Raw genomic sequence first — 113636 nt, 5'->3', positions numbered from 1 at the left:
CAGTCCGCGCTTCACCGAGGTACTGGCCGAAGCCGGCATCCGCATATCCATGGACGGTCGCGGTCGCTGGCTCGATAACGTGTTCATCGAGCGGCTCTGGCGCTCGCTCAAATACGAGTGCATCTACCTCAACGCCTTCGAGACCGGATCGGAGGCGCGCGCCGGCATCGGCCGGTGGATCACCTACTATAACGGCTCGCGGCCTCACACGGCCCTGGCCGGACAAACACCGGCTGAGGTCCATATGCCCTCCGCCGGCATCGAAATGGCGGCGTGACGGAGACCAGAACCAAGCTTAGCTAAGCCGCCAATCTGTCCGCTGAATGGGGACCACCTCAAATGGCCGTCGATCTTCCGGTCCGAACGCCTCACCGGTGCTCTCCTCGACCGACTCACCCATCATGTCGACATCCTGGCGATGAACGGCGAGAGCTATCGCCTGAAGCAGTCCGCCGGCCGCCACCGGCGTGTGATCCGGGCGGAGCAAGACCAGGCCACCGCCGCCCCGGACTGAGCCTCGTTCGTCAGATCAGCCCAACCGCCGGCGCCGCGAAGCCGCTCCCTCGCTACGACGCCATGGGGCGCACTCACTCGCGGCTTCGCCCCTGAGCAACTGGCCGGAAATTGCACCGCCCCGCTGGCCGAAAAAGCGACCGCCGTTGACAGCCGCATGCAGGGGCGCTTGAGCGAACCTGGTCGGACCTTTCGGTAACCCCTCCACGGCTTCGACCCGATCGAAGGATTGGTGCTAACGCGGCTGCGGGATGCAGGCGAAAGGCCGGGGAGGTATTCGTGCATCAGCTCCGTTGGTTTGCCGGCGATGGCGGGCCAGGGCGGCGGCTGGGTGTGGCCGGAGGGGAGCTTGACGAGGGTGGGTGTATGCTTGGGCGCCCGTTCCGCCTCGGTCCAGCGGCCACAGGCCGGGCAACAGCCAGCGAGGGCCGCCCGGTGGCGTGGAACTCATCCTGTTCGCGCCGCTCCAGGCTCGCTCCGCCGCGACCCTAACGCTGCATGCCCCATTTTCGGATCGTACGCCTCTCGATGGATTGGAATATCACCGACTCCACGAACAACCCGATCAGGATCACGGCCAGCAGGCCGGCAAATACGCGGGACGTGTCGAGCTGTGCCCGAGCCTCGAAGATGTACCAGCCGAGGCCCCCGGATCGTGAAGACACTCCAAAGACAAGCTCCGCTGCGATCAGCGTCCGCCACGCGAATGCCCAGCCAATCTTCAATCCTGCGAGGATGGCCGGAAAGGCAGCAGGCACCAACACCAAGAGGACGTACCTGATCCCGCGCAGCCCGAAGCTCCGGCCGCTCATCCGCAGGGTCTCCGGCACCCCCTGGAATCCGGTAAGGGTGTTGAGCGCCACTGCCCAGAGCACGGAATGGACGATTACGAAAACCATGGACGGTATGCCGAGCCCGAACCAGATCAGCGCAAGCGGCAGAAGCGCGATCGCCGGCAACGGGTTGAACATCGCAGTCAGCGTTCGCAGCAGGTCGGTTCCGAGTCGGCTCGATACCGCGAACGTAGTGAGCACGGCTGCCAACAGGATCCCGATACCATACCCGATGAACAACGACCGAAGCGACGTGAAGACCCGGTTCGGAAGCGATCCGTTGAGAAGATCTTGCCAGAAGGTGCGCAGCGTTTCGGTCAGCGTCGGGAACAGGATCGGAATACCCAACCACAAGCCGTAGAGTTCCCAGACAATTGCGAGAGCGAAGAGAATGAGCGTCGTGCGGACCGCCCCCGCGTTCAATACACGTTCCCAGAAGCGAAGCGGGCGCGCGATCTCCCCGACATCCGCAAGGGGCAGCAATTCGACCTCAAATTCCTGCCGCCGTTGCAGCATGCCTTCCAGCGGCCGTGGTGATCCCTTCATGTCGCCGCGGCCGGGCTCGCCAGGGGCGAGTCGAAAAGAAGGCCATGAATGCGCTTCGCGAGCGCCCCGAACGCAGGTTCGTCGATGTTATCGAACGAGTGGTCGACCGCGTCGAGTTCCGCGCGCACTCGTCCCGGATGCGGTGACAACACCAGGATCCGTGAGCCGATCAGGATCGCCTCCTCGATTGAATGTGTCACGAAGAGCACCGTGAACTTGAGCTGATCCCAGAGATCCAGCAGCTCCTCCTGCATCTGCCGCCGCGTCAACGCGTCCAGAGCCGCAAACGGCTCGTCCATCAGCAGTATGTCAGGCTCCATCGCCATGGCCCGCGCGATGGCGACACGCATCTTCATTCCGCCGGACAGCATGTGCGGGTGAACGTTCATGAACTTCGTCAGCCGGACCCGGTCGATCGCGGCATGGGCGCGCGCCTGGGCCTCCGCGCCTTTGAAGCGCCCGCTCGCCTTCATCGGAAACAGGACGTTCTGAAGGACGGTCTTCCAAGGCATCAGCTGCTCGAAATCCTGGAAGACGATCATCCGGTCGGGACCTGCGTCCTTCACCTCCCGACCGTCAAGGCTGATCCGCCCCTCCACCGGACGCATGAAGCCGCCGACGGCCTTGAGCAAAGTGGATTTTCCGCAGCCGGACGGGCCAAGGATGACGTACCTGTCCCCTCGGTCGACCTCAAAGCTCACCTTGTACGTAGCCGTCACCAAATGCGCCGGCGTCTTGTACTGAAGGGTTACGCCTTCCACCGCCAGGATCGGGTGGGCGTGTCCGCCGAACGACTGGTCTCGTACGACCTCCGTCAAATCCGCTGCGTGTTCGGCTGCTTCAAAGCTCATTGCGTAACGGCCTTATGCCGGTTCTTGCGCTAGGCAACGCGCGATAGCGCATCTTCGATCAACTCACGGGAGTCGTTCAAAGCATCAGCGACCCGGTTCCGCTCCCGAACCAACTGCGTGTGCATGAGAATCCGTTCGTGTGACCCCACGGGGAGGGAGGCGTACCGTGGAACATCATGGAGACACGGTATGACGCTATGCTGCGGCGTGTATCCGTAGGGATCATGCCCGTATACACCCTTGACGGTACTTTGGACGGGGATGAGCCTATTGGAGAGGCGCTTCAGGCAAGTATTCAGGATGCCTGCCGACCGCTCGAACCCGGGCGTGGTTTCGGGAACCTGTCGCAATCGGCAAACGGTCTCGTCGAGGTCGTGGGCGGCGGATTGGAACTGCGCTGCGATCTGCACCAACGCGGTCAAGCCCAGATCCGATGCGCCCGGCGAGCGATCGAGCTCCTGCAATCTCTCCAGAAACTGCCCGGCCACGGGCTTGAACTCGAATGGAAGGATAGGAGCGGTGCAGAGTTCCCACAACCAGGACGCATATACCCTGAGGTGATCGCCCATTGTCCCGAAATCGACCTTGTCCACGGTGCACTCGGTCGAATGATGCCACCAGCCGAGATTTGCATTCGCGGTATCGCGCAACTGGTCTGCCGAGAACGATGCCATTCCGTAAATCATGGGGATCCCGAGCCCGAAGAATGACGCATCGCCACCCTTGTTCTGCGGCTTCCAATCGATCGGCATCGACAGAAGCTCTCTCTCGATGCGCTGGTGAAATCTCCTCATCTCCAGGTTCGACTTGGTGAGCCACCGGGAAGTTCCGACGCAACCGGGCTGGTCGATCGAGACATAGGCGACAGCGTTCCGCCGCAGCCGGTCCCAGTTCTGGTCGGCGAACCAGGAGGAACCCACCATCGTCCCCGTCTCGTGTGCTGTCCAGAAACCGAAGACCAGCCCTCTTCGCAGCTGGTCACGGCGCCCTGCGAAGATGCGTGCGAGCTCGATGATGCAGCCATTGCCAGCCGCGTTGTCCGTGGCGGCCTCACCGAACCAGCTGTCCTGGTGCCCCCCCAGCAGCACGAAATCGTCCCGGCCCGGCGGCATCAACTCGCCAACCGTGATCTGAACGGGTCGCCAGCAGTTCTCGACGGCAGTCTTGATACGCACGTCCACAGGGCCGGCGCGACATTGCTCCTGCAGAGCTATGCCACTTGCCCGCGATATCCCGATCGCGGGCATCTTCGGCATCTCGTCGCGCCACGTCTCGGGGGTCGGATTTCCCCAGGCGGACTTCACCGAACCGAGAGGTAGCGTATCGCTGTCCGGATGCCCCCAGTTCATGAAGACAATGCCCGCCGCGCCGCGCAGCGCCGCCAGACGCTGCTTCTCCATGCGCGCCGGAGCGTACGAATTCTCACAGAGTGCAATCTTTCCCGCGACATCAAGGCGCTCGAAATCCTCGGCCGACCCAGCACCTGCGAAGACGAGCGGTCCCGTCAGCCCGTCTTCAGGGGTCTGGAGGCTGTGTGCGCAGGTGAAGCAGGAGACGGTCTCCCGGCGCGGTGAGATCACTTCGAATTCGCCGGCTTCAGGGAAACTCACCAGGGCCAGTGTTTCCTGCACCGCCGCTTCGACGCCGGCTTGCGACAGAGCGAGCGCATTGTACTCGGCCATCCGCCGGCCGTTCTCGGACCCGGCAAGACGCGAGGGTATGTGAGATGCGACGTGCTCCACATAGCGCCGGACGTTGTCTGGCGAGATCGCCTGCAGGACTTCGTTCAAGTGCGACATCAAACGGGCTCGCAGGAGATGGGCGGGCGACGAGCATGGAAGTCTGTCGCCGCTTCGAAGGCCGATGAAATCTGGAGCAGCAGCGACTCCTCCATGGTGTCGGCAATCACCTGCAGCCCGACTGGCATTCCGCATGCGAAACCCGCGGGCACCGAGACCGCAGGGAGCCCGAGGAAGCTGAAGGGCAGATTGAACTGGCGCCCTCGCGCCCACACTTCCGGACCAGCGGTTTGCAGCGGCGTCACGTTCGGGAGGACCGGAGCAAGGAGAGCATCGACGTGCTGGAATACCTCGCGCACCCGCGCGGTGTGCTTTGATCGCTCCCGCAGGATCGAGGTGTAGGTATCCTCGGTTACGGCAGCACCCCGCTCGATGTCCGAATGGACTGCCGGCCCGAACAGATGCTTCGGCGCGCTGCGGTATTGATCGCCCAGAATCTGATTGAACTCGTACAGCAGCACGTTGCTGAACAAACGAGCATAATCGAGGTCTCCGGTCAGCGCCGGGATTTCCACCTCAATGATCTCGGCTCCAAGCCGGGACAGCACATCCACGGCATGCCGCAGAACGTCTTCCACCTCATCGTCTATGTCCGAGAAGGTGTAATCCTTGATGAGCGCCAGTCGCAGTCCGCCGACTCCGTCACCTAATCGAAGCGTGAAATCTTCGGGGCCGCTCTCCTGTGAGACGAGGACATTCATGATGTGAGCAGCGTCCTTCACGCATCGCGTCATCGGCCCGGCGGCACCCAAGGTCCTTGTTCGCGGCCAGACCCCGGCCAAGCTCACCCGCCCGAAGGTTGGCCGAAATCCGAAGATACCGCACCGACTTGCGGGTTGGCGGACCGACCCCCCCGCATCAGTGCCAATTCCGGCGAGAGCCATGCCGGACGCAACCGCGGCGCCGGTTCCGCTGGAGGATCCTCCGGGGGCCCGCTCCAGATCCCACGGGTTGTGCACGTTCCCGTGAAACACGTTCACACCGGATGATCCGGAACTGAACTCGCTCTGGTTGGCCTTGCCGATGATGATCGCTCCGGCGCGCTTGAGACGCCGCGTGATCTCTGCATCCTCGTCTGGAATCCGGTTGCGGAGGAACTCGGACCCCACGGTGGTGCGAACACCTCCCGTGTCGATGTTGTCCTTCAGGACGATCGGGATCCCGTGCAGCGGCCCGCGATCATGCCCATCTGCGAGTTCGGCATCGAGGCGCCTGGCGTCCTCGATCGCCTGCTCCGAGAGCACCGTGATCATCGCGTTCAGGACCGGCTGGAGCCGCTCAACGCAGGAAAGATACCCCAACGTCAGGCGTTCAGCGGTCAGCGATCCGTCGCGGATCCGCCGCCCTGCATCGTCTATCGATGCAGGGAACGCTTCTGCCATCTCCTGCGGCACGTCAGCTGCCCTCGAGTTCATGCACGGGACCCGGCAGAAAGAGGTCCTTCCACGATTCTGGACGCTCCTTGATCACTCCGTTCTTGGACAAGAAGTCCGCATACTGCATGATGTTGTTGGGAGCCAAGCCAAACCTGGTGGTTGGATCCTCCAGTATTCGGACGATCTCCTCCTGAGACGTGCGCTCATTCGTCACCCGCAAGAATATTTCTGCCGCTTTCTGCTTGTCGCTGTCGATCACATGAATCGCCTCGGCGATTGCGTTGTAGACGGCTTGCACGGCTTTCGGATTCTCAGCGGCGAATCGCTGGGTGGTCCACATCATTAGAAAGGTTGTCGGTCCGCCGAGAACCTCCTCCGAATTCATGATCGCGCGGATGCCACTCGCCTTGTGATCCTCCGAAAGATACTGGAACGGCGGTCCCGAGAACGCTGCGGTGATTTCGGTACCGGACTTCAGCATCGCGTAAGCATCGGGGAGCCCGAGTTGGACCGTGAGCGGATCGAGGCGCGAGGGATCTCCGAACGCCTTTTCAGATGCCATCTGCAGAACCACGGCCTGGTTGGAGATCTTCAGACCGGGAACCGCGATTCGGTCGTCGGGCCCGAAATCGGCGATGGAGTTCACGTTCTCCTTGCGCGTCAGGAGGAACATCGGCGAGGAGTTCAGCGCAGCCACGGCTCTTACCGCCAGGGGCGTGTCCTTCGTGCGAGCCCAGAGCACCATGAACGGCGGAGGACCGCCACCTGCGAAGTCGACCTGCCCCGCGAGCAGCTGCTCATTCATCGCCGCGCCGCCGATGAAGGAATTCCACTGTACATCGACCTCGCCGAGCCCTGCCTCGCTCGCGTGCTTCTGAACCAGTTTCTGGTCTTCCATGATGATCGACGGAAGGAATCCGAGCGACAGACCGCGCGACATGCGGATCTGGTCGACCTCGGCATGTGCAATCTGCCCGAGCGCCAGGAGCGCTAGTGGGGCGAGTCTGACAGCACTGGTCAACATCGAGTAAAGCATTTGCATTCCTCCCCTTTTTCACCCTGTGCCAGCCAGACGTGAGCACCCATCAGCGTTAGGTCCCCACGCATCGCCGGCCGATTGGCTCAAAGCGTAGTTGCTTGTGCAACAACCATCGTTCAGTGGGGAGTTCGGGTCAACCCGTCAGGCAGGTTGCATCGAACACGGGAGTGATCCGGCAGCGGATCACGGCGCCCAAGTCGCGCACGATGCGCAGGTCCGACAGCGGGCGGTCGGCGGCTCGCATTGGCGGAGGGAGAGGACCTGAAAACGAACCTGGGTTCATCGACAATCTTCGCGAGGCGGGGCAGATAGCCGATGCCCTCGGGTGCGACATGGCCGAACTCATACAGATGCGACCGCAAGGCGTTCACCGCCTCGGTGCGCTGCTTCACGAACTGCTCGCGCGTGCGGAACGCAACGGCACGGAGTGGCCGCCGTTGACACACTCAGTGGCAGGTGACGTCCATGGGAACCGCACCTCGCACGAAGTTTGCGCGGCGCCCTGCCCCGCACCCCCTTTTCGCCGCCAGGTGGCGCCTGTGCTATAGACTCCGGTTCCCGTCTGGGCGAGCGATTGATATGTCCGACACATCGAAGGCGCGCACCACCGTTACCGTTGCGGACGTTGCGGCGCTGGCGGGCGTACATCCCTCGACGGTGTCGCGCGCCCTGAACGAGGGGACGCAACGGGTCAGCGCCGAGCTCGTCGAACGCGTTTTCGCGGCTTCGAAAGAGCTCGGCTACCGTCCGAATGGCATCGCGCGGGCGCTCCGGATGGAGCGGAGCCTTTCCGTCGGTATGATCATCCCGGACATTTCCAATCCCATTTACGCGCCGATCGTGCGAGGCGTGGAGGATGTGCTCAGGAATGCCGGAAGGTCGGTTTTCGTCGCCAGTACCGACAACGATCTCGCCCGCGAGGCGGACAGCTTGACAGTCATGCTCGACCGCAAGGTCGACGGCATCCTGCTCGCGACGGCGACGCGCGACTATCCGCATGTCGAGCGGCTGCAGCGGGCCAATACGCCGGTCGTCCTCATAAACCGCGCCACCTCGACCCCTTGGGCTCCGCTGGTCAAGGTCGACGACCACAAGGGCGTTTCGCTCGCGGTCGAACATCTCCAGGCGCTCGGGCATACACAGATCGCCCATCTTGCGGGAACGGCCACCGTCTCCAGCGGATACGACCGCCGGCACGCCTTTGTGCGCTCGATGCAGGAGGCCGGGCTCCCCGTCGATCCGACCCTGATCGTGTCGGCGGACATCTTCGGCTCGCCGGTCGGCCTCAAGCTCGGCAATCTGCAGGCGCGTGAATTGCTGTCCCGATGCGTGACGTTCACCGCAGTAATCGCGGCCAACGATCTCCTTGCGGTCGGCTGCTACGACGTCTTTGCGGAAGCTGGCATCCGCGTGCCGGAGGACGTGTCGATTGTCGGGTATCACGACATGCCGCTCGTCAATCGGCTGAGCCCGCCGCTCACGACAGTCAGAAGCCCGCAATATCAGCTCGGCGCGCAGGCGGGCACTACGATCCTCCAGGAAATCGCCTCCCGTTCGCATGAAGGAACGGTGCTGTCGCTCGCGCCGCGGCTGATCGTGCGCGGATCGACGGCGGCTCCACGATCCGAACTCTGATCAGTGGAAGTCGCCGGCTCTCCCCGGCATTCCTTGCCGCTGTGTGTCAAGAAACGTGTGTTTGAAATTAGCCTTCAGAAGGCGTTCTATGCCAAGGGCCGTCATGCAAACCGCGTTGACAATCGATTGCCAACCTATAGGAAATTGCTTCGGGACAAAATAATCGGGGGGTGAGTAGTGGCGGTCTACGATCTATTGCGTCTGCCGAGTCCGGACGTTCGTGAGGTGATCGCGAGGATGCCGGTCGCCGTTATACCGTTCGGAAGCGTCGAGCAGCACGGCGCGCATCTGCCGTGCGGCACCGACGTTTTCGCCGCTGAGGGCGTCGCAAAGGCGCTCGCCGAGAAGCTCGGCTGCCTGTTCGTCCCGTTCGGGCCCTACGGAACCACCGCGCCCCATGTCGGCCTCCCCGGCACCATCTCGCTTAGCCGCAGCACCTTCGAGGGCCTGATCCGCGATATCTCGCACCAGCTCATCGACGGCGGCGTGAAGCTCCTCATCATGCTCAATTGGCATGAGGCGCATTCCTCCGCGATCCAATCCGTCTGCGCAGAGGTGCAAAAAGAGACCGGCGCCAAGGTGGTGCTCGCGCATGCGCACTTCGTGGCGCAGCGCATCTACGCTCCGGAGGGCGGCCGGCTGACGCATGCCGGCAGCATCGAGACGCTGGCCGTGATGGCGCATGATCCGAGCCTGGTGCATGCCGATCGCTTCAAGACGCCGCACCGCACAGCGAAGGCGGAGGCGCTCGACGCCATGCGGCGCTCCCATGAGGTCTATGGGTTCGTCACCGATGTTCGCGACCTTTCCGAGGATGGATGGTACGGCGATCCGACCTGGGCGAAGCCGGAAGCCGCCGTCCACTTCACCGATCGGGTTGCCTCGGAGGTCGCCAACCGGCTGTTCGAGGTGTGGGAGGTGCTCGGGGTCGACCGTCCCAATCCTGCAACGGCATCGGCCGCATGAGCCAGCGGATCCGCATACCCCCGAGCAGTGCGAGTGGCTTCGCCAATGTGCCCGGACAGCGTGCGACGGATCCCCTCAAGCGTGTTGTGCAGGATGAGATAAGCGTCCTGCTCGTTGTCCTACCACCCGACGTCCGCACCGCAAATTGCAGGGTGGTGGAAGGCAACACCATCTTCGTGCCCAAAGGCGTGGCACATGACGCGGTGCCGTCGGTCGGAAAGCCGCTGACCCCTCATTTGGCGAGGTACACGGTGGGGTCGGAGCGCGAACCACGGGCGAACGCGGTCGCAGGGGCGCGCGGCATACTACAGAATCGGGGGCCCGCGCATGTCGTGTCCAGTCCGGACGGGGGCGCGCCGTGACGGCCGCGCCGCGCCGCTCGTCGCTTTTCCGCGGGATCAGGCTGCGCCGCTTTATCACTCCGCTCATCCTTATCGTGGGCTGGCAGGGGCTTGCCATTAGCGGCATGTTCAGACCTATCTTCATGCCGCCGCTGGATCTCGTGGCAGCGCGGTTTGTGGAACTTCTCTCCAGCGGCATTTTGCTCCAAGCGGCTGCGGCCAGCCTCGCGACGCTATTTGCGGGCTTCTTCGTCGCCGTCTTCGTCGGCATAGCGGTCGGGCTTCTAGTCAGCTCCCTCGGCTTCGCAGAGCAGATGGCCGTGCGCTTCCTCTCTGCGCTGCTCGCCACGCCGGCCGTCGCATGGACACCACTCTTCCTGCTCTGGTTCGGGCTCGGCGCGCCGGCAACCATCGCGCTGATCATATTCGTCTCCAGCGTCCCGATTGCGCTCAACACCTGGAGCGGCATCCGCAACGTCGACCGGGTCTTCCTCCGCGTCGCGCGGTCGATGGGCGTTACAGGCTCGCGCCGCTTCTTCAAGGTGGTCATGCCGGCGGCATTCGCCTCCATACTGACGGGCTTGCGGCTCGGTTTCGCGCGCGGCTGGCATGCACTTGTGGCAGGCGAACTCCTAGCCGGAGCCTCGGTCGGCCTCGGTGTCCTGATTACGCGGGGGCGCGTTTTCCTCGATACGCCGACCATGATCGTCGGCGTGCTCGGGATCGCGCTCTTCGCCTACGTCACGGAGCGCATGATCTTCGAGCGGGTGGAGAGCCGCATGCTCCGCCGCCGGGGCCTGGCGCCGTGAAGACCATCATCCGCACCAAGTTCAAAAGAGAATGGGAGGACCAGAAGATGGGTTTGCTATCAGGAACAATGAAGCTCGGGGCGACACTCGCGCTCGCCGCCTCGTCCGCATTCGCCTCATCGGCATTGGCGCAGGACAGGGCGCCCCTTGCCTTCGCCTACCAGACCTCGATTGCCGGCGGTTCGCTGATGGTCACGGAAGTTCGTGACCTCTGGGGCATCCCAGTCAAGTCGAGCGGCTTCGTCGCCGGTTCGGACGTGCTCCAGGCCGTCCTCTCCGGATCGGCGCAGGCCGGCTCGATGGCGGTCACTCCGACCATCACCGGCGGGCAGACGGGCGACTTCCGGATCGTTGCGGTCGCCAACCGCGTCGGCCACACGACTGCGATCGTCGTGCCGCCTGACTCCGACATCAAGACCGTCGCTGATCTCAAGGGCAAGACGCTCGCCGTCCAGCAGGGAACGACGACATCGCTCGACATAGACAACTATGTCCTCCCACACTTCAACCTTAAGCCCGAGGATGTCAGGCAGGTAAACATGAACATGGGCGACATGCCCGCAGCGCTCGGCGGCGGACGCGTCGATGCCATTGCGAGCGTGGAGCCCTACATCTCGATCGCCGTGCAGCAGGGCATCGGGAAGCGCATCCAGTCGATCGGCGATTTCGATCCACTGCCTGTCTTCATCGTCATCCGCACCGAATATCTGGAGGGCAATGAGGAGGTCGTGGTCGATGCGCTGCGCGGCTACTACTCAGCGGTCGAGTGGATCAAGGACAATCCGGAGGAGACGGTCGACATCATCCGCGCAAAGCTCGACGAACTCGGCGTGGGCGTGCCGCGCGAGGTCGTCGACATGGCCTGGAAGACGGTTGATCTCGACGTGAGCTTCGACGAGGCGCAGATGAAGGCATATCTGACCGAGGCGGCGGAGCTCCTTCTCAAGGCCGGCAAGATCGAGAGGATTCCGGATTTCGATACGATCCTGCGCCTCGATCTCGCCCGCAATGCGATGGAATAGACTTGTCTGTTCCGGACGCACACGAGCACGCGGTAGGGGGAGTCCCCGGGGGTACTCTCCCTTCCGCACACGGCCGGCTGTCGAGGGCGAGGGAGGCAGTGAAGAGCCTCGCCGCCTTCGCCATCTTCCTGCTTGCGATCGCGGTCGTGTGGGAGCTCCTGGCATCCCTCGGCGGCTTCAACCGGCTGCTTTTCCCCTCGCTCACAAGCATCTTCAGCCGCATGGGGCGGATGCTGGCGAGCGGCGAGCTCTTCACCGAGACTGTGGCGACGCTCTCGCGGATGTTCCTTGGCTACGCGGTCGCGATCATGGTGGGCGTGCCGGTGGGCCTCTGGATGGGGCGCTCACGGTTGGCGGAGGACCTGTTCGGCCCGCTCGTCAACTTCCTTCTGCCGATACCGGCGCTCGCGCTCGTGCCGCTTTTCGTCCTGTGGTTCGGGCTGACGCTCAAGGCAGCGATCCTCATCATCTCGATCACCTCGGCAATGCCGATCATTGTGAACACCTGGAGCGGCAGCAAGACGATAGATCCGATCTTCCCACGCGTCGCCAGCTCGATGGGCGTGACGGGCACGCGATTCTTCATGAAGGTGGTGCTGCCCTCCGCGCTTCCGTCGATCATGATCGGCCTGCGCCAGGGGTTGGCGATGGCCTGGCGCGCCGCCATCGGGGCGGAGTTTTTCGCCGTTGCGGCGACCGGGCTCGGAATCCGGATGTTCGAGGCGAAGGACTACATCCAGATGGATGTCATTCTGAGCCTGCTGGTCGTCATCATGGCGGTTTCGATCGTCCTCGACAAACTCATCTTCGCTCCGCTCGAAGCGCGCACGATCGAACGCTGGGGCATGGGCGGAGGCACTTAGGACAGCGCATGAACGCTCTTCCGACTTCACCCCCCGTTCCGGCTTCCATCACCGGTCCGAGACCGGAGCCGGCGCCGCTCTCGATCCGAGAGCTGACGCTGTCGTTCCTGAGCAAGCTCGTCCTGAAAGACATCAATCTAGAGGTGCCGAAGGGCCAGTTCCTTGCCATCATTGGCCCCAGCGGTTCGGGCAAGTCGACGCTGCTCAACGCGCTCGCAGGTTTTGTCGGCCCGACAACAAGCGGCGCCACTATGGCGGGGCTGATCAAGGTCGGCACCGGTGCTCCGGGAAGCGGGGAGGTGCGCTGCGGGGTAGTCTTCCAGGAGTACGCGCTCTTCCCTTGGCGCTCGGCGCGCCACAACGTGGAGTTCGCGCTCGAGGCACTCGGCATTCCCGCCGCCGAACGGCGCTCGCGCGCCATGGCATTCCTGGAGGAGGTCGGACTCGCGGACGCGGCGGAACTCCATCCCCATCAGCTCTCCGGTGGCATGAAACAGCGAGTGGCGATTGCCCGCGCGCTCGCCTTCGAGCCCAGTGTCCTCCTGATGGACGAGCCGCTCGGCGCTGTCGATGCGATGACGCGCGAGAAGCTGATGGAGCTCATCGACCGTGTCTGGCGGCGCGCCGGCACGACGGTCGTCTATGTGACGCACAATATCGGCGAAGCCGTGTTCCTGGCGGACCGTGTGATCGTTCTGAAGTCGAATCCGGGTGAGGTCGTTCTCGATCTCGCGGTAGACCTGCCACGCCCCCGCGATCAACTGACGATGGAGGCGATCGCGATTGAAAGGCAGCTGCGCGGGGCCATCCCGGAGATGAAGCGTGACGCGTGACGGGCCAGACGAGCCAGACGAGCCAGACGCCGAACGACCCGAGCCAACATATCCAAGCATCAAGCCCCGAATCTGCCCACACGGCCGTCGCCGACAAGAACTCCTCGTCGCACTCGCACCCCGAGTGCTCCTCGCGCTCTGCGTGGGGAGCATCGGCGGCATCGGATTCACGCTGCTCCACGTCCCCCTTGCTTGGATGCTCGGGCCGATGGCCGCCTGCACCATCGCCGCGGTGGCCCGCGCGCCGATCGCGATGCCCCGATTTGCGATGTCGCCGATGCTCGTCGTCATCGGCGTGCTTCTCGGTTCGGGGTTCAATCAGAAGAGTCTGGCGTCGGTCGGCGAATGGGCGCTTCCACTCGCCGGCATGGCCGGGCTGGTGATCGTTTCCGCGGCCCTTGGCACGATCTACTTCCGCCGCATCGGTGGGCTAGACTTCCCGACCGCCTATTTCGCCGCGATGCCGGGCGGGGTGATCGAAATGATCACGCTCGGCGAGGAGAGGGGCGGCGATCCACGTGCGATTGCACTGATCCATTCGGCTCGTGTCCTCCTCGTCGTCTCCGCCGTGCCTTTCCTGGTCCAGTTCACGTCGGACACCACAATCCCAAGCGTCGTGCGGACATCCGTCTCAGCAATCGACGTGCCGCTCCTCGACTGGGTTTGGCTTGCGACGATCGCCCTCGCCGGCGCGGCGTTCGGGCACCTGGCGCGCCTGCCGGGAAAGTATCTCCTCGGTCCAGTGCTGGTCAGTGCCGCCTTCCATCTCCTCGGCGTCACTGAGGTTACGCCGCCGTTCGAGATCGTGCTCCTGGCGCAGCTTGTGCTCGGAATCTCAATCGGCTGCCGATTCGCCGGGGCATCACCCTTGCGCATCCTATGGACAATCCTGCTCTCGGTCGGCGCGACCGCCCTCCTTCTGTCGATCAGCGTGGGCCTCGCCGTGCTGCTGACCTTCAACTCTGCCTTTGATCTATCCGCTCTCATCCTCGCATACGCGCCAGGCGGGCTTGCAGAGATGAGTTTGGTGGCCCTGTCGCTCCAAATCGAGGTGGCGTTCGTCGCATTCCACCATATGGTTCGGGTGCTACTCGTCCTCGCGAGTTCAAGCGTTGTTTTCGCAATAACGCAGCGCTTCAGGTCGGACGGCGTCAATTGCCCTCGTCGGTAGCCCTAATCTGTTGAATTGGAATTGGAACCAGGAATCCGAGTAGCCTCCGCCGCCCGCGCCCGTGCTGTAGGAGCCAATGCCGCGGCGAAGCCTGAGATGAACTTCAGATTGCAGCCCAACCATAGATCAACCGCTTCCGCGCTGGAGAAGGTTGGATCCGGGTCCCTCTCCCTCCGCCACTTGCGCGTCTTGACTGCTTCTCCGTTTTTCGCTCCGGCGCCCAGAGTCGCAGAAGCCCCGCGGGCCCGGCGTTTGAGCTGTGGACTTCTGCTCTCGGATCTTGGCCTCAGCCGTGGCCGTCATGCGCGCCCAGCCGATGGTGGAGGCGTGCGTCGTGGGTGGCGAAATGCACGGTGAACCAGTCGTCAAGCTGCCGCGACAGGAGCCGTGACGCGCCCTCCGGGTCGGATTCGAACGAATCCATGATGTCGCGCAGCGCATCGAGGAGCCGCTCGTGCTCGCTCTTGTGCTCGGCGAGCTGGTCGTAGCCGTGCTCGCGCATGAAGCGCTCCTCCAGCGCGAAATGCGCCGAGATGCCCTTCAGCACGTCGCCCAGGAAGGACGCGATGGTGTGGCCGCCCGTGCCCGCGAGGAGCTCGGCGTGCACCGTGTTGATGAGATCGATCATCTCGCGATGCTCGTGGTCGACGGCCTCGATACCGACGCTGTAGCGGTCCTGCCATTCGATGAGCGGCAATCTTCCCTCCCTCAGTAGAAGACGAAGCCGCCTGCCTCGGGCCGGAAATCGATCACCCGGCTCGCGGCCGGCCCGATCACGACCTGCCGCTCGTCCTGGTAATTGAATGCCGCCTCGCCCGGGCGGTCGCGCATGCGAAGGGAGACCGTGTACGTGCCGACCGGAAGCTCGAACCGTCGGAACACGCGCGACGGGCCATCGCTGGCGATGCCGGTGGCGGGGACCTCGGCATCGAACAGGGGCTGTCCGTCCAGATCGAGCTCCACCGCGATCGGCGGCCGCTCGCGCGGGCAGATCTCCTTGCGCTTCATGTTCTGCGGCAAGGCGGCGATCTCGTCCGGCGTCAGCGTCCTGCAGGCGGCGCGACGGTCGGCACCGTGGCTGAAGGACAGGGTGAGATAGCCGACGCCGTCAGGAGCGGCGCGATAGCGCGGCCAGTCCGAGAAGGCGGCGACGGCCAGGAAGAGCGCCGTCAGCACCGCGAACCGGAGGACGTCGAGAAGATGCTCCCTCATGGCTCCACCTCGGCGGGCCGGCGGTCTTCGGAAGAGGCGGCGCGGAGCGCCGGACGGGGTGCGGGGTCCGGCAGCGTCCCGACCTCTGCCGAAAGGGCGGCGAGCGCGGCCTCTAGGCGCGCCGTCTCCCAGGGCGAGGCCCAGATCGTGGCGAGCCGCTCGCGCGGCACGCGCGCGCGCAGATAGGGGTCGCGCTCTCGGGTGAAGCGCGCCTTCGTCCATTGCGCGCCGAGGCGGTTGTAGCAGGTGCTCTCGGAGCAGCCGGCGACCATCACGCCGTCGGCGAGCCGCCGGCTGAGGATGAAGTCGATCATCGACGGCGGCACCATCGCCGCGCACGGCACCGCCACCGTATCGGGACGGCCGCCGCCGGCCGCGCCGTGCTCGCAGCCGAGCACGAGGATGCGGGACGGCCCGGTGAGCGTCTGCGCGGCGGCGAGCACCCGCTCGCGCAGCGCGCGCAGGGGATAATCGGGCAAGTCGATTCCCGTCCGGAGCTCCGTCGTGCGCCGGAACGGGCTTGATGACGGGCAGGCTCCCATGCAGATGCCGCAGGAGACGCAGAGGTTCGGCTTGACCTGCGCCTGCTCCGGAAACGGCAGGCCATCGCTGCGCGGCACCAGCTCGATCGCCTCGTAGGGGCAATCCTCGACGCAGCGGTTGCAGCCGTTGCAGTGCGCGAGGTCGACTTCTGCGGCGCGGGGCCGGCGGAAGGGCGGCAGCCAGGGCATGGCGGCGAGGATCACGGTCGCCGCGCCGAGCAAGCCCCAGAGCGCCCCTGCCGACCACAGGTCGGCGAGCGGGTAGAGCGGCAGGAACAGCCAGTCGAGCCCGATCTCCGCCGGCACCCTCGAGAGATCCGCCGGCCCCTGGCTCATTGCAGGCCGCCACAAGGACAGAGCGAGGAGCGCGAGGAGCACGAGCGCGGCGAGCGTGCGCGGCGGATTGACCCTCGGCCGCGAGATCCGCTGGATGTGGATCCACATTGCGAGCAGCAGGAAGAGCGGCACCGCGATGTGCAGGAAGACCAGCAGCGTGAAGAAGCGGCTGCTGAGGCTCTCCGGCGTCAGGAAGTTTCGTGCGATCGGCTCGCCGAAGATCGGCGCGACGTCGAGCATGCGGGCCGAGACGACGGCGACGTACTGGGCGAGCTCGTCCCAGACAAGCCAGTAGCCGGTGATGCCCGAGACGTAGAGGAACCAGATGATCGGCACCCCGGTGAACCAGGAGAACCACCTGACGCCGCGATACCGGTCGAGCGAGAATTCGCGCAGCAGGTGCAGCGCCATGACGACGACCATCAGGTCCGAAGCATAGCGGTGGAAGCTCCGCATGATCCCGGCATGGAACCAGTGCTCCCGCGAGATCCATTCGAGCGAGGCGTAGGCGTTGACGACGCCGGTGTCGAAGAAGGCGAACAGGTAGATCCCGCTGACGGCCACCACCCAGAACAGGAAGAACCCCAGCGCACCGAGATTGGCGAGCGGATTGAGGGCGGGGGAGAACAGGCGGTCGGCAGCGCGCTCCAGGGGCTCGAAGAGCGCCCTCAGCCCCGACTTCAGCGCGGCAAGGATGGGATTGTCGCTGCGGCGACGGGCCATCGCCGGTCTTCCGCCGTCAGCCATTCCTCGCCTCGACCGGCCGGTTCCCGCGCCACATGCCGATGACGATCCAGCCCATCAGGATCAGGGACAGGCCGCCGATCGTGATGCCGAAGGCGATTGCGAAATCGGTGCGGTAGCGGCCCGTCACCGGGTCGTAGACCGTGCACAGGAAGCGGATGCGGTCGGCGAGATCGCTGACCGAGAGCGAGCGGGTCCGCGTCCCGAAGACGAGCTCCTTCAGCGGCTCCACAAAGACGGGAATCGGAAACGCGTCGCCGTAGACATGGCGGTAGACCCGGCCCTCCGCGTCCAGGATCGTGGTCTGCGTGATGTGCTCGAACCCGCCCGCGAGCGCCTCGTAAGTGAATCCGAAATCGTCGAGGAGGGCAGCAATGTCCTCGGCGCGCCCGCTCGCCAGGTGCCAGGCGGGGTCGCGGTCAATGCTCTGGTCCTTCGCGAAGGCCGCCATCCGGACCGGCGTGTCGTTGCGCGCGTCGAAGCCGAGGGTGACGATCTCGAACGCGTCCCGGCCGAGCGCCTCGCGGGCCTTCCCCACGGCAGTGCGGAGGCTCTGCGTCGTCGTCGGGCAGACCGAGCTGCAGCTCGTATAGACGAGGCTGACGACGATCGGCCGGCCCCGGAAATCCGAGACGCGGAGCTTGCTTCCGTCCGGCCGAAAGAGGGGATTGTCCCCGACCTGCCGCCCGATCGCGGCTTCGCTCCGCTCGAGGACGGCCGCCGGATCGAGCCGGGGGCCCGCGCCTGACGCGGCCGTGCCCGCGAGGAGGCCCGCGGCGAGGCTGAGGATGGCGGCGCTCACACGGCCCATTGCGAGGCACCGAAACTGGCTTCGAGCAGGATGCCGGCGACCAGCAGCATGAGCTGGTAGAGCGACGCGACGAAGTTCCGCATGGCGTTGCGGCGGCTCGGCTCGGACCACAGGCGCCAGCTCGTCAAGGCGAAATAGAGGCCGCCGCTCGCCGCCCCCGCCGCGTAGAAGGCGCCCATGCCGAACCAGATCGGCACGAGCGAGAGCACGGCGATCGCCACGGCATGAGCGAGGATCGCGCCCGCCCAGACCCGCTCCGGCGCGACCACCGGCAGCATCGGGAAGCCGGCGCCGGCGTAATCCTCCGCCTTGGCGGCGGCGAGGCTCCAGAAGTGCGGGGGGGTCCACAGGAAGATGATGAGCGCGAGCAGCACCGGCACCACGCCGGGCGTCGGATCGACAGCGGCCGCACCGGCCAGGACGGCGAAGCTGCCGGCGAGCCCCCCGATCACAATGTTCCACACGGTCCGCCGCTTGAGCCAGGCGGTGTAGACGAACGCATAGGTGAAGGCGCCGAGGAAGACGTAGGCGGCGGAGAGCGCGCCCGCGGCCGCCCAGGCGAGAGAAATGGAGGCGACGAGCAGCGCGGCGAAGGTGATCGGCCAGACCGGGCCGGCCTTCAGGATGCCGCTCGCGAACGGCCGGCGCGCCGTGCGTGCCATGAGCGTGTCCGTATCGCGCTCGAAATAGTGGTTGAAGGCGCCGGCGGCCCCGGCCGCGCCGAGCACGGCCAGCGAGAGGGCCGCCGCCTGGGCGGCGCTCGGTGCCGGGCCGGGCGTCACCGCCAGGCCCGCAAGCGCGCTCGCCGCAATGGTGGTCCCGATCCTGAGCTTCAGGAGGGAGGTGGTCACTCTCAGCGCGGCGATCATGGCGTTCTCTCCTGTCCTTCGTCTCAGCGGAAGAGCCACAGCTCGGAGAGGTATTTCCAGTTGACGAAGTAGTAGAGGACGAACGAAGCGAAGAAGATGCCGACGAGCACGATCGTGCCGGGCAGCTTCACGGTCGCGTGCCCGCCATATTCGCCGACGACCTTCGCGCCGGAGTGCAGCGGGAAGGTGAGCGGAGCCTCGCCGCGGTCGAGCCGCTTGCCCCAGAGGACGGTCGCCACGACGATGAGCACGAAGAGCCCGCCGCCGATCGCGGCGATCACCGCGGAGACGCCGTTCAGCCCCATCATCAGGAAGGCGCCGGACGGCAGCTCGAAGGGAAGGGTCGCGTCGGTGAAGTTGATGTCCCAGTGCCGCCGCGGCACCCCGAGCGTGCCGGCTCCCATCATGAAGAGCGAGATGCCGGCGACCCCCAACGCAAAGATGTAGGGCTGGATCCGGGCGAGCTTCGGCCAGACGATGTCGCGCTGGAAGACGAGCGGCAGCACGTAGTAGGTGATCGCCATGAAGGCGAGCGTCGTGCCGGCCACCACCGTGCCGTGGAAATGGCCGGGCACGTAGATGGTGTTGTGCATGAGCACGTTGAGCTGCTCGGTGCCGAGCACGACCCCGGAAATGCCGCCGATGAAGCCGAACATCACGAGCGACAGGAACATGCCCGAGAAGGCGGGATTGCCCCACGGCGCCTTGCGCAGCCACTCGAAGACGCCCTTGTTGTAGCCGTTGCGGCGCTGGGCGGCCTCGATCGCGCCGGGCACGGTCAGGCCGTGGATCAGCGAGCCGAGCACGGCGAGATACATCATGTAGCTGGTGTTCACGATCTTCCAGCTCGCGCTCATGCCGGGCTCGGCGAGCAGGTGATGGGCGGAAGCGAGCTGGAGGAACAGGATGTAGAGCAGGAACGCCGTGCGGCTCACCTTCTCCGAGAGCGGCTTGGCGCCGAGGGTGAGCGCGGCGATCGCGTACCAGACCGCGACATGGGCGGACACGTTCACCTGCTGCGTGGAATGGCCGAGGCCCCACCAGATGACCTTGTACATCAGCGGATCGATGGTGGAGATGAGCCCGAGCGACCACAGCCAGGTCGGCACCAGGATGATCGCGCCCGCCGCGATGCTGAACACCGCGATGATCGCCGCCGTGAGCGCGCCGAAGGTGACGATCGGGATCGAGCCCTCGTAGGTCCGCTCCTGCTTCGCCACCACGAGCGTGGCGAAGAAGACCCCGACGCCGACGAGCGCGCCGACCGCGAAGAGGATCAGGCCGAGATAGAAGTTCGGAGCTGCCACCATCGGCGGGTAGGAGGTGAACATCACGCTCGAATCGCCCTGGAAGACGGCGATGTTGAACATGATCCCGCCGACCACCATGAGCGCGAAACCGATCCAGGCGAGGAGCGGCGCGGCGAGCCGCGAGTTCAGCACGATCGCGGACGCGAAGTAGAGGACCGCCATCTCGAAGAAGATGATCCAGAACAGGAGCACGTTTCCGCCGTGCGCGGTCAGGATCAGGTAGAACCATTCCGACGGCAGCAGGTGGACCGCCGGCCAGCGGGTCAGGCCGATCAGCAGCCCCTGGATGCCGCCCCAGGCGAGGAAGAGGACGGCGGCGACCGCATTCGCCATGATCAGGCGCTGCGCGGCGATGTCGACCTTGAACCCGGTGAACCGGCAGGTGCGGAACGTGGCCGCACGCGCGGGCGCGCCGATGGTGCCGCCGGTGATGACGTCTGTCGCGGTCATGTGCCGCCCTCCCCCTATTCGGTGACCCGGATCCGGCCGGTCATCGTGTGATGGCCGATGCCGCAGAACTCGTTGCAGGCGATGCCGAATTCGCCGGCCTCGGTGGGCGTCAGCGTCAGCACGTGCTCGTAGCCGGGATGGACCTGTATGTTGATGTTCGTCGGCTGCATCGAGAAGCCGTGCTGCCAGTCGGCCGAGGACAGGTGCACGCGGTAGCTCTGGCCCTTCTTCAGTTCGAGGATCGGCCACCACTCCCAGAGCCGGGCGAGCAGGTAGACGTCCTCGCCGGCCGGCGGCCGGACGACCGGGACGCCCGCTTCCTCGCCCACCGCGTACTTCTCGGCGAAGGCGTCGACCTTCGCCTCGAAGGCCGCCGGGGTGACCCGGTACGTCTCGGTGGAGAGGTTCTGCTCGCCGATGAAGTGCCAGGCGATCATGAAGAAGAACATGAAGAGCCCCCACAGGAACGCGAGGACGATCCAGCCGATCTCGACGCGCTCGATGGGCTCGTTCCACCACAGCTTATTTTCCGGAGGCGATAAGGCCATGTTGTCTCTCCCGCGGTCCGTGGGGCGTCAGGGTGCAAGCGGGATGGATGCGATCTCCATCACCCCCCAGATCAGATAAAGGACGGTCGGGATGGTGATGCCGATGAAGAGAAGCAGAAACGGGTTGTCCAGGATCTGCTGCATTACCGGCACGCGCTCAGGCGCCGTCGGGCGTTGTCCCGTATCCATTTGCTCGTCCTCCGAACCGATACGGAAGGACTTATCAGCAGGCGCCGGAACCACGCTTGACCAACGTCAAGCGGATGCAAGAGGCGGGCGACGAATCGCTCGGCCGCTTGATCTGGAACAAAGTGGGAGGCGGCGAAGGCTGCACACTGCCTCCATGCGCGCCCTGGAACGAACCCGCGAAGTGGAGCTTGCGACGGAGGATCGCGCCATCCTGCGCCAGGCGCCGCTCCTGTCCGGCCTGACCGACTCGGCGCTTGCCGGGCTGCTCGAGGATGCCTGGCTGCACAGGCGCGACAGGGGCGACGTGCTGTTTCACCAGGGCGAGCCGGCGACCGCCTTCTTCGTGGTGCTCGAAGGCTGGGTGAAGCTCTACCGGATGGCCGCGTCCGGCGACGAGGCCGTCGTCGGCGTCTTCACCCGCGGCGACAGCCTCGGCGAGGCGGTGTGCTTCTCGGGGAATGCCTATCCGGTGAACGCGGAAGCGGTGACGCCGTGCCGGCTGCTCATGATCTCCGCCCGAAATATCGCCGACCGGATCAGGCGGAGCCCGGAGATCGGGCTCGCCATGCTGGCATCGACCTCGCAGCACCTGCACATGCTGGTCCGCCAGATCGAGGAGCTCAAGGCGCATACCGGGGCGCAACGCGTGGCCGAGTTCCTGATCGCGCTCGCGCCGGTGTCGAGCGGCCCCTGCACGATCGCGCTGCCCTACGAGAAGGCGCTGATCGCCGGCCGCCTCGGGATGAAGCCCGAAAGCCTGTCCCGCGCGTTCCAGCGGCTCCGCCCCGCGGGCCTGCGCATTGAGCAGGACCGCGCGCATCTCGCCGATGTCCGGCGCCTCCTGCAGTTCGCGAACCGGGAGCAGACGCTGGCGCCGGAATGCGCCAGGCTGCCGGCGTGCTCGGCGCGGATGGCGAAGCGCGCGCTATCGCAGGCCGGGTGACCTCCTGAAGCGGCGTCAGGCCTGGTTCGAGGACCAGATCGACCGGCTACTTCTGGACTCGCGGCGCCTTTCCCAACCTGCTGACGCTTTTCCACTCTGCGACCGCGCGCAGGTATCCTCCAAGGAACGCCTCCGTATCGAACGTACTCCCAACAGACGGCGATCCGAATACGTAACGGTCCAGTTCCGAAAGGCACCGTTGCAGAACAGGCGGTGGTGGATACCATTCCCGGCCGGCGCGCATTGCAAAGCGATGGGCACAGGACCGCATAACGTGAAGGTCCCGGCGCTTGGCCGCGGCCTTCATTCCGGCGAGGTCGGAATCCGGCAGCCACCTTGTCAAGACCTGTCGAAGATCATGCCTTCCGCGCAAGCGAGATCCGGACAGCAATGTCATTAGTCCTGCGAGAATCCCGATTCCGACGCCGATGAAGCCCGCATATGCGCCGGCCGCCACGGTCGACGCGCCGGAGCCTGCCTCCGCGCTCACGGCATCCGCGAATGCGACGCTCGAAGGTGCAAGCTCCGCCTCCCGAACCTGCCGCGCCACTGTGTCGAACCAGGGAATGGTGTATGCCTCCACCCGCGCAGGTGCTGACGAGGCCGGACGGACCGTCCAGCGCCACACCACCTGCGATACCGGCCCGTCCTGGGTGAACTTCGTCGTGCGCTCCTCCGGATCGGAGAACATGATGACGTTGGACGCCCGGAGTTTCGGCTGCGGCGGCAGGAGCTGCGCCGGCAGGGCGACGGCCTCCAGTGTCACGGTTCGGCGCGCGATCTCCTCGCGGCCGAGACGGTCGGGGCGCCGGTCCCACTCGTCCGTCAGCCGCAGCTCGCTCGCCGGCATCCACCAGCTTTCGGTGCTTGGCCTTGGAGCTGTTTCGAGCGTAACCGGGGCTGAACGGACTTCCTGGACCACCCGCTTCCCGTCGGCCGTGGCGAGGGTGAGCTGGTGCCGGAACGCGCCGATCTCAACGCGCCCGGCCTGCCGCGGGAAGAGCGCCAGCCGGCGCTCGAAGATCTGCATCTGCTTGCCGTCGACGGTTTCCCGCCGCCACGCATCACGCGTGACCTGCATCCAGGTGACGTTGGGGAGCTCCGGCTGAGCGAGAGCGTTCAGCGTGATCCTCAGCCTGACGGAATAGCTTCCGCGGATCGTGACCCGGATCATCTCGCCTTCGAGCGGGCGGCCGGCGTGCGGCTCGACGATCGTCTGCAGCGACGCGTCCGCCGGGTCCAGCGCCTCCTGACCCAGCGCCGCGACGGCCCAGCACACCAGCAGGCAGGCGCCGCTCAGGCTCGAACGCAGACGTTGCCACATGCTCACCATGGGCTGTCTCCCGGTGGCGCGGCGAGCCCCATCGCACGACGGCGCTCGTGCTCGGCCGCGATCCGAAGCTTCAGATACCGGCCAGGCTCGTCGCGCAGCGTGGCAAGCCATTCCTCGCCCGCCGCAACGGAGATCACCTCGTCGATCGGCCGGCGCTGACGTTCGCTTTGCACGGCGGTGATTGCCGAGAACCGCGACGGCGGGGGGGATGGCGTCCCGGATGGCGGATCTGGGGCTGGCGGGATGTGGCTTCGCCCGTCCCGCCGCTCCCCGACGACGGGATCGATCAAGATTGCGACGAGGTCCCGATTGGCTTTCGCCTCGCGGTCCTCCGGGTTCCGGAAGAGAACGGCATCGTAATAGGCAACCGCTTCCTCGTACCGACCGAGCCGCGCCAGGCTGTTGCCGCGGTTGTAGGTCGATCCGCTGCCGGCTGCCCTGAACGCCTCGTCGGCGGCTGCGAACCGGCCCGAGCGGTAGAGCGCGACGCCCCTCCACGCAGGATCGTCGAGCAGCCGCGCTGCCAGGGCGGGGATGCCGGCCGAGAGCGCGAGGCGTCCGATTGCCTCCGGTCCGGCGACCGCTGCTCCCGCGGCGCTGAGGAGGACCAACGCCGTCAGCACCCGAAGCTTCATGTTTGCGAACGCCTGAACAGGAGGAGAGCGGGCATGAACGCCAGCAGAAGGAGGTGGCGGCCGAAATCGACCCAGAGCACGCCGGCAAGTCGATCCGCGAGTTCCACCGTCCCGGACGCACTCGCCAGTTCGGCCACGGGCCCCGCACTTCTCGTGTCCACCGCCAACCCGCCCCCGGCACGGGCGACCTCGTCGACGACCGTGCGCTCCGTCAGCGGCATGCCCGGAGGCCGATCGACCGGTTCCACATGCACGGTCGACAGGCGCGCCCCGGCGGCCCGGATGGCCCGCGCCTCCTCCAGGGCGGCACTCGTGATCCCGCCTCCGTCGCTGAACAATATGACGTCGCCCGCCAGAATCTCGGCTTCGCTCAGCAGCCGCCGAGCCATCGACAGCGCGCGCTCCGGTCGGCTGCCGGGATCAGGAACCGTCTCTCCGTCGAGCAGGGCCATTGTCGTCCCGAGCGCGTGCGCGTCGGTCGTGAACCCACTCGCGAGATATGCGTCGCCGGCGAAGACGATGAGTGCAACCGGGCGTGAGGCCGCCCGATCGGCTATCCACCGTGCCGTCGTGATCGCTTGGGGAAGGCGCCCGCCCTCAGCCACCGAGCGGGAGAGATCGATCGCGATCACCAAGCCGTTGAGGTTGCGGAACGCTGCGGCGTCGCCCGTCTGGCGAGCCGGGCCGGCGAGCGCGAGCGCAATCACAGTTGCAACCGCCGCCGGTGCGAACAGGCTCTTGGGCGTACCGGGCACGATCCGGCCGATCCGCTCGAGGGCAATGAGGAGGGGCGGGTCGACGGCATCACGCCACCCGCCGAGCGACTGGCCTCGCCTCCAAAGCAGAAGGGTCACAACGCCAACCAGCGGAATGGCAAGAAGCCAGAACGGCCTGAGCAGCACGACGCCCATCGACCCGCTCACATGCGCCTCCGCAGCAGGAGGAGAACGACTGCGGCGCCGAATGCCAATCCCGCGGGATACATCCAGAACGCCTTCTGCACCTGAACGACGCGCTCGCCGACGCTGTTCGGCTCTACCCGATCGAGCTCCTGGCCGACGGCGGCCAGATCGGTGGTGTCGCGCACGCGAAAGGCCCTGCCTCCGCTGGTACTGGCGATTCTCTCCAACGTCTCGGTGTCCACCGCATCCTCGTTGGCACCGCTCTCCCGCATGTCCCGGGGGCCCAAGGCAATCGTGTGGACACGCACGCCGAAGCTGGTCGCCAGCCGGGCGGCTTCGATCGGCGACACGTCACCTGCCGTATTGATGCCGTCGGAGAGCAGGATCACCACTTTCGTATCGGCCTCCGAGACGGCGAGTCGTTTCATGGCCAGGCCGAGGCCGTCGCTTATGGATGTGCTGCGGCCCGAGATCCCCGTGCTGGCCTCCTCGAGCGCCCTCGCCACGGATTCAACGTCGTGCGTGGGCGGGGCGGCGAAATATGCGGCTTCGGAGAAGATCACCAGGGCAACCCGGTCTCCCTTTCTTCCACGGAGGAACTCGGAGGCCACGCGCTTCACCGCATCGATGCGGCGGGCCGGCTCGCCATCCAGCTCGAAATCCTCCCGCTCCATGCTCCCGGAGAGGTCGAGGGCCAGGATGATGTCTCGCCCCGAACTCAGGAGCACCGGAGCCGAGCCGATCGCCTGCGGTCCAGCAACGGCCAGCAGGAGCCCCGCCCAGATCAGCCAGGGAAGAACCTTGAGGCCGGCCGTGTCCCAGCGCGCCGCACCGAAGGAGAGCAACCGGGCTGCGACTGACTCGGGCACTCGCATCGCGCCCGCGTCGGAGGGCGTGCTCGCGAGGTGGCGGGTCACGAGCCAGGGAAGCGGGAGAAGCAGCAGGACGAGAGGGTTCGCGAGGCTCCACATCGCTACCCTCGGATGCTGCCGATCAGGCGATCGATCTCCGCTTGGACTTCATCGAGATCGAGCTCCGTGCCGGGCAGGTAAAGAACGGATCGCAGCTCGGCACGGACCTGATGGCATCTCGCTCCCGAACTAAGCTCTGCGGTCTTGTGCCTGGGGCCTGCGTCCAGTTCTGCCGCAACGCGTTCGGCCATTCTTGCGAGTTGAAGAAGGCGGTCACCGGCAGCAAGGTCGCGGCCGCGTTCCAGCTGCGCACGCAGCAGGGACCGCAGCGATTCCTGCCGATGGAAGAACATCTTCAGAAGCGGGGCGAGCAGCAGTGCCGCAGCAAGGCCCACCGAGAAGCCAGCCATCCCCTCGGAAAGCGGCCAATCTGAAGCCGGCGGTCGCACGTCGTGCAGCGCGGTCAGGATCTCAGCGGATCCCGGCATGACCGTTGTCCAGTTCGGCGAGCATGCCGGCCACGCCGCCGGACGTGCGCAGTGGGATGACCCGCACGCCCAACGCTCTTAAGCGCGTTGCCACCGTCGACGGTGCCGCCTCCTGCCGCCCCCGGACTGTAGCCGTGTTCACGGGTCGCCCCGCGGCGGCGAAGCGGTATGACCCGCGAGGCGGGTCGCATTCGAACGCATCCCGGACGAGAAGGACCGAAAGGGCAGTCTTGCGCGCGAGTGCCGCTAGGGACGCGTTGCTTGCATCGTGGATGCCGTCGAGCGACGTGGCGAGGAACACCGCCATGTCGTGGGAGGCAAGCTCCCTCGCCATGTCGATGCCCCGCTCAAAGTCGGGCTCGCCCGACTCGTTTCCCTCGCATGCGCGGCGGAGAGCGGCCCGATGCGCATCCACCAGCCCCCCGATGACCCTGATCATGCCGGCGGACCGTCCCCGCGGCGCCACGAATGTCGGTTCTCCAGCGCCGAAGGCAATCAGCCCAATCCGCCCCCCCGCCTCGACGACGCGCCATCCGATCGCCGACAGAATCTCCGCGGCTGCGACTGACCGGAATGCGCGCCGCGTGCCCCAGAGCATGGATGGCCGGAAATCGGCGAGGAGCAGCGCGGACTTGTCGCGTTCGTCGTGGAAAGTGCGCACATGCAGCACGCCGGTGCGGGCAGTGAGGTTCCGGTCGATGTGCCGGATGTCGTCACCATTGGAATAGGCGCGCGTGTCGATCATTTCGAGACCGCGGCCTCGCCGCTTCGTGACGAAGCCGCCGACATGGCCAGCCGGCATGAGGCGACGTTGCTCAGTTGCCGCTGCGATGCCGCGGATCGCAATCAAAGCATCCGCTTCGACGGCAGCACCTCTTGTTGACAGGTCATCCATCAGCGGCGGCCGATCATCAAAGGGGCCGCACGGCTTCGATCAGGTGTCGAACCACCTCGCGCGGCGTTTCTCCTTCCGCTGTTGCCGCCCATGTCAGCGTCATCCGATGTGCGAGCGTGTCGGCGACGAGTTCCTGTACGTCCTCCGGCAGTGCGTAGTCGCGGCCGGCGAGGAACGCCTTCGCCTTGGCGCCCGCTGCCAGTGCCAGCGTTCCGCGGGGCGAAACCGCGTGCTCGATCAACCGGCTGATCTCCGGAATCCCCGGCCTTCGGGTCGCGGTGACCAGCCGTACGATGTAGTCCTTGAGAGCGGGAGCGAGGTGAACCCGCGCTGCGGCATCGCGCGCGGCGCGGACGTCCGTCGCAGATATCCTGTGAAAGCCGCGAGCCGGCACGCCGGCACCTTCCCGCTCGACGAGATCCAGTATCAGGAGCTCGGTCTCCGGATCCGGCAGGTTCACGATGACGTGCAGCAAGAAGCGGTCGAGCTGCGCTTCTGGAAGGGGAAAGGTCCCCTCGTGCTCAATGGGATTCTGCGTTGCCACGACCATGAACGGGTCGGGCAGCGGGTAGGTGACGCCACCCGCGGTGACCTGACCTTCCGCCATGGCTTCCAGAAGCGCCGACTGCACCTTTGGTGGTGCTCGGTTGACCTCGTCGACAAGCACGATCGAGTTGAACACGGGACCTGCGGCGAACTCGAACTCCCCTCGATCCGGGCGGAAGATCGGAGTGCCCGTCAGGTCGGCCGGTATCAGGTCGGGCGTGCACTGGATACGGGCGAAAGATGCATCGACCGCCCCGGAAAGCAGCTTCACGGCGCGTGTCTTCGCCAGGCCGGGCAGACCTTCGATCAGGACGTGCCCTCCGCACAACAGCGCCGTGAGCAGCCGCTCGACGAGTGCCGATCGGCCGATCAGTTCCCTCTGAAGATGATCCCTCAGCGCCACGAACTGCCTGGTCGCGCCGGCCGTCACTTCAAGCTCGATTGGAAGCTCTTCGACAGCCTCTTGCATCTTGATGACCCTCGTGCGCGAGCATGGACTGAGGCGGCGGAGTATCCGGATTCTTGGCGCGCGATGGACGCGATGGACCGACGCTAAGGCTCGCCTGCCCTTGTCGGAAGGGTGATGTTCCCGAAATCGGCTGGGCAAATTTCCCGATCGACGCCGCCTCCTTGTCAATGCGCCGTGCCGCGTGTGTCATGCTGCAGGTGCTGGCATGGAGTGGGTCCCCGTGAGCCTGCTGGTAGGATTGATCTCGCGTCTGGTGCTGGTTGCGTCCATCAGCCTGACCTTCGCGGTCGGCTGGGTGATCGTCGATACGAACCGCACTCTGCAGAAGGAGATTACCGCCTCGGCGGATCGCGCCGCACGCCAGGTGACGAGGCTCATGTGGCTGGGCAGCGCGCGTAAGGAAGCGTACCTGCACACCTTCTCCGCGCGGGAAGCGATGGCGGTTCTTACCGTGATGGGCCCCGGCATCTGCATGGAGCTCAGCCCCGGGATAGGGCCTCATCAGCGCCTCTGCAGCGGATGGGATACATTCGGACCGTCGGCTCCGGCCTGGTTCGCCCGCCTGTTCGGCAAGGTCTTCGACCCGGGCCCCGCCGTCCGCCGTCCGGTCATCTTCGAGCGCGCAGAGGCGGCGAGCGTCGTGGCGAAGGCGGACCCGGTCGCCGCGATGACATGGGCCTGGAGCCATGTCCGGGTCATGATCGGCATGGCCGCCGCGATGGCACTGGCCATAAGCGCACTCTCCGGCATTCTGATCGTTCATGCCCTCAGCCCCATCGATACGATTATTCGCGGGCTGCGGCAGCTCGCAGGCGGAGATCTGTCGAGCAGGTTGCCGGGCTTCCGCACGACGGAGTTCCGGCGCATCGGCGAGGCGTTCAACGCGATGGCCGCACAACTCGAGGAAACGAGCCGGGAGCGGGACCGGCTTACGAGCAGAATCTTCGAGGTACAGGAAGAAGAACGAAAAGCGCTCGCGCGGGATCTCCACGACGAGTTCGGACAATGTCTCTCGGCCGTGGGAGCGCTTGCCGCATCCATCGAGGCCGGCGCGCGCGACCGACAGAGCGATCTTGCGATCGATGCACGCCGGATCGGAGAGATAGCCGCAACGATGATGGCCACGCTCAGAGGCGCATTCGCACGCCTGCGGCCTCCCGACCTCGATGAACTCGGACTGGAAGCCAGTTTGCGAACCATGTTGAGGAACTGGCGGTCCCCGGGCGCGGGGCCGACCGAGTTTCGTCTCGAGGTTACCGGCGATCTTTCCGCGCTCCCGAAGGATGCCGCCCTCGGCCTCTACCGCATAGCCCAGGAAGGTGTCACGAATGCCGCGCGGCACAGCACGCCGAGGCAAGTCACGGTGACCATCAAAGCTCCGGCACACGGGCAGGCAGGCTTGGAACTGTCCGTGCAGGACGATGGCGGAGGCAGTCCGGATGCCCTTGGGGCAACGAAGGGATACGGGATTGTCGGAATCCGGGAACGGGTACGCGCCTTGGGCGGAACGGTGTCGTTCGCCCGATCCGGCGGTGGACTCCGCCTGGACGCGTTCTTTCCATTTCCCGCGAGACCCACGATATGACCGGGGTCACGATCCTGCTCGTCGACGATCACCCGGTCGTGCGGGAGGGATACAGGCGCCTGCTCGAACGCCATCCCGGATTCAGGGTCGTCGCGGAAGCGGCCGATGCCGCGGAGGCCTACCGCCTTTATCGCCACCACAGCCCCGGTGTGGTCGTGATGGACCTGTCCCTGCAGGGTGTCGGGGGGCTCGAGGCCCTGCGGCGGATAAGGCAGTGGAACGGTGAGGCACGAATTCTGGTGTTCACGATGCATCAGAGCGCGTCGTTCGCGCTCAAGGCTTTCGAGGCAGGTGCATTGGGCTATGTGACGAAAAGCAGTGCGCCTGATGAGCTCGTCGGCGCCATCGAGGCGGTGAGCCGGGGTAGCAGGGCGATGAGCCTGGACATCGCCCGCGACATCGCCGAAGAGCGGGTTTCGAACCAGCCGTCGCCGATCGAACAGCTGAGCCCCCGGGAAACCGAGATCTTGCGCCTGTTCGCGAGCGGCATACCCGCCGACGAAATCGCAACGCAACTTTGCCTCAGCCTGAAGACCGTTCAGAATTACCATTACCAGATCAAGTCGAAGCTGAACGCCAAGACCGACGCTGGTCTTGTCTGGCTGGCGATCGAAGCGGGCATGATCAGAAGCGAGGCGCGAGCTGAATAACCCCTCCGCAACAGCCTCCCTGAAGACCTCTCCCCAGGCGCCTCGGTGCTCCAGCAAGAGGCTCGTCCTTCTGCAGATTGAGCTCTGCGCCCACGCGTTCCGGCGCCCTCCGGCAGCAGCGTTCAGCAGCTTCCTGTGGTTGGGCGTCATGCCCTCCCGAGCCAGCAGGCAACCGAGGCGCCAATAGCCGAACCGGCCGCTCCGCCGCCGGTTCGCGCAGCCGCTGCCGCAGCGGACCATCGACTCGCCGTGACGACCGGTACCGGATCACGCGGTGGCTCACGCCGACAAGGTTGCAGCCCGACGCTCGCTCAGCCCGTGATGCTCACGGGCATGGGCGACGGCTCCCTGCTCAGCGCCGGGCGTGACAATTTCTTAATGCCAGATCCTTCAGTACCACATTGTCGAGCATCGCCTTGGCCAGCAGTTTCGTGAGCTTCGCGTTCTCGTCCTCGAGCGCGCGCAGTCGCCGCGCCTCGGACACCTCCAACCCGCAATACTCAGACTTCCACCTGTAGTACGTCGCTGAGCTGATCGCGTGGCGCCGGCACGCATCGGCCGTCGCCATGCCTGCCTCCTGATTCTTCGAGATCGCGACGATCTGCTCTTCGCTGAACCTGCTGCCCGTCATTCATCCGACTCCTTTGCGTCGGACTCTACTCGGGTACACTTCAGGGGGAGCACGTCAGCAGCCGGGTTGCACATCAAGGGCCGGCGTGCTGGATGACGCGTCAGTCGGCGCCCACAGGGCCAGCCGATCTGGGGCCAAGCGACGAGGTGAGCCGGAACGGCTTGGCCCACGACGTCGATGCGACGGCATCCACAAGCACTCTGTGAACTACACGGGCTTCGGTGGTTGCAGGGCGGTCCAGCGAGCGTCGCGGAACTCGTAGACCTTTCCGTTGTAGGTCGTCCACGGCATGCACGCCTCAACCATTTTCTCCGCCACCTCGTCGGGAGTCGGAACTCCTGCCAGGTCAGCGTCGGGAAAGGCGTCAGCATACAGTTTGGTCTTGGTCGGGCCGGGGCTGAAGAGGTTCACTCGCAAGGAGCTGCCTTCGTTCTCGGCCGCGTAAGCTTCCACGAGCGCGTTGAGGCCCGCTTTGCTGGCCGCATAGGGCCCTGCCTTGGGCTGCCCGCGCCACGACAGGCCCGACGTGACGAAGAGCGCGCGGCCAGCGTCCGATGCGGCAAGCAACGGATGCATTTCCCTGATCAAGTACCAGTTCGCTGTAAGATTAACCGCGATGACTTCATGCCACTCTTCAGGTGAAAAAAGCTCGGTTCGCCTTCTTTCGTGCAGTACGCCGGCATTGCCGACCAATATGTCGAGCCGGCCATGTTGATCGCGGATGGAGCCGGCGAGACGGGTCAATGCTTTCGGATCGGTCACGTCCAGCCGGACAGGTCGAATTCTGGCGCCGGACCCGAACGAATGCGCAGCATCGACCGCTGGATTCCCTGGGGAGCGCGAAACAGCGAAGACTTCGGCGCCGTGCCCCGCCAAGGCCGACGCCATCGCGGCGCCGATGCCGCGCGATGCGCCAGTGACCAGAGCGACGCGGCCAGAAAGCGCTCCCACTGCGTTCAACGAAGTGGACCGACACGCGCGCGACTGCGGATGGTCGCGGGCAGACTTTTACCCGAAGAGAGATGTTCGACAACGCTATTGCTCTCCGGTGGTGCACGGAACCCAATTATATTTACGTCCAGCAGACTAGGCGCCGACATGAGCGCATCCATGACCATCGCTTTCGATGAAGCCAGCTCATCGAGGATGGCGCCCTCGGCTCCCTCGGCATCTCCTTCAGTCAACGCAGTGATCAGCGCGCCATGTTCGTGCCGCATCTCGTCGGTTCGATTGCGGAAGGCCAGGCCAAAATGGAGAATTCGCTCCATTTCCTGGTGGATGTCCTGAATTGCTGTAACAAGCCGGTCATTGCCAGTGGCGGTAGCAATCAGCAAGTGAAATTCTGTATTTGCCTGAAGAAAGCATTCTTCACTGCCGCGGTCGTACGGCGTGTAGCCTTCAGCGCAGATCTTGTCGAGTCGGCGAAGGCTCACCTGGTCGACGCGCCCCACCGCGAGCCGCACGGCGGCGCGTTCAACAATTTCGCGCATCTGGTAAAGGTCGTTCACGTCGCGCAGTGTGATCGGTTTGATCTGGTAACCGCGTCGGTGCACAGGATGCACCAAGCCGTAGACGGAAAGGCGCTCAAGGGCGCTGCGGGTCGCAGCACGCCTGAGCCCGAAACTCTTCTCCAGGTCCGCTTCCGAGACCATCGTCCCAGGCATGAGTTCGCAGCGCGCAATGGCGCGCCAGATCACCTGAAGGGCGAGGTCGCTCTGTCGGACGTTTGCTGATTTCTTGCCGGCGTGCGCTCCGCTTCTCGTCATCGTTTCATTGCCGCCGTCTGTCTGTTGCTGCTTCCCCAGTGTCCGCTGCCTGACCACGTCTCCTCCTTGTCATGTCGGTTGCGTGTCGCCTTCGCCAATCAGCGGAAGGGTTCGACCACAACCTTTCCGAACACCTCGCGATCGGCCAGCTTCCTGAACGCCTCCGGCGTTTCCCGCAGCGTGAATCGCTCCTCGATCGAGGGTGCCAGCTTGCGCTCCCGTACCAGTTCGATAAGCGCGAAGAGGTCGCTGCGCTGCCAGGCGTTGGAGCCGGTTATGTTCAGCTCGAACGTCCAGATGTAGCGGATGTCCTCCTTGGGATCGAAACCGGCCGTCGCACCGCAGGTGAGCAGCCTCCCGCCGGCCTGCAGGCACCGGAGCGAAGGAACCCAGGTCTCGCCGCCCGTGAAGTTGACCACGACGTCGACCCCGCCCGTCCCCCCGCCGGGCCCATAGACGCGTGGCTTCCCGAAGCGCTCGTGGACGACTTTCATGAAGTCGTCGGTCCTGTAGTTGATACCCTCGTCGGCACCGATCCGGGCGAGCTTCTCCAGCTTGTCGGTGGTGGAAGCTGCGGCGATCACGTGCGCCCCCGCAAGCTTGGCGAGCTGCACGCAGCAGGTGCCGACGCCGCCGGATGCGCCTAGGACGAGCACCCGTTCCCCGGCCTTGATCTTTCCGTGCGTCATCATCATGCGGTAGGCTGTGCCATAGGCGACGGGCAACGCCGCGGCGTCCGCGAAATCGACGTCGTCCGGCAGGCGCATCAGCATGCGCGCCGGAACCTGACAGTATTCAGCCAAACCGCCATCCATTCGCTCCCCGAGGAGCTTACCGGTCTCGACATCGAGCGGATCGACGACGACCCTGTCGCCCAGCTTCCACTCCGTCACGCCGGGGCCGATCGCAGCGACCTCGCCTGCCACGTCGATCCCCATGATGATCGGCATCGGAACCTTGATGCCCGGCATACCGTGCAGTGTGAAAAGGTCATGGTAGTTGAGTGCGCAGGCTTTCACCGCGATGATCACGGTTCCTTCGACAGGTTCCGGATCGATCCAGGAGCTCTCATAAGACAGCTCGCTGAGTTCGCCATGCTGACGAATGACGATTGCTCTCATGAATCCTCTCGCTCAAGAACTCGATACGCCATAGCAGCCTCGGCCGACTGCTGTGAGCTTGCCGCCTTCATCGAAGACGTCGATATCGATCACCGCGATCGTCCTGCCAACCCGGCGGATGAGCGCCTTACCAACCAGCGTCTTTCCGAAAGCGGGACGCAGATAGTCGACCCGGAAGTTGATCGTGGGGACATTGCCGCCCGCAGCCATGACCACGGCGAAATCGCCTACCGTGTCGATCAGCGAGGCGATCGGCCCCCCGTGGAACTGACCGGTACCGGCACCGCGCTCCAGCTCCGGCCGCATCGGCATGGTCATGGTGATCGTGCCGGCCTCCGCGTCCATCTCAGTGCATGTCAGCTGCATGAAGGCGATGAAGGGTGAGGCGTCGAGCTGCTTCTGTATGTCTTCCCGGCTTGTTCTGGCACTACTCATCAGGAACGCCTATCCTCTGTTCTCATGCACCACGGCTCGACCGGCCGTCGATGATTTGCGCTGCCCCCTGTTACTTCGACCACTGGCCGGACTCCTCGAGCTCGCGCGCACGTTTCGTCAACAGCGTGCGATCGATCTTGTTGGTACCGGCGAGCGGCAGGTCGCCGCGGATCTCGACGCGACGCGGATGCTGATAGGCGGGGCCGTTCTCGATCGCGAAGCGCTTGACTTCTTCAACGGTCAAGCTCGCATCCGCGGCAGGTACGATGAATGCAACCGGAATATGGCTGCGCTCGTCGTCCGGCAGCGGAACGATCACGGCCTGCTGAATCAGCGAATGACGCTCCAGCATCTTCTCCACGTCGTTGGGATAGATGTTCTCTCCGGAACAAACGAACATGTCGTCAGCCCGGCCCACGAAATAATAAAAGCCCTGCTCGTCCCGGCGCATGACGTCGCCACTGACGTACCAACCGTCGCGCATGACCTGCTTCGTCTTCTCGGGCAGCTTGTTGTATCCCACCATCAATGCGGGATTTCGCATGAGCAAGGTGCCTTCGTTCGCATTCGGCCCGTCGATCAGCTTCACGTCGCTTCCGGGGATCGGATAGCCGAGCGAAAGCGGTGGCGTCGGAATGCCGTCCGGGTGACTGCCGAACACGGCGGCTCCGGCTTCCGTGGTGCCGTAGCTGTTTCCGACCGTGGCACTCGGAATGGCTTCGCGTACGCGATCGATCATTGCGAGCGTCACCGGCGCAGACGCCAGGACGATCTGCTTCAGCCCGCTCAGGTCCAGATCATCGCGGACGGCAAGTTCCTTCACCACGCGGGCAAACATGGTCGGAATGGCGAACACACTGGTGACGCGGTACTGCGCCAGTGCCTGGGTGTAGGCGGCTGCCGTGAAGGCGGGCATCACGACCATCGAGGCGCCGCTGAGAAAGATGAGCTCGGTGACGATGAGCCCGTTCATGTGGAACAGAGGCTGGGCCAGAATCTGCCGCTCCTCGGCCATTTCCGGCGGCACTGCCTTGGCCTTCAGCACCCAAAGCTGACCGGCGTGGGTCAGGAGCACGCCCTTCGGCCGCCCCGTCGATCCCGAGGTGTAGAGGATCTGCGCAAGATCCTGCGGGCCAGGCACCACCGTGTCGAACTCCGATGGCGCGACCACCGCGTGGAAGCCGGATGGGCCGTCGTCATCGAAATCGATCACCTCCACGCGGCCGGCAAATCTGCCTCGATTGGCCGCATCGGCGAAGGTCAAGGCTATCTCGGCATCGTCGATGATGAAGTCGATGATATCTTGCGGCAGCTTGATGTTGACGGGCACCACCACGAGACCCGCACGCATGATGCCGAAATAGCAGGCGATGTACTCGGCGCGATTGAGCGACGCGATGGCTATCCGCGTGCCAGCGGCAAAGCCCCTTTCCGTGAGATAGCGTGCGACCCCTCCCGACAGCCTGTCCATCTCCGCATGAGTGTATGCACGAGGCTGGTCCGGAACGCGCAGGTCGATGATCGCGGTCCGGCTCTGGTCCTGCGACCGGTCGATCAGGTCACCGAGGTTGAAGGGGTCCGTGAGCATTGTCCCGGCAACTCCGCTCAAGGTTTCGCATCGAACTGTGAACCCCGGATGCAAACGCGGCCGAACGGGTCTTTCCACAGCTTGTTCTCGCTGTGCAGTTTGCCGAACGCTGTAGCCACGGTCGGGAAGTCATACGTGGAGAGCCGCCGATCGATGTCGACGTAATACATCGGCTCCTCCTCGATCATGCTCAGGATCTCAGCGCATATGGCATCGACTGCGGCAGGATCGCCCTTCTGCAGAGGATCGGCTTTGCCCGCGACATAGTCGGCTACGTCGACGTCCTTGCTGTAAGCATAGGCGACTCGTTCGTAGCGCTCGTGCGGAATGCCTTCGCCGATGGTGGCGTCGATGCCGACCTTGGCACCCGTCGCGGGCCCCCTGCCCGGCGTGAACGGCAGGCTGGGATCGAGCGGCTTGGCCCGCGCACCAGGAATGATGATCACGTCGCGATCGCCCTGCACGCGGGTCGCGATCGCCCACTCCACTTCCATCGGATTGTAGACGTCGATCTCCTCATCGACCACGACGACGTGCTTGAGATCACCGACGGAGAGCGCCGCCAGCAAGGCGGACTTGCCTTCGCCCGCCTGCTTCTTGATCGAGATCACGGCATGCCAATAGGCCGAGCCGCCCACCGTGACGTTAATGTCCTTGACCTTGATTCCCGTATTGGTGAGCGCGCTGCGGATTGGCTGGTGCAGTACGGCCGCACCGAGATAGGTGTATTCGAACGGCATGTGCAACGCCCAATACATTGCATCCTTTCGCATCATGACTGCCTTGACACGAACGTTCGGATTCCAGTGCAGGCCGCCCATCAGGAACGTGAACTCGCCGAAGCGCCCTTCCGGTTGCGTCCAGCCGACCGGAAGGATCTCGGCTTCCAGCACGATCTCGCAGTCAGCGACGTAAGGAAGATCGATCGTCCTGCACTGTCCGAGAGGTACGGAAGCACCGCGGATCCCGCCGGCAATCGACATTTCCTCCTGCTCCATCGGCGCACGGAAATTCGCCGCGATCATCTCTATCGGATGGGTGCCGATCGAAATCGAGATCGGAAGCGGCCGGCCGGCCTCAAATGCGCGCTGCGCGTAATGCTTGAGATTGTTGGGTGTAACGATGTCGATGCCGGTGAGGTTTTTCTCCTTCACCATGAACCGGTAGCAGCCGGTGTTGACAAGGCCGTACTCTGGATCGCGCGCCATGACGATACCAGCCGTGATCATCGGCCCGCCGTCGTGAACGGAGAAGAGCGGCACCGGGAGATCGAACAGGTTCACTTCGTCGCCCGTTAGGATGACCTCCTCCGTCGAAGACGTCTCCACTCGGGTCGGCGGGATCGGATTCGCCAGACCGGCCGTCAGCATCTCCTCGATCTCGCGGTAGCTTTCACAGCCCATGGCGAGAAAAGCCCTGCGCGTGGAACGCAGGATGCCTGACAGCACCGGTATCTTGAAGCCGATCGGATTGTGGAACAGCAGCGCCTTGTCGGACTGGTCGACGAGCGTGGCCATATGCCTGACGTCCACCGGCTGCCGCAGGTCCACCAGCTCACCGGCGGCCCGCAGCCGCTCCACGAAGTCGCGCAGGTTCTCGGTGACAGTCCGTGTCGCGGTTGGCGAGCCTGCGGAATTGAGAGGCGACGTTCCGGTGCTGTTCATCGTCATTGTCATCGTCATCCTTTGGTCGGGGCGGACGGGCGTTCGTACAGCAAGTTGTGGCGTGTTGAAGACTTATGCGATCTTGGCCATGGCAGTCGGATTCTTGACGCCGCCAATCTCCGGAGCATCCGTAATCTCGTCCCAAATCGCTGAGCAGAGATCGTGATATTTCTGCATGGTACGGATCTGTCGAAGGTCCCTTGGATAGGGAAGATCGATCTTGAATTCCTTCTTGATTGTACCGGGCCGCCCGCTGATCACAATGACGCGGCTTGCGAGATAGGTTGCCTCCTGAATGTCGTGGGTCACGAATATCACGCTCTTGCGGTGCGTGCTCCAGATGCGAAGGAGTTCCTTTCCCATGGTCATTTTCGTCTGCGCATCAAGCGCACCGAACGGCTCGTCCATGAGGTAGACTTCCGGCTCGTAGGCGAGCAGGCGGCCAAGCGACACGCGTTGGCGCATGCCGCCCGAAAGCATGTCCGGGTAGTGGTTTTCGAAACCTCGGAGCTGCAGGAAGTCTATGAGTTCCGCGACCCGGGCAGTGCGCTTCTCGGCGGGATAATTGGACAGCTCCAGTCCGACATTGATGTTTTCCCTGGCGGTCGCCCACGGCAGTAGGGCGTCGCGCTGGAACATGAATCCCAGGCGCGGCGGGATCTCGGTGACTTCGCGATTGTCGATGAACACACTTCCTTTGGAAGGGCGTTCGAGACCAGAAACGATCTTCAGCAAGGTCGACTTTCCGCAGCCGCTTGGGCCGACGATCGACACGAACTCGCCATCGGCGAGCTTGAGGTCCACGTCCTTCAGGACCGTCAGCCCGTCATAGGCTACGGAAGCGTTCTGGACGAATACCCTGTTGCGCCTGCTTGCTTCACTGCTGCTCATGAGAAACCGTCCAGTTTCGCGCTTGAGGCGTGGTTCGGCCAAGGGCCGAACCACGCGCTCGAGGCACCGATCAGAGCTTGGGTCGGGACTCTTCGACCGTGATCGGTCTGATGCTGGAATCGGCGCTCTGCATGATTGCATTCAGCGTATCGATCTCGGCCTGGCCAAACTCGCCGTTCTCTGGAACGCGCCCGACTGCGGAGTCCACCGCATACTTGATCAGGTCGTCCGACAGCGACGGGTACATTCCCCGAATGATGTCAAAGCCGAGCTGGGGATCGCTCTTGAGATCGGCGACCGCCTTGTTGAGGGCCTCAATGAAGCCCTTCGCCTCCTCCGGATGGGCACTTACCCAGGATTCCTTCACGAGTGCCGCAAAGGCCGCATAAGGCAGATCTGTGAAATCCTCCACCACCTTGTAGCCGCCTTTGCTCTTCAGGAACTCGGCGTCGATCGGCACCAGCATGCCGGCGTTCACCTTACCGCTCTCGATTGACGCGATCATCGACGCGCCCGTACCGGACCCCAGGAGCTGAAAATCCGCGTCGGGATTCAAGTTGATCTCCTTGATGGCCCAACGCAGCGTGTTGTCGGTCATGCTGCCCGGAGAGGTGATGCCGAGCCCCTTGCCCTGCAGCCCCTCGAGGCCGCCCGGACCTGCGAGGTCCTCCTTGCCGATGAGCGCGTAATTGTGGCGGCGGTCGAGGCCATAGAGAAAGACCGTTGGAATGTTGCGGCTGCGCAGCCGCACGACATGATCCCCGCCGCAGAAGCAGATATCGATACTGTCGCCGACGAAGGCCTGAACGGTCGGGCCTCCGCCTTGGAAATCGAGCTTCTCCAGCTCGATGTTGGCGTCCTTGAGATACCCTTTCTGCTCCGCTGCAAAGACCGGGAGCATGCCTTCGAAGTTCACGGCGATGCCCGCGCGGATCGTGATCGGATCGGCAGTCGCGGGAAGCGAGAGGACGGCCGCTGCAAGGACTACCGACCAGCGCAAGTGACTCAGATAGGAATGCATGAGCGTGCTCCTTCTATGTTGAAGAGATGCGGGCATTGCGCCGGTAGGGGATCAGCCAGTTTTCTATGAGGCCGATGAGCTCGTTGATGACCACGGCCATCACCATCAGGACGAGCAATCCTGCGAAGACGCCGGCCGTGTCGAGCCGCGCGCCTGACATTTGGATGTACCAGCCCAACCCGCGGTTTGCCCCCAGCATTTCGCCGAGGACCGACCCGATCAGAGCCATCCCGACGTTGATCCGGAAGGCGGCGATGATCCACGGAAGAATCGAGGGGATCTGCACGCGCCGCAAGACATAGGACCGCGATGCTCGCATCGTGCGCATCAGGTTCACCAGATCCCGATCCACTTCGCGGAGCCCCTGAAGCGTATTCAGCATGAAGACGAAGACGACCAGCGAGAATACCAGGACGACTTTCGACAGCAGGCCAATGCCGAACCAGATGACGAAGAGCGGCCCGAGTGCGATGCGGGGCAGGCTGTAGACGCCCATCCAGAATGGCTCGACGACTTGAGCGAAGCGGGGCCATGCAGCCAAGAGGATACCGCATCCGACGCCGATCGGCAGGCCGAGGGCCAGCCCCAGCGCCGCCTGCCACAAGGTCGCGGCGCTGTTCACGAGGAGCATTCCGGTGCTCGCCTGTTGCCAAAGGCGCTCGGCGATCTCTGACGGCTTACTGACCCAGAACGGGTCGATGATGGTGTTGGCGGCCCATTCCCAGAAGACGAGAAAACCGATCAGAACGACGACGCGCCAGAACGACAGCGAGAGCCCGGCGAGTGGCGCATACCGCCCGACACTGCCGACTTGCAGACTCACGACGCACCCATGGAGCCAGCTCCTAACATGCTTCCGGTGTCCTCTCTGTATGCCACGGCGAGGTCTTGGTCTTGCTGGCATGCTATGTCCGTGGGGGACGAAACACAACACTTCCTCGACTTCATTCGCACTGTCGGGGCTCGCCCCGCATCCGTCGAGCATCGCGTTGACTGCGGAACCGGGATTTGTAACATGTTATGGGGCATCTCTCATGCAGGAAGGCTCTGCCCACCGCGGGCGCTCGGCGACGCGGTAAGTGAGCCCTTCTCCAAGCCCGACGGGGAAACGCAATGCTGGCGATCGATCACATCCTATGGGCAGTTCCCGATCTCGAGGAAGGAATCGAGACATTGGAGAAGATCAGCGGAGTGAGGGCGGTGGTTGGCGGGCGCCATCCCGGTCGCGGCACCCGCAATGCTCTGGCTTCACTCGGGGAAGATGCCTACCTCGAAGTGATATCAGTCGATCCCGATCAATCGCTTGAGAACAATCTTGGCGCCACCATAAACGCGATGCAGCATGCGGGGCTCTTCACCTTTGCGGTGCAATGCCCAAACCTCGAAGAACTGGGGAATGCGGCGACGGCGGGCGGACTGCCGTTTCGCGGTCCGGAGGACTGGAGTCGGAAACAGCCGGACGGGCATGAACTGCACTGGCGGCTGGCGTTCACAGAGGGAACGAAGTTCGGTCATCTGCTGCCATTTTACATCGACTGGCTGAACTCGCGGCATCCCTCGCGCACAGCCGCGCGAGGGTTGTCGCTTCTCGAGTTCGAGGTCGCGCATCCGGAACGCGAGGAACTGGCGTCGATCTACAAGCACCTGGGCATCGACGTCCTGGTTCGCCGCAGTGATCGCCCCTCTATCAGAGCCTTGCTTCGGGGCCCCGCCGGAGAATTCGTGCTGAACTCGTAACGGCTGGACTTCATCAGATGCCCCACGCTCAACACGCTGAGGTCGCGGCGGTGCCCTCTCCCCTCGAACGGTTCGGCGCCGGCCTGCGGGCTAGGTCGGACACCATCAGCTACCTGCGGAGCGGGCTGATCGGAGAAGGGCTGAAGATCCCCGGACCGTTCGGCGACGTTTCCCTTCTGTACGCGGACTACGTCGCGTCTGGCCGGGCACTGCGGCAGGTCGAGGATTTCGTTCTGGAGGACGTTCTTCCCTTCTACGCCAATAGCCATACCGAGGCTTCGTTCTGCGGTTCATACGTCACCGCGATGCGGCGGGAGGCGCGCCGCACGATTGCGCGGTTGGTGCACGCCGGTCCGGATCATGCCGTGATATTCACGGGGTCGGGAGCAACGGCGGGGCTGAACAGGCTTGTCCAGCTGCTCGGCATTCCCGAGGCCGCACGCGACGGGCGGCCGCCTGTGATCCTCATCGGACCCTACGAGCATCACTCCAATATTCTGCCTTGGCGCGAAAGCGGCGCCGAAATCGTTCAGATCGCCGAAGGTCAGGATGGCGGTCCGGATCTGGCGGCGCTCGAGGCGGAGCTCACGCGCGCGAAGGACCGGCCGTTGCGGATCGGCGCGTTTTCGGCTGCTTCCAACGTCACCGGCATCGTCACGGACGTGAACAAGGTGACCGCGGTTCTCAAGAAGCATGGCGCCTTGGCGGTGTGGGACTATGCCGGTGGCGGACCCTATCTGCCTTTGGACATGATGCCCGGCGCAGGCATGGAAAAGGACGCGGTCGTGGTGTCGCCGCACAAGTTCCCCGGTGGACCCGGCGCCTCTGGGCTGCTGATCGTGCGCAGATCGCTGGTCACGATGGATAGGCCGACGCAACCGGGCGGCGGCACGGTCGTCTTCGTTTCGCCGTGGGGGCACGATTACGTCCAGGATCTCGAATCCCGCGAGGAGGCCGGCACTCCGAACGTCATCGGCGATGTTCGGGCAGCATTGGCATTCATGGTCAAAGAGGCGGTTGGGCAAGACTTCATAGATCGACGCCATCAGGAGCTGAACACAAGAGCGCTTCGGGCTTGGCAGGCAAACCCCGATCTCGTCTTGCTTGGCGCCGACAAGCGGAACCGGCTGCCGATCTTTTCCCTTCGCGTGAAGGGGGCTGACGGCGAACTGGTGCACCATCAGCTGTTCACACGGATGCTTAGTGATCATTACGGGGTTCAGGCGCGCGGCGGCTGTGCTTGCGCGGGGCCCTACGCCCACGCCCTGTTGGGGATCGATCATGACGCATCGGACCGAATGCGGCAGGCAATCCTCGCCGGGCGCGAGCTGGAAAAGCCAGGCTGGGTCCGCCTGAACTTCAGCTACTTGCTCGATGATGCCAAAGCCGACCGCATCATTGCGGCAGTGGACGAGCTCGCTCATCGTGCATCCAGCCTTGCCGATGGCTACGATGTCGATCCTGCAACGGCGCGGTTCCGCCCGAAAACCGCATAGCGCAGCACGCGCAATGCCATGGCCGATGCGGACGACTTCAAAGCGGCCATCCAGCGCTTCATTGCCACAGATGCTGGTGCTCGCGATGCCGACGGCAGCCGCATTTTCTCGTTGTTTTCGAGGTTTATGCGGGAGGGGCTGAGCACCGCCCCTGCCGCCACGAGGCCCGAAAGTGGTCTTTCAGGGCCGGTATTCTCCTGACCTGTTAACCGCTGTAGGTCCGGTGAACAGCCTCACGCCTCTGCTCCTAAAGGATTTGTTGATCTTTCCGGCGAACGCGATGCGCCAAATCCATTTGGACGGCAAATGGAACAGAGATCGAACGCAGCCCCTGCTGGCAGGACTGCTGCAGCCGGCACCCGATGCCGCCACAACCGCCGTTTGTGCTTCGTGCTGAGTCAGCGGCGTGTAAAGTGTCTGGGCCCAAGGTTATGATCGGCAAATGCCGGGACTAAACAGCTAGCGAGGCTGCGAATTTCCAAGTGCGCCGCTGCTTCTCCGGCGGGGCCGGTTCGGACGGGTGTGGATTTGCTGCAGCGGTTCCTGAGCTATGGCGGGCTGGAAGGGTGGATCGACCCGCTCCGGCCGGCATCTTCCGGCAGGAACGTGAAGGTGTCATCGGGACCGCCACGGCGGATATATCCGCAGTATGGGGCGCCGAAATGCATCGGCATGATCAGAGTGCCGGTGTCTGCCACGCGCTCCAGAAAGGCGCGGCGGGAGGCGCGCGCCTCGTCGGCCAGAATGTCGTTGACGGAATTGAGCTCGGGGACGGCGATCTGGAGCGGCGTGTGGAAATTGTCGGCGCAGAAGACGGCCCGCTCACCGTGCGAGGTCAGATGGAGGTTGATCATTCCGGGCGTGTGACCGGTCGAACGCTCGATGGCGAGGCCGGGCACCACCTCGAACGGCTCCTCGATGAAGTCGACGAGCCCTGCCTCGACGACCGGTATGACGCTGTCCAGCAATGAAAGCACACTCGGCTGCAGGTCGCCCCGGGCATGCCGTTCTCCGAAGAAATCGAAGTCCGCCTTGGGCATCAGGTAACGCGCATTGGGAAATGTGGGAACGCTCGTGCCGTCGAGGTTGCGCGTGTTCCAGCCGACATGGTCGGTGTGGAGGTGCGTGTTGATCACATGCGTGACCTGCTCCGGGCCGGCGCCGATCGCCTCCAGCCAGTTCATCACCAGCGTGTTCAGCATGTTCATGCGCGGATTGGGTCGCTGTTTGGCGTTGCCGACGGCCGTGTCGATGAGGATGACTGCGTCGGAAACCTGCAGAACCCAGATCTGGAACGTGACCACGATGCGGTTGACCGATGGGACGTAGTGGTTCGGCGCCATCCAGCTCGCGTGCCGCTGAAGGGCCGCTGCGAGTTTCTCCGGCTCCATCATCCCCTTGAACAGAACCGCGGGATCGTGTGTTGGTCCTGTGCTCTCGACGATGTTGCTGACAACGGCGTTTCCGATGCGTCTCGTCCACTTCACGTGAAGCCCCCGCCAGTTCGTCGCCGATTTGGAACGTATGTTATGATGTTATAGAAAGCAAACGCGGCGCAGTCGCGTTGAACGTCCACCTCCGTGGGGCCGGATCGATGGCGGAGGTCGTCCGCTCCGCACCGCGCGCTCGAAGGTTCCAGCCGAGCCTGTGGAACAGGTCGTGGCTGCGTGCGCCGATTTCGGTCGTCCGGAAGCCGAGCTGGCGTTTGCCAGCTTCTCGACGAGCGTCGGGTTGATCCTACCGAACTGCTTTCGCCGACCGGGCGTCCGGCTGGCATAGCGTGGGCGGCGACCCAAAGGCCCGCTGCAGAACAAGTCCAAGTGGTCGGAAGCTCCGGCTGTCCGACATTCGGCAATCCTGCCGCTAATGCCGGTTCAGGAAGGCGAGGAGCACGGCGTTGAACTCGGTCGCCGCTTCCGTGGCGACCGAATGGCCCGATTCGGGCAGGAGCGCCCATTCGTGCCCGCTTATGTGCTTTGCCCACATGCGCACGAGGGCCGGCGGCGCGATCAGATCGGCGCCGCCCGCGACGACCAGCGTTGGCGCCTTGATCGAGGCGAGTTTCGCGAAGGTGTTCGGAGTCCTCACGGGCTGCGCCTGTGCCCCCGGCTGCCTCGCGGCGCGGCATGTCTCGATCCAGCGCCGCGTGCCCTCGGGATCGGATCCCCGATAGGACGGGCCGACCTCACGATAGACCGCAGGCTGCTCGCGCAGGCCCGGCACCTCGATCCGTTCGATGAACGCCCGCACGGCCGTTTCGTGCACGTTCCCGGTCGTCGCCGCGGCGACAAGGCTTCTGACGCGCTCCGGACGCCAGGCGGCATAGTCCAGCGCGCCGAATCCGCCTCCCGCCACGGCCACGAGGTGGAACGCCGCGAGCCCGAGGTGATCCGCGAGCGCGTCGAGGTCATCGGCGATGGTGCCCGGTTGAACGCCGGATGGGTTCGGAACACTCTTGCCCCAGCCACGCCGATCGAAGGCAATCACGCGGAAGCCGGCGTCGGCGAGAACCGCGATCTGCGGAGCCCAGCTTGCGCTCGTCCCGGTGTTCGCGTGGATCAGGACGACCGGCACGTCGCCGGCAAGCGAATCGGAATACCAGAGATCAACGCCGGGCAGCGCTGCTGTCCGGCCGGTAATCCCGAGTTCCAGGAAAGCACGCATCTCGCCCTCGTTCGAAGCCTCTCCGGTGCAGGCAACCTCAAGCGTCCGTCATCCCGGCCGGCACGGATTCGGGCGCATGCGGCGACGGGTGCGGAGCGCTTCCGCCCGACCCCGCCGATCGTCCCGGACCATCCGTGCGTCCGGGATCTGCCAGGCCCAGCTCGCGAAGGATCGCCGCGCCGTCCTTGCCGGCGGCCGGCGCAAGGGACGATACGATCGGTGGCGTTACACTAAGCCGCAGCGGGCTCGCGAGCATCGGCCAACCGATCCCGTCTTCCTCCTTCAAGAACCACAGACGACGCGCCTCGGTTTGCGGCAGACGGGCGGCCTCGGCGACCGTCAAGACGGGAGTTGCGTCGAAGCCGGCAGCGGCAAGGCGGCTGGCGGCCCGCTCGCGCGACAGAGTGGCGAGTTCGTCGGCGACGGCGGGAGGAATTGCTTCGGGGGTTCCGGCAGCCGTTCCCGTGCGGCTCACCAGAAGGTGGCCGTCGGCGCAGCCCAGCACTTCACGGGGAGTGTCGCGCGCGCCCGCCCCGTTCCAGGACGTAGAGCTGAGCCACGCCGACACATCCTGCATGGACAAATCGATGAACTGTCCGGTCCCCGTGCGGTCCCGGCACTCGAGTGCGCCGAGCACCGCCACCATGGCCATCTCGGCACCCATCGTATCCGCCGTGGAGATGCCCGATTTCAACGGGATCTCGCCTGCATCCAGGGCCGCCATGAAGCCCGACATCGCCTGAATGACGCTGTCGAATGCCGGCCGCTTGGGATAGAGCGAATCGGCCCCGAAACCGCTGATGGCGCAGTAGACGAGCCGCGGGTTGATCTTCAGGATGTTCGCCGGAGAGAGCCCGAACTTGGCAAGCGCGCCAGGTTTCAGATTCTCCACGAGCACATCCGCCGATGCGATCAGCTGGCGGAGCGCCGAACGACCGAACTCGGTCCGGAGATCGAGAACCAGGCTTTTCTTGTCGGCATTGTTGAGCCGGAACGAAACGGAGCGACCGTCTATGTGCGGCACCCAGGTGCGCGACTGGTCCCCTCCCGGCTGCTCCACCTTGATCACCTCGGCGCCGAGATGGGCGAGCTGGCGCGCGCAGAGCGGCGCCGTCGTATACTGGCCGATCTCGATGACGCGGAGCCCGGTGAGTGCTCTCGCGAGAGGTCGAGCGGCGACCGGCGCAGCCATGCGCTCGGGCGTTCGGGCGAGCAGTTGCTCCAGATCGGCCCGATCCTCATCCGGGGCCGGAATGCGGGATGGTGCAGTGCAGGCGGAAACCGACATGCGCAGCGGTGATGCAGGCACGAACACGTCTCGCCCGGAGACCGGGTCGCGGATGCGTTGGATCATCTTCCGATGTTCGAGGTTCTCCTCGCGCGGGTAGCCGTCAATGGGGGCAATGGGGCCGCAAGCGACGCCTGCCTCAGTCAGCATCTCTATGCATGCCGCCGTCGTGCGAGCTTCGGTCCACCGCCCGATGCCTTGGTCGATTTCCTCGGCGTGGGCGACCCGGAGCCCCTGATTCGGGAACCTTGCGGCAAGATCGGGGCGGCGGATGACTGAACAGAGCTGCTCCCATTGAGGCTGGCTGCCGGCGCAGATGAGCACCCAGCCGTCGCGGGCAGGATAGAGGTTCCAGGGAGCGACGGTCGGGTGCCGGTTGCCCAGCCGCGACTTCCCTTCCCCATTGGGGATGAGCGTGCCCGAGAGAAAGGTGCCGAGAGCGAGAAAGGCACAATCGAACAATGCAATTTCGATTCGCTGGGAAATTCCCTGGAGGCGCTGGGCACGTCTGGCCGACAGCACGGCGGCCGCGGCATAGGTCCCGGCAAGCACATCGGCGATCGGGATGCTGATCAGCATCGGCGGGCCATCAGGGAATCCGGTGGTGTCCATGAGCCCCGACAGGGCCTGCACCTGTGCATCGCTCGCCGGTACGCCGCGTAACGGGCCGGAGGCGCCGAACGCCGTTACGTCGCAGACGACGTTCCCGGGCTCTTCAGGCAAGCTCATGCGCAGGAGCGATGGGTCGGCATCGCTCGAAATGAGCACGATGTCGCTCCGCGCGACGAGCGTGTCGAGAAGCTGCCGGTCGCTGCCGCACGATTTCGGTGAGACGCTCAGCTTGCCGGCCGCGAACTGCTCTCGCCAAAGCGACTTCCCCTGCGCGGGTTGCCCGGGCGGGACGCCGAGCTCGACGTAGACGACGGTGGCGCCGAGCTGCGCGAGAAGCGAGCCGCAGTACGAGCAGGCCGCGCGGGTGCCGACCTCCGCCACGACGACGCCGTCCAAGATCCCCGCTGCCATGTGCCAACTCCACCTCGGCACGGCTCCCGCACGGCCACTTCATATTGTTATACTTTGTGTGGCGGGTGGGTCAAACTTGTGACATCGTTCCCAACCTGACGGCCGGCCCCGGTTCGCGCGTCCGTGGAGGCGATGCGCCGGAGCACGGGTGGGGAGAGACCGTGCGCCAGACGCGAGAGAACGGTGATGAGACTTGCCTTTGCCTGCCTCGGCGCGGCGGGAACGTTCCCCGGCGACGGTCCAGCCGCCCCTTCCCGCGCCTGGGGGGAAGATGCGGTGAGGAGTTCTGGCGGCTGGGGAGAGCACCCGATAATCTCTTGCTCGAGTTCACCGGAAGTACCGAGATCCCTTGCTCCGATAATCACACAGACGCCGCTCAGGAACGAATGGATGCTCGGCCCGAACGGTCCTTGGAGCGAATTCGTGGCGGCCCAACAGTGGAAACGTATGGCCAGTGTGGGGAGGACCAGGAATGCAGGCACGGCTTCACCGTGACGTCATTGCCGGATGCGTGCTGATCGTCGTCGGCGCAGCGGTCGCAGTGCACGCGACTTTGTCCCTCGGCCTGGGTTCGACGTTCCGCCTGGGGCCGGGCGGCTTTCCTGCTGCGCTCGGCGTGATCCTCGTCGTATTCGGGTTGCTGCTGGCGCTGCCCGCGTTCGGGCGCGCGGGCGAATTGCCCGAGATCAGGATCGTGCCGCTTGCGGCCGTGGTCGGTGCCGTCGTCGTATTTGCCTTGCTCCTGAGATCGGTCGGCCTGGCACCTGCGGTAGCCGCCATGACGCTGGTCGCAACCCGGGCGGACGGCAGGCTGTCGCTTGTCGGATCGGCGACGCTCGCAGTCGTCCTCGCGATGATCGCAGTCGGGATATTCTCAATAGGCCTCGGGTTCCGGATTCCGATCTTCGCCTGGAGATGGTGACCCGATGAGCGACCTTCTCGGCTACGTCGGCATCGGGCTCTCGGTAGCCTTCACACCGGCGAACATCTTCTATTGTGCATTGGGAGTGACGCTCGGCACGCTGGTCGGTGTCCTGCCCGGGATCGGTGCGTTGGCCACCATCTCCATGCTCTACCCGCTCACCTTCCACATGGAGCCGGTCGGTGCGCTGGTGATGATCGCAGGCATCTACTATGGCGGGGCGTATGGTGGATCGACCGCCTCCATCCTGCTCAACCTCCCCGGGGCAGCGTCGAGCGCGGTGACATGCCTCGATGGATATCCCATGTCGAAGCAGGGCCGGGCCGGTGCCGCTCTGTTCACCAGCGCCATCGCATCATTCATCGCGGGATCGATCGGCATCCTGATCATGATGCTGTTCTCGCCCGTGATCGTCGAGTTCGCGCTCCAGTTCGGGCCTGCCGAATACTTCTCGCTCATCACCATGGGAATGATCGCCGCATCCGTCATCTCCGACGGATCGCCCGTGAAGAGCTTGGCGATGGTCATCCTGGGCATCATCGGCGGCCTTGTCGGGCTCGACATCTATACGGGCAGCTCCCGGTTCGCGTTCGGCACGCCCGAACTGATGGAGGGAATCAGCCTCGGTGTGGTGGCGATGGGGTTGTTCGGGCTGACGGAGGTCATTTCGAGCGTCGGTGAGAAGCAGCCCCCCGTCGCCAACAAGAGCATCCGCTTGCGTTCGATGCTCCCGACCCGCGAGGAATGGCGCTTGGCCTGGCCGGCAGCGCTGCGTGGGACCGCAGTCGGCTCGTTCTTCGGCATCCTCCCGGGTGCCGGCGCCACCGTGGCTGCGTTCATGTCCTACGCCGTGGAAAAGCGGATCGCCAAGGATCCCTCGCGTTTCGGCAAGGGCGCCATCGAAGGCGTCGCATCGCCGGAGGCGGCCAACAACGCTTGCGACCAGACGGCATTCATTCCGACCATGACGCTCGGGATCCCGGGAAGCGCGACGATGGCGCTCCTCATTGGCGTCCTCATGATCCACAACATCACGCCCGGACCGACGATGATGGTGGAGAGGCCGGAGGTTTTCTGGGGGCTCGTCATGAGCTTCTGGCTCGGAAACATCCTGCTCGTGATCCTGAACCTGCCGATGATCGGAATCTGGGTCCGGGTCCTCACAATCCCCTATCACCTGCTCTATCCAGCGATCCTGATGTTCGTCGCGATCGGGGTATTCTCCATCAACAACAGCGTCTTCGATCTCTTCGCCGTCGCCGCGTTGGGGGCATTCGGCTACGGCATGCGCTTGCTCGGGTTCCCGCCCGCGCCGTTCCTGCTCGGCTTCGTCCTGGGGCCGATGATGGAGGAGCATTTCCGCCGCGCCATGATCCTGTCGCATGGCAGCTTCGAGGTCTTCGTCACGCGACCGATCAGCCTGGTGTTTCTGGTCGTCGGGCTGCTCCTGCTCCTGTGGACCCTGTGGGGGGCATTCCGCTCTGTCCGGGCCAGTCCGGCGGCAGCCGAGTAGATCGGCACGGGGAAACGAGAGATAGCGGAGCCCCGGACACGGGATCGGCTGCCTTGCGTGCAGGGCCCGCGATCTTGTCGGCGCCGCCCCTTCGATTGCCGGCTTCACGCGAAGAAGCCTGGACCCGGCCCGGACCGCGCGCCGTCCATCACGCCCGACGCGCCTTGCCGTCGGCGTGTGACGAAGGCGGTCGATGCGCCGGCGCGGTACGCGCTACATCAGGAAAACGCCCTTGCCTGCGCTCTGCTGGGCGAAATGCCTGTATGCCTCCTCGCCTTGCTCGAGGCGCCAGCGATCCGTGAAGACCTGATCAACGGGAATGCCGCGGTCGGCCACGTAGCGGGCGAATTTTGCCTGTCCCACCTTGGAGAAGGTCCACGACCCGATGATGGTCAGCTGACGCGAGGTGATCGTGCTCACGTTCTCCACCGTGAAGGACGTGCTCCCCGCGATCAGAACGAGCGTGCCCCACGGCGAAAGCGACGCCAATGCCGCGGAACGGGCCTCCGGGGATGCGGACGCCTCCATCGCCACCCGGACGCCTTTGCCGTTGGTGAGTTCCCTGATCCTGGCCACCGCGTCTTCGGTCTTCGGGTTGACCGTCTCGTGTGCGCCGAGCGCCCTGGCGCGCGTGAGCCTTTCCGGCTGGATGTCGAGGGCGATGACGCGAGCCCCCATCACGGCGGCGAGCTGGGTGCCGGCCAGTCCGACCGGACCCTGCCCGAAGATCGCGATCGTGTCGTCGCCGGACAGGCCCGCACGCTTGAGCCCCTGGAATGCGGTTCCGGTACCGCAAGAGATCGCGGCGCCCGCCTCGAAGCTGAGCGCGTCCGGCAAAGGAACGAGCGTCCGCGCAGGAACCTTCATGTAAGGCGCATGGCCCCCGTCCGCGCCAATGCCGAAGACCAATGGCGTCTGCCGGTCGCACATCTGCTCCCATCCCGAGCGGCAATGATCGCACACGGTGCAGCCGGCATAATGGTGAACCATCACGCGATCACCGACGCGCGCCTGCTGCGGGGTCACGCCGGGCCCCACCGCGGCCACCACACCGCACGGCTCATGGCCGGCAATCACCGGCTTCGTCATGACCACGCGCGCGATCGTCAGTGTGCCGCGTGGCGCGCGATACATCTTGAGATCGCTTCCGCACATCCCGGAAGCCTTCATCTCCAGGACCACGTCGCCCTCTCCGGGCACCGGGTCCGGCACGTCCAGGAACTCGATCGTACTGCTGCCGCCAAAACTCAGTCCGCGCATCGCCTGACCCTGTCCGTGATTAAAGGAGAAAGCCGCCTGTTCGCTGCTCGTCGACCTTGATCAATGGCCGTAGCCCGGACGCCGCAGCGCGAAACCATCCGAGTCCGCCCCCCGTTCGTCCGCCAGCTTGACAGCCGACCTTAGAAATAATGTTATACTCTAAATGCGGGGCGAGGTCCTGCGCAAGCGAAGCGCGCCCTAATCTGCCGCGGAGGGCGATTGGGAAGGGGACGGCCTTCAGTGGCCCGCAAGAACCAGGTCGGGGGCTCTGTGAGGAGCCGCGCGTGGGACGCCGGAATGGCTCGATCGGTGCAGGCCTGGGTCGGTAGCGAAGTCCAGGAGCCTCCAGGAGGTGCCACCAGGAAAGCACTGCCGGACAACGGCAGGACGAGAGGGAGGTAATATGCGGGCGCGCGACTGCCGCGACTTGATCACAGGCGTTTCCCTGTTCGTCTTCGGCTGCGCCGTCAGTCTCTTCTCCTATTTCGAGTACGCGATCGGCACCCTGACCCGAATGGGGCCCGGCATGTTTCCGACCGCGCTCGGCCTGATCTTGTCGGCACTCGGGGCGCTGATAGCGGTGCCGGCATGGTTCCGCGCCGGCGAGGTGCCCAAGATCGCCTTGCGGCCGCTCATCGTGATCCTCGTCTCGCTGTCGATCTTTGCGTTCATGCTTCAGCCGTTCGGAATCGTGCCTGCGGTGGTCGTCCTCACGCTGGGGGCAATCCTTGCAGACGACCAGGTCGGGATAAGGGGAGCAGTCGCGCTTGCCGCCGGAATGGCCGTCACGACGGTCATCCTCTTTCAGCAGCTGCTCGGCGTTCCATTCCAAGCCTTCAGATGGCCGCTGTGAGCATCTTCCAGGACCTGGCGGGCAATATCGCCATCGGGCTCGGCGCCGTCCTCTCGCCCGACAACCTCTTCTATTGCTTCCTCGGCGTGGTGCTCGGGCAACTCGTGGGCGCACTGCCGGGCATCGGCGTGCTCGTGGCCATCTCGCTGCTGTTCCCCTTCACGTTCCACCTGGAGCCGACCTCGGCGCTGATCATGCTGGCCGGCATCTATTATGGCACCGCCTATGGCGGCTCCACGGCCTCGATCCTTCTCAATGTTCCGGGGCAGGCGTCGAGCGCCGTCACCTGCCTCGACGGCTATCCGATGGCCAAGCAGGGGAGAGCCGGCGTCGCGCTCCTCATGACCACCGTTGCATCGTTCGTCGGAGCGAGCATCGGGATCCTCCTCATGATGCTTTTTTCGCCGAGCATCGCGCAGAACGCGCTGCGGTTCGGCCCGTGGGAGTACTTCTCGATCATGGTCCTGGGGCTGGTGGCCGCCTCTACCATGGGTACCGGCGCACCCGCCAAGGGCATCGCGATGGTGGTGCTCGGCATAATCATCGGGCTCGTCGGAATCGACGTGAACAGCGGTGTCGCGCGATTCTCCTTCGGATACCTTCCGCTCTACGATGGCGTCGGGCTGGCAGCCATCGTCATGGGGCTGTTCGGGGTTCCCGAAGTCATCGCAAGCATTCGCGACGTCAGAAGGAGCGGCTTCGCCACGCGGAGCGTGAGCTTCCGCTCCATGATCCCGACCCGCGACGACGTCAGCCGCTCCTGGGCCCCTATCCTTCGCGGGACGGCCGTCGGCTCCTTCTTCGGGGCCTTGCCCGGCGCGGGCGGGTTGATCGCTTCATTCATGTCCTACGCGGTGGAGAAGAAGGTTGCGCGCGATCCGTCGCGGTTCGGGAAGGGCGCCATCGAGGGGATCGTCGCGCCGGAGGCGGCCAACAACGCGGCCGACCAGACCGCCTTCATTCCCACCATGACGCTCGGAATCCCCGGTAGCGCGACAATGGCGATCGTGCTCGGGGTCCTGATTATCCACGGCGTCACGCCGGGGCCAAAGCTCGTTCTCGATCACCCGGAACTGTTCTGGGGTCTGATCATGAGCTTCTGGATCGGCAACGTCATTCTTGTGATCCTGAACATTCCGCTGATCGGCATCTGGGTGCGCGTCCTCACCGTGCCGTATCACTATCTCTACCCAGCGATAATCGTATTCATCGCCACCGGAGCATACTTTATTCACAATAGCAGCTTCGACGTTGTGCAAGTCGTATTCTTCGGCGCAATCGGATACGCCATACGAGTGCTTGGGCTATCGGCTGCGCCGTTGATCCTGGGATTCATACTTGGACCCATGATGGAAGAACATCTCCGCCGCGCGCTACTCCTGTCGCGCGGCGATTTCTCGGTGTTCCTTGCACGTCCGATCAGCGCCGCGACCTTGGCTATCACGCTCGGGCTCCTGGCCTGGGCCTTTGCGATGTCCGTTCGCGCCGCTCGCCGGCCATTGGCGGTGGCGGCGGCCGAGGCGGACTGAGGCCGGTACCCCCGCTCGGCGCCTGAACCGGACGGGAACAAGAACCGAGTTGCAGGGAGGAAGCAGTGAAGAAAGCAGCTGGAAACACAGTCGCAGCCATTGCCGCGGGCGCGGTGGCCAGTTTGATCGCGTTCGGGGCAGCGGCACAGACATGGCCGGATCGGACCATCACCATCGTCGTCCCGTTCGCCGCTGGCGGCGGCGCCGACCCCGTGGCCCGCACGGTCGCGGAAGGCTTGCAGCAGGCGTTCGGGAAGCCGGTGGTCGTCGATTTCCGGCCGGGCGCGAATGGGACCATCGGGGCCAAGATCGTGGCCGAGGCGGCCCCGGACGGCTACACCCTCCTGGTGACCTCGCAGGCGCCGCTGGTCAACGTCAGGTTCAGCAAGAACGTGCCCTATGATCCGGACAAGGATCTGGTGCCGATCGCGCAGCTCGCCGATGCGCCGTATCTTCTCGTGGCGAGCGGCAAGTTCGGGCCGAGCACGCTGCAGGAGCTGATCGAACACGCGAAGCAGCATCCGGGTGATGTGAATGCCGGCGTCTCCGGCCTCGGCGGCCTCTCGCATCTCGCCACGGTCATCTTCCAGGAGGCGACGGGAACCGAGCTCACGCCCATTCCGTACGACGGCGTAGGCGAGCGAATCGCCGATCTCATGGCCGGCAATATCGACATCTCGACCGGCATCGGCGCGAGCGGGTTCTTGGCGGGCATCCAGGACGGGAGCATCAAGCCCATCGCTGTATTGGGTGAAACCCGGCTCCCGGAGCTTCCCGACGTTCAAACCTCCATCGAGCTCGGCTACCCGGAGGCGGTCGTGAGCGGCTGGTACGTCATGGCCGCTCCGACCGGCGTTTCAGAGGAGATCATCGAGAAGGTGAACCATGCGGTCGTCGAATACTTGAACCGGCCGGAGGTAAAAGAGCGGTTCATCAAGTTCGGAAACATGGTGAAGACCAGTTCTCCGGGGGAGGCTAAAGCTTTGATCGACGGCGAATCCGGAGTAATAAAGAAGATCATCGACGAAGGAAAGTTCACAATTCAATAGGGTTCGAGAGACAGCGGAGACCCGGTTTCGGGCAAGGGCGGAGACCGGTCCACCGCGGCCGTTGCACGGATGAGTCGGATGGAGAAACCGCTCCGCCGGACCAGGGCTACTCGCGAGCTTCCTGCCGTCACGGCGAACACCCGATGGAGCGGCAGCCCGCCAACGCGCTGGTCCGGCGTCCTGATCGCCGGAATTCGGGAACGGCACGACACAGGCAGGGAGGACGACCAATGAGAATGACTGGACTGGGGAGAGCAGCGGCCGTGACGCTCGCGGCCGTGCTGTCGCTCTCGGGCATCCGGGCCGCGACGGCTCAGGGCTGGCCGGAGAGAGCGGTCACGCTCGTTGTCCCCTTCGCGGCTGGCGGGGGCGCGGATCCCTTGGCCCGCATCGTGGCCGACGGACTCTCGAAAAAGCTAGGGCAGCCCGTCGTCCTGGACTTCCGGCCCGGCGCCAACGGCACGGTCGGCACCAACATCGTCGCCCACGCGGCACCTGACGGGTACACCCTCGTCTTCACTTCGCCGGCGCCCCTCGTGAACGTGCGGTTCAGGGCGAACCTGTCCTACGATCCCGCAAAGGACCTGACGTACATAGCGCAGATCGCAGATGCGCCGTTCATGATCACCGCCAGTTCGAAGTTCGGCCCGACGACGCTCAGCGAGCTCGTCGATCATGCCAAGGCGCACCCGGAGGCGGTGAATGCCGGAATGTCAGGCTTCGGGGGCGCCGGGCATTTGAGTCTCGCGATCCTTGAACACGCAACGGGCATCAAGCTCACCATGGTGCCCTACAACGGCGTCGGGGAGCGCATCGCTGATCTGATGGCCGGGACGATCGACATTTCGACAGGGATCGGCGCGAGCGGATTCCTGCCCGGGATAGAGGACGGCAGCCTCAAGGGAATCGTCGTGATGGGCGATACCCGCCTGCCCGAATTGCCGGATGTGCCAACGGTGGTCGAAGCGGGCTTTCCCGACGCCGTCGCAAGCGGCTGGTACATGATCGCGGGTCCCAAGGGCATTTCTCAGGACGTCGTGGACACGATCAACACGGCCGTCGTCGAGTATCTCGACGACGAAGCCACCAAGGACAAGGTCATCGGGATCGGCAACATGGTCAAAACCGGATCGCCCGCCGATGCACTCGCTCTGGTCGAACGCGAGACGAACGTCATCAAGGCTTTGATCGACGCAGGTCGCTTCTCGGTGGAGTAGTCGATCCGGCTTTCCGGATTCTTGTTTCCACCGCGCCGATACCGGCGCGATGGGACAGGGCGAAAGGTGCAGATGATCGGACACTCATCCTGGTTGCTGGAACAGGCGCTTCACTTCCCGATACGCGAAGCGCCAGCCGTCCGGCGTGCGGACGTAGCGGTCATGCCATTCCCCGGCGCTGAACGCGCCCTCCAGCGGAAGCGGGAGCTTCGGGTCCGGAACGCCGGGGTCATGGCGAAAGACGATGTAGTAGGTGACGGCCGAGGCGTGGTTCTCGTCGTGGACATCCACCACGGGGTTGGACGTGAAGTGCCGGCTGACGGCATTGGCCGGGCGCGAGGACGAGTTCATCATCTGCTCATGGCCCGTAAAGGGCTTCCCGCCGCGGATCCACGTTCCGTCCGGCGTAAAGAGCCCGACAGCCTCGGCGACACGTCCCTGGTCCGAAAGCTGGGCATGGCGGTAAAGCAGATTTCGGCAGTCGTGCTCTATTCTTCTCCGTTCGTCGGCGTCCATGGCAAGCCTCCCAAGCCAGTTATTCACAAGTTCATAAGCGCATTCGACTGGTTCATGTCAAGAAGGCGCATGAATTACTTTTCACCAGCGAGACAATAGCGTAGGAGTAGTACACTTTTCCTCACGACTGCCGCAAGTTGAGCTTTTCGGAGTGTGATTACGTCATGAGTGACATCCCACGCGTGGCAGTGGATCGTTGTGAGGATCTCGTCTCCTGCCTGCTCGAATCGGCGGGTGCTAGCAGAGCAAATGCCCGCATGGTCGCCGTGAACCTGGTCGAGGCAGAAACGCTTGGCCGCGTCTCGCACGGCATGCGCCTCGTGCCGACCTACATCACGCGGCTGCTGGCGGGGGAGGTGTCTGGAACCGCAGTTCCCGAGGTGATCTGCGACCGCGGTGCGATGACCACCGTCACGGGCAACAAAGGCTTCGGCCAGATCGTTGGTGAGTTCGCGGCGGAGATCGGCGTGCTGCGCGCCCGAGAGCATGGCGTCGCAATCGTGGCGGTTCGGCAGTCCGGGCACCTCGGACGCAACGGCCGATGGGCCGAGATCGCTGCCCGCGCCGGCATCGCCTCGATACATTTCGGCCACAGCTTCGGCCGCTATGACCTTGTCGTACCCTTCGGGGGAACCGCACCCACGATGCGGAGCAGCCCCATTGCGTTCGGCGCTCCGTTCGAGGGCGGCGACGTGGTGCTCGACTTCTCGGTCGCGGAAATGTCCGCCAATGCCGTGAAGCACGCGGCCGAGCGCGGCGCCCGACTGCCGACGAACGCCGTGATGGGAGCCGACGGCGTGCCAACGGACGACCCGGCTGTCTTCGCCGCGGGGCTGGGCGGGATCCTGCCCTTCGGCGGATTCAAAGGCTACGGAATCGCCGTGTTCGCCGAGCTCTTCGCCGGCATCCTGGCTTCAGGCGGCCCCGGGGAGCCACGGGAGAACGCGTCCTTCGGAATCTATCTCGACGTACGCCAGCTTCGCGACTGGGAGGCCTATCAGGCGGAGGTCGCACAGCTCCTGGACCACATCCGCTCGTCGCCCGCGGCTGCCGGAAGCAGCGGCATCTTCATCCCCGGCGAGCGCGGACGCCGCGAGCGGGCAGACAGGCTCGCCAAGGGCATACCCCTCACGACCGCCCTTCAGACCGGGCTGGTCAAGGCCGCGCACATGGCCGGCGTCGAAGAGACCGCGCGCGCGCGATGGCCCACGGTCTTCCGAAACGCCCCCCCATGACATCGACGTTGCACCTCGCCCGCGTCCCGACTGCGCAGCCATCCATACCCCCCAAGACGTGCCGCCTTGCACACACCCCGGACATTCGCCGCCTTCGCCCGAACGCTTCGAAACCCGAATTACGGCGTCTATACGCTCGGCAACGCGATCTCGCTGATCGGCACCTGGGTTCAGCGGGTGGCTGTTGGCTGGCTGGCATGGGAGCTGACTCGCTCCGGCGCATGGCTCGGCGTGCTCGCCCTCTCGGATGCGATCTTCACCGTGGTCGTCGGCCTCTTGGCCGGCGCGGCGGCCGACCGGTGGGACCGGCTGCGGATCGTGAAACTGGGCCAGGTGGCGTCGCTGCTTCAGGCGGTCGTGCTCTTCGCCCTCACCGCAACCGGCACGATCACGATGCCGCGCCTCCTCATCCTCACCGCTTTCCTTGGGATCTGCACGGCATTCATTCAGCCGGCGCGGCACGCCCTCATTCCGTCGCTCGTCTCATCGTCCGAGCTTCCGGTGGCGATCGCCATCAATTCTATCGTTTTCAATACCGCACGCTTCATCGGGCCGGCGATCGCGGGCATTCTGATCGTGGCCCTCGGCATCGAGGCTGCCTTCGCGGCGAACGCGCTGAGCTTCGTGGTTTTCCTCGTGGCGCTCGGCCGAATCCGCGTAGCCCGGGCTCCCGAGCCGGCAACGAGCCGGAAGACGTTCGCGACCGAACTCATCGAAGGCGTCCGATACACGGCGACCCACGCCGCCGTGGGGCCGCTCCTCGCAATGCTGATCGTGACCAGCACCGCCGGACGGGCCGTGGCGGATCTCCTACCGGCGTTCGCCGACGTCGTGTTTGGAGGCGGTCCACCGGTACTGGCCGCGCTCACCTCGTCCATGGGTGCCGGCGCCATAATGGCCGCGCTCCTCATCGCTGGAAACTCCGAACCGCCCGCTCTGATCCGCACCGTCCTGGCCGGCGCGCTGGCAATGGGGCTGGCGCTCATGGCGTTCACGGCGACGGATCGGCTCACTTTCGGCATCCCCGCGCTGATCGTGGCGGGGGGGTGCAGCACGCTGATCGGAGTGAGCACTCAGACGCTGATCCTGTTGGCCGTGCCGCCTACGGTGCGGGGCCGCGCCATGAGCATCTACGGTCTGATCGTGTGGGCCGGCCCCGGCTTCGGTGCCCTGGTGATGGGTGCCTGGGCCGATGCCTACGGGTTCAGGCTGCCCTTGGCGGTTGGAGGGCTAGGCATAGTCGGGGCATGGCTCTGGGGGCTTTCGCGGCGAAAACGGATTGCGGCGGGCCTTGTCCCGGTGCCGGGCGGCGACCTGCCCGGATCGGGCACGCCCGGTGGCGGACAGGGGCGATCGCATTGATTGGGGGCGGAACTCGCGCGCTGGACGCCGGTGCGGCGCGCGCGCCTGCAGACGCCGCGCGTCGACGGGCGGACCGCCACCGCGGCGGTTCCACAGGGAGGTGAGGTTGAGCGCTTCGGAGGCTGTCGACTATCTGATCATCGGGGCCGGATCGGCCGGCTGCGTGCTGGCCAACCGGCTGAGCGCAGGCCGGGCGCGGGTGACGCTCCTGGAGGCCGGCCCGTCCGACCGTTACTGGCAGCTTTGGCTCCCGGCCGGCGCCATGTATCTGCGGGACCATCCCGTCCTCGATTGGCGCTTCACCACGGCCGCGTCGAGCGAGGCCGGCGGCAGGTCATTCCGTTGGCCGCGCGGACGGCTTCTCGGGGGCAGCAGCTCGATCAACGGGATGAACTTCGTCCGTGGCCTGCCGTCGGATTTCGACAGCTGGGCCGAAGACGGTTGCACGGGCTGGTCGTTCCGGGAGGTCCTCCCGTACTTCAAGAGCATCGAGCGGTTCGACGGCGGGTCCGACGAGTTGCGAGGACGAACCGGACCACTGCGGGTGGAGCGTTACCGTACCATTCTCCCGCTCACCCACGCCTTTGTCCAAGCTGCCCGGCAATCGGGTTTTCCGCTCTTTCCGGACCTTAATGCAGCAACCGACGAAGGCGTCGGCTACTCGCAGATGGCGCGCAACGGCCGCTTCCGCGCGTCAAGCGCAAGGGCATTCCTGGCACCTGCCGCATCCCGTCACAACCTGCATGTGATCACCAATGCGCTTGTGCTCAGGCTCCTCTTCGAGGGGCGCCGATGCGTCGGCGCCATCTACCGGAAGGGCGACCAGGAACACCGTATCGAAGCCAGAGAAGTGATCGTGTCGGCAGGCGCGATCGGTTCGCCGCAGATCCTGCAGGTGTCGGGAATCGGCCCGGCCGAGCACCTCAGGTCGGTCGGCATCGAGGTGGTCCATGATCTGCCGGGTGTCGGGGGCAATTTGTCGGACCACTACGCCGCCACGGTCGCGCGGCGGATCGAAGGTACGCTGACGCTGAATGACATCGCAGGCAGCTGGAGGCTGGGCCCGGCGGCACTGCAATGGCTGTTTGGAAGCTCGGGACCTCTCACCTTCGGTGCGACGACGGCGACGGTGTTCGCCCGCAGCATGAGCGACGCGCCCCATCCGGACCTGCAGATCCTCTTCCTTCCGGGAATCTACCAGGCCGCTGGCGGCGGCGGAGCGCGACGGATGCGGCGGCTGGAGAAATGGGCCGGCATGCGCGTATCGGTGAGCGCCGCGCGGCCAAAGAGCCGGGGGCGAATCCATGTCTCCTCGCCGGATGTCCGCGAACAGCCCGTCATTCAGCCAGGCTACTTGACGGCCGACGAGGATCTCCAGGTACTCCTCTCGGGTATCCGGATCGCCCGTCGCATCTTCGCGGCGCCGGCGCTTGCCCCTTACGCGCGAGCCGAGGTGCTGCCGTCGCGCGCCGTGGAATCCGGCGAGGACCTGGCTGAGTACGTGCGAAGGACCGGGCACAGCGTCATGCATCCGTGCGGCACCTGCCGGATGGGCACCGGCCGACTGGCGGTCGTGGATCCGGCGCTCCGCGTCATCGGCGTCAACGGCCTGCGCATTGCCGACGCCTCGATCATGCCGAGCACCCCGAGCGGGAACATCAACGCGGCTTGCACCATGATCGGGGAGAAGGCGTCGGCGCTCGTGCTCGACGGCCGCAGCGAGGCCCGGCAGATACCGGAGCTGGCGGCAGATTGAAGATGCGCGCAGGCCCACGGCGCTCCGCCCGGCCTGCCTCAGGCCGGCTCGGCCAGCCCGAGTTCCTGCAGGATCGCCTCGCGGTCGTGATTCATCGGCAGGGCCAGGTGGGTCACCGCCGGCGGCGTCGCCGTCAAACGGAGGGGGCTGCCGAGCACGGGCCAATCCCTGCCGTCCTCCCGTATCATGAACCACAGCTTCCGCTCGATCGTATGGGCCATGCGCGATGCCTCGCGCACGGTCTGCACCGGAACGGCCTGCACGCCCAGCGCGCCAAGCCGCTCGACCAGCGCGTCGCGGGTCGTCTCGGCAAGCTCGTCGCGTGCAAGCGTATCCGGGGCTGCGCAGCGGAGGGCGTCATCCAGCGCCGAGTCGCCGGCCTCGACCAGGATGTAGCCGTCCGAGGCTGCGACCACCGCGGGCTCGGTGCGCCCCTCGAGAGAGCCGTTCCACGCGGTCTGCGTGAGCCAGGCGGAAATGTCCTGCATCGACAGGTCTATCATCTGCCCCTCGCCGGTCCGGTCGACGTGATCGAGGGCTGCGAGAATCGCGACGATGGCCATGATCCCGCCCATGAAGTCGGCAGTGGAGACGCCCGCCTTCAACGGGGTTCCGTCGGCGCTCAGGACGGCCATCACGCCCGCCATCGCGGTGATGACCATGTCGAAGGCGGGTCGGGTCGGGTACAGCGAGTCGATCCCGAACCCGCTGATCGGGCAGTAGATGAGACGCGGGTTGAGCGATCGTATGGCCTCCGGCGTGAACCCGAACTTGGCAAGCGTGCCGGGCTTCAGGTTCTCGACGAGAACGTCGGCGGTGGCGAGCAACCGCCTCAGCGCCTCCACGTCGGATCCGTCCTTGAGGTCGATGACCATCGTCTTCTTGTCGGCGTTGTTCATCCGGAACGAGACCTGCGCTCCGGACCGCGATTCCGCCGCCGTGGGCTGCTCGATCTTGATCACCTCGGCGCCGAGATGCGCGAGTTCTCGGGCGCACATGGGGGCGGTCGTGTACTGCCCGAACTCAACGATCCGCACACCTTCGAGCGGCCGCTGTCGGGGCGGCAAGTTGCTCCCATTGGTCTTTGCGGGAAGTGTCCCGGCGAGGCGGGTCAGTTCGTTGCGGTCCGCGTCCGGTTCGGGAATGCGTGTCGAATTGAGCCCCGGAGTCGCACTCAGGCGAAGAGGCGACCCGGGCAGGTAGATCTCGCGCCCTGAGACCGGGTCGAACGCACGGCGGATCATGCCCCGGAAGTCGAGGTTCGCCTCGCGCGGATAGTCGTCGACCGGAGCGAGCGGACCGCTGACCACCCCCACACCGAGAAGCTTCGTTACGCATTCCTCGGTGGTGAAACGCCGTGTCCAGCCCTCGATGAGGGGATCGAACTCCGGAATGCCGTCCATCCGGGCCTTCTGGGTTGGATACTTCGCGGCGACTTCCGGATGGCCGATGAGGGCGCAGAGGCGCTCGAACATCGCATAGGTATTGCCGGCGCAGATCACAACGTGACCGTCGCTCGACGGAAAAAGGTTCCAGGGCGCGACGGTCGGGTGACGGTTGCCGAGCCGAGACTGGTTGGCCGTCTCGCTCGTCAGAACGGAGGTCAGAAAGGATCGCAACGCCGCGAAAGCGCCGTCGAAGAGCGCGATGTCGATCAACTGTCCGATGCCCTGCCGCCGCTTCACCCGGTGTGCGGCCAGCGCCGCACTCGCTGCGTAGGTGCCGGCGATCACGTCGACGATCGGCACGGTGATCGGAACCGGCGGACCGTCGGGAAACCCTGTCGTGTCCATGATCCCGGACAGCGCCTGGACGCCGAGCTCGCTCAACGGACGGCCGGTGAGCGGCCCTGTCGAGCCGAAGGCAGTGATGTCACAGATCACGTTGCCAGGGGCTGACCCGCCAACGGGCCGGAGCCACTCCGGATCGAGGTCGCTGGAGACGAGGACGATGTCGCCACCGGAGAACAGCCGCTCCATCATCGCCCGATCGGCAGGCGAGGACGGATCCGGGCGAAGGCTCCGCTTGCCGGCCATGTAGGGCGCACGATGGCGGGCCTTCGGCGAATCCTTGGCGGTTTCGAGGGCGATTACGGTTGCACCGAGCTGCGCCAGGAGAGACCCGCAAACGGCCACGGCGCCCCTGCTGCCGGCTTCCACGACGACAACGTCCTGCAGCACCTTCGCACCGTCCATCCGCATAATCCCCCGCCCGGCCGCACCGCTTGACGCCTTCAGCACTAACACATAATGTTATACTTATTCAGCACAGCCTACGGGCTCAATCAAGATCAAAGGCGAGGATGCAGGCGTCGGTTCCGACGCAGGCGGCACATTCCGAAGCATGAAAGCCCTTCCGACGCGTCCTGCCCGAAGGCCGCGCGAGCTCGAGTGCGACAATAACCCCGGAGAGGACGGCAAATGGACTTCAGACTGACCAGCGAGCAACGGATGCTCCAGGAGTCCGTGAAGACGATGGTGGACCGGGACATCCTTCCAATCCTCAAGCGGAACGATCCTCACAAGCCGCTGCCGAAAGAGGAACGCAGGGCAATTGTGAAAGTCGGAGCGGCTCAGGGTCTGACGTCTTGCCGAATTCCGGAAAAGTTCGGCGGCTCGGGGATGTCGGCACTCGATTACGGGCTGATTCGGGAGATGATGCCGGCGGCGGTGAGCTTCGGGATGGGCGGCCAGGAGGGGCCGGCTCTACGGATTTGCATGGGCGGAAACGAGGAGCAGGTCGAACGCTACGTGCCGGCGCTGATCAATGGCGAGATCCTCGGCGCATCCGGAACCACGGAGCCGGACGCCGGGTCGGACCCGCGCGGAGCCAAGACAAGGGCGGTCCAGGATGGGGACGACTGGATCGTAAACGGCCACAAGATGTGGGTCAGCGGCGCCTACAACTGCGACATCATGCTGACCGCCGCCTCGGTGGGCAAGAACGAGAAGGGCCACAACAAGCTCATGTGGTTCGTGATCGACCAGCGCGAGTCGCCGTTCGTTACGACGAAGATCCCGACGATGGGCCTGAGGCAGGGCGCCCTCGGAGAGGCGATCTTCGACAATTGCCGCGTGCCCTCGCGCAACATTATCGGCGGCGAGGGGACTGCCTCCCGGGTGCTCCAGCAGACGTGGCTGCTGCAGCGGCCGGCGCTCGGCCTGACGGCCGTCGGCATGGCGCAGCGGGCCCTGGACGCAGCAACGGGTTATGCGGGCATCCGGGAAATGTTCGGTCGCAAGATCGGCGGGTTCCAGCTCGTGCAGGAATTGCTCGCCGACGCTGCGGCTGCGGTCGTGACGAGCCGCCTTCTCTGCTACCAGGCGATGCTCGCCATCGATAACGATGAGCCGAGCAAGGTCCATCTGTCCGCAATGTCGAAGCGCTATGCGATCGCCGCGTGCACCCGCGCCGTGTCCCTTTGCATGGAGGTGCATGGTGCAATGGGCATCAGCGTGGAACTGGGCCTGGAGGAACTCTACCGCGACATCCGGATGCTGCCGATCCCGGATGGCACCAACCAGATCATGACGTTGATCGAGGGACGCGAGATCACCGGAATTTCAGCGATCCGCTGACAGGCCGCGGCATCGGAGCAAGCTGGATGTCCTACGAAACTTTGCTGGTGGAGCCGGTCGGCACCACCCACGTCGTCACGCTGGACCGGCCGGAGCGGAGAAACGCCATCAGCCATCAGCTGATGCGAGAACTCGCCGACGCGTTGCAGGCAGCGGAACGCGACGCCTCGTGCCGATCGGTGATCATCACGGGCGCCCCCGACTTCTTCTCGGCCGGACGCGACCTCAAAGAGGCCGCGAAGAGCTCTCCCGCAGAACGCGAAGAGGCGAAGGCGGCCTGGCGTCGCGTGACCGACACCATCGAGGGCCTCAAGCGCCCGGTTGTCGCCGCCATCGAGGGCCACTGCCTGACCGGGGGGCTGGAACTCGCCTTGGCATGCGACCTGCGCGTTGCGGGCGCGGGCGCGAGCTTCGGCATCACGAGCTCACGGCTCGGAACCATACCCGGTTTCGGCGGCACTCAAAGACTGCCGCGCCTGATCGGAGTCTCCCGCGCGCTTGAGATCCTGTTTTCGGCCGAGCCGATCGACGTGGAGGAGGCCTATCGAATCGGGCTGGTGAATCGAAAGGCCGCCCGCGGCGAAGCGCTTGCGGAAGCGCTGGCGATGGTCCGCATCTACGCGGAACGAGCGCCGCTCAGCCTGGCCACCATGAAGCAGGTCGTGCGACAGGGCATGGGACTGGATCTCGCCGGCGCCCTCGATCTCGAACAAAAGCTCGGCGCTGCCCTGACCGGGACAAGCGACCGGGCGGAGGGTATGGCCGCCTTCATAGAGAAGAGGAAACCGCAGTTCCAGGGCCGGTGAGAAGCCGGTACGAGGTGCTGGCAAGGCCCGACCGAGATCGCCGCGAGCTGCGATTAAGGTCGGCTTGCGGCGGGACTGCCGAGTGAACCGCTAGAAAGGGGGGCGAATGGTCCAATTGGAGTACGGGAAGCGGCTCGTCCGGCGGGAGGACCACCGCCTCGCGCGCGGAGAAGGTTGCTATACCGCCGATCTCAAGCTGCCGAACATGGTCCACGCAGTCATGGTCCGCTCCCCGGAGGCGCACGCCCGGGTCGTCGGGATCGACGCAAGTGAGGCGCTCGGCCACGAAGGCGTGGTCGCGGTCCTGACCGGCGCAGACGCTGCCGCTGACGGGTTCGAAAGCTTCACCTTCCCCGTCTCGGTCAAGGGCCCTGACGGCCAGGATGCCCCGCGCACGCCGCGCCCGTTCCTCGTTTCAGACATCGTCCGCTATGCCGGCGAGCCGGTCGCCATCGTCATCGCGGAGACCCTGAACGGTGCGCGTGACGCCGCCGAAGCCGTCATGGTCGAGTACGAGCACCTGGCCTCGATCACGACTGTCGAGGATGCCGCGAGGCCCGGGGCCGTGGCGGTATGGAACGAAGCGCCGGACAACGTGGCGTTTGCGTGGGCGCATGGGGAACGGGAGGCGGTCGAGAAGGCCTTGTCCGCCTCGCATCACGTGACCATCCTCGAATCGGTCGTGAGCCGCGTTGCGGCCATGCCGCTCGAGCCGCGAGCCGCCCTCGGATACGTCGATCCTGACGGGGTCCACACCCTCTACACCAGCCATCAAAGCCCCCATGCGATGAAAGGGATGCTCGCGAACGCCCTCGCGCTCGATCCCGAAAACGTCCGGATCGTCGCCCCCGACGTCGGGGGATCCTTCGGAATGAAATCCGGCCTGCTGCGCGAGGAGGCGATCATCATGTGGGCGGCGCGCCGGACCGGGCGGCCGGTACGCTGGGTGTGCGACCGCGGCGAAGCTTTCCTCTCCGACGAGCATGGCCGGGACGTTCGGATCGAGGCGACGCTCGGCCTTGATGGGGAGGGCAGCTTCACGGCGCTCCGCATCCGCTACAGGATCAATGTCGGCGCCTACCTGACCAGCCGCTCGGCCTCGCACATCACGAACTTCGGCGGAATTGCCGGTGTCTATCGCACGCCGCTCATCCTCGGCGAGGCGATCGGTGTCTTCACGAACACCCAGCCGACAGCGCCATACCGGGGGGCGGGCCGACCGGACGCCACGTACGCCATCGAGCGGGTCATCGACGTGGCTGCGACAGAACTCGGCATCGACCGCTTCGAGCTGCGCCGCCGGAACCTCATTCCGGCGGAAGCCATGCCGTTCCAGACCGGCTTTCTCTTCGACTACGATTGCGGCGACTTCGCCGAGAACATGGCGAAGGCAGCCGAGGCCATCGATTATGCCGGGTTCGAGGCCCGCCGGGAGGCGTCCTGGAGGCGACAGCGGCTGCGAGGCCTCGGAATTGCCAATCCGATCGAGGTTGCAGCCGGGCCATTCCGCGCGATTGCGAAGGATCACGCTCGCGTCGAAGTCGCGCCGGACGGCACTGTAACGGTCATTGCGGGTGCCATGTCGACGGGCCAGGGGCTGGAGACGAGTCTCTCCGTGCTCGTTGCGCAGTCGCTCGGGATTCCGGCGGAGAACGTCCGCTATCTCCAGGGCGACACCGCCCTGCTGGCGAATGGGAAGGGGAGCGGCGGTTCCGCTGCACTCGCGACGGGCGGCTCCGCCGTCGTGAAGAGCGTCGAGCAGATGATCGTCCACGGCCGGGAGATTGTCGCCGAGCACTGCGATTGGCGGCCCGAGGACGTCGAATTTTCGGACGGCGTGTTCCGTCGGACCGGAAGCAACGTCGCACTCTCGCTCGCAGAGGTGGCCGACATAGCGGCATCGCAAGGGAAGGAAGGTCTGTCCGCCGAAACCTCCTTCACGCCGCCTCGTCCCACTTATCCGAACGGCTGTCACATCTGCGAGGTGGAGGTCGATCCTGAGACCGGTCTCGTCGACGTGCTCAACTATGTCAGCGTCGAGGACGTCGGCCGCGTCATGAACCCTCTCCTCGTCGAGGGCCAGATTCACGGTGGTGTCGCTCAGGGCATAGGCCAGGCGATCAAGGAGCAAGTGGTCCACGACAAGTCCGGGCAGCTCCTGACCGGCTCGTTCATGGATTACGGCATGCCGCTGGCGAGCGACATGCCCGCGATCCGCTGCGAGAGCGTCGAGGTGCCCACCGCGGTGAACCCCCTCGGCGTCAAGGGCGTGGGCGAAGCCGGAACGGTCGGCGCCCTGGCTGCCGCCATGAACGCGGTCTGCGACGCGCTCGCGCCGCTCGGCATCCGCCACATCGACATGCCGACCTCGTCCGAGCGCCTGTGGCGTGCCATCCAGTCGGCCCAGCGCGCGACCGCGGTGGAGCCGAGCTGAACGTTCCTGCACGTGGCCCAATACGACGGGAGGAAGAGATGACCAGGATCGCGGTGATCGACGATTGGCAGGGTGCGGCGCGATCCAGCGCCGACTGGGGACCGCTCGAAGCGCGGGCCGAGCTGACCTTCTTCGACGACGCCCTGCCGGACGAGGAGACGGCGGCCGAACGGCTCGCCGAGTTCGACGTGATCATGACGATGCGCGAGCGCACACCATTTCCCGCAAGCCTGATCAAGCGGCTCCCCAAGCTTCGGATGCTGAGCATCACCGGGTCGCGCAACCTCTCGGTCGATCTCGATGCACTCGCGGAACAGGGCATCGTAGCCACGAACACGGGGTTCGGAGAGGGTGGCGAGGTGGCAGCGGCGGAACTCACACTGGGGCTGATGCTGGCGGCCGCGCGTCATATTCCCACGGGGGATGCGAACATGCGCGCGGGCGAATTCCAGAATGGCGTGCCCCTCGGTTTCGTCCTGCGCAACAGGACCATCGGACTGGTGGGCCTGGGCCGCCTCGGGACGATCGTCGCGGGCTACTGCCAGGCGCTCGGGATGAAGGTGCTGGCTTGGAGCCCGAACCTGACCGAGGAGCGGGCGGCCTCTGCGGCCGTTGAATACGCTTCGAAGGCCGACCTTCTGGCCCGCTCGGACGTGATCAGCGTCCATATGGTGCTGGCGCCATCCACCGTCGGCATCCTTGGTCGAGGCGATTTCGAGCGGATGAAGCCCGGGGCGATCGTCATAAACACCTCGCGTGGCCCGCTCCTGGACGAAGCGGCGCTGGTCGAGTTCGCGAATGCGGGCAAGATCGTCGCCGCGCTCGACGTGTACGAGCGCGAGCCACTGCCGGCCGATCACCCGCTCCGCCGCGCGAGGAACACGATTCTCACGCCGCATGTCGGCTTCTGCGTCCGGGAAAACTTCGATGCGTTCTACCGGCAATCCGTCGAGAACGTACTCGCCTTTCTCGACGGCGCGCCGGTCCGGGTCCTGACGGCAGGCGCGTAGCGGAAGGCAGCCCGCGCGTCCCGGCCTCAGATCAAGAAGAGGGGCGGGATCTCACGTGCCGTGGCGATTTCCTCGATGCGCCACATGCGGTCGAGCGCATCCGCCGTGCGGCGCGGGCCGAGGTTGTCCTCGGAGAGCGCACGGAACTTCGCTTCGATCTCGAGCGGAGACTTGGGCTTGCCCATGTCCTCGCGGTCTGGGCCGCCGGCCCGGCCGATCACCGTTCCGCCGCCGCGCGTATGCACCACCACACGCGTATGGTGCTCGCGTGGATGGCGCGCATACGCTTCGGTGAACTCCGGTTCCGCGACGACTTCGACCTTGCGGATCAGAGCCCGAAGCTCCGGGTCCCAGAGCCGGTCATCCTTGAACTGGCGCGGGCCGACGGACCCGTCCAGAAGTGCGGCTGCAACGACGTACGGAATACTGTGGTCCGCAGTCTCGCGGCTGGTCGGGTTCCACCGCTGTTCGCCGGATCCGACCCCGTCCTTTGCATAGGCATAGGTCTCGACCACGACCCGCTCGACGTCGGAAGCGCCGACGGACTTCGCGGCATCCTCGGCGGCGAATATCGACGAGATCGTCACGGCGCATGATGCCCGCGGCTTGATGAGCGAGTCCCGGATGCGGTAGGGGCCTCGTTCGGGGTCCAGCCCACCGACCTCGTAGGCGTTGCGGGCAATGTGCTTGTTCCAGCCTGCGGTGCCCTCGAACGGAAGGTGCGGACCTTCGATCCCCGCCTTCGCCATGAGCGCGGCAGAGACGCCCGCTTTGCCGCCCTGCCCGGCTGCCGCGGCCTTCCACATCGACAATTGGTTGCGGCGCGTCTGATTGAGCGGATTGTTGGCGACGGCGCAGATCGCGACGGCGTGGCGGATCCGTCCGGCGTCGAGGCCGAGCACGCGGCCTGCAGCCGCGGCCACCGCGATGCCGGCGAGTCCCGACTGGTCGAAACCCGTGATCGTCGCCGCGTCGGCCAGCCCGATATAGATCTCGTAGGCGATCACCACGGCGGTCAGGAAAGTGCGCCCGTCGGCGCCGGCATATTCGGCTGCGGCCAGGATCGGAAGGATCACGTCGCTGGGATGCGCACCCCCGCCTGCACGCGACATGTGGACGTCGTTCCATTCCGCCTCGCGCGAGGTCGAGGCATTCACGAACGCGGCCGTCTCCGGGCTGGTGCGCGTGCCGGTGCCGATGATCGTGGCTCCGTCGGCGGCGGGAAGGCTGTCGGCGTATCTCCTTGCGGCCCGGGCGGTTTCGGAAAAGAAGCCGGCATAGGTCGCGGCGAAGGTGTCGATGATCCGGATCTTGGCGGCTTCCACCTCCGCCTCAGCCAGCACGCCGTAGCTCATTCCAGCCGCAAACGCCGCAACGCGATCCTGGAGGAGATCCGCCTGAGGCGATTCCGCCACGTCGTTCATGAGACCCTCTCCGTCTTCCGACCCGTTGGCCCGTTCATCGCTATGCTTCTCATCGCTATGCTTCGGCCTTCCCTTTCACGACGACGCCGCCGGCGCGCTCTTCCAGGAATTCGATGATGCGCATCGTCTCCTTGTCGTAGCCGCTGGCGATCGCCGCCTTGAAGACTTCCTGCACACGTGGCGCAATGAAGGGCTTTATCCCGTGCTTCTCCGCCTGCTCGACGAAGAGGCCGAGATCCTTCACGCCGATCTTCATGTTGCCGCCGAATGTCCGCGTCAGGATGTTTGCAGGGATCTTCTGCATGGTCGCGACGTTCCGGCCGGTGCTGACATTGATGAAGTCCAGCAGCGCTTCGACGTCGAGACCGGCCTTTGCGCCGAAGACCATGCCCTCGAAGGCGGCGACCGTGCCTGTCGTGGACAGCATGTTGTTGATGAGCTTGGCGATCTGAGCCGGCCCGGGCCTCTCCGACACATGGAATATGTTTGCCGCGTATGCCGACATTGCCGGCCGGACACGTTCGAGCATCGCCGGCGGGCCCGCGACCACGACCGAGAGCGTCCCCTGTTCCGCGCCCGGAACGCCGCCGCTGATCGGAGCGTCGAGGAATGCGATCCCGGTCGGCGCCAATCCTTCCGCAATCTCGGCAATGTGGTCCGGCCCGATCGTCGAACACTCGACGTAGACCCGCACGGCCTTGCCTTCTGCGATCCCGTCCTTGCCGAGAGCCACCGAGTGGCTCGCTTCCGGCGAGGGAATGCATGCAAAGACGATCTCCGAAGTGTCGGCGATCTCCCGCGGCGAAGGCGCGGTCGCGATGCCGCGTGCCCTGAACGGTTCGAGGGCGGCTTCGGCGACATCGTAGACCGTCAGCGGGAACCCCGCTTCGTGTATCCGCATCGCCATCGGCCGACCCATGCGACCCAGCCCGATGAACCCGATCCGCTCTGCTGTCATGGCCGTTCCCTCTCGCCGGTCCGATGGCTCGGCCGGGCTGCCCTCGATGGCGAAATCCGCGTCATCCCGCGAACCGCGGTTCCGGCAGCCCGGGGACATCGACCCGGGTGTAGAACAGGCATCCAGCGAGTGGCTGCGCCGCCTGCTCCTCGGCCGAAAGCCCCTCGCGCATCGTCGTGATGAAGAGGGTGGAGAGGTCTTCTCCGCCGAGCATGACACTCGAAGGCCGGGTTACCGGGAGTGCGATCTCGCCGATCTGGCGCCCGTGCGGATCGAACCGGACGACCCGGCCGGCGCCGATCTCGGCAACCCAGAGATTGCCCTCGGCGTCGGTCGTGCAGCCGTCGGGCCGGCCCGGACGGCCGTTGAAGTCCACGAACACCCGCCGTCTCGCAATCGTGCCACGGTCGCAATCGAAGTCGTACGCGAAGATCAGCCCTGCCCGCGAATCGTGATGATACATGACGGTGTCGTCGGGGCTGAACGAGATGCCGTTGGACACGATGAGGTCGCTGGCCATCTTGTGCGCGCTCAGGTCGGGATCGATGCGGAAGAGCGAGCCCGCTCGGTCGGTCCGCTTGCGGTGCATGGTCCCCGCCCAGAACCGGCCGGCGCGGTCGCAGCAGCCGTCGTTGAAGCGCTCGACCGAGAAATCTGCTCCCGTCTCGACCGGTTCGGTCTCGCCCGTCTCAAGGTCAAGGAGAGCGACCTGGTTGCGGTAGGCCATGATCATCCCGCCCCGCTCCCGGAAGGCGTAGCATCCGGGGTGGTGGGGCAGGCTGAAGGTGCGCGTTTCCGAATCCGGCGCGGAGCCCCGGCTGAAGAGCTTTTTCTGGTCGCAATCGACCCACCAGATCCGGCCTTCGCGCGAATCCCAGAGCGGCGCCTCCCCCAGGACGGCTGCCGGCTCCGGATAATGGTTCAGCTCGCTCAACCGGCGTCTCCTTGGAACTTCCGGGTCAGGAGGCCGGCTGCTCGTCGATGGTGAAGCGCGGAATGCGATATCCGTCGGGATGATCGCCGTAGATCAGCCGCACCGGCCGGTCGAGCGCAAGCTTCGGCGTCTCGGCGCGATCGATATTCGTGATCAGGATCTGGCCTTCGTCGAGCATTGCGGCCACGATCGTCGTTGGTGCCGGATAAGCGGGCAGGTACTGCTTGTGATAGGTGATCCAGGATAGGACCTTGCCTCTGCCGGAGACCTCTTCCCAGTCTGCCTCTGTCGACAGGCAGTTGGGGCAGCAGGCTCCCGGCGGATAGCGGAACGTGCCGCACTCGCCACAACGCTGCATCCGCATCCTGTCTTCGGCGATGCTCTCCCACATCGTCTGGTCATAGGGCGAGTAGAGGCGAGGACCGGCCATCATTCCACTCCGTAGATGATCGAGTAGACCCGGCCGACGACGTCCGAGATATACTGGACGTTGCGGCAGTTCGGCACGTTCAGACCGGCTTCCCCCCGCAACTGGCGAACCGCCTCGATCTGATGCGCCCAGCCCTGCATGTAGCTTTCGGACAGGTGCCCGCCATGGGTGTTGACGGGCAGTCTCCCGCCCGGCCCGATTCCGACCTCGCGAATGAACGGTCCGCTTTCGCCGATGCCGCAGAAGCCGAAGCCCTCCAGCGCGTAGAGGATATGGCAGCTGAAACTGTCGTAGACGAGGAGCGCGTCCACGTCCTTCGGCCCGAAGCTAACCGCGTCGTAGACTTTCTCCGAAACGACCTTATGCCCGGTGTGATAGAAATCGAGCAGGCGCGGCCTCAGCGTGGTTGAACCGTCGTGCAGATCGTATCGCGCGGCGGTCTTGATCGTCACCGGTTTGCGGCCCTGCCGCCTGGACCGCGACTTCTCCATGACGATCAGTGCGACACCGCCGTCGTTGATCAGGCAGTAGTCCGGCAGGTGAAGCGGCTCGGCGATGTAGGGCGAGGCGAGATAGTCCTCGATGCTGAGCGGCCGGCCCTGCATGATCGCAGCCGGATTGTGAGCGGCCCACGCGCGTTGGCCGACCGCAACCCCGCCGAGATCGGCCTCGGTCGCTCCGGTGAGCTCCATGTGGCGGCGCTGCATCAGAGCGTAGAGCGCACCTTGCGAGGTGAGTCCGAACGGGGCGTGATAGACGTAAGAGAGATTGGAGCCGCCTCCCATCGCCTGGGGGCCGCCGTACTGCACTTTTGCCGAGCGCTGATCGTTGCCGAAGACGAGCGCCACCACTTCGCAGAAACCCGACTTGATGGCCATCATCGCGGCGACGATGGCTTGGCTGGAATCCGCCTGGAGTCCCCAGCGTGCGGAGATCCCGTAGAGCTCGCTCGCACGCTCGTAGGACGTCGTGGCACCGACGATGAGCCCATCGACGTCGCCGCGGTCGAGTCCGGCGTCCTCGAGCGCGCGTTTCAGCGAAACCGCACCGTAGCCGTAGGAGTCGTGCGGCTTGCCGCCGTCCCGAACGCTCTTGTAGTCGGCGCGCCAGTCGCTGTGGCCGATCCCGACCACGGCCGCCACGTTGTCCACGGACAGATCGGGAGCGGCGGGCGCGATCGTTTGTGGTGCGTTCATTTGCTTCCCCCCGTCCGGGCCGATGCGCGCGCCGCTATTCGAGCGCGCCCTCTTCGCGGAGCCTCTTCACGTCGTCGTCGCTCATGCCGAGCATTTCCTTCAGGACGTACTCGGTGTGCTCGCCGAGAAGTGGCGCGCAGGCGATGCGGCCGGGCGTCCCGGAGAGCGTGCTCGGCGGGCCGTTGTAGACGACGGGGCCCATTACGGGATGCTCGACCGTCACGAGATTGCCGCGGGCGGCGAGCTGCTCGTCGCGCTCGACCAGGTCCTGCGCGTTCTGCACCACGCCGGCCGGCACCCCGTTCTGCTGAAGGGCCTTCATCAGGGTGTAGGCGTCCTGCCGGCCCGTCCAGGCGACGAGCATGCCCTTCAGGCGCTCCTTGTGGGCGAGCCTGCCCGCGTTCGTTGCGAAGGCGGCATCGCTGGCGAAGGATTCCGAGTGGGCCACGCCGCAAAGCCTCTGCCATTGCTCGTCCGACCGGACGGAGATCGCAAGCCATTCGCCCTGCGCGCAGCCGAACAGACCATACGGGAAGATGTCTGCGCTCTCGTTCCCCACCGGCTTGGGGTTCGTGCGGGTGAGGCTGTAGCCGACGATGCTCGGCCCCAGCAGGTTCATGGTCGATTCGAGCTGGGAGACTTCGATGTACTGCCCCTTGCCGGTCCGCTTGCGATGGATCAGTGCCCCCATCACGGCCACCAGTGCATGCCCGGGATTGACCGAATGATCGGGATAGTTCGTGCCCGGCCCGACCAGGGTCCCGTCCTCGTACCCCGTCACCCCGTAGATGCCGGAGAGCACGTTCAGCGTGTGCCCGACGCCGCTGTAGGTGGCCTGCGGCCCGCCCGACCCCTGCAAGGGCATCGCGACGAAGATGAGATCGGGCCGAAGCGCGCTGAGGTGGTCGTAGCCGAGCCCGAGCCGATCGAGCACGCCGGCGCGGAAATTGTTCATCACGACGTCGCAGCTCGGTACAAGACGCCGCAGCGCGTCGACCGCGCCCGGCTTCTTCAGATTGACGGTGAGACTGAGCTTGCTGGAATTGCGGTTCGTGAAATAGGCGCTGCGATCGGGATCCTTGATGCCGCCGGCATACGGACCCATCGTGCGCGGGAAATCCGGGTGCGTGCGCGTCTCGATCTTGATGACCTCGGCGCCGAAGTCTGCCATCGCCTTCGTCGCGAAGGGACCTGCGCCGCCGATCGTGAAATCGAGCACGCGGATGCCCTTGAGCGGCAGTCGGCTCTGGTCGCGCGCCATGCTGGCGGGAGTGAGCTGCACGTTCATGGCGTGTCCTCTCAACGAGATTGCTGGAGCTTTTCGCCGGCGACGCCGAGCGCGCCGAGCACCGCGTCGTTGTCCGCGCCCGGCGCACGGACCGGGCCCGGCTGCCTGCGCGGCGTCTCCGACATCCGGAAGGCGGGTCCCGGCCAGGTCGCCATCCGGTCCCCGATCGGCTGGTCGACGAACCAGTTGAGGAACTTGAGCTGCGGGTTGTTGAAGAGATCGCTGATTTCGCTCTTCGGCGCGGACAGCACGTTCCGCGCCTGCAGCTCGTTGTAGTTCTGGTACTTGCTCTTGTTCTTCGTCAACGCGGCGATCATCTCCGTCGCCGCTTCGCGCGCCTCCGGAGTCCGCCGGAAAGCCTGGTCCTGCCACTTCGGATCGGACAGATCTTCGGCGCCCGGAATACCCTCCTTCTGGAGCGTCTTGACGAGGTTGAACCAGCTCCGGGTGATCATGTTCATGTTCGCGTAGACGAAGATTTCGCCGTCGGTCGCCGGGAACATCCCGATCCCCGCTTCGTCACTCCGCGGCAGCCGGCCCCGGACGCGGCCTTCCGTAGTGTAGACCTGGATTGCGCTCTCGAGCGTGTGGACGATCGCCTCATGGATGGAGACGTCGACGTGCTGTCCTTCTCCGCTGAGCAGAGCGTGCCAGAGCGCGATGAGCGTGCCGGAGGTGGCGTGGAGGCCCGCGATGAAGCAGGATTGCTCGCCGAAGAGCTTGAGGGGCTCCCGTTCGGGCAGGCCGCTCAATGTCATGAAGCCGCCCATCGCCTGGCTGATCAGGTCGTCGGCCTGCCAATCCTTCCACGGTCCGCTCGACCCGAAGGGCGTGACGGTGGTCCAGACCAGGGCCGGCTGCTCCGCTTTGAACGATGCATAGTCGAGCCCGAGCGCGGACAGGCGGCCCGGGCGCTCGCTCTCGACGACGATGTCGGCCGTCGCGACCAGGCTGCGGAACAGATCGGCGCCGCCCGGACGCTCCAGATCGAGCGTCACCATGCGCTTGTTGGTGTTCATGTAGGCGTAGAAGGCGCTCGTGCCGGTGGCGTCGTCGACCGGTTGGACCGTTCGCATGGGGTCGCCGGCGGTCGGCTCGATCCGGATGACTTCGGCACCAAGGTCACACAGGATCTTCGTCGTGTAGACCGAATTCGTGTCGGCCATGTCGATGACACGGACGCCTTCGAGCGCTCTCGGCGTGAGCGGCGTTTCATCGAGGTGCATGGGTCCGTTATCCTTCCAGCTCGAACCAGAAGTCCGACCACTGTCCTTCCGGTTCATCCTTGAAGACAGCCTTCGCCCGCTTCCCGATGAGCGCGAGGCTGCCGGCGATCTCGACATCTGCGTTTCGCAGGTATCCGCCCGTCGCGGTGCTTGCGCCGTCGAGCTGGACGAAGACGATGACGTATGGCGGCGGGGGGCTCCGCGCGAACTTCGAATGGACGATCGTAAAGGTTCGGATCGTGCCGGCCGGGCCGACTTCGACGAGCTCTTCCGTGTCGCGGTAGCTCACCTCGCACACGCTCTGCGGCGGGAAGATCACCCGGTCGCCGCCTCGCACCCGAGCGCCCACGAGGCGCTTGTTCTTCAGCTCTTCGAACATGCGCACGATCAGCGGATCGGGCACATAGACCTGCGGGACGTCCCAGCTCGCGTCCACGAATACGATGCCTTCGGGATCCGGCCTCGGTTGGCGCTTGGCCGCTTCGGCCGGCCGCTCTGCGGATCGGATCTCGCTCATGCCTCGAGTATCCCTACTTCATGGATCTGGAAGGCAGCTCCGATCGCCGACACGACCGCCCGCGGCTGCTTGAAGGACACCTGCCGCTCGCCCGCTTCGCCTCGCAGCTGGCACGCCGCCTCGATCACCCGTATCAGCCCGGTCGAGCTGATCGGGCTGCCGCATGTCGCCCCTCCGGACGGATTGACCGGGAGGTCGGAATCGCGATGGAAATGGCCGTCACGGATAAGCGCGGCGGCATTGGAGCCCCTGTTCAGGCGAAGCGCCTCGATGCTCATGAGTTCGAGGATGCCGAACGACGCGTAGACTTCAGCCAGGCCCAGTTCCGTTGCCGGGTCCTCCAGGCCAGCGGCCTGGTAGGCGCGCCGTCCGGCCTCGGCGAGATCGGAGCCGTCGAGATAGCTGTTGTCGTTGGCCACCATGCGCGAACCAATGGTTCGTCCGCCGGCATAGGACCCGAAGCCGGTCGCATAGACGGCGGTGCGCGTCCGGTCGCCCGGTTCGCTCCCCACAAGCACGGCAGCGGCCCCACTCGAACGCGGAGAGCTGTCCATTCGCTTGATCGGCCAAGCGATGATGGGCGATGCGAGCACCTCCTCGACGGTGACGGCCTGCCGCAGCTGGGCGAACGCGTTGAGCACGCCGTTGGCCCGGTTCTTCACGACGACGCCGGCCATGGCGGCCTCGTCGAGCCCGTTCCTGGCCATGTAGGCGGACATCTGGACGGCAGCCGAGGTGATCGCGTTCCGGGTGACCTGCCGCTCGGTGAACGGGTCGTGGAGCTGACCGAGCGCGCCGGTCAGGCTCGGCGCCTCGTCCGCGAGGTCGGCGGCGACGACCAGGACGCGTTTCTTCCGTCCGGAAGCCACGTAAGAACAGGCCAGCCGGAAAGCCGCGAGGCTCGAAGCGGCCAGGACGTGGACGCGACCGAGAAAACGGTTCGAGCCGGGCAGCCCGGCTATGCCCCAGTATTGCGGCTCGTCGACGCCGAGTGTCGTGGTCGGCGACATGGCCAAGATGAGCCCGTCGACATCCTTCGCATCGACCTGCGCATCCTCGATCGCCTGATGGGCCACGCGGCCGAGCAGGTCGGCATAGGTGAGATCGGGCAAGCGGGTCCGCATTGGAACCTGAGCCGTCCCGAGGACATGGGCGAGCGGGCGGGCCTTGTTCATGCGGCGCCTCCCGCCCTCAGATATATGGCGGTTACGTGCTGTCCCAACGGGCCTGCGAGGTCGAGGACGAGGGCGCTCGAGGGTCGGCTCGTCCCCTTCGCAGCCAGTGCCCGGCTTGCCTCGGCAACTTGCCGGAGGCCGGTTGCCGCGCCGAAATAGGCGACCGCCCCTCCGCCGGACGCGTTGAACCCGGCGATGTCTTGCGCCGATCCGGTCGATAGCGCGCCGAGCGCACGCGCCTCGGCGGCGGGCGTCGGCGCGGCCGCCTCGACGATGCCGGCGCTCCCGCCGTCGACGTCGTCCGTATCCGGAAGGCAGCCCAGAGCTTCGGACACCCACTCGGCCGGATCCAGGCGCTCGTCCTCTGGAGAATAAGGGCGCGACACGCTCGCGATTCCGGTCACGCCGATGCCGGTCCGGGACCCGCTGCCGCGCTGCAAGACGATCGCGACTGCCCCGTCGCAGAACCCGGAGCGGGCCCAGACGGGCGTCGCGCCCGCCGGCGTCTCGGTCGCGTCAGCCCAGGCGCGCGAGCGCATCCGATCGGCATAGGCTTGCAGGCGGCGCGGATCCGAGCCCTCCAATCCGGACAGCTCGTTCGCCTGCAGCGCCGCGAGTGCACGCGGCGACGCGCCGATCGGCCGCGCATAGAACGGGTCCGCCTGGTTCCGGCGCGAATCCTCGCGGGCGAGCTTGGTCGCGGCGCCCCAACCGACCAGCAACAGGTTCTCCGCCGAGCCGGATTCGATCTGAACGACAGCTGCTCCGAGCCCGTGTCCAGCGCTCGACGGCAGGTTCAGGTACGAGCGACCGTAATTGCCGGCGATCTCGCCGCGTCCGGGAACCGAGAGGCCGTCCAAGGTATCGCTGGCTACGGTGACGACCGAATCGATTGCATCGATCGGCAGATTGCTCACCGAAAGCGCCGCGAGGACCGTCTCCCGGACGGCCATGTCGAGGCGGTCGCCGAAGGGCCGGCCCAGCCTGCACGCCCAGCCCGTGATCGTGGCGGGCGCGGTCACGGCGCGTCTCCCGCCGCCATCGAGGAGCCCGACACCGGCTCAAACCAGAAATCGGGCGCTCCATCGCCGGGTTGCGCCTCGCCGGCGAAGCGGGCGACGAGCCTCGCACCCCGCTTCGGCAAGTCATCTCCCTGGTCCAGCCGCAGAAGCGCGAAGACCGGCGCCGCCGCCCCATCGACGGCGACGCGGCCGAGAACGAACCTCGCCAGGATTGGCTCGCCGAAATCGGCTGCCCAGTCCGGCGGCGCGCAGGTCAGGAACACCGCGCCGGGGCCGATCTCCACCCATCGTCCATCCGATCCGCAGTCCTTCGGCGGCATCGCCGTCCTGGGCGGCTGCCCGGCGTGCCACCCCAGCAAGCGCCGCTCCGATCGGAGCGCCGTAAGGAAATGGCTTCCGAGCCGCCCGGCGGAATGCCGGAAAACCGGTTGCCACCGGTCCTCGAGCACGCTGCTCTTCCGCTCTGCCGCCATCAGACCTCCCACGGCAATCCGATCAACGACGGTTGCTCGATATAACATTATTCCATATGAACCACAGAACGATGTCAACCGTCATGACGGAACCGGCTTCGAGAGATCGCCCCAGCTGCTCTTGCGGCCGCTGTTGCGCGGACGATTTCGCGCTGGCCGGTCTCGGCTCGGCGCAGGATCTCCTCGTCGAGGAGCAGCCCTTGGCCACGGCTCGTGAACCGGGTGTCTCTCACCCGGAATTCGACCGAAGCGCCTTTGGATGCGTTGGCAGCGGGCAAACGATGGGAGCGGGCCTTGCCGTACCTTACTGAACCCTCACCGCGGCGCGGGACACGCACGGAAGTCCGGCCCGGAATCTTCCGCATCGTGGCTGAGAATCCGGGCGCGATGACCTATCATGGGACAAATACCTACATCGTCGAGGACCGGTTCGGGACAACCGTGATCGACCCGGGGCCGGGCGACGAGGGGCATCTCGACGCTGTCCTCGCTGCCGTCTCCGCCAAAGTCACGCGCATCCTGTTGACGCACGGGCATGCCGATCACGTCGGCAATGCCCCCGCGTTGCGGGCGGCAACCGGCGCGCCGATCTATTCGCACGCGACGGTCCTGGCGGCCGCCCCGGCGGATTTCACGCTTGCGGACGCGGACACCGTCGCCGGTTTTACTGCTGTGCATACGCCTGGCCATGCACCCGATCACGTATGCTATGCGCGCGAGGACGGCCTCCTCTTCAGCGGCGACCATGTGATGGCCTGGTGCAGCACGGTCGTCGGGCCTCCGCATGGCGACATGGCAGCATACCTCGACAGCCTGCGCCGTCTTCTCGCTCGGCCCGAGAACCTCTATCTCCCCGGGCACGGGCCTCAGCTTCCGGACCCGCGGCCATTCATCCAAGACCTCCTGAAGCATCGGCTCGATCGCGAGGCAGAGATCGAAGCGGCGTTGCGGCGCGGGCCGAGCACGCCGGCGGCGCTCGCCGAGTATCTGTACGCGAAGGCGAACCCTGTCCTTCGTCGGGCTGCGGAGCGGAACGTGAGATCTCACCTCACGAAGCTCGCAGCCGAGGGCCGGGTGGAGCAGGTCGGCGACTTCTGGCGAAGCGCCTGATCCAGGTGGCGCTCGGACGCGCACTGGACCCATTTAGAATGACATTATATCTTTGGCCAGCTTTGGGAGGTACGCGCGATGGACGAGCAGGAGCGCTTGGCGCTGGGCCGAGATATTCGGAGGGAAGTGCTCGGAACCTCGTATGTGGGGGATGCTGGTGCCCCGGAATCAAAGTTCAAGCAGGCTTTTCGGCAATTCACCGAAGAGCATTGCTGGGGCAACGTCTGGGTTCGTCCTGGCCTCGACCGAAAGACCCGAAGCACGCTCAACCTGGGAATGCTCGCCGTAATGGCGCGCTGGCACGAGTTCGAGGTCCATGTGCGCGGCGCCTTGAACAATGGCCTGACGGAGGACGAGATCATCGAGATCGTGCTTCAGGCTGGCGTCTATGCCGGCGTCCCGATTGCATCTGAGGCCATGCGCGTGGCGGAGCGCGCCGTCACCGCTTACCGGGTCGACCAATCCCGCTGACCAGCAGGAGCAGCGGGATCACGCGACGATTTTCCCGCTTCCTTCTTCGAGCCGGGTCGGGGAAACGGGGAGAGTGCTGGCCGTCGTGTGCGGTAAGCGCCGGCATACCGGGCCCGTGCCGGACGCCTACCGGACCGGCTGCACCGCGGCCAGTCCTTCCAGCGCCAGGCCGTATCCGAGCAGTTCGACCATCCGCTTCTTGAGATCCTGTGTGAGCATCACGCGCGTGTACCGCCTCAGCAGCGGCGGACGCTGCAGCATCTGTCGAGCCAGCACCCATGCGCGCGGAAGGAGGTCTTCGCGCGCGAGAACCTCGTTGACGAGCCCGAGATTCTTCGCTTCGCCGGAACTCAGCACCTGCCCGGTGAGGAGGAAGTACCTGCCGCGATTTGGGCCGAGAAGCAGCGGGAAGACGACGTGAACACCGTCACCCGGGACGAGCCCGCCATTGAAATGCGCCGAATCCTGAATGGTCACATCGTCGGACGCCAGCACGATGTCGCAGAGAAGCGGGATTTCCGCATGCCGGGTGGCAGGGCCGTTGATGGCGGCAATCATCGGAACCTCGATGTTCAGCAGGTTCATGAGGAGGTGCTTGCCTTCCCAGTACCAGAGCTTGTCCCACTCCTCGGCTGTCACCGGATTCCTCGGATCGTGATGGCCCCCTTGGCCGCTCGGCTGCACGGCCGGCCCGGCATATTCTCGTCCGGTTCCGGTAATGATGATGATCTCGTTGTCCCGGTCGCGCCCGACATCGAGGAAGGCGCGCTCGAGATCCTCATGCGCCCCCTTGCCCCAGCGCAGGGGACCGCCATCGGTGTGAAACGTCATCTCCAGGATACCGTCTTCGCGACGCATCCGGATCCGCTCGTAGCGGTTCGCGTAGGTGTCGAACGAGCTCATAGTGTTGCTCTCCAGGAGAAGGGTTCCCGACGGCGAGGCCCGCGCCGGGACGGATCAGCCACGGCAAGGCCTGCGCAGTTTCGCGGCGGTCGCGTTGCGCCACCTCGCGGACAGCGTGTCCAGGGTCGCCACGGCCGAACCCGGCCACCAATTGCAGGAAGCGCGCCGTTGATACCGCGCGCCACCGCATGAGACGGAGCCGTGCCACCTTGGCAGGAGCGCCAGCAGACCGGGGCCAGGGGGGCGAAGCAAAGGCGGACGCCGCTCCCGGCGGAGCGGCGTGCCGGCAACCTATTTGAGCTGGAAGACGCCAGCGTCGACCAGAACCTGCATCTCGGCGATATCGCTCCTGATCAGCTCTGCAGCATCCTCCGGGGTGCCGATCACCACCTCATAGCCGAGGTCGTTCACCCGCTTCTGGATGTCGGGATTGGCGAGCGTGGCCCGCAGTTCCGCATTCATCCTGTCAACGATCTCGCGCGGCGTGCCCTTCGGCACGAATGCCATGAACCAGTTGCCCTTATACACGCCCTTGTAGTCGCTCTCGTCCGTTGCAGGGACATCCGGCATCAGCGGATCGCGCTCTTCTGCCATCGCAGCGATGTACTTGAGCTTGCCGGCCTTGACCCCCGGCATGAAGCCTGCCGCGAACCCGAACCCGAGGTCGACGACGCCGCTCATAAGGTCGGCCTGCTGCGCACCGGCGCCCGTGTACGGCACGACGTTGAACTGCACGTCGGCCTTGTATTGCACCGTAGTCACGGCAAGATGGCTGTTGCCGCCAATGCCGGAAAATGCTGCATTCACCTTGCCCGGGTTCGCCTTTGCGTAGTCTATCAGCTCCTGAAACGTGTTGTACGGCGTTTTCGCATTGGCAGTGATGAAGGTCGGTGAATACGTCACCTGAGCGACAGGCAGGATATCTGTTTTCGGGTCGTACTCGACGTTCGGCATGAAGTTGGCATTCACCGCCGGCGCACCCGACGTGAACAGCATGGTGTAGCCGTCCGGGTCGGCTTTCGAGGCCGTATTCGCTCCGATGGTGCCGGCGGCGCCTGGCCGGAAGTCAAGGACGAAGGCCTGCCCGAGCCGCTGGCTCAGGTCGTCGAAGATGATGCGGGCAAGAGGGTCGGTCCCGCCGCCGGCTGCCCACGGGATGATCACGTTGACCTCCCGGGTCGGCCAGTCCGAGGACGCGAGAGCGGGGCCGACAGCGGCCGACGAGACGATCCCGGCGACGGCGAATGCCGCGGCCCACACCTGCGATACCGTCATCTGAGCTTCCTCCCTGTTGTGTTTATAATGTTATATCAGCAGAGTGTGGTTTCGCCGTCAATGTTGCAGCCCGACGGCGCCGGGCGGCCGGCCCTGCACGGCTCTGCACCGGTTCGCTCGTTTCAATGACGTGGCGATCCGGCCGGTCTGCCGGCCCCATCGCCTGTTCAACGGCGTCCGTCACGCGGCCTGTTGCCGAAGCCCGCGTCGGTTCGGGAAATGCGGTCAGGTGCCGCTGCAATGCCGCGACCCCGTACCGTTTCTCCGCCTGGCCTCGAACCCGGATCCGCCCTGCTGCGGTACCCCAAACGAGCTCGGGATGGGGTCCACCGGCGAGGGCTGATCCCTTCAGGCCGAATGTGCCGATTCGCGGAAGCTGGGCACGGCCGCCTCGAACGCCTCCAGCCAATCCTCGAGCGCCGGATGCCCGGGGCGCCAGAAGCCGTCGAAGCGGAAATCCAGGTATCCCAAAGCGCAAGCGGCTGCGATGTGCCCGACATGCGGTTCGCCCGACAGCGCCTGGAGGTTCCGCTCCAGGAAAACGACCCCGCGGATCACCTTCTCCCGCTGATGATCGGCCCAGGCGACGCTGTACGCCTCACCTTCATGATATCGCCTTTCCGACATCTGCAGAATGCTTGCATCCATGATGCCGTCGCCGACGGCCTGCAGACGGAGAGCCGGGAAGCGGCGATTCCCGTTCGGCACGATCCTTCCCCCGCCAGCCTGCGCATCAAGCCATTCGAGGATCACCGGCGAATCGAACAAGGCCTCGCCGTCGTCCATGACGAGGGTCGGCAGTTTCCCGAGCGGATTGATGCTCCGGATGGGATCGTCGGGGTCCCGCGGAATGCTCACGATCGTGCGGATCCGGTCGGATACGCCGCAGAGACCGGCCCCCACCGCAATCTTTCGGCCGAACGGGGAGGTCTTCGAAGAGTAGAGTGTCCACATGTTCACCGTGCCGGCTGGGGTAATCGGGTCGGAGCAACGGCCGAAGGTCCGGCCGGCCTTCTGGCGGCCTTCGGTTGCTGCGAAGACGGCCGCCGCGCTCGCGAAGGATGCGACCTACGATGCCTGAGCGCATGGCGGCGGGTTGAGGACGCGAACAGGCGTGCCGCGGAGGAACGCGGCAATGTCCTCGACCGCGTCGCGGTAGAAGAGGCGGTACCCTTCCTCCGTCACATAGCCGAGATGGGGGGTAAGGACCGTATTGGGCGCATGACAGAGCGGATGGTCGGGCGAGAGCGGCTCGTCGTCAAAGACGTCGAGGGCCGCGCCGCCGATTTGTCCTGCTTCCAATGCCCGAACGAGCGCTTCCTCGCTGATGATCGGTCCGCGCGACGTGTTCACGATGAGGGCGCCTGGTTTCATCGTTGCGAGCTCTTCGCTGCCGATCAGGCCAATGGTCGTGGGGCCGAGCACGAGGTGGATGGTCACGATGTCGGAGTCGCGCAGGAGATCGTGCAGCGGCACCCGCATGGCGCCCGCCGCAGCAGCCCTTTCGTCGGTGAGGTTCGGACTCCAGGCCAGCCGCTCCATCCCGAAGGCGCGGGCATATCCGGCCACTTCGGTTCCCTTCCGGCCGAGGCCGATTATGCCGATCGTCTTTCCCTTCAGGCCGAGACCTAGCGTTGTCTGCCAGCGCCCGCAGCGGATCGCCCGGTCTTCGGCCGGAATGCGCCGCATGTGGGCCATGATCAGCGCCCAGGTCAGCTCCGCGGTCGGGTATCCGAGACCGCCTGTGCCGCAGACGAGCACGCCCCGTAAGCTGGCTGCAGCAAGGTCGATGGCGCTGTTTCTCGACCCGGTCGTGACGAGCAGACGGAGCTTGGGCAGTCGCTCGATCAATGCGGCGGTAAAGGGGGTTCGCTCCCGCATGGCCACGACGACGTCGAAGTCGGACAGGCGCGCCTCGAGGTCGGCGAGATCCGTCAGGTGATCGGCAAAGGCCTGCACGGTGCACCCGGCCAGCAGGTCCCAGTTCGCAAGCGAGAGCGAGACGTTCTGGTAGTCGTCCAATATGGCGATCCGTGCCACCGACCCACCCTTATGATCTCCGGCTGGTGCCCCGGATTATCCCCGGGGACCGGCCACCAGGCAGCCGTCGCGGCGGAGGAGATCACGGAAATCATCTGAATACAATCCTATCTAGCAAGATTATTCGCCAGCCGCTTGCGCCGGAATCGTCTTTGTGGCTCAAATGGAGAAATGGCGGCCGATATAGAATATGTGCGAGGCGAGCATGTGGTGCCTCCTCCCAGGGCGCTTTTCTCATGAATACGGATAAGATATAATGAATGTTACTGGGCATAGCACTAAGGAATTCTTGTTTTTCTTCTTTGCTACATCTGCCTTGGCGCCCTCGCCCTTGGCGTGGGGGCACGTTCGGGCGGTAGGTCAGCGGATGAGGTTGGCCCGGCAGAGCAGAAATGGTCCTGCGCAAGGCAGCAGCGCGCGTGCGTGCTACGCGTTCTCCGAGCGAGCCGCGGGACAGCAATCTTCCATCACGCCGACCGATCGCATATAGGCCGCGCGCGATCGCGTGCTTCCCGGAGGCTACCCCGCATGCCCTGGACAGAGGCGAATGGTACCGTGTTGCGCTACGAGCGCCTCGGCAAGGGCCCTCGCACGATCCTGCTTCTGCATGAGATGGGAGGCACCCTGGAGAGCTGGGACTATGTGGTCGACCTGCTCGCGGAAAGCTACGGCGTGGTGCGCTTCGACATGCGCTGCACGGGGTTGTCCGAGTGGAAACCTGGTCCCGTGACCATCGAGGACCTGAGCGGAGACGCCCTCGCGCTGCTGGACGCGCTCGGCGGAACCGGGCCGGTCGCAATCGCGGGCTGCGCGGTCGGGGCCGCCGTCGCCATCCATTTCGCCGCTGCCTTCCCCGCACGCACGGCGGCACTCGTGGCAATGTCGCCGGCCATCGGTCTGCCCGAAGAGGCGAAAGCGGCTGCCCTCACGAGGGCGGCGCGGCTGGAGGCGGGAGGCGTCCGCCCGACGGTCGACGAGCAGCTCGATCGCTCATATCCGCCGGCGCTCAGGCAGGATCGATCGCGCTTCGCGGAGGTAAGGTCACGCCGACTCGCGGCGAACCCGTTCGGCGCAGCAGCGTTTGGGCGAATGCTGGCCGGTCTCGACCTCTCCGCAGCCCTCAGCCGCGTCAAATGCCCGACTTTGGTGCTCGCGGGGCGGCACGATCATGTCCGGCCCATCGCAGGGGTCGCGGAGACGGCACGCCGAATTGCCGGTGCGCAGATGGAGGTGCTGGAAACGGGGCACTTCATGCCTCTTCAGACGCCTGAGCCGGTTGCGGCCGCCTTGCTCCGCTTTCTCGACGCCCGCTGGCCGTGAGCGGCACGTGACGCGCCGGGCAGGCAAAGGTGAACAGGAGCCGCAATGTGGTGCGTCCGCCCCGCAGATTGACCTCGGAAGGCGGTTGTGGTCATGACATTATCCCGATGTACCATTCCACGTTGATCCGAACTGATCGCTTGTCCGAAGTTGGCCGCTGTCCGCTCGGCTTCCTCCGTGATGCCGGCATGCCCGGGGTGGCCGTCTTGCGGGCCACACGCCATTGAGATCGATGTCCATCGCCAGTTCTGGACAGATCCTGACAGCAGCCCTCCGGCCAGTGCGGACCGGAGCTCATCCCGGGTACGGAAGCGGATATGGACACTGAGGGAATCCGCGTTCGCGGAACGTCTTCGAGTCTTTACGAGCAGGTTCGGAGCGACCTTCTGGAGAGGATCCTGAGCGGCGAGTTCAAGCCCGGCGACCTCCTTCCCACCGAGGAGGCGCTTTGTAGGGAGTACGGTGTGAGCCGCATCACCGTGCGTCGCGCGGTGGCTGACCTCGCCGCAAACTTCTTCGTGACACGCAAGCGCGGTGTCGGGACCATCGTGACGCGTCGTCTGTCCGACCGCCGCGTGTTCCGCCTGAGCGGGTTCTTCGAGGAAACGACACGGTTCGATCAGACGGAGTTCCTGAACGTGGTGGAGCCGGCGAGCACGGAGGTGGCCGAGGCCCTCCAGATCGAGCCAGGAACGCCCGTGCGGCATCGCCTCCTCGTCTCCGCCCGGAACGGCGAGGCCTTCACGATGATCGATCGCTACACGATCGAGCGGAACGGAGCGCCGGGTGAGGGCGGTCGCGGCGACGCTTCGAGGCTCGGCCCCCGCATCGAGCGCGCCGAACAGGAGCTCGCTGCGACGAAGGCGAACGCGCTCGTCGCCAAGCATCTGGGCATCCGCCCTGGGCGCCCGATCCTGATCGCGTCCCGGGTCTATCTGAGCAGTGACGACCGGCCGGTGCGATATACGATCTCCAGGTACCATCCGGACCGGTATCGGTTCACTGTGGACCTGCGCCCCGCGCGCGACAACATCATCTTTGAACCCTCTGGAAGTACGAGCCGGCGGAAGGCGTGAGGAGCTCAGGTCTTCGAGGATGCACCGGCGCCTCGACGCGCACGAAGAACTCTATCGGCTGGTTGCCATGGACGAAAACGAGGTTTGGTTGGATCTCGTGGAGGAGGAACGAGAACACCTCGGACCGCCTGTCCCGTTCCTTCAGCTCGGAGGCCTTTCCGGCTGGCACCGAGCAGATGTTGGTCTTCATGGAGGATTTTGGCAGCAATTGAGAGGCGATGTTGTCGGTACCTAAAGTCGACCCGCGAGCCGGGCCGATCTGAAACCGCATCGGCCTTGATGCTTCCGATCACCACCGCACCCCTTGACCGGCTCACCCACCACTGCGACATCGTCGAGACCGGCAACGACAGCTGGCGCTTCAAAGCGCCCGGACCTGAACCAGACCATCGCGCCGCGAGACGGCCCTGACCCGCCTGCGCAGGTTGGGAAGCTCCGGCACGTCAGCCCGTCTCTCGCACCGCGCAAGGAAGTCATGCTCGGTCAGCCGCTTGGCTGGCCGGAATAGGCTTTGCCCGAGAGTCCTCGACGACAGGTCCGCCAGGGGCGTCGCCATACGACCGGCGACGCTCGACAGCGGGTGTCCCTCACGGGCGTGAACGCGTTTGGCCTCGACGGCGAATTTGCTGCCCGGGAAGCGGAGAAGTTTGATCTCGCTCAAAGCAAGCCGGCAAAACAGGCGCATCCTGCCACGGTGACCAAGCAGCAGGCGTGATCGAAGCGCCCGCGATCGTGGAGGATCCCATGACTGACACGGCAGAAAGCCGGCCGGAAGCGGCCGAGACGGTCGAGATGCCGTCCGCCAGCCGGCGCACCTTCCTTAAGGGGCTCGCCGGCGCCGGGGCGGCGATCTCCCTTCCGGCCACGGCGGCGCGCGCGAACGGCGAGATCGGGTTCTGGGCCAAGGACCTCACCGACGACAAGCTCGTCGAGATGTTCACCACGATCCTGCGCATCCGGTGGCATGAGCGGACGATGGCCGACAAGATGCTCACCGATCCGAGCTACCGCGGCTACAACCACTTCTACGCCGGCCAGGAGGCGGTCGCCGTCGGCGTCTGTTCGGCGCTGCGCAACAGCGGCGGCGTGATGGAGGCGGATCTCGTCTATTCCACGCACCGCCCGACCGGCCACGCCATCGCCAAGGGCATCGACATGAAGAAGATGGCCGCGGAGAACGAGTTCCGCGCGACCGGGCTCAACGGCGGCTACGGCGCGGAGATGCACATCGCCGACAAGTCGATCGGCTTCATGGGCGCAGACGGCATGATCGGCCCGGGCCCGGTGATCGCCACCGGCTCCGCCTTCGCCATCCGGGCGCGCGGCAGCGACCAGGTCGTGGTCAATTTCGGCGGAGACGGCACTTACGCCACGCCGCACTTCCACAGCGCGCTCAACAACTCCGCGATGCTGAAGCTGCCCTTCATCTACGTGCTGGAGAACAACCTCTACCACCAGTACGCGCACTATTCCTATTCGTGCCCGATGAAGGACATTGCCGACGCGGCCCAGACCTACCGGATCCCCGGCGTTGTCGTCGACGGCCAGGACGTGCTGCAGGTCTACAACGCCGCCAAGACCGCCGTGGAGCGGGCGCGCGCCGGCGAGGGGCCGACGCTGATCGAGGCCAAGACCTACCGCTACTACAATCACTGGGGCGCACCCGGCGCGAAGCCCGGGGAACTCGGCGCCTTCGGCTACGATCCCCTGGCGATCTCCTCGTTCAGGCCGGAGCGCGAGGTGCGGGCGTGGATGGCCCGCGACCCGGTCGACATCGCGCGCAGCATCCTGATCCGCTGGGGCGTGCTCGACCAGGCGAGGGCCGATCAGATCGAGAGCGACGTCAGGGACGAGGTGACGGAGGCCTTCGCCTGGGCGGCAGAGCAGCCGCTCTGCAATCCCGAGGACGGCCTCAAGCACGTCTTCGCGGAAGGGACCGTCCTTCCCCGCCAGTTCGGCTGAGCGCCCCCGAGGCGCGGCGCAACGAAGCTTCGGAGGTTACGACAATGGCACGCAAGACGTGGATGTATTCGGTGCTGGAGGCGGTCCAGCACGAGATGCGGCAACGCCCCGACATGGTGTGGATATTCGAGCTGACCCCGCCGGTCGCCTCGAATCCCGGCAAGCCGGTCATCAATCTGGAGAGGGAGTTCGGCCGCAAGCGCGTGGTCAACACGGGCATCGACGAGATGTGGATGGCGGCGGCGACGCTCGGCGCCGGTCTCGCCGGCAGCACCGCCTGCACCTACATTCCTTATCAGGGCGCGTGCATGCCCTTCCAGATCATCCAGAACCATGCCGGCAAGCTCCGCCACATGACGGGCGGACAGGCCGAGATGCCCGTCGTCTTCATCATGGAGATGACCGGCCAGACCCCTGGCTTCGCCGGGCAGCATTCGGATTACGAGATCGACACCTATTACGCCCACATCCCCGGCGTGCGCACGGTCATCCCGTCGACGCCGACGGACGCCAAGGGCATGATGGTCTCGGCCATCCGCAGCCGCGACCCGGTCGTGTTCCTCTATCCCGCCGGCCTGCGCGACCTGATGGAGGACGTGCCCGACGAGCAGTACGAGACGCCGCTCGACAAGGCGGCGGTGCGCACGACGGGGAGCGACATCACCATCGTCGGCTCGGGCGCTAGCATGCCGGAGGTGATGAAGGCGGCGGAGGTTCTCCGGGAGGAGGGCATGGGGGTGGAGGCGATCGACCTGCGCTCCCTCAAGCCGATCGATACGGAGACGCTCGTCAATTCCGTGCAGAAGACGAAGCGGCTCCTGACGGTCGACCAGTCCTACTACACGCTCTGCCCGGGTGCGGAAGTGATCGCCAGGGTGGCGGAGAACGTCGACGGGGCGAGGTACAAGCGGGTGGCCTTCCCCGACGCGCCGCCGCCGGCATCGCCGGAAATGTTCCTCTGGATGCGGCCGAACGCCGATCACGTCGCCGCAGCGGCCCGCAAGGTCGTCGCCTGACGAACCGCGGAGCCCGCCCCGATGGCGGCGGGCTCCGGCGCCTTCATCTGACCAGAGCGGCGGTATCCCGCCCGGAGAAGATCATGAGTCCAGTGTCGACAGCGGCGACCGATGACGCGCCGGCAAGCCAAGCTTGCAGCGAATGCGGCAGCAGGGAGATCAGGCCGGAGACCGTCCGCTCGGCGTTCTGGCACGGCGAGCGCCTGGTGGTCGTGGAGGACATCCCCGCAGCCGTCTGCGGCGGATGCGGGGAGCAGTTCTTCGACGACCAGACGGTGATGCTGCTCGACATGCTCCGCGGCGAAGGCTTCCCGACCGCCAAGGCGTCGGGCGAAATGGTCGCCAGCGTGTTCTCGCTGAAGGCGGGTCGGGCCTAGCCCGATGGCGGGTCATCGCTTCGCCTCCGCCTGCGCGGCTCTTGCGCTGCTGCTCGGCGCCGGAGCCGCCGCGGCGCAGGAGGACTACGGCTTCATGCCGGAAGGCGGAAAGGCGCTGCTCCTGGAGATCGTCGGCGGTAACTTGGACACCCTCCGCGGGATCGCGGGCCAGACCCGAAGCGAGGCAGAATGGCACGAGGCCATCCTCCCGATGGCCGAGGGCGTCGACGAGAGGGCGGTCCGCACGCTCGCCGGCTATCTCGCCCTCAACATGCCCGTCGAGCCCGCGCGGCTCGCGGAGGCGGAGCGGACAGGCGATCTCGCGGCAGCCCTTCCGCCCGACGGCCGGGAGCTCGCCTGGTACGGCTGCCAGTCGTGCCATTCCCTCTTTGCCGGCTACCTCACTCAGGACCGCGACCTGCAGGGCTGGCGCAGCATGTTCCTGTCACCGTTCCACCGCGAACTGCGGATGACGGAGAAGGAGCGGGAGACCTTCAACAGCTACTCGGCGATCAACATGCCGATGAAGGTCGAGGACGTGCCGGAGGAGCTCCGGTTCTGAGCAAGGCATCCGCCGCCAGCGGCGGCCGGTCTGAACGAGACGAGAGAGCACCGATCATGAGACAAGCGCAACTCGCCGCCCTATTCGGAGCCGCCCTGCTGGCCGGCTCGGCCGTCGTTCCCGTGCGGGCGCAGACCGACGACGTCTTCGCCTTCATTCCACCGGGGGGCAGGACCATCATCGCGCAGGCGGTCGCGGAAGGGCTGCCCGCCGACGAGCTCGCCGCCATCCTCGCAGCGCGGCGCACGCGCGAGGAATGGATCGCCTACCTGACTGATCGCCAGGGCTCGGTCCCCGCACTGCAGGACCTCGGGGAAATCGAGATCGCCACCCTGGCGGACTATCTCGCCTTCCACATGCCCACGACCGCGGTCGCCGCGCAATCCGATGCGAGAACGCTCGAGCGGACGCTTCCACCCGACGGGCGGGACTACACGCTGGACTATTGCCAGTCCTGCCACATCATCACGGTCGTCGTGACGCAGGATCGCACCCCCGAGGCGTGGCACGGCAGCCTCAACAAGCCGAGCCACATCGAGATCAAGCTCTCCAAGCAGCAGCGCGAGGAGATGGTCAACTACCTCGTGCTGAACGCCGGAATCCCGATCGACCTGGTGCCGGAGGAGCTGAGAGCCGGCGGCGCTTCCTATTGAGCCGCGGATGACGGCGGGCGGCGCGGGAGGGGGCGGTGCTCTTCAATTCCTTCGCCTTCCTCCTGTTCCTGCCGCTGACGCTCGCCGTCTTCGCGATCCTGCCCGCGCGCTGGCGCTGGGGCGTCCTGCTTCTCGCCAGCTACGGTTTCTATGCGGCCGGTGAACCACGCAACCTGGTCTGGCTGGCCGCCGTCACCGCGGTCGCCTATTCCTGCGGGCTGGCGCTCGGCAGGGTGGCGGCGCCGGCCTGGCGCAAGGCGCTTCTCGCGGGCGGGCTGGTCGTCATCCTCGGCGCGCTCGTCGCCTTCAAGTTCTACGACTTCGCGGCCGCCGAGCTCGAGAGCCTGGCGGGGTCGGATCTCGCGCTGCCCCGGATCGGCATCGCCAATCCGGTCGGGTTCTCCTTCTACGCCTTCGCGGCGGCGAGCTACCTGATCGACGCCTATCGCGGCGGCATCGTGCCGGAGCGGATTGCCGGCCGCTTCGCGCTCTACGTCGCCTACTTCCCTAAGCTCCTGGCCGGACCGATCGAGCGCGCCACGACCTTCCTGCCGCAGCTGGCGACGCGCATGCGCGCGGAGCCCGACCAGATCGTGCTGGGCCTGCAGCTGATCGGATGGGGCCTCTTCAAGAAGGTGGTGATCGCCGACAACCTGGCACCGCTGGTCGACCGCAACTTCGCCATCGCCGCCTATGCCTCGCCGATGGAGCTCCTCGTCAGCGTCTACTTCTTCGCCTTCCAGATCTACTGCGACTTCTCCGGCTACACCGATATCGCGATCGGCGTTTCGCTGCTGTTCGGCATCCGGCTGATGGAGAACTTCCGGAGGCCCTATCTCTCGCGCAGCACGAGCGAGTTCTGGGCCGAGCGCTGGCACATCTCGCTCGGGCGCTGGTTCCGGGACTATCTCTACATCCCGCTCGGCGGCAGCCGCGCCGGTCCGCTCCGCCGCTATGTGAACGTCATGGTCGTCTTCGTGGTGAGCGGCCTCTGGCATGCCGGGCTCGGCTATGGCGTCGGCTGGACGTTCCTCGTCTGGGGCGCGCTGAACGGCTTGTACCAATGGGTCGAGATCGCGCTCGCGCCGCTGCGCCGTCGGTTCGGCGAAGCCTTCCCACGGCTTGCGGCGAGCGCGCCCGTGGCCATTCTGCAGGTGCTCGTCACCTTCCACCTGATCCTCTTCACCTGGATCTTCTTCCGCGCGCGGTCGATCGCCGACGCCACCACGATCATCGGCAAGATCTGGGCCTTCCTGCCGGACCTGCCGAGCCTCGCGCTGCGCTACCCGTTCACCACGGAGCATGCGATCGGGGCGTCGCTCATCGCGCTTCTGATGGCGGTCGAGATCCTGGACGAGCGCCGTCCGCTCGCGCTCCGGCTCGCCGCCGCCCCCGTGATCCTGCGCTGGAGCGCATATTATGCCGCCATCTTCGGGCTGCTCGTGCTCGGCCGCTGGCACGCCCAGCAGTTCATCTACATGCAGTTCTGAGGCGGCCATGGCTCACGCGGCATCCGTCGAACGCGGCGCTCCGGCGAAACCCTCGCTGGCGCGCTCCGCCGCCCTTTTCGTCGCGATCGGCGCCGTCCTCTATCTCGCCCTCTATGCCTGGAGCGAACGGCTGGTCTACCGGACGGGGGACAGCAACCCGTTCTTCAAGATCGCGACCGCGCCGCGGAGCGAGTTCGATTGGGTCGTCCTCGGCGCCTCGCATGCGATGCCGCTCGATTTCGACGATTTCAACGCCGTCATGGAACGGGAGACGGGGCTCTCCATCCTCAACCTCGCGGCCACGGGGGCGGGGCCACTCTACAACCGGTTCGTGCTCGAGCATTTCCTGCGCGAGCGCGGGACGGCGAACCTCCTCTACGTCGTCGATTCCTTTGCCTTCTATGACGGCGCCTGGAACGAGGGGCGTTTCGCGGACGTGAAGCTCCTGCGCCGGACGCCGTTCGATGCCGCACTCGCAGGCGCCTTCCTCTCCTATGCCCTGCGGGAAGGCGTCGACTGGCGGGTGCCGCTCGACTACGGGACCGGCTTCTCGAAGATCAACAATCCTGAACGCTTCCGGCCCGACCGCTGGGAGGGCGAGGCCCAGTTCGAACGCACCTACCGCCCGTCGGGCGCGGCCGAGGCCAGGCGCATCGAGTATCTCTTTCCTGCAATGCGGGCCGGGCCGGCGGAACTCGAGCGCAATCTTGGAAGATTCGAGGCTCTGCTCGATGAGGCCCGGCGCTCCGGGGCCGCTGTTACCGTGGTGCAGCTGCCGATGCCGGCCTCGTTCTACCGCAGGCTCCCGCGCGAGGCGGAGTTCGATGCCGCGCTGGGAGCGCGGCTCGCGGCGCGCGGGATTCGCTTCAGCGACTTCTCCGGTGCACTGCCGGAGCCGCGGCACTACTTCGACACGGACCATCTGAACCGCGCCGGCGCGACCGAGTTCTTCGCGCGCCACCTGCGCGACCTGCTTTCCGCCGGCGCACCGGTGCGGGACAGCACCGCCGGGACGCAGTCGGGCCGGCGGGCGGATCGCCGTCTCATGATCCGGTAAGCGGGGGTGGAGCAGGCCCGCTTGCCTGACGGCCCTCCTCACGAGCGAAGTAGCGCAAGGTGGCCTGCTCCTGCGGGTCCGGACGCGCGACGCAGCTCACGAGGTGCGGGCAAGGGAAATCCTGGAGCGCTGCGGGGGGGGACGACGTCCATGTCCACGATCTCTCGGCGGCTGCCAAGGAGGGCGCCGAAATGCGATCCAGAATCTCGGAACTGGTGGATGAAGCCGGCCGCGAATCCTTTCCTGCGAGCGACGCCCCGGCCTTCACTCCGGGAGCAGCCGGCGGTCCGCATTAGCTGCGCTTGATGTTGCACCTGGCCGGAGGCCCGCCGGCGTTCGCCGAGGTCCGGCTGCGCCGGCACGCGGGTGCAGCGAAGCGAGGGACTGGCGGCGGCCGCTCAGGCCATGAGCTCGCGCGCGATCACCATGCGCTGGATCTCACTCGTCCCCTCGACGATCTCCAGGACCTTGGCCTCGCCCAAGAGGCCCGAGGCGGCACATTCCTCGAAAACGCCGAGCGCGCCGTGCACCTGGATCGCCTTCAAAGCCGCCTCGACAGCGAGTTCGCTGGCGAAGAGCTTGGTCTTGCTGGTTTCGTTGCGAAATGGGCGTCCGCTGTCAACCAGCGCGGCGGAGTTGCGGACCATCAGCTCGGCCGCGTGGATCCTGGTCAGGATGTCGGCGAGCTGGAACGCAAGGCCCTGGTGCTCGAGGATGGACTTGCCGAACAGCACCCGATCGCGCCCGTGGGCAATGGAGAGATCGATAGCCCGCCTGGCAAGGCCGAGGCCGGTTGCTGCGACCAGAACCCGGCCGATGCTGAGGACGCTGAGCACCTGCTTCAGTCCGTCGCCGCGGCGCCCCACCCGATATCGATCCGGGATACGAACGTCGTTGAGATAGAGCTCGACAGAATCCGCAAACCGCCAACCGATCTTCTTCGACGCCCGGCCGACGGTGAAGCCGTCGGTGCCGACCGGGACAACGAAGCTCGTCAGGCCCTTCGGCCCGAGCTCCGGCTCCGTCACGGCGACGACGGTCGAGAAGCCATGCATGGGCGTCCCGGCGTTGGTGGAGAAGATCTTCGCTCCGTTGAGGATCCAGGTATCGCCGTCGAGGGATGCACGCGTCCGGATGTTGGCAACGTCGGAACCGCCGTGGGGTTCGGTGACGCCAAAGGAGGCGATCGAGCTGCCGGCGCAGATCGGGGCGAGAAACTCTCGCTTCAACTCGTCGGATCCAAAGCGAGCGACCAAGGACGCCGGCGCGCTGTTGCAAAGGAAGATTGCGGCGAAGGACGGCTCGGTCCGCGCCAGTATCTCGGCGACGATGGCTGCTCCACGCGTCCCGAGTCCGGCACCACCGTATTCCGGGTCGTAGGCCGTGCCGAGGAACCCGAGTTCACCGAACTCACGCACGAGTTCTGTGGGGAACAGATGATCGCGCGTGAAGCGCGGCATCTCCGGTGCCATGCGCTCGCGAGCGAAGCGGCCGACCGAGTCCGCCAGCATCGTCTCGTCTTCGGTGAAGTCCAACATCGGCTTTGTCTCTCTGGCAGCTCAGGCCTTTGACGCAAATCGGGAGAGGGTGGCGGCGGCGGTCTCATGTCCGCAGTTTTCCGCGAAGGCCTCGCTGGCCGCGGCATCCCAGGTCTCTGCGTCGCCCGCGGCAACGAAGCGGAAGGCCTGCTTGGTGGAGCGCACCGCTGGCGCGGGCAGCGCGGCCAGCCTGGTGGCGACTTCAAGCGCCCGCCCGAGGGCACCGCCGGCCGGAGCGGCGAAGTCGGCGACGCCGAGCCGGACAGCCTCGGTGCCGTTGAGCGTCTCGACCCCCCAGACCAGTCGCCGAGCACTTGTCGGTCCGACGCGCGACAGAAGAGCCTTGAGCCCCCAGGGCGGCAGCCAGCCGTTCGGCACCTCCGGCAGGCCCCAGCGGCTGTCCTCGGCGGCCACGACGAGGTCGCACGACACTGCCAGGATGAACCCGCCGCCGAGTGCATGCCCCTCCACCGCAGCGATCACGGGCGTGTTGAGGAAAGCGATGCGGCGTGCCATCGCCGCGGTCTCGGCCTCGTTGTCGACCATGCCCGCGAGGTCCAGGCGGCCGAGCTCCTTCAGATCACTCCCGGCACAGAAGCTTGGCGCCGCGCCGGTGAGCACAATGGCGCCGACTTCCGGGTCGCGGTCGAGAGCGACCAGCGTGCGGTCGAGATCGCGCACCATCGGCGAGGAGAGGGCATTGCGCCGTTCGGGCCGGTCGAGGGTGACGATAGCAATCCGGTCAGCACGCTCGGTCTTGATCATGGCTGTGTCCTTGGCGAGGGGGGCGGGTCACTTCATCAAGCTCGGTAGCCATAGCGCCACTTGGGGAAAGAAGAGGACGATGGTCAGACCGATGAGCTGAAGCCCGATGAAGGGGATTACGCCCCGGAAGATGTCCGACAGTTCCACGTCGGGCGGGGCGACTGCCTTCAGGTAAAAGGCGGCGGCGCCGAAGGGCGGCGTCAGGTACGAGACCTGCATGTTCATGGTGAACAGCACCCCGAACCAGACCGGGTCCAGGCCGAGCTGCCGAATGACGGGCACGAAGATCGGCATTGTGAGGAGGACGATGCCGATCCAATCGATGAAGCAGCCAAGCACGATCAGGATCAGCATCATAAGGCCGACGGTTACCAGCGGCGGCACGGGCAGTCCGCTTATCGCGCCCTGGAGGAAGGCGGTGCCCCCGGCCATGGTGTAGACGGCGACGAGGGCAGATGCGCCGAAGAAGATCCAGGTCAGCATCGCGACTGTGCTGCCGGTGGTCCGGACTGCCTCGTAGACCATCGGCCACGACAGCTTGCCGTGAACGAGAGCAATCAACATTGCGCCGAGCACGCCGACGGCGGCTGTCTCGGTCGGCGTCGCGATCCCGAGGTAGAGCGAGCCGAGCACGGCGGTGATGAGTGCGAGCGGGAGGACCAGCGCGCGCGACAGCAGGAGTTTCTCGCCGAATGGCATTGCGAGTTCCTCCTCCGCCGCCAATGGCCCGAGCTCCGGGTTCCGGTAGCAGAGAACGAGCACGTAGATGAGGTAGATGGAAACCAGCAGCAGGCCGGGTATGACGGCAGCAAGGAAGAGGTCGCCGATCGAAACCTGGGCCACGAGACCGTAGACGATCAGCACGATGCTCGGCGGCAGCAGGGTTCCAAGCGAGCCGCCTGCGCAAATGACGCCTACTGCAAGCTTCTTGTCGTACTGCCTCTTCAGCATTGCCGGCAGGCAAACGAGGCCGAGAACGACGATCTCCGCCCCGATCACGCCGACCATTGCGGCGAGAATGGTGGATGCGAGCAATGTGCCGACGGCGAGGCCGCCGCGCAGCCGACCGGACCAGATATGCAGGGCGTGGAACAGGCGCTCCACGACACCCGCCCCCTCGAGAATGCAGCCCATCAGCACGAACAACGGCACCGAGATCAGTGCGTAGTTGTTCATGAGGGTGAAGATCCGGCTCGGCACGAGAAAGAGCGAGTCGACGCCGAACAGCCAGATGCTGAGGATCACGGCTGTGGCACCGGTCGCGAAGGCGAGCGGAATGCCAGTGGCAATCAGGACGAGGAGGAGACCGACGGTTACGAGACTGACGGTTTCACCGGACACGACGGTCCTCCCGGATCGCACGGGTGAGATTGACGAGGATCTGCAGGACCATCAGGGCGGCGCCGATCGGGATGGCGAGCTTCATCACCATGGGCGCGCGCGAGTTCCAGCCAGCGCCGGTGCGCTCGCCGCCCAGCACCGATGTCCAGGCCTGCTGGGAGCCGTAGTAGAGGATGGCGAGCAGGAAACAGAGGCTGAGGAGATGGGCGAAGACCGACATCACCCGCTTGGCCCGCTCAGGCAGCAGGCGATAGATGAAGTCGATGCGCACGTGCGCGTCGTTCTTCACAGCCGCCGCGCCGCCTAGAAGGTAGTGCACGCCCGCGAGCGCGATCACCAGCTCCAAGCCCCAGATCGTGGGGGCGTTGAAGAAATAGCGCAGCGTCACGTCATAGACCGTCACCGCGAAGACGACGAGATAGACGAGGCTGGAGTAGTCCCCGATTTTCTGGCTCAGGAACTCAATGGTGCGGCTGATCGAGCCCATGACAAGTCCCCGGGCGGACACGAATGTCACGAAAAGGGCCTCCCGCGGCACCGGCCGCGGGAGGGACAGAAGAGGCCATCAGTCGAGAAGGCCGACGCTCTTCAGGTACTCCTTCTGACTCTCGACCGCGCGGCGGGTCAGGTCGTTCTTGGCCGCGTAAGCGTCCCAGGTCTCGACTGCGGCGGCGCGGAACTTGCGCCGGTCTTGGTCTGACCAGTCAACCAGCTCCACGCCTTCCGCGGAGAGCTTCTGTGCCACCTCGGCGTTCTGCGCCTCCAACGTGTCGATCATGTCGAAGCTGAACTCGCGCACCGCCTCGGTGAGGGTCTCCTGCAACCGGGGATCGAGAGAGTTCCACACCGCGAGCTTGATCGAAACGTCGCCCGCCGGCATTGAGTGCACACCCGGGTAGACGGCGAACTTCGCCTTGTCGTGGAAGCCAAGTTCCGCGTTCATGCCCAGCGTTCCCCAATCGGTGGCATCGATCGTGCCGTTATCCATGGCGCTGAACACTTCCGAGCCCGGCAGGTTGACCGGCACGGCGCCGAACTTCGCGAACAGGTCGGACGCCATTCCCTGGGGCAGACGGATCTTGAGGCCGTTCAGGTCATCGACGCTGGCGACCTTGCGTGTCGTCGGCAGCGACTCGACGCCCCAGTAGGCAACTCCGATCGGGTAGATGCCGAGCGGCTCATAGGCTTCGCGCAGCAGCTCGAGGCCGCCGTGCTCGTAGAACCATTCCATGCCCTGGCGCGGATTCTCGTAGGCGGCGTTCAGGTCGCCAATGGCCGCAAACGCGGGATTCCGGCCGGTCCAATAGACGGTTGCCGGGTGGTGACCGTCGAGGATGCCGTGCACCACGGCATCCAGCGTCTCATTCACCCCGACGACGGCGCCGGCGGGCAGCGGTGTGATGTTGATCTGGCCGTCGGTTTTCGCCTTCACGTTCTGGGCGAATCGCTCGAAGGCTGCCTGGTTGGCAGTGCCCGGCTGCCAGAGTGTCTGGATCCGCCAGTTGTAGGTCTCCTGGGCGTAGACGGCCGCCGTGGAGAGTGTGAAGGCTAACGCGGCGGCGCCGAGTTTCAGGAAGTCGCGGCGAACTGTCTTATTCATGGCGTCTTCTCCCTTTCTGCTGTCATTGCTGTCGTCATCGTGCGGCTCCGGCGTCTTTCCGCGCCTTGCGCGGAGCCGCGGCCAAGATCACGCCCCGGTCGTCTCCCGAGCCGGGGCGTGATCGCGGAACAGGTCGGAGTCCATTTGCCCAAGCGGCTCGGCTATGCGCGCGGGCGCGTAGTCCATCCGCTCGAGGATGTGCCGGCGGATGTCGACGCCCGGTGCGACCTCGGTCAGCACCAGCCCTTCCGCTTCGACGTCGAAGACGGCGCGCTCGGTCACGATTCGCGCCGTTTGACCCCGGTCCCGCACTCCGTCGCGGACGCGATACGTGACGCTTTCCGCCTTCGCGGCGAACTTGGAGATCTTGCCGTCCCGCCGGATGTCGAGCCGCCCGTCCTCGAACCCGACGTCGAGCCCGCCAGTCGTGAAGGTTCCGGTGAACACCAACCGCCGGGCGTTCTGAGCGATGTCGATGAAACCGCCTGCGCCGGGATTGGCCGTGCCGAATCTGGACACATTGACGACGCCCTCTGCGTCGAACTGGGCGAACGCCAGCGCCGCGAAGCGGCACAGCCCGCCGTCGATGGCGTCGAGCTGATACAGACCGTCCATGATCGCCGACGGGTTGATGTTGGCCGAGAACTGCCAACCCGACATCACCACGCCGCCGTAGGAGCCGTGCTCCGTGGTGAACCAGTAATCGTCGAGGCTTGCGCCATCGAGAAGGCCTTCCTCGGCCATCACCAGCGGGATGTCCGCCGCCGCGCCGAAGCCAAAGATCGACAGCTCGCGCTTCCGAACCTCGCGCGCGGCGCGACGGGCGATCACCTTGTCCGGCGACATTTCCGGCCGCGGCAGCTCCGACATCGCCCGTCGTGCGCCGGAGAAATAGGCCGGGTCGAAGCTGACGTCCGTGGTCATCATCATGTCCGGCGCCACGACGATCTCGTCGATGAAGTAGCCCGGAATCCCGACTCCGGAGGCTGGACGGTCGGCGCCGTCCACGATGCGGCGAACCTGGGCGATCACGCGACCCCCGGAAGCCTTGGCAGCGAGGATCAATCCGATGTTCGCTGAAACCAGCGCCTCGTCCTCCCAGGAGAGGTTTCCGGCCGTATCGGCGCTCGAGGCACGCACGATGGCGACATCGATCGGCCAGGATGGATAGAAAAGGAGCGGTTCGCCGCCGATCTCCACCTTCTGGACCAGCGGCTGCTCCGCGCAGGCGGTGAAGCGGCCGCCGCCGAGATCCGGGTCGATGTAGGTGCCGAGGCCGATGCGCGTGAGATAGCCGGGACTGCGGCGGGCAACCTCGCGCAACCAGTGCATCGAGGCGCCGATCGGCCAGGAGTAGGCCTCGACACGGTTCTCGCGGATGAGGCGCATCAGCTCCGGCCGCCGCCCGGTCGCCGGGTCCACCGGGTTGATGTAGGACCCGGACACGATGCGCTTCATCAGCCCTTCGCGTGCGACATGGTCCATGCCCTTGATGGCGCAACCGTCACCCGTGCCGCAGGGAAAATAGAAGGTCAGGTCGCGCGGTGCGCCAGTCTGGTGGAAGCGCTCGCCGAGCGCCTTCAGCACTGCGTCCGGCGTGATCCAGCCGATGACGCCAACGGAGGCGACGGTCGCGTTGTCCGGGATGGAGGCTACAGCCTCCGCGGCGGTCGTGATCTTGGCCATTTGGGTTCCGTGCCGTTGAAGGAGATCCGGCGCGCTCAATCGAGCGCGGCACCGTCGGCGTTGAGAATCTGGCGGAGGTCCCTGCCGTCGATGGCGCGGGGTGCAATGCCCTCCCGGACGGCGATCGCCGCCGCGTGGCCGATGGCGTGGCCGTAGCCGAAGCATTGGGCCGTTACGCGAGCGGAGGCGACCGCCTCGTGTTCGGCCGAGAGACAACGCCCCGCCACAAGGAGGCCATCTCCGCGCTCGGGCACGAAGCAGCCGTAGGGGACCTCGTAAACGTCCTGGAGGAGCCACTCGACACGCGGCTTCTGCCCGGCGTGCAGCTCGATCGGCCAGGGCGAGCGGGCGATGCCGTCCGCGAACTTGGTGCCGGCGACCACATCGCCATTCATGAGCCGAGCCACACCGGCCGCCTGGCGGGTCTGGCGAACACCAACCTGGACGCCGGTGTCATTGACGAAGGAGGCCTCGCAACCGGCAAGGTTGTCGCGGAAGAAGCGGGCGTACTCGCGCATCTGCAGCCGCCCCTCCATCTCCGCGTCGGTGAAGTCGCGATAGTAGAGCGTGTTCAGCTCGCGGCCGTCCGCACCAACGATGCGCGTGCAATTGCACAGGAGCTCGCCCGGCCGGGTCGTGGTGAACAGCCAGATCTTCGCGCGCGGCAGGCGATACTCGCCGCCGTTGTTCTTGGCGACGATCATGTCCGTCACCTCCGGCGGCATGATCGTGTCCATGCCGTAGGCCGCCCGGAAGCGCTCCACGTCGACGCCCATGAGGCGGAAGATCATTGTCGGATTCTGCACGCGGCCGTTGTCGCCGACGAAGCAGGGGAAGTCGGCCATGGCGACCAGGTCCGCATCGCCGGAGGCGTCGATCGCCACGCGCGCCCGAACCTCGAGCGGCCCCTGCTTGGTGTACACCATGGCCCCTTCGACCCGGTCGCCCTCGATGAGAACACCGGTGGCCACGGCGTGATAGATCACGCGCACGCCCGCCTCGCGCAGGAGGTCGTCCGCCGTCTCGCGCCAGACCAGTGGGTCGTGCACGCGGGTGTAGGTCTTGCCGTAGCGGACCGGATCCCCGAGGCCGCCGCGCGCGGCGATCCTGCGCACGAACTCGTCGGCGAATCCGAACACGACCTGGCGAGGCGCGGCCGACCGATCGTCGGTCGCCTCGTACAGGCCGCAGACAGTGCCGGAGTGTCCTGCAACGGCGCCGCCGCCGCAGAAGCCATAGCGTTCGATCAGTGTGACATCGAGCCCCTGCCGCGCTGCGGTAACGGCCGCGGCAAGTCCAGCGGCGCCGCCTCCAACCACCAGGACGTCGGAATCCAGGCGCGATGCGCTGCGGGCGTCGATGACGGAACCGTTCCTCACCGGCTCATCCTCCCTCTGATCGACAACTGACATATCAGTTGATGGGCAAAGGGGTCAACCCATATGTTCGTACTGCTGATTGCAGGAGGTCCGATGGTCGATAGCCCTCGCGAGACAAGTCCCGGCCCATCGCTGGCCGAGGAGGCCTATCGCCGGATCGAGGACATGATCGTCGTAGGCGATCTACCGCCCGGAATGATGATCTCCGAGAACCAACTCGCCGATGACCTGAAGTGCGGCCGCACCCCGGTACGCGAGGCGCTTCAGCGCTTGAAGCTGGAAGGCTATTTGGAGATCCATCCGCGCCGCGGCGCCCTTGTCACGCCCGTGGATGTTCGCAAGCAACTCGAACTCCTCGAGGTTCGCCGCTCGCTCGAAGATCTGATGGTGCGCCTCGCCTCCGAGCGCGCAACCCGGCAAGAACGCGAGCGGATGATGGAGCTGTCGCTGGAAATTCTCGAAGCCGCCAAGGCGGCAGTGATGCCGCGCTACTTCTCCGCCAACAAGGAGATCCATATGCTCTGTGCCGCGGCGACCAGGAACAGCATGCTGATCAAGACCATCGGCCCTGTTCACGGGCTATCTCGGCGGTTCTGGTACGCCTACATCGAGGATGAGCGGAGGTCCGAGGCTGCAACCCTGCACAGTCGGTCGCTCAAGGCAATCGCCGCCGGTGACCAAGCCGCGGCCTCCGAGGCTGCGGCGGCGCTGATGGATTTCCTCGAGCGACTGACACGGCTGGCGATCGAGCGTCGTCTCTAACCAGCGATTTTCCCGTTGGATACTGGTGGGGCGTGAATTCGCAGCCTACCCGACAGCGCCCAGCATCTTGCCGCGGAGGAGCTCGTTCGCGACCTCGTCGGCGAAGTGGCGGCCGAAGCGGCTATCGAGGAAGTACCGGACTCCCTCCGGCCTCGCTGCCGGCCTCGACCCGCGCACCCTTCGCGTTCTCCATTTCGGCGCGGAGCGTCAGCCCGCGGAACCGCTTGAGATAGCCACCCCGCTGTTCGGAAGGATGGCAGTAGAACCTCCACTCGATGTTCTGGCCGCGCTCATGCGCAATCCGCCCGTCGATTGCGGCGCGGCGGGGCCGCCCTCACGCATCCGCCCGCCCGGCGAGGCGGCCGTCGCGGAGGAGGTGGATGCGGTCGAAGCGGTCGAAGATCTTCTCGTCGTGGGTGACGGCGATCACCGCCGCGTCCTGGTCGGCTGCGACCTTCCGCAGGAGGTCCATGACGATGGCGGCGCGCTCGGAATCGAGCGCCGCGGTCGGCTCGTCGGCGAGGATGATGCGCGGCTGGTTGGCGAGCGCGCGGGCGATCGCGACACGCTGGGCCTCGCCGCCGGAGAGCTTGGCCGGGAAGGCGTGGCGGCGGTGGCCGACCTCGAGATAGTCGAGAAGCTCTTTCGCCCGCGCCTGCGCCGCCTTGCGCTCCAGCCCGGCCAGATGGAGCACCACGGCGACGTTGTCGGTGGCGTTCAGGAAAGGCAGCAGGTTGTGGAACTGGAAGATGAAGCCGATCTTGTCGAGCCGCAGCCGGCGGAGGTCGCCCTTCAGCCAGCGGCCGTCATAGACGGCCTCGCCGTCGAGCCGCATGAAGCCGCTGCTCGGCTCCGTTATGCAGCCGATCACGTTGAGGAGGGTGGTCTTGCCGGAGCCGGAGGGCCCGAGCAGCCCGACGACCTCCTGCGGGCGGATGGCGAGGCTGACGCCGCGCAGCGCGTCGACGCGGGTCTCGCCCTCGCCGAAATGCTTCGAGACGTCACGGAGCTCGACGAGCGGCTCGACGAAACCCTCGGCGGCGGCGGGCGCCGGGTCCCGTAGCGAATCCATCTCAGCCCCCGAGCGCGGTCGCGGGGTCGATCTTCAGCGCGAGCCGCACGCCGAGACCGCTCGCCACCACGCAGACGGCGATCACCACGAAGGCGAGGGCGAGCCCGTCCTCCGGCTGCAGGACGACGCGGCGCGGGAAGACGTCCTTCACCGTCGAGATCAACAGTGCGCCGATCCCGAAGCCGATCACGCCCATGGCGAGCGCCTGCTGCAGGACCAGGCCGGCAATGGTCCGGTCGGGCGCGCCAATCAGCTTCAGCGTGGCGATCTCCCGCCGCTTGTCCATCGTCATCGTGTAGACGATCAGCGCGATGATGACGGTGGAGACGACGAGCAGGATCGAGGTGAAGAGACCGATCTGGCGGCGCGCCTGCTCGACCACGGAGCGCGTCAGGATGATCTCCTGCTCGGCCTGGGTGATGGCGGCGAGATGCTTCCAGCGCCGGACCGCCTCGGCGACCGTGTCGGGGTGGACGCCCGGCACGACGCGCGCGACGACGGCGTTGACACTGTCGACGCTGGCGGCGGCGGCCCCGCTCCGCGCCCGCTCGCGGCGCATGGCGGCGGGGTCGAGCTCGAACTGCAGCGTCTGCGCATCCGCCAGGGCGACGAACACGACCGGGTCGCCGCCGGAGGCGACGAGGTCGCGCGTCAGGCCGACCACGGTGTAGCCGTCGCGGCCGAGGCGGACGACCTCCCCGACCGCAAGCCCCGCCCGGGCGTCGGCGATCATCTCGAAATGGGCGCGGGCGATCGGACGGCCCTCGGCGATCCGATGCGGCCCGCCGGGCCGGCCGGGCTCGTAGCCGACGATCTGGAACCGCAGCTTGCGGCCGGCATGGAAGGTCTCCGCCGTCTGGAAGGTGACGGCACCGGCCTCGGCCACGCCGCCGAGGCGGGCGATCGCGGCGCGCGTGTCGCTGGGGATGCGGGAGGCCTCCGCGAAGGGCCCGCGCGAGCCCGCCTGCACCACCCAGAGGTCGGCTGCCGGCGCGCGCGCCAGCGTGAGGGCGTCGACGACCAGCCCGCGATAGATGCCGATCATGGAGAGCACCACGCCGAGAAGCAGGCTGAGGCCGATGCAGGTGAGCAGAAAGCGGCCAAGATTGTGCCTGATGTCGCGATAGGCGAGGTTCACGGCGAAGCTCCCTCGACGCGCGCGCGCCGACCTTCGCGCAGGCCCACGCCGCGCTCGGTCACCACGCGGGCGCCGTCCGGCACGCCGGCAAGGATCTCGACGCGGCCGTCGAGGTTGCGGCGGCCGAGGACGACGCGACGCAGGGCGAGCCGGCCGCCCTCCACGGTCCAGACGGTGCCCTCGCGCTCACCGGGGCGCTCGATGGCGGTCTCCGGGATCATCAGCACGCCGGCGGCGGTGGCGGTGCGGATGACGATCTCGGCCTGCTCGCCGAGATGGAATTCGGTCGGGCAGTCGCGGCACTTCACGAAGACGCGGCGCTCCTCGTTGAGGCGGTCGCTCTCGATCCCGATCCGGACGATCTCGGCCGCAAACAGGCGGTCCGGCAGCGAGCGCAGCCTGACGCGCGCCGGCTGACCGGGCCGGAGGTCGCCCGCCCGGCTCTCGTCGACATAGGCGAGCACCCATACGGTATCCGGGTCGACCAGCGTGAAGACCGCTTCGCCCGGGCCGATCACGGCCCCGAGCTCCTTGTGACGCTCCACCACGAGCGCGTCGAATGGGGCCGCCAGCGCGTGGTGGTCGAGCTTGACGGCGTCGAACCGAAGCTGGGCGCGCGCGTTCGTCACGCCGGCGCGCGCGACCTCGGCGTCGCGCAGCGCGATCGCCCGGTCGGCGGCGGCGACGTCGGATTCCATCTGCGCCTGCTCGGCCGCCTCGACGGAGACGGTGCCGCGCTGCACGAGGACCTGGCGGCGGCGGTTGATCTCCTGCTGCTGCCCCGCCACCGTCTCGGCCTTTGCGACGAGGGCGTCCGCCTTGTGCAGGCCCGCTTCCGCGCTCGCCAGCGCCGCCTCCGACTTGGCGAGCTGCGCCTTCTGTTCGGCATCGTCGAGGCGGGCGAGCACCGCCCCCGCCGCGACGCGGTCGCCGTGATCGGCGGAGAGCGCGGTGAGGATCCCACCGATCGGGAAGCCGACGCGCGACACGATCCGCGCCTCGACCGTGCCGAGCCCGAACACCTCGAACGTCACCTCCTGCTCCGGGGCGGCGACCCGGACCGCGACAGGGCGCACGGCCAGATAGAAGAAGCCCGCCCCGCCGACGGCCGCGAGCAGAAGGAGGGAGGCCAGGATCCGGCGCCAGCGCATCACGGCAACGCCTCAGCGCGCCGGCCGGCGAATGCGGCGAGCTGGACGTCGAGGAGCCGCAGCCCTTCGCCGACGAGATCGAAGGCGCGGTCGGCGATCGACCAGCGCATGGTCAAGCCCTGGATGATGGTCATGACGAGAAAGGCGAGGTCGGCGGGGTCGACCGCCCTGTCGATCTCGCCCGCCTTCTGCGCTTCCGCCAGAAGCAGCGAAAGGCGGCGGTGGAAGCGTGCCATGAGCGCCCTGAACATCGCGCGCATCGCCGGGTTCTCGGCGTGGAGCTCGCGCGAGAAGAGGATGGAGGGGATCGCCGGGACGTCGCGGATCAGGCCGAGCTGCGCGGCCACGATGCCGCGGAGCGCGTCGAGCGGCGGCACCGGCTGCGCGGAGGCCGCGCGCCAGCGCAGCTCCATGTCGGCCCGGATCCGCTCGACGACCGCGCCCCACATCGCCTGCTTGGTCGGAAAGTGCCGGAAGAGGGCCGGCTGCGTCAGGCCGACCGCCTCCGCGACGGTGCCCGTCGCAAGCCGGTCCGGCCCGCCCCGGTCGGCGAGCGCGAGCACCGCGTCCACGATTTCGTTCTTGCGCACCTCCGCGCTCTTCCGGGCCATCATCGTTGTAACCGTAGCGAGTTATCACTCACTAACTAAGCCGGTTCGCGCGAGCAGGAAAGCGCCACCCTGTCGCAGCCGCGGGCCGCGCGTGCGACCCGCATGGTTGCGGCGGACCGGGCGGATTCGCAGCCGCCGAATGCGGGGCGTCACTGGCCGGCCGCTCCGTTGCGTCAAGGGGTCAGAGGGCGAGCGGCAGGGACAGCGTTGCCTGGAGCCCGCCGAGCGACGAACGCCCGAGGTCGAGCCGGCCGCGATAGAGCTCGGCGATGTCGCCGACGATCGCCAGGCCGAGGCCTGCGCCGGGAACAGCCTCGTCAATGCGCCCGCCGCGCACGAGCACCGCCGCCACCTTCTCCGCCGGGATGCCGGGGCCGTCATCCTCTACGGTGAGGACCAACTCGCCGCCGGAGCGGCGGGCGGCGATCCTGACCCGGGCGCGCGCCCACTTGCAGGCGTTGTCGGCAAGGTTTCCCACCATCTCCTCGAGGTCATGGCGGTCGCCCCGGAATGCGAGATCCGCGGCCGAGTCGGCTTCGATCGCGAGGCGGCGTCCTTCGTAGAGCCGGCGCATGGAGAACGCGACGTCGGCGAGGACGTCCCCAACCGACGACCTGACGCCGAGGACCTGCGCGGAAGCGGCGGCGTGCGCCCGCGCCAGATGCCGCTCCACCTGCTCGCCGATATTCGCCGCTTCCCTCGCTATGACGGCGGCGGGCTCTCCGCTGAGGCTCGCGGCTTCGTTGCGGATCACCGTCAGCGGGTTCCTGATCGCATGGGCGAGATTGCCGGTCTGGGTGCGGGCGCGGGCGAGCATCGCCTCGTTGTGGTCGAGGAGCGCGTTGATCTCCTGCACCGCCGGCAGGACCTCCGCCGGCGCCTCTTCCGTCAACCGTTCGGCCCGGCCGGAACGCACCGCTTCGAGCTCCCGGCCGAGCCGCCGCAGCGGGTGGAGGCCGTAGCGGACCTGGACGGCGACGGCCCCGACGAGACCCGCCGCGAGCAGCGCGAGCGTCGCCGCGAGCTGCCGGACGAAGGCATCGACGTCCTTCTGGATGTCCGTCACGGGGCCGGCCACCACGTATACGAAGAGGCCCGGCGCGTCCGGCAGGCTGATGTCCTCGACCACGGCACGAAGGTCCTCGCCTTCCGGGCCGGCGAGAGCGGCGGCGCGCGGGCCGTCCGCGGGTGCCGCCGCCGCCGTGATCCGGAAGCCGGCGAGCGACTGCGATGCCGCGACGGCGTCGCCTGATGCCTCGACCTGCCAGTACCAGCCCGAATGCGGCCTGTTGAAGCGCGGATCCGACGGGATCCAGCTCAGGACGAAGCCGCTCTCCGGCGCGACCTCGCTGGCGGCGACGAGCTCGACCAGGTGATCGCGCAGCTGATCGTCGAAGCGGCGCTCGATCTGGGCACGGAAGAGCTCGGTCAGGAGCAGACCGGCCGCCGCGACCGAGGCGATCACCCAGAGAAGGGCAGCCGCCGCGAGCCGGGCCGTCAGCGATCTAGGGCGCGCGATCGTGGAGCGAGACAAGCTGGTAGCCCTGGCCGCGCATCGTCCGGATGGCCTCGGCGCCAACCTTCTTTCGCAGGCGGTTCACGAGGACCTCGATGACGTTGGAGTCGCGGTCGAAATCCCGGCCGTAGATGTGGTCGCTCAGTTCGGTCTTCGAGACCACTTTCTCCGGGTGGTGCATGAGGTAGGAGAGCGCCCGGAACTCGAGTGCGGTCAGGTCGACCGGCGCGCCTGCCCGGGTGACCCGCCCCGAGACGGTGTCGAGGGCGATGGCGCCGTGGACGAGGACGGGATCGGCATGGCCCGCACCGCGGCGGATCAGGGCCTCGATCCGGGCCACCATCTCCTCCAGTTCGAACGGCTTCGCCAGGTAGTCGTCGGCGCCGGCGCGAAGACCGGCGACCTTCTCCTGCCAGGTGCTGCGCGCCGTCAGGAGAAGAACGGGCATGTTCCGGCCGTCGCGCCGCCACGCCCGAAGTACGCTGAGGCCGTCCATCCTAGGCAGGCCGAGGTCGAGGACCACCGCATCGTAGGCCTCGGTCTCGCCCAGGAACGCGCCCTCCTCGCCGTCATAGGCGACCTCCACCACATAGCCCCGGCCTTCGAGGACGCGCTCGATCTGCAGTGCGAGCCGAGGCTCATCCTCGACGACCAGGACGCGCATGTCAGCGGCCGCCTTCAGTCGTCATCGGATCGCAGGCGACGCTCGCGACGCCCCTTCCAGGAGACGAGGGCGAGGTCGCCAGCGCGATAGACGGCCTTCAGGACGCGGCCGTCGGGCGTCAGGATCTTGGCCTCGTAAACCCAGACGCCAGCGCCGTCATCGTCCTCGCGCTCGAGTTCGACCTTGATCGCCTCGCCGCCGAAATCCTGCCGGACCCGGGCGAGGAGATCGCTCACCGGCATGACGGAAGCCGCACCCGGCCCGTCCCGAGACGAGGACCGACTGTCACCGGCGACGGCCGTCCCGAGGGGCGGCGCCGCTGCGGCCCAGCCCAGCGAGAGGGCCAAGGCTGCGGAAAGGACTCTGCTGCGGATGTTCACCATCAGTCTGGGCTCGCTGGGTGTGCGGCGCATTCATCGCGACGGTTTCACCGGATCGCGCGATCGGCCGCGATCCCCACTTCTAACCGCGGCAACCTGACGGGAAGCTTACACCCGGTTTCAGCATCGCGTGAGGCGGCGAAGCGTAGCGTCCATCCATCGCAAGTCGTGGAGGACACGCAATGAAGACCACAGCAGCCACAGCCGCCGGCGCTCTCCTCGCCATCATCGGAGCAAGCGCGGCGCTTGCCGATTCCGACCGCCCGACCGCCGGTACCATGACCGAGCAGGCGATCGCGCAGATCGTCGCGTTCGAAGGCTACGACGTCGTGCACATCAAGCTCGACGACGGCATCTACCACGTCCGCGCCTACGAGCCGAGCGGCACGCCCGTGCGGCTCCGGCTCGACGCCGCCTACGGCAGCATCCTGTCCGGCGACCTCCGCCACGGCCCGGACGCGGACGACCGGGTCTCCCTGAAGTGACGCCGCCTCGGCGGGCGGCCGGCAGCGGCCGCCCGCGCCCTGCCAAGCGGCGGAACAGGAGCACTCCATGATCCCGAAGATGATCGGCCAAGGGCTCGCGGCGGCGGCAATCATCGCCGCGCTCGCCTTCGGCTACCAGACCTACAAGGACGCGCAGATGGACCTCTCCGACCTGCGTCCGGCCCCGGCGGAGGCCGATCATGGCGAAAGCTAGGACGAACCTGCAGCTTCCGGTCCTGCTCGGATTCCACGCGACGGTCGCGGGAGGTTTCCTCGTCTCCTATCTCACCGGGGACGGCGACGATTTCTACTTCATGCACGTCTTCTCCGGGTACGTCGTGCTGGCGGCGCTCGCCCTCCGCATGGCGATCGGCGTTCTTGCGCCGCCGGGCAGCATGCTCCGCCTGCCGAGGCCGGACTGGGGAGCGATCGCCGGCTTCCTGCGCGGTGCCGCCACGATGGAGCGCGGCGTCCTCCTCAAGCGGAGCCCCCTCCACGGCCCGATGGCCGTGGCGCTGCTCGCCGGGCTGACGGCCGCCGCAGCCTCGGGCGCGATCGCCGATTTCGTCCTCTCGGCCGAGGACCTTCACGAGGCGTTCGGCGAGGCGGCGCTCTTCATCGTGATCGTGCATGTGGCGCTCGTTCTCGTGCTGCACGGAGCCAAGCGCCTCGCGACGCCGCGCGCGGCCGAGCCCGCCGCGACACCCCTTTCCGCCACGTCCCGCACCGGAGGTGCCTCATGAAGAAGAAGCAAGCCGCGCTTGCCGCCGCGCTCGCGCTCGGCATCGCAGTGCCCGTCGCGATGGCCGCCGACCCGGCGCGCGAGGCGATCCTCGCAGCCTACGCTGCACAGGCGAAGGCGGAGGACGCGGCCTTCGCCGCCTTCTCCGCCGAGCGCGGCCGCAGCCTCTACATGGGCCCGCACCAGGGGGGAAACCCGGAGACCAACGCCTGCGCGGCCTGCCACACCGGGAACCCGGCCGCGACGGGGCGGCACCGCAAGACCGGGCGGGGCATCGAACCGATGGCCGTATCGGCCAACCGGGCCCGGTTCACCGATGCCGGCGAAGTCGAGAAGCAGTTCGGGCGCGATTGCAAGAACGTGCTGGGACGCGCCTGCACCGCCCGCGAGAAGGGCGATTTCATCACGTTCCTGTCCGCCCAGTGAGGAGAAGGCCTGCCATGAACCAGCACGTCCAACCCGCCGACCTCCGCCAGGCGCTCGGCCGTTTCGCCACCGGCGTGGCGGTCGTCACCACGCTGACGCGGGACGGCACGCCGATCGGGATGACGATCAACTCATTCAGCTCGGTCTCGCTGGAGCCGCCGCTCGTCCTGTGGAGCCTGTCGCGCCGTTCGTCGCGATTCGCCGATTTCGTCGCCGCGGACCGGTTCGCGATCAACGTCCTCGGGGCGGGTCAGGAGGCGGTATCGAGCCGGTTCGCCGGGCCGAGCGCGCGCCGCTTCGAGGGCCTGGAATGGGCGCCCGGCAAAGGCGGTGTGCCGCTCATTGCCGGCTCGATCGCGGCCTTCGAGTGCTCGCACGCCGAGCACGTCCCGGCCGGCGACCACCTGATCCTGCTCGGCCGCGTCGAGAGGTTCGAGCACCGGCCGGGAGAGCCGCTCGTGTTCTTCGCCAGCCGATACGGCCTGCCGCGACAGGCCGCCTGAGGAGCCCCAGATGAAGAAACCGATCATCGCCCTCGTGGCAATCGCCGGCCTCACGGCCGGGGCCGGCAGGCTGTTCGCCGACGAGTACGAGCGGCTCCCGCCTGTCGGACACGCCGCGACCGCGAAGGAATGCGGCGAGTGCCACATGGTCTACCAGCCGGGGCTGCTTCCGGCGGCGAGCTGGGCCGCGATCATGGACGGCCTCCCCGATCATTTCGGCGAGGACGCCTCGCTGCCGCCGGCGCTCGCGGCCGAGATCAGGGCCTATCTGGTCGGCGCGGCGGGCGCGGGCGGCCGCCGGCGCGCCGACGGCACGATCCTGCGGATCACCGAGCAGCCGTGGTGGATCCGCGAGCACGACGAGGTCCGCGCTTCGGAGTGGAAACGGGCCGAAGTGATCAGCAAGGCGAACTGCGTCGCCTGCCACAAGGACGCGGAGCGCGGCCTCTATGACGACGATTACTGAGGCCCGAGGTGCCGCATTTCAGGAACGGCCGGTAACGAAGCTGGCCGTAAGGAGCCATTCTACCCGGCGTTGAAGTGGTGTGGCCGAGCTGACGCCGTCTGAGGTCTCTTGGACCTCGTCGGACGT

General features: G+C 66.0%; 109 protein-coding genes and 4 pseudogenes (1 of these 113 running past the window's edge). 49 read left to right on the top strand and 64 right to left on the bottom strand.

The features are described from left to right. Positions 1-277: pseudogene (locus ACUN0C_RS14790) on the top strand (IS3 family transposase); it begins 813 nt to the left of the window's first position. Between the two features lie 72 nt (positions 278-349). Further along, positions 350-514: pseudogene (locus ACUN0C_RS14785) on the top strand (ATP-binding protein); the annotation flags it as partial. A gap of 487 nt (positions 515-1001) precedes the next feature. On the opposite strand, the gene ACUN0C_RS14780 reads toward ACUN0C_RS14785, so the two are convergent. From ACUN0C_RS14780 to ACUN0C_RS14760, 5 genes are read right to left on the bottom strand one after another with little or no spacing between them, the layout of a single operon-like run. After that, positions 1002-1862 (bottom strand): ABC transporter permease, encoded by an 861-nt coding sequence (locus ACUN0C_RS14780; protein ID WP_445467184.1) that lies wholly within the window; start codon positions 1860-1862, stop codon positions 1002-1004. A 26-nt stretch (positions 1863-1888) separates the two neighbouring features. After that, the gene (locus ACUN0C_RS14775) at positions 1889-2743 is read right to left on the bottom strand and encodes an ABC transporter ATP-binding protein (protein WP_445467154.1); all 855 of its coding nucleotides are present in this window, start codon (positions 2741-2743) and stop codon (positions 1889-1891) included. Positions 2744-2772: 29 nt separating this feature from the next. Beyond that, positions 2773-4533, bottom strand: coding sequence for a M28 family peptidase (locus ACUN0C_RS14770; RefSeq protein ID WP_445467153.1), 1761 nt, complete (start codon positions 4531-4533; stop codon positions 2773-2775). Between the two features lie 8 nt (positions 4534-4541). Beyond that, positions 4542-5924 (bottom strand): amidase, encoded by a 1383-nt coding sequence (locus ACUN0C_RS14765; RefSeq protein WP_445467152.1) that lies wholly within the window; start codon positions 5922-5924, stop codon positions 4542-4544. 13 nt (positions 5925-5937) lie between these two features. After that, complete coding sequence (locus ACUN0C_RS14760) at positions 5938-6954, bottom strand: ABC transporter substrate-binding protein (protein ID WP_445467151.1); 1017 nt, start codon at positions 6952-6954, stop codon at positions 5938-5940. A 468-nt stretch (positions 6955-7422) separates the two neighbouring features. Between ACUN0C_RS14760 and ACUN0C_RS14755 the strand changes: the two genes are divergently transcribed. The 7 genes from ACUN0C_RS14755 (at position 7423) to ACUN0C_RS14725 (ending at position 14597) form a co-directional block, all read left to right on the top strand. Next, positions 7423-8592, top strand: coding sequence for a LacI family DNA-binding transcriptional regulator (locus ACUN0C_RS14755; RefSeq protein ID WP_445467150.1), 1170 nt, complete (start codon positions 7423-7425; stop codon positions 8590-8592). A gap of 177 nt (positions 8593-8769) precedes the next feature. Further along, positions 8770-9558 (top strand): creatininase family protein, encoded by a 789-nt coding sequence (locus ACUN0C_RS14750; protein WP_445467149.1) that lies wholly within the window; start codon positions 8770-8772, stop codon positions 9556-9558. Between the two features lie 358 nt (positions 9559-9916). Next, a complete protein-coding gene (locus tag ACUN0C_RS14745; RefSeq protein WP_445467148.1) occupies positions 9917-10708 on the top strand; it encodes an ABC transporter permease in 792 nt (263 codons plus the stop codon). Positions 10709-10776: 68 nt separating this feature from the next. Next, positions 10777-11730, top strand: a complete 954-nt coding sequence (locus tag ACUN0C_RS14740) for an ABC transporter substrate-binding protein (RefSeq protein ID WP_445467147.1) — start codon at positions 10777-10779, stop codon at positions 11728-11730. Between the two features lie 98 nt (positions 11731-11828). Then, entirely contained in the window at positions 11829-12593 is a 765-nt protein-coding gene (locus ACUN0C_RS14735) for an ABC transporter permease (protein WP_445467146.1), read from the top strand. Positions 12594-12601: 8 nt separating this feature from the next. Then, a complete protein-coding gene (locus tag ACUN0C_RS14730) occupies positions 12602-13426 on the top strand; it encodes an ABC transporter ATP-binding protein (protein WP_445467145.1) in 825 nt (274 codons plus the stop codon). A gap of 124 nt (positions 13427-13550) precedes the next feature. Then, positions 13551-14597, top strand: coding sequence for an AbrB family transcriptional regulator (locus ACUN0C_RS14725; RefSeq protein ID WP_445467144.1), 1047 nt, complete (start codon positions 13551-13553; stop codon positions 14595-14597). 286 nt (positions 14598-14883) lie between these two features. Here the strand turns inward: ACUN0C_RS14725 and ACUN0C_RS14720 are convergent, their stop codons facing one another. Genes ACUN0C_RS14720 through ACUN0C_RS14690 form a run of 7 tightly spaced genes read right to left on the bottom strand, consistent with a single transcriptional unit; the run spans position 14884 to position 21419 of the window. Next, complete coding sequence (locus ACUN0C_RS14720; protein WP_445467143.1) at positions 14884-15294, bottom strand: bacteriohemerythrin; 411 nt, start codon at positions 15292-15294, stop codon at positions 14884-14886. 11 nt (positions 15295-15305) lie between these two features. Further along, on the bottom strand, positions 15306-15809 hold the full coding sequence (locus ACUN0C_RS14715; RefSeq protein WP_445467142.1) for a hypothetical protein: 504 nt from the start codon (positions 15807-15809) through the stop codon (positions 15306-15308). After that, the gene (locus ACUN0C_RS14710) at positions 15806-17410 is read right to left on the bottom strand and encodes a cytochrome b N-terminal domain-containing protein (protein ID WP_445467141.1); all 1605 of its coding nucleotides are present in this window, start codon (positions 17408-17410) and stop codon (positions 15806-15808) included. The genes ACUN0C_RS14715 and ACUN0C_RS14710 overlap by 4 nt, the downstream gene beginning before the upstream one ends. A 16-nt stretch (positions 17411-17426) precedes the next feature. Continuing rightward, a complete protein-coding gene (locus ACUN0C_RS14705) occupies positions 17427-18242 on the bottom strand; it encodes an SCO family protein (RefSeq protein WP_445467140.1) in 816 nt (271 codons plus the stop codon). Then, on the bottom strand, positions 18230-19111 hold the full coding sequence (gene cyoE / locus ACUN0C_RS14700) for a heme o synthase (RefSeq protein ID WP_445467139.1): 882 nt from the start codon (positions 19109-19111) through the stop codon (positions 18230-18232). The genes ACUN0C_RS14705 and cyoE overlap by 13 nt, the downstream gene beginning before the upstream one ends. A 23-nt stretch (positions 19112-19134) precedes the next feature. Next, the gene (locus ACUN0C_RS14695; protein ID WP_445467138.1) at positions 19135-20871 is read right to left on the bottom strand and encodes a cbb3-type cytochrome c oxidase subunit I; all 1737 of its coding nucleotides are present in this window, start codon (positions 20869-20871) and stop codon (positions 19135-19137) included. 14 nt (positions 20872-20885) lie between these two features. Continuing rightward, positions 20886-21419, bottom strand: coding sequence for a hypothetical protein (locus tag ACUN0C_RS14690; RefSeq protein WP_445467137.1), 534 nt, complete (start codon positions 21417-21419; stop codon positions 20886-20888). Between the two features lie 370 nt (positions 21420-21789). Here ACUN0C_RS14690 and ACUN0C_RS14685 point away from each other — a divergent pair, with 370 nt between their 5' ends. Then, positions 21790-22551 (top strand): Crp/Fnr family transcriptional regulator, encoded by a 762-nt coding sequence (locus ACUN0C_RS14685; protein WP_445467136.1) that lies wholly within the window; start codon positions 21790-21792, stop codon positions 22549-22551. 46 nt (positions 22552-22597) lie between these two features. Here the strand turns inward: ACUN0C_RS14685 and ACUN0C_RS14680 are convergent, their stop codons facing one another. From ACUN0C_RS14680 to ACUN0C_RS14665, 4 genes are read right to left on the bottom strand one after another with little or no spacing between them, the layout of a single operon-like run. Beyond that, positions 22598-23884, bottom strand: coding sequence for a hypothetical protein (locus tag ACUN0C_RS14680; protein ID WP_445467135.1), 1287 nt, complete (start codon positions 23882-23884; stop codon positions 22598-22600). Further along, positions 23878-24519, bottom strand: a complete 642-nt coding sequence (locus tag ACUN0C_RS14675; protein ID WP_445467134.1) for a tetratricopeptide repeat protein — start codon at positions 24517-24519, stop codon at positions 23878-23880. The genes ACUN0C_RS14680 and ACUN0C_RS14675 overlap by 7 nt, the downstream gene beginning before the upstream one ends. Further along, a complete protein-coding gene (locus ACUN0C_RS14670; protein ID WP_445467133.1) occupies positions 24516-25430 on the bottom strand; it encodes a VWA domain-containing protein in 915 nt (304 codons plus the stop codon). The genes ACUN0C_RS14675 and ACUN0C_RS14670 overlap by 4 nt, the downstream gene beginning before the upstream one ends. A gap of 8 nt (positions 25431-25438) precedes the next feature. Beyond that, positions 25439-26392, bottom strand: a complete 954-nt coding sequence (locus ACUN0C_RS14665) for a VWA domain-containing protein (RefSeq protein ID WP_445467132.1) — start codon at positions 26390-26392, stop codon at positions 25439-25441. 41 nt (positions 26393-26433) lie between these two features. Between ACUN0C_RS14665 and ACUN0C_RS14660 the strand changes: the two genes are divergently transcribed. Next, positions 26434-26766, top strand: a complete 333-nt coding sequence (locus ACUN0C_RS14660; protein ID WP_445467131.1) for a hypothetical protein — start codon at positions 26434-26436, stop codon at positions 26764-26766. Positions 26767-26803: 37 nt separating this feature from the next. Here ACUN0C_RS14660 and ACUN0C_RS14655 read toward each other — a convergent pair whose 3' ends face one another. Both ACUN0C_RS14655 and ACUN0C_RS14650 read right to left on the bottom strand, forming a co-directional pair. Further along, positions 26804-27565, bottom strand: coding sequence for a DUF58 domain-containing protein (locus ACUN0C_RS14655; protein ID WP_445467130.1), 762 nt, complete (start codon positions 27563-27565; stop codon positions 26804-26806). A gap of 166 nt (positions 27566-27731) precedes the next feature. Beyond that, positions 27732-28730 carry an AAA family ATPase gene (locus ACUN0C_RS14650; protein ID WP_445467129.1) on the bottom strand — a complete coding sequence of 333 codons (999 nt, stop codon included), beginning with the start codon at positions 28728-28730 and terminating at the stop codon, positions 27732-27734. 220 nt (positions 28731-28950) lie between these two features. Here ACUN0C_RS14650 and ACUN0C_RS14645 point away from each other — a divergent pair, with 220 nt between their 5' ends. Together ACUN0C_RS14645 and ACUN0C_RS14640 are read left to right on the top strand one after the other, a co-directional pair. Beyond that, the gene (locus ACUN0C_RS14645; protein WP_445467128.1) at positions 28951-30315 is read left to right on the top strand and encodes a HAMP domain-containing sensor histidine kinase; all 1365 of its coding nucleotides are present in this window, start codon (positions 28951-28953) and stop codon (positions 30313-30315) included. Then, on the top strand, positions 30312-30965 hold the full coding sequence (locus ACUN0C_RS14640; RefSeq protein ID WP_445467127.1) for a response regulator: 654 nt from the start codon (positions 30312-30314) through the stop codon (positions 30963-30965). Before ACUN0C_RS14645 ends, ACUN0C_RS14640 begins: the two co-directional genes overlap by 4 nt. A gap of 382 nt (positions 30966-31347) precedes the next feature. Here ACUN0C_RS14640 and ACUN0C_RS14635 read toward each other — a convergent pair. The 10 genes and pseudogenes from ACUN0C_RS14635 to ACUN0C_RS14590 all read right to left on the bottom strand — a co-directional run. Next, positions 31348-31596, bottom strand: a pseudogene (locus ACUN0C_RS14635) (transposase); the annotation flags it as partial. 207 nt (positions 31597-31803) lie between these two features. Further along, positions 31804-32547: an SDR family NAD(P)-dependent oxidoreductase gene (locus tag ACUN0C_RS14630; protein WP_445467183.1), complete on the bottom strand. Its 744-nt coding sequence runs from the start codon at positions 32545-32547 to the stop codon at positions 31804-31806. A gap of 5 nt (positions 32548-32552) precedes the next feature. Continuing rightward, positions 32553-33419, bottom strand: coding sequence for a GntR family transcriptional regulator (locus ACUN0C_RS14625; RefSeq protein ID WP_445467126.1), 867 nt, complete (start codon positions 33417-33419; stop codon positions 32553-32555). Positions 33420-33460: 41 nt separating this feature from the next. After that, positions 33461-34483 (bottom strand): zinc-binding dehydrogenase, encoded by a 1023-nt coding sequence (locus ACUN0C_RS14620; protein WP_445467125.1) that lies wholly within the window; start codon positions 34481-34483, stop codon positions 33461-33463. Positions 34484-34495: 12 nt separating this feature from the next. Next, positions 34496-34918: a PaaI family thioesterase gene (locus tag ACUN0C_RS14615; protein ID WP_445467124.1), complete on the bottom strand. Its 423-nt coding sequence runs from the start codon at positions 34916-34918 to the stop codon at positions 34496-34498. Positions 34919-34988: 70 nt separating this feature from the next. Beyond that, positions 34989-36506: a class I adenylate-forming enzyme family protein gene (locus ACUN0C_RS14610; RefSeq protein WP_445467123.1), complete on the bottom strand. Its 1518-nt coding sequence runs from the start codon at positions 36504-36506 to the stop codon at positions 34989-34991. A gap of 17 nt (positions 36507-36523) precedes the next feature. Beyond that, positions 36524-38176, bottom strand: coding sequence for a UbiD family decarboxylase (locus tag ACUN0C_RS14605; protein ID WP_445467122.1), 1653 nt, complete (start codon positions 38174-38176; stop codon positions 36524-36526). A 66-nt stretch (positions 38177-38242) separates the two neighbouring features. Then, positions 38243-39061 (bottom strand): ABC transporter ATP-binding protein, encoded by an 819-nt coding sequence (locus ACUN0C_RS14600; RefSeq protein ID WP_445467121.1) that lies wholly within the window; start codon positions 39059-39061, stop codon positions 38243-38245. A 70-nt stretch (positions 39062-39131) separates the two neighbouring features. Continuing rightward, positions 39132-40082, bottom strand: coding sequence for an ABC transporter substrate-binding protein (locus tag ACUN0C_RS14595; protein WP_445467120.1), 951 nt, complete (start codon positions 40080-40082; stop codon positions 39132-39134). A gap of 13 nt (positions 40083-40095) precedes the next feature. Then, entirely contained in the window at positions 40096-40905 is an 810-nt protein-coding gene (locus ACUN0C_RS14590) for an ABC transporter permease (RefSeq protein WP_445467119.1), read from the bottom strand. 290 nt (positions 40906-41195) lie between these two features. Here ACUN0C_RS14590 and ACUN0C_RS14585 point away from each other — a divergent pair, with 290 nt between their 5' ends. From ACUN0C_RS14585 to ACUN0C_RS14575, 3 genes are read left to right on the top strand one after another with little or no spacing between them, the layout of a single operon-like run. After that, positions 41196-41819, top strand: coding sequence for a VOC family protein (locus ACUN0C_RS14585; RefSeq protein ID WP_445467118.1), 624 nt, complete (start codon positions 41196-41198; stop codon positions 41817-41819). Between the two features lie 17 nt (positions 41820-41836). Continuing rightward, on the top strand, positions 41837-43315 hold the full coding sequence (locus tag ACUN0C_RS14580; RefSeq protein ID WP_445467117.1) for an aminotransferase class V-fold PLP-dependent enzyme: 1479 nt from the start codon (positions 41837-41839) through the stop codon (positions 43313-43315). Between the two features lie 18 nt (positions 43316-43333). Beyond that, a complete protein-coding gene (locus tag ACUN0C_RS14575; protein ID WP_445467116.1) occupies positions 43334-43516 on the top strand; it encodes a hypothetical protein in 183 nt (60 codons plus the stop codon). A gap of 347 nt (positions 43517-43863) precedes the next feature. On the opposite strand, the gene ACUN0C_RS14570 is transcribed toward ACUN0C_RS14575, so the two are convergent. The 3 genes from ACUN0C_RS14570 to ACUN0C_RS14560 all read right to left on the bottom strand — a co-directional run bounded on the left by ACUN0C_RS14570 (position 43864) and on the right by ACUN0C_RS14560 (position 48290). Next, complete coding sequence (locus tag ACUN0C_RS14570; protein ID WP_445467115.1) at positions 43864-44802, bottom strand: MBL fold metallo-hydrolase; 939 nt, start codon at positions 44800-44802, stop codon at positions 43864-43866. A gap of 376 nt (positions 44803-45178) precedes the next feature. Then, positions 45179-45979: an alpha/beta fold hydrolase gene (locus ACUN0C_RS14565; protein WP_445467114.1), complete on the bottom strand. Its 801-nt coding sequence runs from the start codon at positions 45977-45979 to the stop codon at positions 45179-45181. Positions 45980-46016: 37 nt separating this feature from the next. Continuing rightward, positions 46017-48290 (bottom strand): CaiB/BaiF CoA transferase family protein, encoded by a 2274-nt coding sequence (locus ACUN0C_RS14560; protein ID WP_445467113.1) that lies wholly within the window; start codon positions 48288-48290, stop codon positions 46017-46019. 472 nt (positions 48291-48762) lie between these two features. Here ACUN0C_RS14560 and ACUN0C_RS14555 point away from each other — a divergent pair, with 472 nt between their 5' ends. Next, complete coding sequence (locus ACUN0C_RS14555) at positions 48763-49212, top strand: tripartite tricarboxylate transporter TctB family protein (protein ID WP_445467112.1); 450 nt, start codon at positions 48763-48765, stop codon at positions 49210-49212. A 4-nt stretch (positions 49213-49216) separates the two neighbouring features. Next, the gene (locus tag ACUN0C_RS14550) at positions 49217-50725 is read left to right on the top strand and encodes a tripartite tricarboxylate transporter permease (protein WP_445467111.1); all 1509 of its coding nucleotides are present in this window, start codon (positions 49217-49219) and stop codon (positions 50723-50725) included. 213 nt (positions 50726-50938) lie between these two features. Here the strand turns inward: ACUN0C_RS14550 and ACUN0C_RS14545 are convergent, their stop codons facing one another. Next, positions 50939-51985, bottom strand: a complete 1047-nt coding sequence (locus ACUN0C_RS14545; protein WP_445467110.1) for a zinc-dependent alcohol dehydrogenase family protein — start codon at positions 51983-51985, stop codon at positions 50939-50941. A 403-nt stretch (positions 51986-52388) separates the two neighbouring features. On the opposite strand from ACUN0C_RS14545, the gene ACUN0C_RS14540 reads away from it, so the two are divergent. From ACUN0C_RS14540 to ACUN0C_RS14525, 4 genes are all read left to right on the top strand, one after another. After that, positions 52389-52838, top strand: a complete 450-nt coding sequence (locus ACUN0C_RS14540; RefSeq protein ID WP_445467109.1) for a tripartite tricarboxylate transporter TctB family protein — start codon at positions 52389-52391, stop codon at positions 52836-52838. Further along, positions 52835-54367: a tripartite tricarboxylate transporter permease gene (locus ACUN0C_RS14535; RefSeq protein ID WP_445467108.1), complete on the top strand. Its 1533-nt coding sequence runs from the start codon at positions 52835-52837 to the stop codon at positions 54365-54367. Before ACUN0C_RS14540 ends, ACUN0C_RS14535 begins: the two co-directional genes overlap by 4 nt. A gap of 65 nt (positions 54368-54432) precedes the next feature. Further along, a complete protein-coding gene (locus tag ACUN0C_RS14530; RefSeq protein ID WP_445467107.1) occupies positions 54433-55416 on the top strand; it encodes a Bug family tripartite tricarboxylate transporter substrate binding protein in 984 nt (327 codons plus the stop codon). Positions 55417-55679: 263 nt separating this feature from the next. Further along, positions 55680-56633 (top strand): Bug family tripartite tricarboxylate transporter substrate binding protein, encoded by a 954-nt coding sequence (locus ACUN0C_RS14525; RefSeq protein ID WP_445467106.1) that lies wholly within the window; start codon positions 55680-55682, stop codon positions 56631-56633. An 84-nt stretch (positions 56634-56717) separates the two neighbouring features. Here ACUN0C_RS14525 and ACUN0C_RS14520 read toward each other — a convergent pair whose 3' ends face one another. Beyond that, positions 56718-57149 (bottom strand): nuclear transport factor 2 family protein, encoded by a 432-nt coding sequence (locus tag ACUN0C_RS14520; RefSeq protein WP_445467105.1) that lies wholly within the window; start codon positions 57147-57149, stop codon positions 56718-56720. 164 nt (positions 57150-57313) lie between these two features. Between ACUN0C_RS14520 and ACUN0C_RS14515 the strand changes: the two genes are divergently transcribed. The 3 genes from ACUN0C_RS14515 (at position 57314) to ACUN0C_RS14505 (ending at position 61502) form a co-directional block, all read left to right on the top strand. Beyond that, a complete protein-coding gene (locus tag ACUN0C_RS14515; protein ID WP_445467182.1) occupies positions 57314-58384 on the top strand; it encodes an Ldh family oxidoreductase in 1071 nt (356 codons plus the stop codon). A gap of 66 nt (positions 58385-58450) precedes the next feature. Next, positions 58451-59746: an MFS transporter gene (locus tag ACUN0C_RS14510; protein ID WP_445467104.1), complete on the top strand. Its 1296-nt coding sequence runs from the start codon at positions 58451-58453 to the stop codon at positions 59744-59746. Beyond that, the gene (locus tag ACUN0C_RS14505) at positions 59721-61502 is read left to right on the top strand and encodes a GMC family oxidoreductase (RefSeq protein WP_445467103.1); all 1782 of its coding nucleotides are present in this window, start codon (positions 59721-59723) and stop codon (positions 61500-61502) included. The genes ACUN0C_RS14510 and ACUN0C_RS14505 overlap by 26 nt, the downstream gene beginning before the upstream one ends. 38 nt (positions 61503-61540) lie before the next feature. Here ACUN0C_RS14505 and ACUN0C_RS14500 read toward each other — a convergent pair whose 3' ends face one another. Continuing rightward, positions 61541-63697: a CaiB/BaiF CoA transferase family protein gene (locus ACUN0C_RS14500; protein ID WP_445467102.1), complete on the bottom strand. Its 2157-nt coding sequence runs from the start codon at positions 63695-63697 to the stop codon at positions 61541-61543. A gap of 225 nt (positions 63698-63922) precedes the next feature. Here ACUN0C_RS14500 and ACUN0C_RS14495 point away from each other — a divergent pair, with 225 nt between their 5' ends. From ACUN0C_RS14495 to ACUN0C_RS14480, 4 genes are all read left to right on the top strand, one after another. After that, positions 63923-65080, top strand: coding sequence for an acyl-CoA dehydrogenase family protein (locus tag ACUN0C_RS14495; RefSeq protein WP_445467101.1), 1158 nt, complete (start codon positions 63923-63925; stop codon positions 65078-65080). 47 nt (positions 65081-65127) lie between these two features. Next, complete coding sequence (locus ACUN0C_RS14490; RefSeq protein ID WP_445467181.1) at positions 65128-65886, top strand: enoyl-CoA hydratase/isomerase family protein; 759 nt, start codon at positions 65128-65130, stop codon at positions 65884-65886. Between the two features lie 106 nt (positions 65887-65992). Then, the gene (locus ACUN0C_RS14485) at positions 65993-68320 is read left to right on the top strand and encodes a xanthine dehydrogenase family protein molybdopterin-binding subunit (protein ID WP_445467100.1); all 2328 of its coding nucleotides are present in this window, start codon (positions 65993-65995) and stop codon (positions 68318-68320) included. Positions 68321-68358: 38 nt separating this feature from the next. Continuing rightward, positions 68359-69330 carry a D-2-hydroxyacid dehydrogenase family protein gene (locus tag ACUN0C_RS14480; RefSeq protein WP_445467099.1) on the top strand — a complete coding sequence of 324 codons (972 nt, stop codon included), beginning with the start codon at positions 68359-68361 and terminating at the stop codon, positions 69328-69330. Between the two features lie 26 nt (positions 69331-69356). Here ACUN0C_RS14480 and ACUN0C_RS14475 read toward each other — a convergent pair whose 3' ends face one another. The 11 genes from ACUN0C_RS14475 to ACUN0C_RS14425 are packed head-to-tail and all read right to left on the bottom strand — an operon-like array spanning position 69357 to position 79859. Further along, positions 69357-70754, bottom strand: a complete 1398-nt coding sequence (locus ACUN0C_RS14475) for an MmgE/PrpD family protein (RefSeq protein ID WP_445467098.1) — start codon at positions 70752-70754, stop codon at positions 69357-69359. Positions 70755-70809: 55 nt separating this feature from the next. Continuing rightward, entirely contained in the window at positions 70810-71811 is a 1002-nt protein-coding gene (locus ACUN0C_RS14470; RefSeq protein WP_445467097.1) for an NAD(P)-dependent oxidoreductase, read from the bottom strand. After that, positions 71774-72646 (bottom strand): SMP-30/gluconolactonase/LRE family protein, encoded by an 873-nt coding sequence (locus tag ACUN0C_RS14465; RefSeq protein WP_445467096.1) that lies wholly within the window; start codon positions 72644-72646, stop codon positions 71774-71776. Before ACUN0C_RS14465 ends, ACUN0C_RS14470 begins: the two co-directional genes overlap by 38 nt. Positions 72647-72671: 25 nt before the next feature. Continuing rightward, complete coding sequence (locus ACUN0C_RS14460; RefSeq protein WP_445467095.1) at positions 72672-73076, bottom strand: Zn-ribbon domain-containing OB-fold protein; 405 nt, start codon at positions 73074-73076, stop codon at positions 72672-72674. Continuing rightward, complete coding sequence (locus ACUN0C_RS14455) at positions 73076-74272, bottom strand: thiolase family protein (protein WP_445467094.1); 1197 nt, start codon at positions 74270-74272, stop codon at positions 73076-73078. Before ACUN0C_RS14455 ends, ACUN0C_RS14460 begins: the two co-directional genes overlap by 1 nt. 34 nt (positions 74273-74306) lie before the next feature. Continuing rightward, positions 74307-75560 (bottom strand): CaiB/BaiF CoA transferase family protein, encoded by a 1254-nt coding sequence (locus ACUN0C_RS14450; RefSeq protein ID WP_445467093.1) that lies wholly within the window; start codon positions 75558-75560, stop codon positions 74307-74309. Positions 75561-75571: 11 nt separating this feature from the next. Then, positions 75572-76786, bottom strand: coding sequence for a CaiB/BaiF CoA transferase family protein (locus ACUN0C_RS14445; RefSeq protein ID WP_445467092.1), 1215 nt, complete (start codon positions 76784-76786; stop codon positions 75572-75574). 7 nt (positions 76787-76793) lie between these two features. Next, the gene (locus tag ACUN0C_RS14440; RefSeq protein ID WP_445467091.1) at positions 76794-77303 is read right to left on the bottom strand and encodes a Zn-ribbon domain-containing OB-fold protein; all 510 of its coding nucleotides are present in this window, start codon (positions 77301-77303) and stop codon (positions 76794-76796) included. Then, positions 77300-78478 carry a thiolase family protein gene (locus ACUN0C_RS14435; protein WP_445467090.1) on the bottom strand — a complete coding sequence of 393 codons (1179 nt, stop codon included), beginning with the start codon at positions 78476-78478 and terminating at the stop codon, positions 77300-77302. Before ACUN0C_RS14435 ends, ACUN0C_RS14440 begins: the two co-directional genes overlap by 4 nt. After that, on the bottom strand, positions 78475-79500 hold the full coding sequence (locus ACUN0C_RS14430) for a hypothetical protein (protein ID WP_445467089.1): 1026 nt from the start codon (positions 79498-79500) through the stop codon (positions 78475-78477). The genes ACUN0C_RS14435 and ACUN0C_RS14430 overlap by 4 nt, the downstream gene beginning before the upstream one ends. Next, positions 79497-79859 (bottom strand): hypothetical protein, encoded by a 363-nt coding sequence (locus tag ACUN0C_RS14425; protein ID WP_445467088.1) that lies wholly within the window; start codon positions 79857-79859, stop codon positions 79497-79499. The genes ACUN0C_RS14430 and ACUN0C_RS14425 overlap by 4 nt, the downstream gene beginning before the upstream one ends. A 480-nt stretch (positions 79860-80339) precedes the next feature. Between ACUN0C_RS14425 and ACUN0C_RS14420 the strand changes: the two genes are divergently transcribed. Both ACUN0C_RS14420 and ACUN0C_RS14415 read left to right on the top strand, forming a co-directional pair. Next, positions 80340-81083: an MBL fold metallo-hydrolase gene (locus tag ACUN0C_RS14420; protein WP_445467087.1), complete on the top strand. Its 744-nt coding sequence runs from the start codon at positions 80340-80342 to the stop codon at positions 81081-81083. A gap of 78 nt (positions 81084-81161) precedes the next feature. After that, a complete protein-coding gene (locus ACUN0C_RS14415; RefSeq protein ID WP_445467086.1) occupies positions 81162-81554 on the top strand; it encodes a carboxymuconolactone decarboxylase family protein in 393 nt (130 codons plus the stop codon). 126 nt (positions 81555-81680) lie between these two features. Here the strand turns inward: ACUN0C_RS14415 and ACUN0C_RS14410 are convergent, their stop codons facing one another. The 4 genes from ACUN0C_RS14410 to ACUN0C_RS14395 all read right to left on the bottom strand — a co-directional run bounded on the left by ACUN0C_RS14410 (position 81681) and on the right by ACUN0C_RS14395 (position 85772). Beyond that, a complete protein-coding gene (locus ACUN0C_RS14410) occupies positions 81681-82457 on the bottom strand; it encodes an enoyl-CoA hydratase/isomerase family protein (protein WP_445467085.1) in 777 nt (258 codons plus the stop codon). A 291-nt stretch (positions 82458-82748) separates the two neighbouring features. Beyond that, positions 82749-83732: a Bug family tripartite tricarboxylate transporter substrate binding protein gene (locus ACUN0C_RS14405; RefSeq protein WP_445467084.1), complete on the bottom strand. Its 984-nt coding sequence runs from the start codon at positions 83730-83732 to the stop codon at positions 82749-82751. Between the two features lie 348 nt (positions 83733-84080). Continuing rightward, entirely contained in the window at positions 84081-84686 is a 606-nt protein-coding gene (locus ACUN0C_RS14400; protein ID WP_445467083.1) for a glutathione S-transferase N-terminal domain-containing protein, read from the bottom strand. A 114-nt stretch (positions 84687-84800) separates the two neighbouring features. After that, positions 84801-85772: a D-2-hydroxyacid dehydrogenase family protein gene (locus tag ACUN0C_RS14395; RefSeq protein ID WP_445467082.1), complete on the bottom strand. Its 972-nt coding sequence runs from the start codon at positions 85770-85772 to the stop codon at positions 84801-84803. 528 nt (positions 85773-86300) lie between these two features. Here ACUN0C_RS14395 and ACUN0C_RS14390 point away from each other — a divergent pair. Both ACUN0C_RS14390 and ACUN0C_RS14385 read left to right on the top strand, forming a co-directional pair. Beyond that, positions 86301-87092: an alpha/beta fold hydrolase gene (locus ACUN0C_RS14390; RefSeq protein WP_445467081.1), complete on the top strand. Its 792-nt coding sequence runs from the start codon at positions 86301-86303 to the stop codon at positions 87090-87092. A 317-nt stretch (positions 87093-87409) separates the two neighbouring features. After that, positions 87410-88168, top strand: a complete 759-nt coding sequence (locus ACUN0C_RS14385; RefSeq protein ID WP_445467080.1) for a GntR family transcriptional regulator — start codon at positions 87410-87412, stop codon at positions 88166-88168. On the opposite strand, the gene ACUN0C_RS14380 is transcribed toward ACUN0C_RS14385, so the two are convergent. Next, on the bottom strand, positions 88125-88439 hold the full coding sequence (locus ACUN0C_RS14380) for a hypothetical protein (RefSeq protein ID WP_445467079.1): 315 nt from the start codon (positions 88437-88439) through the stop codon (positions 88125-88127). The two genes, ACUN0C_RS14385 and ACUN0C_RS14380, sit on opposite strands and share 44 nt — an antisense overlap. Positions 88440-88456: 17 nt before the next feature. Between ACUN0C_RS14380 and ACUN0C_RS14375 the strand changes: the two are divergent. The 9 genes and pseudogenes from ACUN0C_RS14375 to ACUN0C_RS14335 form a co-directional block, all read left to right on the top strand. After that, positions 88457-88579: pseudogene (locus ACUN0C_RS14375) on the top strand (ATP-binding protein); the annotation flags it as partial. A gap of 169 nt (positions 88580-88748) precedes the next feature. Next, positions 88749-88883: a hypothetical protein gene (locus ACUN0C_RS14370; protein WP_445467078.1), complete on the top strand. Its 135-nt coding sequence runs from the start codon at positions 88749-88751 to the stop codon at positions 88881-88883. A 29-nt stretch (positions 88884-88912) separates the two neighbouring features. After that, entirely contained in the window at positions 88913-90130 is a 1218-nt protein-coding gene (locus ACUN0C_RS14365) for a thiamine pyrophosphate-dependent enzyme (RefSeq protein WP_445467077.1), read from the top strand. Between the two features lie 44 nt (positions 90131-90174). After that, positions 90175-91146: an alpha-ketoacid dehydrogenase subunit beta gene (locus ACUN0C_RS14360; RefSeq protein ID WP_445467076.1), complete on the top strand. Its 972-nt coding sequence runs from the start codon at positions 90175-90177 to the stop codon at positions 91144-91146. An 83-nt stretch (positions 91147-91229) separates the two neighbouring features. Beyond that, on the top strand, positions 91230-91523 hold the full coding sequence (locus ACUN0C_RS14355; protein WP_445467075.1) for a YgiT-type zinc finger protein: 294 nt from the start codon (positions 91230-91232) through the stop codon (positions 91521-91523). Between the two features lie 4 nt (positions 91524-91527). Then, entirely contained in the window at positions 91528-92085 is a 558-nt protein-coding gene (locus ACUN0C_RS14350; RefSeq protein WP_445467074.1) for a hypothetical protein, read from the top strand. 56 nt (positions 92086-92141) lie between these two features. After that, positions 92142-92738 carry a hypothetical protein gene (locus tag ACUN0C_RS14345; RefSeq protein WP_445467073.1) on the top strand — a complete coding sequence of 199 codons (597 nt, stop codon included), beginning with the start codon at positions 92142-92144 and terminating at the stop codon, positions 92736-92738. Between the two features lie 35 nt (positions 92739-92773). Beyond that, a complete protein-coding gene (locus ACUN0C_RS14340) occupies positions 92774-94228 on the top strand; it encodes an MBOAT family O-acyltransferase (RefSeq protein WP_445467072.1) in 1455 nt (484 codons plus the stop codon). 7 nt (positions 94229-94235) lie between these two features. Continuing rightward, positions 94236-95285 (top strand): hypothetical protein, encoded by a 1050-nt coding sequence (locus ACUN0C_RS14335; RefSeq protein WP_445467071.1) that lies wholly within the window; start codon positions 94236-94238, stop codon positions 95283-95285. Between the two features lie 398 nt (positions 95286-95683). Here ACUN0C_RS14335 and ACUN0C_RS14330 read toward each other — a convergent pair whose 3' ends face one another. The 7 genes from ACUN0C_RS14330 to ACUN0C_RS14300 form a co-directional block, all read right to left on the bottom strand. Next, complete coding sequence (locus ACUN0C_RS14330; RefSeq protein ID WP_445467070.1) at positions 95684-96820, bottom strand: acyl-CoA dehydrogenase family protein; 1137 nt, start codon at positions 96818-96820, stop codon at positions 95684-95686. Between the two features lie 24 nt (positions 96821-96844). Next, positions 96845-97588, bottom strand: a complete 744-nt coding sequence (locus ACUN0C_RS14325; RefSeq protein ID WP_445467069.1) for an enoyl-CoA hydratase/isomerase family protein — start codon at positions 97586-97588, stop codon at positions 96845-96847. Positions 97589-97615: 27 nt separating this feature from the next. Further along, positions 97616-98929: a TRAP transporter large permease gene (locus ACUN0C_RS14320; protein ID WP_445467068.1), complete on the bottom strand. Its 1314-nt coding sequence runs from the start codon at positions 98927-98929 to the stop codon at positions 97616-97618. Beyond that, on the bottom strand, positions 98919-99446 hold the full coding sequence (locus ACUN0C_RS14315; RefSeq protein ID WP_445467067.1) for a TRAP transporter small permease subunit: 528 nt from the start codon (positions 99444-99446) through the stop codon (positions 98919-98921). The genes ACUN0C_RS14320 and ACUN0C_RS14315 overlap by 11 nt, the downstream gene beginning before the upstream one ends. Positions 99447-99494: 48 nt before the next feature. Then, a complete protein-coding gene (locus tag ACUN0C_RS14310) occupies positions 99495-100529 on the bottom strand; it encodes a TRAP transporter substrate-binding protein (protein ID WP_445467066.1) in 1035 nt (344 codons plus the stop codon). An 87-nt stretch (positions 100530-100616) separates the two neighbouring features. Further along, the gene (locus tag ACUN0C_RS14305) at positions 100617-102215 is read right to left on the bottom strand and encodes an acyl CoA:acetate/3-ketoacid CoA transferase (RefSeq protein ID WP_445467065.1); all 1599 of its coding nucleotides are present in this window, start codon (positions 102213-102215) and stop codon (positions 100617-100619) included. A gap of 35 nt (positions 102216-102250) precedes the next feature. Then, a complete protein-coding gene (locus tag ACUN0C_RS14300; RefSeq protein WP_445467064.1) occupies positions 102251-103594 on the bottom strand; it encodes an FAD-dependent oxidoreductase in 1344 nt (447 codons plus the stop codon). A 93-nt stretch (positions 103595-103687) separates the two neighbouring features. Between ACUN0C_RS14300 and ACUN0C_RS14295 the strand changes: the two genes are divergently transcribed. Beyond that, a complete protein-coding gene (locus ACUN0C_RS14295) occupies positions 103688-104356 on the top strand; it encodes a GntR family transcriptional regulator (protein WP_445467063.1) in 669 nt (222 codons plus the stop codon). Between the two features lie 334 nt (positions 104357-104690). On the opposite strand, the gene ACUN0C_RS14290 is transcribed toward ACUN0C_RS14295, so the two are convergent. The 7 genes from ACUN0C_RS14290 to ACUN0C_RS14260 form a co-directional block, all read right to left on the bottom strand. Next, on the bottom strand, positions 104691-105428 hold the full coding sequence (locus tag ACUN0C_RS14290; RefSeq protein ID WP_445467062.1) for an ABC transporter ATP-binding protein: 738 nt from the start codon (positions 105426-105428) through the stop codon (positions 104691-104693). Between the two features lies 1 nt (position 105429). Further along, positions 105430-106566 carry an ABC transporter permease gene (locus ACUN0C_RS14285; RefSeq protein WP_445467061.1) on the bottom strand — a complete coding sequence of 379 codons (1137 nt, stop codon included), beginning with the start codon at positions 106564-106566 and terminating at the stop codon, positions 105430-105432. Beyond that, positions 106563-107717 (bottom strand): efflux RND transporter periplasmic adaptor subunit, encoded by a 1155-nt coding sequence (locus ACUN0C_RS14280; RefSeq protein WP_445467060.1) that lies wholly within the window; start codon positions 107715-107717, stop codon positions 106563-106565. Before ACUN0C_RS14280 ends, ACUN0C_RS14285 begins: the two co-directional genes overlap by 4 nt. Beyond that, a complete protein-coding gene (locus ACUN0C_RS14275) occupies positions 107717-108328 on the bottom strand; it encodes a TetR/AcrR family transcriptional regulator (protein ID WP_445467059.1) in 612 nt (203 codons plus the stop codon). Before ACUN0C_RS14275 ends, ACUN0C_RS14280 begins: the two co-directional genes overlap by 1 nt. 181 nt (positions 108329-108509) lie before the next feature. Then, entirely contained in the window at positions 108510-109862 is a 1353-nt protein-coding gene (locus ACUN0C_RS14270) for a sensor histidine kinase (RefSeq protein WP_445467058.1), read from the bottom strand. Then, entirely contained in the window at positions 109834-110508 is a 675-nt protein-coding gene (locus tag ACUN0C_RS14265; RefSeq protein ID WP_445467057.1) for a response regulator transcription factor, read from the bottom strand. Before ACUN0C_RS14265 ends, ACUN0C_RS14270 begins: the two co-directional genes overlap by 29 nt. Before the next feature lie 14 nt (positions 110509-110522). Then, positions 110523-110750, bottom strand: coding sequence for a PepSY domain-containing protein (locus ACUN0C_RS14260; RefSeq protein ID WP_445467056.1), 228 nt, complete (start codon positions 110748-110750; stop codon positions 110523-110525). 320 nt (positions 110751-111070) lie between these two features. Here ACUN0C_RS14260 and ACUN0C_RS14255 point away from each other — a divergent pair, with 320 nt between their 5' ends. From ACUN0C_RS14255 to ACUN0C_RS14230, 6 genes are all read left to right on the top strand, one after another. Then, positions 111071-111373: a PepSY domain-containing protein gene (locus tag ACUN0C_RS14255; protein ID WP_445467055.1), complete on the top strand. Its 303-nt coding sequence runs from the start codon at positions 111071-111073 to the stop codon at positions 111371-111373. Positions 111374-111440: 67 nt separating this feature from the next. Further along, on the top strand, positions 111441-111587 hold the full coding sequence (locus ACUN0C_RS14250; RefSeq protein WP_445467054.1) for a hypothetical protein: 147 nt from the start codon (positions 111441-111443) through the stop codon (positions 111585-111587). Continuing rightward, positions 111574-112116, top strand: coding sequence for a hypothetical protein (locus tag ACUN0C_RS14245; RefSeq protein WP_445467053.1), 543 nt, complete (start codon positions 111574-111576; stop codon positions 112114-112116). Before ACUN0C_RS14250 ends, ACUN0C_RS14245 begins: the two co-directional genes overlap by 14 nt. Further along, positions 112113-112541, top strand: coding sequence for a DUF1924 domain-containing protein (locus ACUN0C_RS14240; RefSeq protein WP_445467052.1), 429 nt, complete (start codon positions 112113-112115; stop codon positions 112539-112541). The genes ACUN0C_RS14245 and ACUN0C_RS14240 overlap by 4 nt, the downstream gene beginning before the upstream one ends. Before the next feature lie 14 nt (positions 112542-112555). Then, positions 112556-113044 (top strand): flavin reductase family protein, encoded by a 489-nt coding sequence (locus tag ACUN0C_RS14235; RefSeq protein ID WP_445467051.1) that lies wholly within the window; start codon positions 112556-112558, stop codon positions 113042-113044. A 10-nt stretch (positions 113045-113054) separates the two neighbouring features. Next, a complete protein-coding gene (locus ACUN0C_RS14230; RefSeq protein WP_445467050.1) occupies positions 113055-113510 on the top strand; it encodes a diheme cytochrome c in 456 nt (151 codons plus the stop codon). Positions 113511-113636: the final 126 nt, after the last annotated feature.

It is taken from the genome of Faunimonas sp. B44, from assembly GCF_052655945.1.
This window is presented reverse-complemented; position numbering and strand designations above follow the sequence as displayed.

Bases quoted from the DNA above. Each gene is read 5' to 3' on its own strand.
- ACUN0C_RS14460 (WP_445467095.1), bottom strand. From the start codon at position 73,076: ATGGCCGGTCCTCGCCTCTACTCGCCCTATGACCAGACGATGTGGGAG.
- ACUN0C_RS14265 (WP_445467057.1), bottom strand. From the start codon at position 110,508: ATGCGCGTCCTGGTCGTCGAGGATGAGCCTCGGCTCGCACTGCAGATC.
- ACUN0C_RS14255 (WP_445467055.1), top strand. From the start codon at position 111,071: ATGAAGACCACAGCAGCCACAGCCGCCGGCGCTCTCCTCGCCATCATC.
- ACUN0C_RS14680 (WP_445467135.1), bottom strand. From the start codon at position 23,884: ATGGTGAGCATGTGGCAACGTCTGCGTTCGAGCCTGAGCGGCGCCTGC.
- ACUN0C_RS14780 (WP_445467184.1), bottom strand. From the start codon at position 1,862: ATGCTGCAACGGCGGCAGGAATTTGAGGTCGAATTGCTGCCCCTTGCG.
- ACUN0C_RS14440 (WP_445467091.1), bottom strand. From the start codon at position 77,303: ATGAGCGAGATCCGATCCGCAGAGCGGCCGGCCGAAGCGGCCAAGCGC.
- ACUN0C_RS14715 (WP_445467142.1), bottom strand. From the start codon at position 15,809: ATGAGGGAGCATCTTCTCGACGTCCTCCGGTTCGCGGTGCTGACGGCG.
- ACUN0C_RS14540 (WP_445467109.1), top strand. From the start codon at position 52,389: ATGCGGGCGCGCGACTGCCGCGACTTGATCACAGGCGTTTCCCTGTTC.
- ACUN0C_RS14500 (WP_445467102.1), bottom strand. From the start codon at position 63,697: ATGGACGGTGCGAAGGTGCTGCAGGACGTTGTCGTCGTGGAAGCCGGC.
- ACUN0C_RS14690 (WP_445467137.1), bottom strand. From the start codon at position 21,419: ATGGCCTTATCGCCTCCGGAAAATAAGCTGTGGTGGAACGAGCCCATC.
- ACUN0C_RS14595 (WP_445467120.1), bottom strand. From the start codon at position 40,082: ATGCATTCCTATCTGAGTCACTTGCGCTGGTCGGTAGTCCTTGCAGCG.
- ACUN0C_RS14550 (WP_445467111.1), top strand. From the start codon at position 49,217: ATGAGCGACCTTCTCGGCTACGTCGGCATCGGGCTCTCGGTAGCCTTC.
- ACUN0C_RS14245 (WP_445467053.1), top strand. From the start codon at position 111,574: ATGGCGAAAGCTAGGACGAACCTGCAGCTTCCGGTCCTGCTCGGATTC.
- ACUN0C_RS14260 (WP_445467056.1), bottom strand. From the start codon at position 110,750: ATGCCGGTGAGCGATCTCCTCGCCCGGGTCCGGCAGGATTTCGGCGGC.
- ACUN0C_RS14380 (WP_445467079.1), bottom strand. From the start codon at position 88,439: ATGCGGTTTCAGATCGGCCCGGCTCGCGGGTCGACTTTAGGTACCGAC.
- ACUN0C_RS14710 (WP_445467141.1), bottom strand. From the start codon at position 17,410: ATGGCCCGTCGCCGCAGCGACAATCCCATCCTTGCCGCGCTGAAGTCG.
- ACUN0C_RS14290 (WP_445467062.1), bottom strand. From the start codon at position 105,428: ATGGATTCGCTACGGGACCCGGCGCCCGCCGCCGCCGAGGGTTTCGTC.
- ACUN0C_RS14280 (WP_445467060.1), bottom strand. From the start codon at position 107,717: ATGCGCTGGCGCCGGATCCTGGCCTCCCTCCTTCTGCTCGCGGCCGTC.
- ACUN0C_RS14670 (WP_445467133.1), bottom strand. From the start codon at position 25,430: ATGGGCGTCGTGCTGCTCAGGCCGTTCTGGCTTCTTGCCATTCCGCTG.
- ACUN0C_RS14400 (WP_445467083.1), bottom strand. From the start codon at position 84,686: ATGTGGACACTCTACTCTTCGAAGACCTCCCCGTTCGGCCGAAAGATT.
- ACUN0C_RS14520 (WP_445467105.1), bottom strand. From the start codon at position 57,149: ATGGACGCCGACGAACGGAGAAGAATAGAGCACGACTGCCGAAATCTG.
- ACUN0C_RS14560 (WP_445467113.1), bottom strand. From the start codon at position 48,290: ATGGCAGCGGGGATCTTGGACGGCGTCGTCGTGGCGGAGGTCGGCACC.
- ACUN0C_RS14405 (WP_445467084.1), bottom strand. From the start codon at position 83,732: ATGACGGTATCGCAGGTGTGGGCCGCGGCATTCGCCGTCGCCGGGATC.
- ACUN0C_RS14600 (WP_445467121.1), bottom strand. From the start codon at position 39,061: ATGAGCAGCAGTGAAGCAAGCAGGCGCAACAGGGTATTCGTCCAGAAC.
- ACUN0C_RS14775 (WP_445467154.1), bottom strand. From the start codon at position 2,743: ATGAGCTTTGAAGCAGCCGAACACGCAGCGGATTTGACGGAGGTCGTA.
- ACUN0C_RS14445 (WP_445467092.1), bottom strand. From the start codon at position 76,786: ATGCACCTCGATGAAACGCCGCTCACGCCGAGAGCGCTCGAAGGCGTC.
- ACUN0C_RS14740 (WP_445467147.1), top strand. From the start codon at position 10,777: ATGAAGCTCGGGGCGACACTCGCGCTCGCCGCCTCGTCCGCATTCGCC.
- ACUN0C_RS14350 (WP_445467074.1), top strand. From the start codon at position 91,528: ATGGCGGGTCATCGCTTCGCCTCCGCCTGCGCGGCTCTTGCGCTGCTG.
- ACUN0C_RS14295 (WP_445467063.1), top strand. From the start codon at position 103,688: ATGGTCGATAGCCCTCGCGAGACAAGTCCCGGCCCATCGCTGGCCGAG.
- ACUN0C_RS14345 (WP_445467073.1), top strand. From the start codon at position 92,142: ATGAGACAAGCGCAACTCGCCGCCCTATTCGGAGCCGCCCTGCTGGCC.
- ACUN0C_RS14275 (WP_445467059.1), bottom strand. From the start codon at position 108,328: ATGGCCCGGAAGAGCGCGGAGGTGCGCAAGAACGAAATCGTGGACGCG.
- ACUN0C_RS14480 (WP_445467099.1), top strand. From the start codon at position 68,359: ATGACCAGGATCGCGGTGATCGACGATTGGCAGGGTGCGGCGCGATCC.
- ACUN0C_RS14650 (WP_445467129.1), bottom strand. From the start codon at position 28,730: ATGCAAGAGGCTGTCGAAGAGCTTCCAATCGAGCTTGAAGTGACGGCC.
- ACUN0C_RS14385 (WP_445467080.1), top strand. From the start codon at position 87,410: ATGGACACTGAGGGAATCCGCGTTCGCGGAACGTCTTCGAGTCTTTAC.
- ACUN0C_RS14620 (WP_445467125.1), bottom strand. From the start codon at position 34,483: ATGAGAGCAATCGTCATTCGTCAGCATGGCGAACTCAGCGAGCTGTCT.
- ACUN0C_RS14640 (WP_445467127.1), top strand. From the start codon at position 30,312: ATGACCGGGGTCACGATCCTGCTCGTCGACGATCACCCGGTCGTGCGG.
- ACUN0C_RS14235 (WP_445467051.1), top strand. From the start codon at position 112,556: ATGAACCAGCACGTCCAACCCGCCGACCTCCGCCAGGCGCTCGGCCGT.
- ACUN0C_RS14515 (WP_445467182.1), top strand. From the start codon at position 57,314: ATGAGTGACATCCCACGCGTGGCAGTGGATCGTTGTGAGGATCTCGTC.
- ACUN0C_RS14760 (WP_445467151.1), bottom strand. From the start codon at position 6,954: ATGCTTTACTCGATGTTGACCAGTGCTGTCAGACTCGCCCCACTAGCG.
- ACUN0C_RS14610 (WP_445467123.1), bottom strand. From the start codon at position 36,506: ATGCTCACGGACCCCTTCAACCTCGGTGACCTGATCGACCGGTCGCAG.
- ACUN0C_RS14705 (WP_445467140.1), bottom strand. From the start codon at position 18,242: ATGGGCCGTGTGAGCGCCGCCATCCTCAGCCTCGCCGCGGGCCTCCTC.
- ACUN0C_RS14765 (WP_445467152.1), bottom strand. From the start codon at position 5,924: ATGGCAGAAGCGTTCCCTGCATCGATAGACGATGCAGGGCGGCGGATC.
- ACUN0C_RS14365 (WP_445467077.1), top strand. From the start codon at position 88,913: ATGACTGACACGGCAGAAAGCCGGCCGGAAGCGGCCGAGACGGTCGAG.
- ACUN0C_RS14545 (WP_445467110.1), bottom strand. From the start codon at position 51,985: ATGCGCGGACTGAGTTTTGGCGGCAGCAGTACGATCGAGTTCCTGGAC.
- ACUN0C_RS14580 (WP_445467117.1), top strand. From the start codon at position 41,837: ATGCCCCACGCTCAACACGCTGAGGTCGCGGCGGTGCCCTCTCCCCTC.
- ACUN0C_RS14555 (WP_445467112.1), top strand. From the start codon at position 48,763: ATGCAGGCACGGCTTCACCGTGACGTCATTGCCGGATGCGTGCTGATC.
- ACUN0C_RS14390 (WP_445467081.1), top strand. From the start codon at position 86,301: ATGCCCTGGACAGAGGCGAATGGTACCGTGTTGCGCTACGAGCGCCTC.
- ACUN0C_RS14355 (WP_445467075.1), top strand. From the start codon at position 91,230: ATGAGTCCAGTGTCGACAGCGGCGACCGATGACGCGCCGGCAAGCCAA.
- ACUN0C_RS14450 (WP_445467093.1), bottom strand. From the start codon at position 75,560: ATGAACGTGCAGCTCACTCCCGCCAGCATGGCGCGCGACCAGAGCCGA.
- ACUN0C_RS14695 (WP_445467138.1), bottom strand. From the start codon at position 20,871: ATGACCGCGACAGACGTCATCACCGGCGGCACCATCGGCGCGCCCGCG.
- ACUN0C_RS14435 (WP_445467090.1), bottom strand. From the start codon at position 78,478: ATGAACAAGGCCCGCCCGCTCGCCCATGTCCTCGGGACGGCTCAGGTT.
- ACUN0C_RS14475 (WP_445467098.1), bottom strand. From the start codon at position 70,754: ATGAACGACGTGGCGGAATCGCCTCAGGCGGATCTCCTCCAGGATCGC.
- ACUN0C_RS14250 (WP_445467054.1), top strand. From the start codon at position 111,441: ATGATCCCGAAGATGATCGGCCAAGGGCTCGCGGCGGCGGCAATCATC.
- ACUN0C_RS14455 (WP_445467094.1), bottom strand. From the start codon at position 74,272: ATGAACGCACCACAAACGATCGCGCCCGCCGCTCCCGATCTGTCCGTG.
- ACUN0C_RS14485 (WP_445467100.1), top strand. From the start codon at position 65,993: ATGGTCCAATTGGAGTACGGGAAGCGGCTCGTCCGGCGGGAGGACCAC.
- ACUN0C_RS14665 (WP_445467132.1), bottom strand. From the start codon at position 26,392: ATGTGGAGCCTCGCGAACCCTCTCGTCCTGCTGCTTCTCCCGCTTCCC.
- ACUN0C_RS14655 (WP_445467130.1), bottom strand. From the start codon at position 27,565: ATGATCGACACGCGCGCCTATTCCAATGGTGACGACATCCGGCACATC.
- ACUN0C_RS14360 (WP_445467076.1), top strand. From the start codon at position 90,175: ATGGCACGCAAGACGTGGATGTATTCGGTGCTGGAGGCGGTCCAGCAC.
- ACUN0C_RS14240 (WP_445467052.1), top strand. From the start codon at position 112,113: ATGAAGAAGAAGCAAGCCGCGCTTGCCGCCGCGCTCGCGCTCGGCATC.
- ACUN0C_RS14230 (WP_445467050.1), top strand. From the start codon at position 113,055: ATGAAGAAACCGATCATCGCCCTCGTGGCAATCGCCGGCCTCACGGCC.
- ACUN0C_RS14305 (WP_445467065.1), bottom strand. From the start codon at position 102,215: ATGGCCAAGATCACGACCGCCGCGGAGGCTGTAGCCTCCATCCCGGAC.
- ACUN0C_RS14575 (WP_445467116.1), top strand. From the start codon at position 43,334: ATGGCCGATGCGGACGACTTCAAAGCGGCCATCCAGCGCTTCATTGCC.
- ACUN0C_RS14755 (WP_445467150.1), top strand. From the start codon at position 7,423: ATGGGAACCGCACCTCGCACGAAGTTTGCGCGGCGCCCTGCCCCGCAC.
- ACUN0C_RS14325 (WP_445467069.1), bottom strand. From the start codon at position 97,588: ATGATCAAGACCGAGCGTGCTGACCGGATTGCTATCGTCACCCTCGAC.
- ACUN0C_RS14565 (WP_445467114.1), bottom strand. From the start codon at position 45,979: ATGCGTGCTTTCCTGGAACTCGGGATTACCGGCCGGACAGCAGCGCTG.
- ACUN0C_RS14335 (WP_445467071.1), top strand. From the start codon at position 94,236: ATGGCTCACGCGGCATCCGTCGAACGCGGCGCTCCGGCGAAACCCTCG.
- ACUN0C_RS14605 (WP_445467122.1), bottom strand. From the start codon at position 38,176: ATGACGATGAACAGCACCGGAACGTCGCCTCTCAATTCCGCAGGCTCG.
- ACUN0C_RS14585 (WP_445467118.1), top strand. From the start codon at position 41,196: ATGCTGGCGATCGATCACATCCTATGGGCAGTTCCCGATCTCGAGGAA.
- ACUN0C_RS14310 (WP_445467066.1), bottom strand. From the start codon at position 100,529: ATGAATAAGACAGTTCGCCGCGACTTCCTGAAACTCGGCGCCGCCGCG.
- cyoE (WP_445467139.1), bottom strand. From the start codon at position 19,111: ATGATCGCCGCGCTGAGAGTGACCACCTCCCTCCTGAAGCTCAGGATC.
- ACUN0C_RS14675 (WP_445467134.1), bottom strand. From the start codon at position 24,519: ATGAAGCTTCGGGTGCTGACGGCGTTGGTCCTCCTCAGCGCCGCGGGA.
- ACUN0C_RS14495 (WP_445467101.1), top strand. From the start codon at position 63,923: ATGGACTTCAGACTGACCAGCGAGCAACGGATGCTCCAGGAGTCCGTG.
- ACUN0C_RS14415 (WP_445467086.1), top strand. From the start codon at position 81,162: ATGGACGAGCAGGAGCGCTTGGCGCTGGGCCGAGATATTCGGAGGGAA.
- ACUN0C_RS14410 (WP_445467085.1), bottom strand. From the start codon at position 82,457: ATGAGCTCGTTCGACACCTACGCGAACCGCTACGAGCGGATCCGGATG.
- ACUN0C_RS14615 (WP_445467124.1), bottom strand. From the start codon at position 34,918: ATGAGTAGTGCCAGAACAAGCCGGGAAGACATACAGAAGCAGCTCGAC.
- ACUN0C_RS14470 (WP_445467097.1), bottom strand. From the start codon at position 71,811: ATGTCCCCGGGCTGCCGGAACCGCGGTTCGCGGGATGACGCGGATTTC.
- ACUN0C_RS14730 (WP_445467145.1), top strand. From the start codon at position 12,602: ATGAACGCTCTTCCGACTTCACCCCCCGTTCCGGCTTCCATCACCGGT.